Consider the following 115343-nt stretch of genomic DNA (forward strand, 5'->3'; position numbering starts at 1 on the left):
GCACCTTTCTCGGTATTCGTTTCGGAATCCAGAGTCAGGGCCGGGTTCGCCAGAGCGACCGCTTCGTTCTCTTTGTTCATATCCAGTGCTTGCTGCTCCAGTGGCTGCAGCACGCCTGGTGTCGCGTTGTCGATCAGCTTGCCTACAGCCAGCTGGGTGTAAGGGGAGAGCATTCTGTCAAAAGCTTCTTTGTCGGTATGCTGAGCTTTACCATCCGTAACGGTATAGGTTTGACCTTCCAGACCCCAGTAGAAGAGGTTGGACATTTCTTCATCCATCAGCTTGTCGAAGAATTCCAGTACTTTCTTCAGCTCTTCTTCGGTTTTCACCGCAGACTTGGAGATCAGGAAGAAGCCGTTGTTTCCTGCTTCGGAGTAGATCGCAGTGCCGCGTGGTCCTTCAAGCAAGGAAACCATGTCGACCTTCGCATTCGGATCTACCTTCTGTGCACCGCGTTCGCGGGCTACTGCTGTGCTGGTTACCTGGCGCATGGTGCCGGCTTTACCGGAATCCCACAGCTTGAACCAGTTATCACGGGATGTAATCGGGAAGTCCTGGTTAATGATCTTCTCGTCAAACAGCTTGCGGTAGAATTGCAGCGCCTCCAGATAAGCTTCGGTTTGGAAGGATGGAATCAGCTTGCCATCTTCCACGCCCCACTGGTTCGGTGCACCGAAGTAAGCAGTGATCATATCCATGTTGAACAGTGCGTTATTTTCGATCAGGCCGTAGGTATCGTCTTTCCCGTTACCGTCCGGATCCTGAGTAGTGAACGCTTTAAGCATGTTGTAGAATTCATCCACCGTTGTTGGCTCTGGCAGACCGAGCTTTTCCAGCCAGTCTTTACGGTACGTCATGGTGTTGCGCGCCAAGTCACGAACGGATGGAACGCCATAAATTTTACCTTGGACCTTCATGTTGTCATATACCTGCGGGTTGATCGCAGACAGGTTCGGGTAGTCTTTCAGGTAAGGACCGATTTCCCAGAACACGCCGGTTTTGATCGCATTGACAACCGGTACTTCGTAGAACGTTTTGATCGCAGTCGGGAAGTTGCCGGAAGCGACAGTAACGTTGAACTTCTCTGCGCTGGTTGAAGATGGAACCGATTGAACGTCGATATTAGTATTGGTGTACTCTTCGATCATCTTCATAATGTCGGAGTCATTCTTTGGCGGCTCCGTCTCATAGTGGAACAGCAGGCTCATTTCAAATGGCTTGTCAGAATCGGCATTCGTGCCGTTACCCTCGTTGGCTGTGGAGCCTCCGTTACTGCAGCCTACAACGCCAACAAGTAACGCAGTGGACAATAAGCTGAAAACTTTACCTTTCTTTTTCATGAACATAACCTCCCTTATCTATTTAGCCCTTCACAGAGCCAAGCATGACGCCTTTGGCAAAATGCTTCTGTAAAAACGGATACACGAGCATGATTGGAATCGTTGCAAACACGATTACGGCCATTTTGATGGACTGTGGTGGAAGCACCGTTTCATCCAGGGATGAGCTTGAGCCTACGGAGCTTTGGGACAGGATAACAATCTGTCTCAGGAGCACCTGAATCGGCCACTTGGTGTTATCGCTAATGTACAGGATTGCCTGGAAGTACATGTTCCAGTGACTGACCGCATAGAACAGCGCGAAGGTAGCCATAGCCGGCAAAGACAACGGCAGGACGATACGAACGAGCACGACCAGGTCGTTGGCGCCGTCAATCTTGGCGGATTCTTCAAGTCCATCCGGAATTTGCTGGAAAAAGTTCTTGAGAATGATCAGATAGAAGGCACTGATCGAGGTCGGGATGATAACCGACCATAGGCTGTCAAGCAGTCCGGTCCATTTTACCACGAGGAACGTCGGGATCAAGCCACCGCTGAACAGGATGGTGAATACTACGAACATCAGGATCAGTTTACGTCCTCTCAGATGTACCTTCGAAAGCGGGTAAGCCATCAGGCTCGTCATGACCAGGTTGACGATGGTTCCGCCGACGGTGATCAGAATCGAGTTATAGAGACCCTGCATCAAAGTGTCTGTCGAGAAGATGTATTTATAGGCGGCTAGAGAGAAGCCCTTGGGAAACAGGATCAATCCACCCTCGGCAATGCTCTTCTCATCGGAGAAGGACAGGGCCGTAATGTAAACGAACGGGAACAGCATGACTAGTGAAATGACGAGCAATAGAAACATATTGACCCAGTCAAACGCCTTTTCACCTGCAGTTTCTTTCATTGCACTGTTAGACATGATCTAAAACACCCCCTCTTCGCCTGCCTTCTTGGCTGTATAATTCGCAACAAGTACGAGGATCAGGCCGACGAGTGATTTGAATAGTCCGACCGCGGCGCTGTAACTGAAGTTACCTTGCAGCAAGCCCACCGTGTAGACATATGTGTCAAAAACTTCACCAACTTGACGGTTAAGCGCGTTGAGCAAGAGCAAGATATGCTCGGCGCCCTGCTCCAGAATATCGCCAAGTCTCAGGATAAACAGGATAATGATGGTGCTCTTCAGCGCAGGCAGTGTAATGTGCCACAGCTGTCTCCAGCGGTTTGCACCGTCCATCCGGGCTGCTTCATACAGCTGAGGATCGACACCGGCCAAGGCTGCCAGGAAGATGATTGTACCCCATCCAGCTTCTTTCCAGATGACCTGGCCGATTTGAAGCGTTCTGAACCAGTCTTCACTCATCAGGAAGTTGACCTTGTCATTCCCCGTTGCTGCGATGGCTTCATTGATGAAACCGCCTTCAGGTGTGAGGAACAAATAACTGATACCGACGATAACGACCCAGGATACAAAGTGCGGAATGTAGATGATCGTCTGTACGAACCGCTTGAACACCTGATTCTTCAGCTCATTCAGCATGAGAGCGAGAATGATCGGAATCGGGAAGAAGAAGACGATCTGGTACAGCGACAATAATAAGGTGTTGCGGAACAGCTGCCAGAAGGTAGGCTCGGAGAACAATCGATTGAAGTGCTTCAGTCCGACCCAGGCGCTGTCCAGAATGCCCAGTGCAGGGGAATAGTTTTGAAAGGCAATGATCACGCCCCACATGGGTAAGTACTTATAGACTAGAAAATAAATAATGCCGGGTAACAGCATTACATATAACCAACGGTCTCTCAGCAAATCACGCCGCCAGCTTCGTTGATTGTTTTGAATGCGCTGCATGTGGCTTCCTCCTCTTTGCTTTTGTACACCAACCTTAACCCCATCCGGATCAATAGTCTATATGCACCTTCATCACATCTCGGGGGTCGTCTGGTGCATATGAAATAGGCATAATAATCCCTGGAATGGCCAAAAAAGTGCCGAAAAGCCCGGTGTGAAGGTCATCTGCTGCACATGTCGAGATAATGATTATAGACACAAAAGCGCATCCCCTGAGTGGAAGAGGATGCGCTTTCAGATGCTATTCGTTCATTTTCCGGTAACTGGAAGGGGTCATGCCTTCCATTTTTCGGAAGTACCGGATGAAGGCAGTGGTGCTCTGATAGTGAAGCTTCTCGGCAACCTCCTGCACCTTCAGATCACTGGTCGTCAGCAAATGCTTGGCCATCTCCAGCTTGGTGATCGCCATATATTCGCTGAAGCTCATGCCTACTTCCTTCTTGAAGACGCGGCTTAGATAATTGGCATTGAAGTTCATCAGATCGGCAATGGCTTCCAGCGTTAAATTCTCTTCAAAGCGGCTTTGTACCAGCTGCTTGATCTGCTGGGCAATCTGGCCTTGATGCGATTCTTCCCGGGTGGAGAGCAGCTGGAATAGCTGCTCCATGCCGACGGAGGTAAACCACTGACCCAGCTCCTCGAACGTAGTGGTACGGAACATCGCCTGAACGTACTCCACATCCAGCAGCATTTTCTTCAGCGACTGCTCATCCCATTGCAGCAGGCTCATCATCTTAACCAGCAGCTGGTAGAACAGCACCTGGGCTTCCATCAAGGTGTACTGCCGGGTCTCGACCTCTGTCAAAATGCGGTCCACCAGCTCTTTTGCAGCCTCGCGGTCTTCACTTTGCAGCGCCTCCAGCAGCTCCTGCTCCCAGTGGGCCGGATAAGTCATTTGCGGAAGTCTGCCAGGATCCACGTCCTCAGACTTCATCACACCGCGGTAACCAGTCCGCTGACAGAAGCGCAGCGCAGCGGTGGATTCGGCGAACGCCATAGACACCTGCTCCAGCTGGGTGTGCGGCCGACTGACTCCGAGCTGGATGTCCAGTCCCAGGAAGGCTTGGATTTTGTCCTCAATCTCCTTGCAGGTCTGCATCAGAAGCTCCTCCGGTGCCGGGCCCTCTGCGCTGCGAGGACTGACGAACACTGCGGCACAGCTCTCATTCATAATGACCGGCTTAAAAGGCTGTGACGGCGTGAGAATTTCCTCCATCATGTTTAGAATGGCGTAAAGAATCAGGCTTGAATCCTCTTCGTCGAAGCGGGAGTGCTCCAAAGAATAAATCTTGAGGGTAAATACACTGAATTGCTCCCAATCCGAATCAATATTGTATCGTTCAATATGCTCCTGAATCTCCTTGTTGCTCCATTGACCGAGAAACAGCTTCATTACAAACAGCTCATGCAGATAAGGAAACTGCTTCTGCAGCTGCTTTTGCAGCTCCAGCTTGTTCCCGAGCAGCCCCTGAATCCCGGTGCGGATATATTGCAGCTCATCGGAGGCCTGCGGATGAGCATCGTCCGAATCCGCCACGAGATCCCGAAGCACGCGAATGGGAGAGTAGAACATCTTCGAGCCCTGCCAGGCAAGCCCCAGCGTAATGCTCAGAATGACCAGGCACATCAGCAGAGTGACCCAGCCAATGGCCTTCGATTCCTCGGTAATATCGGACAAGTGTACGAGGGATACATATTTCCAGCCGTTAAAGACAGAGTCCTCCACCATAGCCAGAGCAGGAGCACCGGCCAGCTCGAACCGAACGTTCTCCTGCTGCGAGGTTTCTCCGGACTCTGCGCTTAGCTTCAGCTCCAGCTGATCCTGCTGCTCCGGAGAGCTCAGCGTTTCTGAATTCCGGAATATTAGCTCCATATTCTCGTTATAAATGACGGTATCCCCGTAGCTTTCACTGCGGACGAGCGAGTTAAACAGCCGCGGGGAGAACCGCATGACAAAGGCCCCTTGGGGAGGTGACTTCGTGGTCAGAAAAGGCAGCGGCTTGATCAGGCTGATGCCGCCGCTGGCGCTGGTCACCCATTGTGTATTTCGGGGCTCTGACAGCAGCGCCGTCCATTCGGCCAGCTCTTCCTCTTCGTCCAGGCGCTCCAGTCCTTTATTGGTAATAACCCAACGCTTCTCCAGATTCACAAAATGGACACTCGCCACATAATCAAACACTTGAAATCCCTGAATCGTCTTGATCAGCTCGGAGACGGTTTCAAATTGGGACCGGTCAAGGTCCATATTCAGGGCGGAAACGGCCTGGGTAGAATTGGTGAACTGTGTTGCCATAACATATGCGGTTTCCAGTTTATGATCAATGCTATTCATGGCCGAGCTCAAAATCTGCCGGTTGGCCTCATTGACCTTTTGCTCAACCACGGTTGAGGTCCGGTCATACGAGAATACACCCATGACGATGACAGGCAGGGCACCCAAGAATAAACTGTACATAAACAATTTTTTCAAGTAGCTGTATTTCATCACATTTTGTGTCTCCCCGTGGATAAATTGTCGTGGTATACAAACGGCCGGGTTCCCCTTACCTCGTCATGGCAGGGTGCTGCAGCAAGAAGCTACTCTGCCGATGAAGAGGCGTGAAGGCCTGAGCCCATCAGATAATCCGCGATAAATTCAGCTTGGCGGCGCTGGACCTCCTCGGTGAAATGAGCATGGTCCCGATAAGCGTCAGCTCCGAATTGCAGCGTAAACGTGTACAAATCAATGATCGGCACCTCATGCTGCTCCATGACCTGCGATGCAATCTCGTTATATTCCAGCACATCCCGGTGAAAGCGGTGAAAGGAGGTGCTCTGCGAATTATGAATATCATCAATAATGTCAGTGGTGCTCACCCAGATCAGGGCCTTGGCCATGCTGCGCGCTGTTTGGATAATCCGCTCCAGGTTATCCCGGTAACGGGCAGGAGATATTTGTCTCTCGCCGGTGAGCGGATCGGTCTTGATATCATGCAGTCCACAGTTAAGCAGCAGCAGATCATAGGACACACCCTGGTGCTGCTCCTGGGTTAGATAGTCCAGCACCCGGCTGCTGTCGCCTCCGTTGGCGCCTACGGGCTGGTCGAGATCGGCCAGTGCCTGCTTCTCTCCGCGCTTGCGGTCATAATGAAAGTACGATTCCACCAGCGGCTTTAAAGAAGGACCGTACTGGATAGAGATGCTGTCTCCCACAATGAACAGATGTCTCAACCTAAGCGCCTCCCTTGGGCTCATTTACGATGGCCGGGCCATATTCGCCGGTCGTTACCGGGATATAGGAGACAAAATGATTATCTTCATACCGGTATCCGTTCTCCCACATCAGCCGGTACATCTCCTTCAGCACTCCGCTCATCTCCGGCTGCTCTGCAATGTTGACCATTTCGTGAGGGTCCTGGTTCAGATCGTACAGCTCGTCGATGTCCGTCGGGTTGTACACAAATTTATAATCTTTGGTTCGCACCATACGGTTAGTATAGTAGAGCTCAGTGCCGTAGCACTGGGTGTAGATGGATTCCCGCCACTCCGTGGGCTGCTCATTCTGCAGGAAAGGCACGAGGCTCTGTCCGCTGCACTTGGAGAGCGGCTCTGCGCCTGCCAGCTCAATCAGTGTCGGCGCAATATCCATCAGCATCACGAAATCGTCCACGCTTCTGCCCGGCTCCTGAATCAGCTTCGGATGGCTGATAATGAGCGGAACCCGGTAGCCCTCGTCAAAGGTGCTGATGCCCTTGCAGTACAAGCCGTGGGCTGCACCCAGCTCTCCATGGTCGGAGACGAATACGATGAGCGTGTTGTCCCGCTGGCCGTTTCGATCCAGCGCGTCCAGCACCTCGCCAAACAGATCGTCCATCATCGTGCAGTAGCCCCAGTAGTGGGCAAGGGATTCCTTGACCTCCTGCTCGGTCAGCTGGCTGAATACCTTCTTCATGCGTCTGTAGATGCCCGGCTTATCGGTCATGTCATCCCGGTAGTTGGGAGGAAGCTCAATGTCGTTCGGGTCGTACATCGTAGCGTATTTCTCCGGAACGATGAACGGATCATGCGGTCCCAGTACGCCAAGATACATACACCAAGGATCCTCCTGATCCTTCATCGCATTCAGCTGCTGAATGCCGGCGTCTACACAGTGGTAATCCGGGTGGTCATGATATTCCACCTTGGACGTGCCGTACAATTGAAATTTGGACCATCCCGGACGAAGGATCTCTCCCCGGGCCCGTTCGCGCGTGCCATGCTCGCTCTGAAGCTGGGCATAATGGTCCCGGCGCGAGCCGCGGTCGAAGCCCTGCTCCTTCATGTACAGCTCCGTCCAGCCGCGGTCACTCGGATTCTCCTCAGCCGATACATGCCATTTCCCGCTGTAATACATCTCATAGCCGGCATCCTTCAGCTTCTCGGAGAACATTTCCACTCCGGGGTTGACGGTGGAGTTGATGGCCTGGTCATTGCGGACGTTATTGTAAACGCCGTGCTGAGACGGGTACAGGCCGGTCATAAAAGAGGCTCGGGCCGGACAGCAGTGGGCCATCGGCGGGTACGTGTACGTAAAGCGCACGCCTTGACCGGCGATTTCATCAAGATGAGGCGTACGGCAGGGATGATCCTGCATCGTGACCTGGGCTTGCTGCTGATCGGTCATAAAGATCAGAATGTTCGGTTTGCTGGACGCTGCTGACATGGTTGACACCTTCCGTTTTCAAGTATTTCCTCGAAGTCATCGAAGATCAGGGTGATTTGCTTCTCTCAAGCTGTACATCATCATTCCTTCATTGTAAACGTTATCTCTATCTATTTTAACGTATATTACGGCAGGTTAGTAGAAAAGATTGGCCGCAAGCCTTCATTTCGTTTCTCTAAGGGCGCATTTGGGGGTATAAATGCTTAAAGGATAAGAAGAAGCGAACCCAGTGCCTTAATAGGGGGCAAGCAGAAGGAGGAAGCAGATTATGCAGTGGAAAGGGAGAAGAGCATCCTCAAATGTAGAGGATCGAAGGGGCCGCAAAGGGCCCGGCCTGATTGGCGGCGGCATTGGAGGCATTATCATCGTGCTGGTCATCACCTTGCTGGGCGGAAATCCGGGAGAGCTGCTGGGCAGCCTGGGCGGAGCTTCCGAACCGAGTGGAGCTTACACGGAAACGGCTGAGGAGCAGGAGCTGACCCAGTTCGTGTCGGTGGTGCTGGCGGATACCGAGGAGGTATGGCAGGAGGTGTTCCGCAAGGAAGGTATGGAGTATGAAGAGCCGACGCTGGTGCTGTACACCGGCAGCGTACAGTCTGCCTGCGGCACCGCCGGCGCGTCGGTGGGCCCATTCTATTGCCCGGGGGACCGCAAGCTGTACATTGACCTGAGCTTCTATGACGAGCTTCGCCGCGAGTTCAATGCGCCGGGTGACTTCGCCATGGCCTATGTGGTTGCCCACGAGGTGGGGCATCATGTGCAGACACTGCTGGGCACCTCCGCGCAGCTTAATCAATACCGGCAGCAGCTGAGTGAAGAGGAATATCGGAAGTATCAGGTACGCTTCGAGCTGCAGGCTGATTATTTAGCCGGAGTCTGGGCGCATCATGTGCAGGGTGAGAATCTGCTGGAGGAGGGCGATCTGGAGGAGGCGCTGGCTGCTGCCAGTGCGGTCGGGGACGATACAATTCAGAAGAAGGCCCGCGGCTATGCAGTACCGGAGAGCTTTACCCACGGCACCTCGGAGCAGCGGAAGAGCTGGTTCTATAAAGGCTTTGAGCGTGGAACGCTTCAGGGCGGAGATACCTTTACTTTGCCGGATCCATAAAAAAGACAAACAAAAGTCCCTTCAGAGACTGCAGCTGCAGCCTCTGAAGGGACTTTCTATTTATTATAGAAGAAACGTTAAGCGCCAACTCCGACGGCAATGCGTTCCTCAGCGATCGCTGCAGCATGCACCGGCTCTTCCTTCAGTAAATTATACGTCAGGCACATCGGCTTGCCGGTGCGGGGATCCCGTCCGATCGCCGCGTCGATGTGAAATACCTCACGCAGCACGTCGGCATGAATAACCTCTTCACAGGAGCCGGATTGAACAATCTGGCCGTCCTTCATGGCAATGATGTGATCGGCGAAGCGGGCTGCCTGGTTCAAATCGTGGAGCACCATCACAATGGTACGCTCCTGTTCACGATTCAGCTTCTGCAGCAGCTCCAGCACTTCCAGCTGATGGGCAAGATCAAGATATGTTGTTGGCTCATCCAGGAATATAATTTCGGTTTCCTGAGCGAGAGCCATAGCGATCCACACACGCTGGCGCTGTCCGCCGGACAGGGCATCCACGGAGCGCTGTTTAAATTCCAGCGTGCCGGTCACCTCCATGGCCCAGTCGATCACCTCGTGATCCCGGGCAGTCAGGCGGCCGAAGCCCTTCTGGTACGGGAACCGTCCATAGGATACCAGCTCGCCGACCGTCAACCCGCTTGCGCTCTCCGGTGACTGCGGCAAAATCGCCATCTTGCGCGCAAGAGCCTTCGTATCCTCTTTGACGATTTGCTTGCCGTCAAGCAGGATCGTGCCGTCCTGGTGGGAAATGATGCGGGTCATCGCTTTCAGCAGCGTGGACTTGCCGCAGCCGTTCGCACCAATAATGGTCGTGATCTTCTTGTCAGGGATCTCGGCACTCAACTGTTTAACAATCAGACGTTCACCGTAGCCGACGCTCAGGTTTTCCGTATATAGGCGAGACATGGGTACCCTCCAATAAATGAATTGATAATAGATTGCTTGCTTACTTAGTGATAATCATTCTCAAATATCTGCTAACCTTACTTTAAAGGCTGTTTCATCCTGTTGTCAACTATAATTTAGGTTGTAATGAGCACAAATTCATCGTATATTACAATGAGAATGATAATCAGTGAACCAATGTCCTGATCAGGGAGATGAATATTCGTGGAGCAAGCAAATGTGTTTGATGTGACGATTATTGGTGCCGGTCCGGCAGGGTTGTATTCTGCCTTTTACAGCGGTCTGCGGGAAATGAAGACGAAGATTATTGAGTTTCAGCCACAGCTGGGCGGCAAAATTCATGTATATCCGGAGAAAATGATCTGGGATGTCGGCGGGCTCGCCCCTCTTCCCGGTGCCAAGCTGATTGAGCAGCTTGTTCAGCAGGGCTTAACCTTCTCCCCGGAGGTTGTCCTGAACGAGAAGGTGACCTCCATTGTCAAAAATAGCGACGGGATTTTCGTCCTCGATACGACCTCCGGGACGAAGCATTACTCCCGAACCGTCATTGCGGCTTCCGGCCGGGGCATTCTGACGCCGCAGAAGCTGCAGATTGAAGGGGCCGAACGGTTCGAGGTGTCCAATCTCAATTACACCGTCAAATCACTGAAGCAGTTCAAGGATAAGACCGTGCTCGTCTCGGGCGGCGGCCATTCCGCAGTAGACTGGGCCAATGAGTTGTGTCCGGTCGCGAAACAGGTGTATGTCGTATGCCGGAAGGACACCATGACCGGCCATGAAGCACAGGTGAACCAGCTGATGAACTGCGATAATTCCAGCTGTATGCTGCAGCAGAGCATCAGCAAGCTGATTGCCTCGGATAACCATGAGCGGATTGAGCGGGTTCAGCTGACCTGCCTGAAGACCGGGGAGGTATCCGAGATCGCAGTTGATGAGGTAGTGATCAATCACGGCTACGACTGGGACAAGGAGCTGATCCAGAACAGCCGTCTGGACATCAGGGTGGCAGAGGACGGTTACATTGAAGGCTCCGTGCTGGGAGCCTCCTCCGTGCCGGGGCTGTTCGCTGCCGGTGACGTGCTGAAGCATGAGGGCAAGCTGAATCTGATTGCCGGTGCTTTTCAGGACGCTGCGAACGCAGTCAATCAGGCGAAGCTGTACATTCAGCCGGATGCGTCCAAGATCGCCATGGTATCCTCGCACAATGAGCAGTTTAAGGAACGGAACCGCGAGCTGGTCAAGCAGATGATGTCCACCTAGAAAGGATAAAGTTCAGACAGTGCGCCGCTAAGCGGTGCACTGTCTTTTTGTTATGGAATCTTGCGTGTTAAAAGGTATGGAAATTTCAGGACAGGTGGGGTTTAATAAAGATCTACGTAACGTGAAGCATACTGCTGACCGGCACCGGCTGCCGGCGGGAAAGAGGACCTGGGATGATACCACGTAAATGGCTGACGCTGATGATTGGCTTGACTCTTGTCGTTGTAATTCCGCTGTACTCCGGCATCCGCTTCGATCTGAAAGCCGGCATGACGCCCTCTGCGATGGAGGGAATGCTGAACTTGCAGGAATGGGATTTTGCGGAGGACGGTGCAGTGCCTCTGAAAGGGGAATGGGAGTTTTATCGCGGGCGTCTGCTGAATCCGCCGGATTTTGAGAACCCGGGATCGGGGGTGGAGCACGGCGGGCAGGGTTCCCTTGAGCCTTCCGCGATCGTGAAGCTGCCGGGAGCATGGAATTCCTATATATCTCAAGAAGGGGAGGCGGAATCCGCCTGGGGCTACGGAACCTATCGCCTGATCATTCAGGTTCCTGATGGGGAGGAGAACGCCCTCTACGGTATCAAGACCGGCAACATCCGCACCGCGAACCGGATATTTCTGAACGGGCATCAGATCGGAAGCAGCGGAGAGCCCGCGGCAAGCCGTGAGCAGGAGACGGCCTCCAACATTCCGTACCTGTCCTTCGGACCGCAGCAGGCGGGACAGATTGAGCTTGTCGTTCAGGTATCCAATTATGCCTACAGCTCCGGGGGCATCTTTACGTCGATCTGGTTCGGGGATGTTGAGTCGATTCTGCAGGCCCGGGAATTGTCTCTGTTTCTGGACATAATGACGCTCGCAGGCTTTCTGCTCCCGGGCGCTTATGCGCTGATGCTGTACCGGCTGCGGAAGGAACGTGCGCTCTTGTACCTGGGCCTGGCCTGCACCGCGATGCTGATCTACACAGCCACCCACGGGGAGAAGCTGCTGGCCGCCCTTTTTCCGGGGCTTGGCTACGAATGGTTTACCAAGATTCAGATGATGTCCTCGGCGCTGCTCTATTACTTTCTGATCTATTATGTGGCCGTCTCCCTGCCGGGCATCATTCATCGGTATGCTCTGCGGGCCATACAAATGCTGACCGCGGCCAGCCTGCTGACGGCATGGCTCACGCCAGTGCGTGTCTTCTCGCAGCTGGAGTCTATCATCTTTATGACCTCCCTGGTGAGCGTCCTGTACATGTTCTGCCGTATGATTGTCAGCATCAAGGGCCGGAGTGAGGAATTCGGGCTGCAGGTTATTGGAGTGATCAGCATTCTGATGCTAATTGTCATGAATATTGCCAGTCTGCTGGGCAGCCAGCATTTTCAAACCTTTGGCTCCCTGGAGCTGGTGCTGTTCGTGCTGACCCAGGCTATTTTGCTGGCCCGGCGCTTCTCGGAATCCTTTGAAGAGGTGCAGCATTTGTCCCGCCGGCTGCTTACACTGGATGGGCTGAAGGATGAGTTTCTGGCGAATACGTCGCATGAGCTAAGGACCCCGCTTCACGGCATGGTGAACATCAGCCAATCGCTTGTCGATGGTGCTGCAGGACCGCTGACCCCCAAGCAGACGGCGGATCTGCGCTTGATCGTATCCACGGGGAAAAGACTGTCTTCCCTCATTAATGATATCCTCGATTTTAACAAGCTGAGGAACAATCAGATCACCCTGCAGCCAAAGCGGGTGGATTTATCTGCAGTAACGACCTCGGTGCTGGAGGTCATGGCGCATGTGTCAGGGAACAAGCAGCTCGTGCTGCGGCAGGAGCTGCCAGAGCGGCTGCCTCTGCTCTATGCCGATGAGGAGCGGCTGCGGCAGGTGCTGTACAATCTGGTCGGCAATGCGGTCAAATTTAGTGATCAAGGACAGATTATCGTCACGGCGCAGCAGGACGAGGAGGACTGGATCACGGTCTCGGTCCGCGATACCGGAATCGGGATAGAGGAGCAGCGGCTGGCGTTGATTTTTCAGTCCTATGAGCAGCTGGAGCAGGAAGGACGCGGAGATCATCAGGGCACGGGGCTGGGCCTGAGCATCACGAAGAAGCTGGTGGAGCTTGGCGGGGGCAGGCTCTGGGTCCGCTCAAAGCCGGGGGAAGGCTCCACCTTCTCCTTCACGGTGCGATCGTCCCGGGAGGAGAGTCTGCCTGTGCCGGAACCGGTGCGGGAGTATCCCGGACAGGAAATGCTGGAGACCGAGCCGGACCGTGAACAGGCCGGGACAGCGGCTGCCCGGATTCTGGTCGTGGACGATGATCCCGTCAATCTGAAGGTCATTCACAATCTGCTGGGAGGAGGGGCAATCCGCATCCTTACTGCATCAAGCGGAGAGGAGGCCTGGCGTATGCTGAGCACCGGAGAAGCCGTCGATCTTGTGATTACAGACTGGATGATGCCGGGCATGTCCGGCCCTGCGCTGTGTTCCCGAATTCGGGAGCGGTTCACGCTGTTTCAACTGCCCGTGCTGATCCTGACGGCCCGCAGCCTTCCGGAGGACGTCAAGGTGGGGCTGCAGGCGGGGGCGAATGATTTTCTCAGAAAGCCGGTGGATGCCGACGAGCTGAAATCCCGCGTACGGACTCTGCTGGAGCTCAGGAAAACCGTGCGGCAGGCGATTGCGTCGGAGCTGGCTTTTTTACAGGCACAGATCAAGCCGCACTTTCTCTTTAATGCGCTGAATACGATCATGTCTCATTTGCCGGATCACCCGTCGCTGGCGAACCAGCTGCTGCTGGAGCTCGCTCGTTATCTCCGGCGCAGCTTCGATCTCGAGGGCCGGGAGCAGCTGACCACGCTGGGTCATGAGCTGGAGCTGGTCACCTCTTATCTCAATCTGGAGAAAGCCCGCTTTGAGGAACGGCTTCATGTGGAATACCGACTGGCTGCTGGCAGCCAGCTTCTGGTGCCGCCGCTGAGCATCCAGCCCATCGTCGAGAATGCGGTCCGGCACGGGCTGATGCGCAAGGAGGGCGGCGGAACGCTGGTGCTGGAGATCACAGAGAGCAAGGAAGCGGTGCAGATTACAGTGAGCGATAACGGAACCGGGATGCCGCAGAGCCGGCTTAGCTCTCTGCTTCGGGATGGAGGAAGCCAAGGAATCGGGCTGCGAAATATTCACTCCCGCCTGCTGTCCATGTTCGGGAGCGGCCTTAAGCTTGAAAGTGCGGAAGGGCAAGGCACAACGGTTTCTTTTGAAGTGCCGAAGCATAGGGGCTGAGAAGGATTGGGAAGAGCGGAGGGTTTCTGTTAAGAAAAGTGTCTCTTAGGCTTGCCTACAGGCTTCTTTCCTGTAACTCCCCTTGTGTTATAGATGGAATTTTGGGACAATGGGAGAGGAATCTGGACAACGGATGTCATAGAAAGGAAACAGAAATGAATACACCATCCATTTATGGATTAACCTTAGAGCAGCTGAAGAGCTGGCTGGAGGCTCACGGACAGAAGCCGTCGCGCGCGGCGGCCGTCTGGCATGCGCTGTACCGGGAGCGCGTGACCTCCTTTGATCACATGGCGGACGTACATCCGGAGACGGCAGCGCTGCTGCGGGAGAGCTTTTCTATTTTGACGCTGGCCGAGCATACGAAGCAGGAATCGGTTGACGGAACCGTGAAATTTCTGCTGAAGCTGACAGACGGCAATCTGATTGAAACGGTGCTCATGCGCCATAAATTCGGATTATCGGTCTGTGTGACAACCCAGGTGGGCTGCAATATCGGCTGCAGCTTTTGTGCCAGTGGACTGCTCAAGAAGAGCCGGGATTTGACAAGCGGCGAAATTGTTGAGCAGGTGATGAAGGTGCAGCTGTACCTGGATGCAGCGGGACGGGAGGAGCGGGTCAGCCATATTGTCGTGATGGGCATTGGAGAGCCGTTTGACAACTTTCAGCATATGTCGAATTTTATTAAGGTCATCAAGGATCACAAGGGGCTCGCAATCGGCCCGCGCCATATTACGGTATCGACCAGCGGACTGGCTCCTAAAATCAGGGAGTTTGCCGACAGCGACCTGCACGTGAACCTTGCGCTTTCGCTGCATGCGCCGAACAATGAGCTTCGTACCCGAATTATGAAGATTAACCGCGCCTATCCGCTGGAAGAGCTGATGCCGGCCGTGGATTACTACCTGGAGAAGAGCAACCGCCGCATTACCCTGGAGTATATTCTCCTTAAAGGTGTCAATGATCAGAAGGAGCATGCCCTGGAGCTGGCTGAGCTGGTGGGACCGCGCCGCCATACGGCGAACGTAAACCTCATTCCATACAATCCGGTGGATGAGCACAGTCAGTATCAGCGAAGCACTCCGGACGATATTACGGGATTTTATGACACGCTGAAGAAGCAGGGCATTAGTGTCAGTGTACGTCTGGAGCATGGCACCGATATTGATGCCGCCTGCGGCCAGCTGCGCAGCAAGCAGATCAAGGCACAGTAAGGCGCGGCAATATGCTGCGTATGAATTTATAGAATCAAGGGAGCTGAAGCGATATGGCCAATGAGGAAGAAGTTATTGTGACCGCCGAAGGATTTGCGAAGCTGGAAGAGGAGCTTCAATATTTGAAGGAGGTCAAGCGCAAGGAGCTGGCCGAGCGCCTGAAGGTTGCTATCAGCTATGGCGATTTGAAGGAGAACAGCGAGTATCATTCCGCGAAGGATGACCAGGCCTTTATGGAAACCCGGATTCTTGTGCTGGAGAAAATGCTCCGCAAAGCGCGTGTGGTGGATGCCGGCAAAATGGATTTGAACCGGGTCAGCGTCGGGGCGATCGCCGTCCTGAACGATCTGGAGTTCAACGAGAAGGTAGAGTACCAGATCGTTGGACCGGCGGAGGCGGACGTAGTGAACAACAAGATTTCCTATGAAAGCCCGCTCGGCAAAGAGCTGATGGGCAAGGAAGTCGGAAGCATCGTTCACGTTACGGCTCCGGTGGGCATTATTAAATACGAGCTGCTGGACATCAAGATGAACTAAAGCGGCTGTGATGAGTCAGCGATTGAACAGGCCTCCCGGGAAGCGGGGGGCCTGTTTGTGCGGTGCGTTGCTGCAGACATGGCTGGGGCAGCGCCAAAACGTGTATAATGAAGCATAACGGACGTTGACGAGAGGGAAGGATGAGAGCATGCTGGAAATTATTGAATACACAGCGGAATACATTAAAGATCCATTCGGAATTTTGAGCGGGAAGCGCTATGAATTTGTGCTGGATCTGAACGTTCCGGAGGATGACGAGCTGTACCGGGAGCAAGGGGTATACCTGCGCGCCATTTATCTGGAGGATGAGGACCGGATTGTAAAGTATGATTTTTATGAGCGGGTCAGTGATCAGTATCTCGATTTCGATATGGAGCCGGAGGAGGAAGAAGAGCTGACGCGCTTCTGCCGGGAGCATTTGCCGGCTTAAGGGTTCAAGCAGGCGCACACTACACTGAGAAGACACCGCTACGGTGTCTTTTTTGTTTTTATGGAAGTAACGTAATCCTTTAAATCCGTACGGATCTGGCCCACCCTCCATGTAAATCATTGACGCTTCCCTCTTGTTTTGGTCATGATGAAGGCTTTGTTTGTATTGTGAAAATCTGCTCACCTCGTGATCACTTATCTCCTTCCAACGCCGGTAATATTTAGCTGCGATACAGACAATAAAGAGGCTTAAGGGCAGTTAGGTCCAAAATATGATGCCACTCTGTCCACTTATCCATTCTATTGATGTATTTGAGTGGAGTATTAGTTCATATGGGGTCGAGAGGATTCCAGTCCGGCTTGGTCTGCAGTCCCAGCTCCAGCGGTGGTTGCGGCGTATATTCTGCTAGCAGATGATGCATCGACCAATGAGTGGTCGCGCGCCGTCCGATGAGCGGTCCTGCAGCTTGGTCCGCCGGATGATCAGAATGGCCTGCAGATTGACCGTGGGTTCCTGGGCTGGTTCGGTGTTTTCTGTTGCTGTCATGATTTCCGCTCCGTTTCGTGACCGTAGGCCAGCTGCATGCGTCCGGTAAGTGGATTGGTGAAGCTTTGAGCCCGGATCCCAAAGACCTTATGTAGCAAATCCGGTGTCAAGGTTTCGCTAGGCGTTCCTGAGGCGACCACCTGACCTTTGGAAAGGATGACGAGGCGGTCGCAGTATGCTGCGGCCAGATTGAGATCGTGAAGGGTCACCAGCGTCGTCACCCCCAGTGTTCGAACAAGTGTCATCAGTTCGAGCTGGTGACGAATGTCCAGGTGGTTGGTCGGCTCATCGAGCACGAGAATGCGCGGCTCTTGTGCGAGGGCACGAGCCAGCTGAACTCTCTGTCGCTCTCCACCGGACAGCGAACTCATGTCTCGACTTGCCAGATCGTTGACACCGGCCCGCCTCATCGCTCTTTCAATCGCGAGCATGTCATCCGGCTTGTTGGAAGTCCCGAAGAGGGGGCCGTGGGCAATGCGTCCTGTTGCGACACACTCCGCTACTGTGAGTTCGAGATCGCTAGGTCCGTCCTGCACGACGGCTGCTGTCACGCGGGCCGCCTCTCGCGGACGTAACTCCCAGACGTCACGATCTGCTGCCATCACCCGTCCGGAGGCAGGACGAAGCATGCGGTAAATGGCACGCAATACCGTCGATTTTCCGCTGCCATTAGGACCGATGAGTCCGACGACGTTTCTTTCGGCGGATAAAGAGATGTCTTCGACGATCGTGCGTCCCGCGATTTCGACCGTGATCTTGTCGACGTAGAGTGCAGCGGCTTTCATACCGCCTTGAGTGCTCATGCTTCTCCTCTGCTGGATCGCTTCAGCATCCAAAGAAAGAACGGTGCACCGATGGCGGCGGTGAGCAGCCCGACTGGCAGTTCAGATGGGGCAATGATCAGTCGTGCTGCGATATCGACCACGACGAGCAGCAGCCCGCCGGCTAGAGCAGATATAGGCAAGACCCACCTGTGGTCTGAGCCCACGAACATCCGGACGGCATGCGGAACCACGAGACCGACGAAACCAATTGCGCCACTTACCGCAACGACGACGCCGACGAGAAGCGAGGTGATAACAAACATCACCAGCCGGAAATGCCCGACATCGACGCCGAGACTCGCAGCGGTCTCATCGCCAATGAGGAGGGCATTGAGTATCCTGGACAGCAGCACGAGAACCAAGGTAGCGACACCGAGAACTAGAGCAGGGATACCCAGGTCGCCCCAGTCCGCGGCCGCTAGGCTTCCGGAGAGCCAGGAGAGCACCTGGCTCACGCCTTGGCCGGGTGCGCTTGCACGCAGGACGAGGTAGCTGGTGACGGAGCTGAGCAGGTATGACATTGCCACGCCTGCCAATATCAATCGTCCCGGCGTGACACGACCTCTTCTTTGCGCGAGCAAGAATACGGTCAAGGTGGCAGCAAGAGCGCCACCAAAGGCCGCGATGGGGACGGTGACAGTGGACATAACCCCGATACCTAGTGTGAGCGTCGCAACCGCTGTGACGGACGCGCCGGAGGAAATTCCGAACACAAAAGGATCGGCGAGCGGATTGCGTACCAATGACTGAAGTACCGCACCGGCAACGGCGAGAGAGGCTCCGACGATGAACCCAAGCAGAGCACGCGGTAGCCGGAACTCCCAAATGATTCGTGTCTCTACATCCGTTGCGGTAGTGGAGATGCTCCAAGGCAGGATACGCTCAGCAATCACCGACAATACCCGGTTGGGTGCGATCGGGACTGATCCCGTGGATACAGAGATAATCACAGCGATGGCGCATGCAATGATCAAGACAACGATGGAGTTCCGCCGTCGAACAGTACCGTTCGTGGGCTGGGCTAAGATTGACATGAGGGTCACGACGCAGGTACCTCGAGATTCAAGTCGGAATGGATGCCATTTGCGATCTCAGTAAGCCCTCTCATCACTGAGATGGATGCGTCAGTGTCAGCGACGTGAATCTCCACAAGTTTGCCATTCTTCACAGCAGGCAGGTCGGGAAAATGAGTTATGAGGTAATTGCTGAGGGTCGCGAAATCCTGACCCTCAAAGGTGCCGACAAGAATTACGTCAGCATTGGACGCTGCAAATTCCTCTTTACTGACATAGACGGAGTCCGCTGGGAACACGTTCTCTCCGCCAGCTGTTGCGATTGCGTCGTCGTATATCCCGCCAGCGAGCACGATCAGCGGTCCATCGCCCCCGTTATAAAACGCTACTCGCTGTGTGGGCAAGCCCTTCACAGCGCTGATGACCTTCTGCTTCTTTTCTTCCATTTGGGTGATGAAGTCTTCCGCCCGGTCCGAAACCCCGAATACGATTCCGAAATCCCGCAGGGTGCGGTACGGTGTCTCAAGCGTCATATTGAGAGCATCTGATGAGCTACATAAGTTGGACCCGTAGACCTGGGAGCCGCCCTCTTCAATCTGTTCCACCGAAGCATAGCCCTGCGAGGTATCAAAGGCGAAGCCCTCCAGAGACTGGCCGACTACGAGATCGGGGGCTTGACTGAGTAGAACCTCTTTTGAGGGCCAGCTCATGGAATTGCCGATCAAGGGGAGTGCCGCGGCGGTTTTGGCGATGCTGTCGGGGTAGGCGGCATAGTTGCCGGCTACAGCAGTGATGCGGTCTTCCAGACCAAGGGCGAGCATCATCTCGGTGGGCGCCTGCCACAGGCTTACTACCCGCTCTGGAGCCGCATCGAACGTCAGTGTACGTCCACAGTTCTCAATGGATACAGGGTACGCCGAAGAAGGTAATGCAGTACTGGAGGTTCCTGCGGGATTTGAAGTACTGCTTGCAGGAGCGCTTGTCTTTGGCACGGGGTCCCCCGTGGAGGCGCATCCGGATAAAACGACGACAGCAATGAATGCAATAATAGGCAAATTGAACTTGGATTTGATCATTAGAATAATCCTCCCAATACGCTGTTATCCTCTACACAGAAAATTTTAGACAACGGACTAAACCCTATTTTCATTAGCATCACACTCTCCTTCTGTGATTTCATAATATAGATAATATCGAATGGAAGAAATGACTAATAAGAGCTACCTTCTTTAACTTAGTGAATGATGTGTGACTAAGGCCAGCGACCACGCGGAATCAGAATGCTGCAGTGTTTCATAAATTTCTGTTTCATGTTCAACCGTCTGCACCGGTAGATCACCTTTTCTTCTGTACAAAAGCTGGTCAAGTGTCGACGGCTTCGGTAACATAGGTAGCAACAAGGAACAGTCAAGGAGGGGCCATGCTATTACAATTTGGATACTCGCAGTATGAGAGCAAGGTATATGAAACGCTGGTGACGCAAGGGGAGGCCATGGATGCCTCCGGCATTGTCAAGCTGTCGGGAGTGCCCAAGGCCAAGGTGTACGAGGTGCTGGACCGGCTGGTGGATAAAGGCGTCGTGATGGATACCATATCGGGCAAAAAAAGAACGTATGCCTCGCTTCCTCTGGAAGCGGTTATCGACAAGCTTACGCGGGAGTTTGAGGAGGATATCCGGCAGCTGCGGGAGGCCAGCGTGTCCAAGAGCGCTGCCAACGGCCAGGTATGGAGCTTGAAGTCGTACAGCTCGATCCAGGCGTTTTGCCGGCAAATGATCCAGGAAGCCCGGGAATCGGTGCTGGTGTCCATGTGGAGTGAGGAGTTCGCTGCATTCACGGAGCTGCTGAACCGCAAGGAGCAGGAGGGCGTTCGGGTGGAGGCTCTCGTCACGGGCGATGACCCGCCCGGCGCTGCGCTGTCCAAGCTGTATGTGCTGAAGCCGTCAGCCGGACATGACAAGCTGGAGCGCTTTATGCTGCTCGTCACGGATACCCGGCAGCTGCTGTTTGCCGGTGTGGAGAACGGAAGCTGGCAGGCGATTGAGACGCAGGGGCAGCCGTTCGTCAAGGTATTTGCGGAGTTCTTCTATCATGATATGGCCTTGACGGCCTTCAGCCGCAAGTACCCGGAGGAAATGCTGCAGGATGAGGAGCTTCAATCCCTGCTGCTGCGGCTGCGATATTAAGCTAAAGGGCGGCTGCAGGCACAAAGGGGCGGTTCCCAGGATCTTGAACAAGATCTTGAGGAACCGCCCCTTTGTGAGTTATTGGACAACCATCAGCAGCTGATCCTTACTTGGCAGCCGCAGCCGCCATCTCCCGCTCTGCGGCAGGCTTGGTGCGGCGGCTGAACGAGAACAGCGCCATGCCGAAGGCTAGCGACGCAATCAGGCCGCCAACCCACGGATTATCGGAGACGGAGCCGTGGTCCATGACTGCACCGCCGATGATGGAGCCGGCGGCAATGCCAAGATGAGTCATTGACGAGTTCAAGCTGAACTGGGTCTCGGCATGATCCGGAGCCAGCTGGAGCAGGTAGGTCTGCATCGCCGGGGCGATGGACCAGCTGAGCCCGCTCCACAGCATCATGAACGGCAGGAACAGCCAGAAGGCGGTCTGGGACGTTACGAGCACCAGAAACATGGAAACCGAGAAGCTGGCTGTAATGCCCAGAATGGCCCGCTTGGTGCCAAGCCGGTCGGATATCCATCCGCCCGCGCCGCCGCCGAGCACGGCGGCGATGCCGAACAGGAAGTACACGGCGCTCATCATCTGAGGGCTGATCTGAAAGGTGGCGTCGACGAACGGCTGCAAATAGCCGTATAGCGTCAGATGCCCTGTCAGCAGCAGCAGCCCGATCAGCTGCGCGCTAATGATCTTGCTGTCCTTCAGCGAGGCGAGCAGCCGCCTTAGCGGAACCACGGGACTCGGCGCGGTACGCTTAGTAAACAGCGCTACGCCCCCCATCGAGAGCAGGGTCAGCACCGCAATGACGATGAACGGCGCGCGCCAGCCGAAGGCATTGCCGATCATCATCCCTACGGGCACGCCGAGCACCAGCGAGCCGCTGATCCCCATGTAGATGATTCCGATCGCGCGCCCTTTATGCGATTCCGGCACCATGGCGGCGGCCATAGATACCGAGAGCACGACGATGACCGAGCCGCTCATGGCGGCCAGAGCCCGGGCGGCTACGATGGCGGCGTAGCTTGAGGTCAGGGCGACCATGACGTTGCTGATGAGAAAGACGGCCAGCATGTACAAATACAGCTTCTTCCGCTCCAGCTTCGCCGTCAGGTTGACGAGAATGGGACCGCTGATGGCAAAGGTGACCGAGAAGATGGTAATGAACTGGCCTGCCGAGCTGACCGAAATGTTCAGATCCTCTGCGATCAGATTCAGGATGCCGCCGACGATCAGCTCCACCATCCCTACCACAAAGGCCGCAATAGCAAGCATATATACACGAAAATTCAATGAAACACGTCCTTCTAATGTTCAAAATTTAAGTTACCACTATTATAGTAACCTGTTTGAGAGAGCGCAACCTGCATTTTTTGGTGCTCTTCATTATACACGTTATCCTCTCCATTCCAAAAAGCCCCCCTCACCACGTCTGCCAGCCCCTCCTGGAAAGAGGGTGGCAGATTCATAATGAGGGGGGCTGTGAAAGCGCCGCTATAGGCTTTAGAACGTTACGAAACCCATGGCGCGCTTCGCGGCGAGCAGGGTCTGCTCCGCTTTTTCGGCGGCGCGCTCGGCACCATTTTTCAAGATGCGGTCGAGCTCTTCGGAATGGACGATCTCATGATACGTCTTCTGGATCGGCTCCAGCTTGCTGACGACGGCCTCGGCCAGCTCCTTCTTAAAGGTACCGTAGCCCTGACCTTCATAGCGCTTCTCGATGGCGTCGATGGAGTCGCCGGAGAAGACGGAGTAGATCTCGATCAGGTTGCTGACCGCCGGCTTCGCCTCCCAGTCATAGCGCACGCTCATATCAGAATCCGTAACCGCACGGGAGAATTTCTTCCGGATGACGGACGGCTCGTCAAGCAGGGATACGTAGCTGCCCTGGTTCGGATTGCTCTTGCTCATCTTGTTGGAAGGGTCGTCGAGGCCCATAATACGCGCTCCGCTCTCCTGAATGACCGGCTCCGGCAGCGTGAACGTCGGCGCATACTTATGATTGAAGCGTGCAGCCAGATCCCGCGTCAGCTCCAGATGCTGCTTCTGATCATCCCCGACCGGCACATGTGTCGCCTGATAGAGCAAAATATCTGCTGCCATCAGCACCGGGTAGGTGAACAGGCCGGAGCTGACCGTGTCCTTGCCGCCGGATTTGTCCTTGAACTGGGTCATCCGGCTCAGCTCCCCGAAGTGGGCCTGCGTTTCCAGCAGCCAGCTCAGCTCGGCATGCTGCCGAACCTGGGATTGAAGGAAAATAACCGCTTTGTTCGGGTCTACGCCAGCCGCGACATACAGGGCTGCAACGTCCCGGGAGCGCTGATGCAGCTCTTTGGGGTCCTGGTACACCGTAATGGCATGCAGATCAGGAATGAAAAAATAACAATCATAGTCGTGCTGCAGCGCTACAAACTGGCTCAATGCCCCGCTGTAGCCGCCAATGTTCAGATCACCGCTGGGCTTGATGCCGGACAGCATAATTTTGCTCATCATAAAGACCTCCTCTAAATTAGAACAACAAAAAAGCACTCCGCCCCGAGTCTCAGGGACGAAGTGCATGACTCCGCGGTACCACCACCGTTCGGCTGCGAGCAGCCGCGCTTCACGTGGACAGCTGCCTCGCAGTCTGTAAAGGCTGCGGCTTGCTTCCACCACTCCCGGGATAACGGGGGAGAGCCGTCAAAGCCTACTGGCACGCATGAAATCATGCAGGCGTTCGGTTTGAAGCGAAGGGACCCATTCATCTGCCGCATTGTGCCGGACCTTGCACCAGCCGCCGGCTCGCTTGGACAATGACGTCTGCAGAATACTCTTTCCCTTCATCGCTGTGTGATATGGGACACTCAAGTTCTTCAAAGCTGATTCTAAGATGCCATAACCGCGGCCTTAAAGTCAAGGTGCGACATTCACCCGGTCCGTGCCTCCTCAAGGATCCGTGGATTCTGGGGGACCCGCCCTGCCTGGGGAATCGGCTAGACCCCGGAGTAGGCCATAAACCCGCCGTCTACCGGAATGACCGTGCCCGTGACGAACCCGGAGGTCTGCGCATCCAGCAGCCACAGCACCGTGCCCAGCAGATCCTGGGGTACTCCGAAGCGGCGCATCGGAGTGTGATCGAGGATCTTGCGGGAGCGATCGGTCAGCGAGCCGTCTTCATTGGTGAGCAGCCGGCGATTCTGCTCGGTCAGGAAGAAGCCGGGGGCTATCGCATTGACCCGAATGCCGGATTCCGCCAGATGCACAGCAAGCCACTGTGTAAAATTGTTGATGGCCGCCTTCGCCGCGCTGTAGGCCGGCACCTTGGTCAAGGGAGAGGGCGCACTCATGGAGGAGACGTTCAGGATGACCGCATCGGAACGTCCCAGCATGTGCCTTGCAAAGATTTGCGTCGGAATGAGCGTCCCCTGCATGTTCAGATCGAACACGTCCCGGAAGCCGGACACGGAAAGATCAAAGAAGGTCGCTACGCCCTCCTGATCCAGATCCTCCATCCGGAACCGCTCATTCGTCGTATTGGCATCCTTATGATTGCCGCCCGCGCCGTTAATCAGAATATCGCAGGCTCCAAGCCGGCTGCGGACCTCCTGCTCGGCCTGGATTACGCTGCCCGGGTCGGTGACATCGCAGGCGGCCGCGATGGCGATGCCGCCTGCGGCCACAATCTCGTCCGCGACGGCCTGGCCCTTGCTCAAGGTGCGGTTGAGCACGGCGACCTTGACGCCTTGACGGCCCAGCTCCAGCGCCATAGCGCGGCAGAGCACCCCGGAGCCGCCCGTGATTGCCGCGACCTTGCCCTTTAGAGCGTCATGCTTCGGCAGCGGTGTGTATACTTCAGGCTCCATCATGAGGAGACCTCCTTTCCGGCACGGGCCTGCTCCAGCGCATCCCAGACGCCCCATAAATACATAATGCCAAGGGCCCGGTCATACAGGCCGTAGCCTGGCCTGCACTGCTCGCCCCAGATATGCCGTCCGTGATCGGGGCGGCAGTAGCCGGTAAAGCCGTGCTCGTGGTAAGCCTTCACGACGCCGGCGATGTCTACCGTGCCGTCCTGCGTGCGGTGAGACGTCTCGATGAAATCGCCGTTGTCAAACACCTTCACATTTCGGATGTGCGCAAACGGAATCTGCTCATGAAACTCTCCGATCATGCTCACGATATCATTAGCCGGGTTCGCCCCGAAGGAGCCGCTGCACATCGTGACACTGTTGGAAGGGCTGTCCACCAGACTCAGCAGCCGGCGGACACTGTCTGCTCCTGTCATAATGCGGGGCAGGCCGAAGATGGACCAGGGCGGATCATCGGGATGTATGGCCATCCGGATGCCGTGCTCCTCAGCGACCGGAATCACCGCCTCCAGGAAGTACGCCAGGTGATCCCACAGATCCTCTGCGGTAACCTCGCGGTACGCCTGAAACAGCTGAGTCAGCTGCGAGAGCCGCTCCGGCTCCCAGCCCGGCATCGTCAGGGCACTATTGCGGGTAATGCTGCTCACAAGCTCCAGCGGATCGATGCCGTGAATCTTGTCTTTTTCGAAAAAGAGAGCGTTCGAGCCGTCCTCCGTTTCCTTATGCAGATCGGTCCGTGCCCAGTCGAATATCGGCATAAAGTTGTAGCAGATGACCTTTACGCCAACGGTCGCCAGCTTCTTGATATTGTCTATGTAGTTCTGGATGTAGAGGTCACGGGATGGAAGGCCCAGCTTAATGTCCTCATGCACGTTGACGCTCTCCACCACCTCCACATGCAGCCCATAGCGGAGCGCCTGATCCCGAACCTCGATGATCCGCTCCATCGGCCATGCTTCACCGGCCGGAATATCGTGCAGCGCCCAGACGATTCCTTCCACGCCCGGAATTTGCCGGATCTGCTCCAGCGTAACCGTGTCATTTCCTTCGCCAAACCAGCGAAATACCATACGCATCTTGCATACCGCCTTTCTAGTCAATGAATGTAGGGCCTAACGAATTGAGCTTGCAGCCGCTCTCGTTCAGATCCTGGGGGGCTTGAAATAATCCGGATGCCTCTGCTGCAGCACGGACAGGTTGGAGATGATCAGGCTCAAGTGCTGCTTCATCAGCGCATCGGCCCTCTTGCCGTCCTGCTGCCGGATGGCTTGTACCATCTCCCGGTGCTGTTCATACAAGGAAGCCCAGTCCGGATCCTCGGACAGCCACAGCATGCGGCTCCGGTTGAGATGGGCATTCATCTGCTGAATGACGTTCCACGTGCCGAGCTTCCTGCAGCCGGCAAACAGGATGCGGTGAAATTCCTCGTCGAGCTGGAACATCATTCTGCCGTCCTGCTGGAAGACACTGTGCTTCTGCTGCGCCAGATTAGACTCCAGCTCGGCCAGCAGCTCCTCCGGGAAGCTCTCGCAGGCAAGGGCGATCACAGCACGCTCCAGCTGCTCTCGCATGAAACGGGCTTCTTCCACCAGCTCCGGATCGATCAGGGAGACGCGGGTACCGCGCTGGGGCAGGACGACCAGCAGCCCTTCCTGAGCCAGACGGACAAAGCTTTCCCGCACCGGGGTGCGGCTGACCTGATATGCCGTAGACATCTCCTTCTCGGACAGCAGGGTGCCTGGCGGCAGCTCCAGGCTCAGAATCTGCCCCTTCAGCGAGGTGTAGACCACACTGCCGGCTGAGGAATTCTCGGCCGATAGCATCGTTTGAAAAGACTGTGACGGCGGTATGGATACCATAATGTACATTCACCTCCCGAGGTTCTGCCATACTACCATACAAGTATGGCAGTATCATATTATACTCTGTATCCGCTTGCAAGGGGGAAATGAAGCGGAAAACAATTTTTTTAGCATGGATAGGGTGGGGGGCTATGTGTTACAATAGCTGTATGATCAGATGGGCCTTGCCTCAGGGCAGGGACCTAGCTGGAGCTTAGAAAGCAAGCTTGCGAAGAACGGGGGACAAGAGATATGTCTGCAGAGAATCATCTTCATGAGGAGTGCGTCGTAGACGGGGAACGGAAGAGCCATCATTCCGATAAAATCAAAAGCAATCTCATCAGCCGCCTGAACCGGATTGAAGGCCAGATTCGCGGTGTGAAGGGCCTGATTGAAAGGGATACGTACTGTGATGATGTGCTGAACCAGATCGCTTCGGTCCAATCCGCGCTGAACGGTGTGGGAAAGCTGCTGCTGGAGCATCATATGAAGAGCTGTGTTATGGAGCGCATCCAGGAGGGAGACGAAGAGGTCATCCCTGAGCTGCTGGTGACGATTAACAAGCTGATGAAGTAACGCGATCGTCCTGGGCCTGCTGCGCTTTGCTCTGCAAGCTGCGCAGCTCCGCTGGCCCGCAGTCAAGCGGGATGACTCATCTTCCTTTTTATAGGGTAGGTGGGTATGCTAGATAGATGGATATTTTGTACATTGTGTTTGCTGTAACAGCATGCGCAAGAAGAACCAATACGCACGGAAGAGGTGTACATGATGGAACCAACAACAGGACAGAGTCAGGGAGACCGCCCGGGACTGAAGAAGGCAACACTCCAGCTGACCGGAATGACCTGTGCCGCCTGCGCCAGCCGAATCGAAAAAGGCCTGGGGCGGATGAAGGGCGTGCAGGAGGCCAGTGTGAACTTTGCGCTGGAGCGCGCGTCCGTACAATATGACCCCGAGGCCGTAACCCCGAAGGACATGGTTCAAAATATCGAAAAGCTGGGCTACGGCACGCTGAAGGAATCGGGAGATCTGTCGCTGACCGGAATGACCTGTGCAGCGTGCGCCGCCCGCATTGAGAAGGGGGTAGGCCGCCTGCCAGGGGTAGACCGGGCGACGGTGAATTTCGCGCTGGAGTCTCTGCATGTGGAATACAACCCGGCGGAGGTAAGCATTCCGGATATTCAGGCCCGGGTGCAGAAGCTCGGCTATGGAGCGGAGCCCAAGGCGGCCGCGGAAGAGGCCTCTCGCCACCGTCAGGATGTCATCCAGCGGCAGAAGCAGCGGCTGCTTCTCTCTGGCCTGCTGTCTTTGCCCCTGCTGTGGGCCATGGTGAGCCATTTCTCGCTGACGTCCTGGATCTGGATGCCGGATCTGTTCATGAATCCGTGGTTTCAGCTGCTGCTGGCTACGCCGGTGCAGTTTTATATCGGGGGGCCGTTTTATGTTGGGGCTTATAAGGCGCTGCGCAGCAAGAGTGCCAATATGGATGTGCTGGTGGCGCTGGGCACGTCGGCGGCCTATTTCTATAGCCTGTACTTGACGCTGCAATGGGCGTTCGCCGGTGCACCGGGCCATCACGGTCCGGACATGTACTATGAGACGAGTGCGATTCTGATTACGCTGGTGCTGCTCGGCAAGCTGTTTGAGGCACTGGCGAAGGGGCGGACGTCAAAAGCGATTCAGAGCCTGATGAGCCTGCAGGCCAAAATGGCAAGGGTCCTTCGCGGCGGAGAGGAGATCTCCATTCCGGCGGAGCAGGTGCAGGTGGGAGATCAGGTTATCGTAAAGCCGGGAGAGATTATTCCCGTAGACGGGGAAGTGCTTGAAGGGGTCTCATCGGTCGATGAATCGATGCTTACCGGAGAAAGCGTTCCCGTGGATAAGCAGCCCGGTGATCCTCTGATTGGTGCGACGGTCAATAAGAACGGGCGCCTGATCATGAAGGCGTCCCGGATTGGCCGCGATACGGCGCTGTCGCGTATTATCCGTGTGGTGGAGGAGGCACAGGGCTCCAAAGCGCCCATTCAGCGGATCGCCGATGTCATCTCGGGCGTGTTCGTCCCGATTGTGGTCGGCATTGCGGTGCTGTCCTTCCTGATCTGGCTGCTGGTCATAGCGCCGGGTGATGTGGCAGCGAGCCTGGAGATTGCCATTGCCGTACTCGTCATTGCCTGTCCATGTGCATTGGGCCTTGCCACACCGACCTCCATTATGGCCGGCTCGGGCCGGGCAGCGGAGCTCGGGATTCTGTTCAAGGGCGGAGAGCATCTGGAGTCGGCCCATAAGGTGGATACGGTCATGCTGGACAAAACAGGCACCGTGACGAACGGCACACCGGAGCTGACAGATGTGGAGGTGCAGAATTGGCTCAGCGAGGCGGAGTTCCACCGCCTGGTAGGTGCCGCAGAGCGTGGGTCGGAGCATCCGCTGGCGGAGGCCGTGTCCGCCGGGCTGGCGGCGCGCGGAGCGGTATTCAAGGCTGCCGAATCGGTAGAAGCGGTCCCGGGCTACGGCATCTCCGCGCTCGTGGAGGGCCGCCGCGTTCTGGTCGGCACCCGTAAGCTGATGAGCCGTCATGATGTAGATTTCAACGATGTGCTGGAGCGCATGGTGCAGCTGGAGAGCGAGGGCAAGACCGCGATGCTGGCAGCCGTAGACGGGCGGCTGGCCGGGCTCATTGCCGCTGCGGATACAATCAAGGATACATCGGAAGCGGCGGTCGAGCGGCTCAAGAGAATGGGCATTGAGGTTATTCTGATGACCGGGGATAATGAGCGGACGGCGAGAGCGATTGCGAAGCAAGCCGGAATTGATATCGTGCTGGCCGAGGTGCTGCCGGAGGGCAAGGCCGAGGAGGTGCAGAAGCTGCAGCGGCAGGGCCGCAGGGTAGCGATGGTCGGTGACGGCATCAACGATGCACCGGCTTTGGCCGTAGCGGATATCGGCATGGCGATGGGGACCGGGACGGATGTAGCGATGGAGGCCGCAGATATTACGCTGATGAAGGGCGATCTCAACAGCATCCCGGACGCTATGGCCATGAGCCGCCGAACGATGCGCAACATCCGGCAGAATCTGTTCTGGGCGCTGGGATACAATACGCTGGGCATCCCCATTGCCGCAGCGGGGCTGCTGGCACCCTGGGTTGCGGGTGCGGCGATGGCGCTGAGCTCGGTGTCGGTCGTGCTGAACGCGCTGCGGCTGCAGCGCATGAAGAGTAACTAAAGCGACGGCGGGAAGTGCAAGGAGCACTCCTGCCAGTCTGAGCCTGACTCAGCCCATAAACCAAGCAAGCCCCCCTTGTCCCGCAGCGCGGGCTCAAGGGGGGCTTGTCATGTTGAAGGTGTTTAGGAAGCGGTCCGGGAGCTGGCAAAGCCCATCTCGGACAGCAGCTCATAGGAGCGCAGGCGCGCCTGATGATCATAAATCGCCGAGGCGACGATGATTTCATCGGCTTGCGTCTGCTCCAGGAACTGCTCCAGCTTTTCGCGGACGGTAGCCGGGCTGCCAATTGCGGAGTAGGTCAGCGTCCGGCTCACAATCGCCCGCTCCTGCAGCGACCACTGATCCTCCATGCTGCTGACCGGAGGCTTCAGCTGACCGGTTTTGCCGCGGATAATGTTCAGGAACTGCTGCTGGCCGGAGGTGGACAAATACCGGGCCTCCTCGTCGGTATCCGCGCAGATGACATTCACGCCGATCATGGCATAAGGCTTCTCCAGCTCCTCGGAGGGCCGGAATTGACTGCGGTACAGATCCAGGGCGGGCAGCAAATAGTCCGGTGCAAAATGGCTCGCAAACGCAAACGGCAGCCCCAGCTGTGCAGACAGCTGAGCGCTGAAGCCGCTGGAGCCCAGCAGCCAGATCGGTACGTCCAGGCCTTCGCCCGGAACTGCCCGAACCCGCATGGACGACCCGGAGGTGGGCTTGAAGTACGTTCTCAGCTCTCCAAGGCGGTCCGGGAAATCCTGTCCATCACTGCCGGATCCGCGGCGCAGCGCCCGGGAGGTCAGCTGATCTGAGCCGGGCGCCCGGCCGAGGCCCAGATCAATCCGGCCCGGAAACAACGACTCCAGCGTGCCGAACTGCTCTGCAATGACGAGCGGCGAGTGGTTCGGCAGCATAATGCCGCCAGAGCCGACCCGGATCTGGCTCGTGCCTGCTGCAATATGGCCGATCACGACAGAGGTCGCCGAGCTGGCGACACCCGTCATATTATGGTGCTCCGCCAGCCAAAAGCGGTGGTAGCCCCACTGCTCGGCGTGCTGTGCCAGATCGAGCGAGTTGCGCAGCGAAACGGCGGCTGTGCTGCCCTCTGTAATCATGGACAGATCCAGAATCGAGAGCGGTATATGTTGAAGGGAATGAGATGATGGCTGAGCTTGTTTCTGCATAGAAATTCCTCCTTGTCTAACATAGGGTGTATGGGTATACCATAAACCATTATACCTCCTGTTATGCAGGAAACCCAAATCTGCGGCATGAAAGCGAGGTCTCAATTAGGTTATACTCATCTTAAAGAATGAAACATGAGGCGGCATCTGCGGCTGTTACATTCAAGAAGCCAAGGCCGCAGGGGAAGACACCCCCGGCGGCCGGGAAGAGCATCAGGAAACGGAGGACACGGGTGTGGAGGAGCTGTTAAGGCGGGAGCATGAGGTGATGAAGGTATGCCTGCTGGCCGGAAAAATCATGCTGGAAAGCGGTGCCGAAACCTACCGCGTGGAGGATACGATGGTTCGCATTGCGGCAGCCTTTGGCTTGGATAACAGCCATAGCTATATGACGCCGACAGGCATTATTTTTTCAATTGAAGAGCCAAGCCATATGACCCGGCTGATCCGGATCGCGAGCCGCACGACGAATCTTTACCGCATTGATCGTGTAAATTCCATCTCCCGGAGCATTCATCTGGGTGAGCTGACCGTGACCGAGGCGTTTCGGGCCCTTCAGGAAACGGAACGGGAGAAGCCCAATTATCCGTCCTGGCTCATGATCCTGATGGCTGCGGTGGTCAGCGGATGCTTTCTGCTCATGTTCAACGGCACCTGGGAGGATGTGCTCCCCGCAGTACTGGCTGGCGGCCTGGGCTACATCACAGCGGTATCTATGGAAAAAGTGGTGCCGGTCCGCTTCTTTGCCGAGTTCTCGGGGGCCTTGATCATTGGCATGACCTCGGTCTGGCTCGTGCGGGCCGGTCTGGGCCGGCATCTGGACCTGATTATGATCAGCTCCGTCATGCCTCTCGTACCGGGGCTAATGATTACGAACGCCATTCGGGATTTGATGGCAGGCCATCTGATCTCCGGCTTGTCCAAAGGCGCGGAGGCATTTATCACCTCCTTCGCGATCGGGGCGGGGATAGCGTTTATGCTTACTTTTTTATGAAGGAATGAGCACCATATCGATGGGAACAGTCGCGCCTGTTTCCAATTACAGGAGGGACCGCCGTGGAGATTCATCACGCACTGCAGCATGTACTGGCGAGCTTTATCGCCTCCGCCGGCTTCGGCATTTTGTTTAACGCTCCCCGCAGGGCCCTGCTGCAATGCGGGGCGGCCGGGGCGGCCGGGTGGATGCTGTACATCTGGCTGCAAGAGCTGGAGGTGCTGCCGGTCACGGCTACGGTCGTGGCAGCCTTTTGGGTGACGATCATCAGTCACTATTTCGCCAAGGTGTACCGGACGCCGATTATCGTCTTCAGTGTATCCGGGATCATTCCGCTGGTGCCTGGAGGGCTCGCGTATGATGCGCTCCGGCATGTCGCCATGAATCAATATGACCAGGCGGTGTCCCTGGGCGCTCAGGCGTTCATGATCTCCGGCGCGATCGGTCTGGGGCTGGTGCTGGCCGAGGTTACGAACCAGCTGATCCGCAAATGGCTGCCGACCCGTTACCTGGGGAGGTAAGGGAGGACAGCCATTCATTGGAGCTATTTCACGCCGATCCGCATCCGGTAGCTAAGCAGGACGCTTTCTTCCCTATCGGCAAAATGGCGCTGGATCAGCTCCTGGAACGCGGCAATATCACCGTCCAGGTCGGTTAAGCCGAGGCGCAGCACCGCCTGTACGCCGCCCTGACTCAAGGCAAGGCCGAGGTAGCGCTCTGCGGTGCAGGGCTCCTGGTGGTGAAATACGACTTCCTTTGCGAAGCGGAAGCGGCCGCTTGCCTGGATCTGCTGCAGATGCCCCTCCTTGCTCCACTTGTGGGCCTGGGCCTCTTTCTCCACATGACGGTCCAGCAGCTGATCGGCTTTCCTGATGAGCTGTACATAAGCCTGCTCCACCTCCCAATGCAGCAGTGGCGGCCAGTCACAGTCATAGGCAGCGAAGAGGCCGCCCTCTGTCAGGATGCGGGCGGCTTCCTCCAGGGTGCTGCCGGGGTCCATCCAATGAAAGGATTGGGAGCAGGTCACGATGTCTGCCGAGCTTGCCGGCAGGCCGGTCTGATTGGAATATCCCGGCCGGAACGAGAGGTGACTGGCGCCGGACTGCTCCAGCTTCTGCTCGGCAATACTGCGCATGTCTCGGCTTGGCTCAATGCCAATGACTTGCTGTGCAGCCTCCTTCCAGGCAAAGGTGGACAGTCCGGTCCCACAGCCAAGATCGACAACGAGCCGCGGGGCATGGCCCAGATCGCGGGTCAGGAGATGGATGACCAGGGGCGGGGCTTCGGGCCGGTGTCGGTCATACAGGCTCTGAAAGCCGGAGAAGCGCTCAATGTTGCTGATCACATTGCCTTCGGGAACAAGAGAAGGGGAGTCCCCTGTAGTGCCCGGTCCAGTGCAGCCTGCGCCGCTGGGGCCTTGATTAGGGTCGGTCATAATATCATCATCCCCCTTAATAAATGGTAATATCGAAAGCCCAGTATTCCCCCGTTTACTGTCCCATTTGATCAAATAGGTACATTGCGTCGAAGAAACTACGCTGAAAGTTAGTGATGGGTATAGGACCGCGTTTCTTGACGGGACCTTCAGACACCTATGCTTTGCCCGAGACTGCCCTGATGAAGTAATTAAAAAAGGTGCTCAAGCAACTTCAACCCAATAAATCCAAAAGGAGGTTTTAATTTGAAACGTAGAGTGCCATTTGGTTTATTGATTCTAGCTATGGCAATGGGTGGTTTTTTTGTGACTCAACTTGAGAATGATAGATTTAAACTCATTTATTCAGCTTTAGGAATCTTGGTTATTGTAACAAGTTACTTTCTATTTTTTAAAAAGAAAGGATAGTTTAAAATCACTGCTCTCAAGAAAACGGAAAAAGCGAGAAGAGGAACGCTCCCGTCGTATAATGCTTTAAATGCCGTTGAGCTTGAGCCAACAAAAGTTTCATATTTCTATGTACAAGTGCACATAACAATTAGGAGGAAAACATGACAGAAGCAGTCCAAGCTGTATTTTTTGACGTAGATGATACGCTCTATGACCATTTGACGCCCTTTCAGGAGGCTGTGCGGGAGGTTGTCCGGCCAGAAGCCGGATTCCCGTATGAAGAGGCATATCATTTGCTGCGCTACTATAGCGACAAGCTGTCTGTAGAGCTCGGGGGTGCTGGCTCCGCCGATTACAGCCGTGGACTGAAGCGGCTCCGAACAGAGCGCTTTCAGAAGACGCTGGAGCACTTTGGAATCCCGGTCGGAAAGCGCGATGCAGAAGAGCTGCAGGCCGCTTACCTGGCCCGGCAATATCATATTGAAATGTTTGCCGGGGCCAGGGAGCTCCTGCGGCAGCTGGTCAACGCCGGCTATACGGTCGGCGTCATCACGAACGGGCCGCTGCAGCACCAGATGAACAAGGTCGCCGCGATGCGGCTGGCCGAGGTACTGCCTCCAGAATCCATCTTCGTCTCCGGCGGCGTAGGCTGGGACAAGCCGGACCCGCGCATCTTTCAGCATGTGAATGAGGTCACCGGGACGCTGCCAGGAAGCAGCCTCTTTGTCGGCGACTCCTGGCGCAACGATGTGGTCGGTGCCCTGGAAGCCGGCTGGCAGACGATCTGGTTCAATCACCGGAACGCCAAGCCGGAATCCCAGCATCTCCCGCACTACACCGCATCCAGCTTTGAAGAGGTGGAGCGGATTCTGAGCCGGCTGCTTCCCTGAAGACCCGGCTCACTCCTGTCAGGGCCCTGGCATTCTAGAAGCTGAAGCTGGAACTAGAGCAGCTTCTCGATGTGGCTCTTGATCTTCTCCGGCGTATCCGTAGGGGCAAAGCGGCTGACGACTTTGCCATTGCGGTCCACCAGAAACTTGGTGAAGTTCCATTTGATCGCCTTGGTGCCCAAGGCGCCGGGAGCTTCTCCTGCCAGGTATTTATACAGGGGATGGGCGCTGTCCCCGTTCACATCAATCTTGGAGAAGAGCGGGAAGGTCACGCCATGATTAATCCGGCACGCCTCAGCAATGTCAGCGTCCTTCTCCAGTTCCTGGTTCATAAACTGGCTGCTTGGAAAGCCCAGCACCGCAAGCCCCTGATCCTTGTAGTTCTGATGTAACTGCTCCAGTCCGTCAAACTGTGGAGCGAAGCCGCATTTGGTCGCCGTGTTGACGATGAGCAGCACTTTTCCCTTGTAGGCCTCCAGAGCCTGGGTTTCCCCTGTAATGGATTTAACCTCATATTGATAAATGGACATGCAAATATCCTCCTTCAATGAATGTATATGAGTGCAGCGCTTGCGTTCATTTCTATCATATCACGCGGAACAGCGCCATGAGAAATCCCCGGCTTTACGCTCAAGATGGGCAGGCTCATCTATAGATAAAACACGGTGCCAAGCTTACATCAAAAAGACACCTTCAACCCTTAAGGCATGCTGCCCGCAGGAGTTGAAGGTGTCTTTGGTATGATCCGGCTGGATTCTGTTTTAAATAAAGCTTAGTGTCTGTCTTTGAACTCGCCGACCTTTTCCTGGGCTTCGCCCTTGGCTTTATCCTTCTTGCCTTCGGCCTGCAGAGAGTGGTCGTCGGTCGCATTGCCGATCTGATCCTTGATTTCGCCTTTAGCTTTATTTACACCACTCTTGACCTTATCGCTTATTCCGTTATGATCACTCATGTGTAACAGCTCCTTTACGAAGTAGGATACCAGAGTATTACCCGGGAGCGGAGGGTTCTAAACTTCACGACGGCTAGGCGAAGTCACGACCGCTCTTCCGGCGGCCGCAGGCTTGCAAGGGGGCCTATTCCGGCTTTACGTCCTGCTCCGGAAGGGCCCATACGGACACACTGCCCCCGTTCACCGGGAATTCCGCGTTGCCGTCCTCTCCAATTGTGATACGCTCCTGGCGGGTGTTCGTCAGATCGAGCCAGACCTCTCCCGCCCGATGCGCGCCGACCTGCATCACCTTGCTGCCTTCCTCGTGATTGGAAATGACGACAGCGCAGCCAGAGCGCGGAAGTTCCTCCACGCCGCGGCGCACCCAGCCGATCAGCCCGGGCTGGTCGAAATAATCATCCTGCTGGCCGTATGCCTTGTGCTGCCGTGCATACAGCAGCGGATCAATCGCTTCCTTCTTGCCCGGAATCGGCTGTTCGCCGCCAATACCGTAATAATCGCCGTAGAAGACGACCGGGTATCCATCCTGGCGCAGCAGGATGAGGGCGTAGGCGCTCTGCTTGAACCAGTCCTGGACCCAGGACTGCAGCGATTCCTGCGGCTGGGAGTCATGATTGTCTACAAAGGTTACGGCATGCAGCGGGTGGGACTGCACGAGCGTATCATCAAAAATAGTTCGCAGATCAAAATCCGCTCCTGCCTCTGATGCGGCCTGCAGCTTGTAATGAAGTGAGACGTCAAACAGGTCGATATTATAATCCACGGTGTCCAGGAAATTGCGGCATACCTCCAGCTCCGGATTCCAGAATTCGCCGACGATGTAGAAGTCCTCGCCGAACTCTTTTTTCATCACAGATGCAAATTCCTTAATGAAGTTATGGTTAATATGCTTGATCGCATCCAGGCGGAAGCCTCCGCAGCGCAGCGTTTCTGCAAGCCACTTGCCCCAGGCCAGCATCTCTTTCTGAACGTCCGGGTGATTGTAGTCAATATTGGCGAACATGAGATAGTCGTAATTGCCGAATTCATGATCTACCTGATCGCTCCACGTTTTGTGGTCGCCGACAATCCGGAAGATCCCGGTCTTCTTGCCCGCCTCGTCATAATCGGTTCCGTTAAAATGGGTATAGTCCCACTTGAAGGAGGAATACGTGTCACCGCGCCCCGGGAAGGTGAACTTTGTCCAGCCCTCGATTTCGAAAGGCTTGGAGATTTCCTTGTTGCGGTCCTGCTCGTCCACCTGGACGACCTGAAAGCGCTCCTTCTCATCAGCCCCAGCCTTATGGTTCATGACCAGATCGACATAGACGTTGATCCCCTGCTCCCGGCAAGCATCGATGGCCGAGATCAGCTCGTCCTTCGTGCCGTATTTAGTAGCGACCCCGCCCTTTTGGTCAAATTCGCCGAGGTCGTACAGATCATATACGCCGTAGCCATTGTCCTCCGGAGACTGGGCTTTCGTTACGGGTGGTACCCAGACCGTGTCGATGCCCGCCTCCTTTAGCTCGGCAGCAGCCTCCTGCAGCCGTTTCCAGTGAGATCCATCCGCGGCAACATGCCACTCAAAAAACTGCATAATCGTATGATTTCTTTGCATCATCTTCATCTCCCCTGGAATGATCCTTCATTATGTAGGCACCCCGCATGCCTGCCTGGGTCCAATTCCAATTACCCATGGACGTGAGGAGTCCAAACGGCTGTGCTGCATCATCTTCGGCTGATGGTTTTAACATGCCCTTTTTACCCGTATAAAAGCCGCTCGCAAGTCCTTTTTAACCAGAGGCGGCATCAGACAATAGACTCTTTTTTCCACTGATAGTGTATGCTATAATGGGTTCAGCTTAAGTGTGAAGGATATGGTCAACAAGGCTGATTCCATATCGCAGCGATCTTGCAGCAGGCAGCTCTCATTTCATTGTGTAAGGCTATGACTTCCAGAATGAATGAGAATGAGTGAATATATATCCAGGTAAATGGGTGAATCTATCCCTCATGGGGTAAAAGTCACTTTCATGGCCTAACTTTCGATCGGGAGAGTTAGGTCATTTTTTATTTCCAATATATTCTAATATTTTCTCTGCGCCATGCAGCCAAATAACCTGAGTCTGCCGCTTAAATTTAGCTATACGTCAGGAGGGGTCTGAGCATTCGTTCAAGAATGGTGCCTGTCTTATTGGGAGAGGGCCGGTGCTATGGAGCGAGTCGTCATTCATGAATCAGTCTATACATCAATTACAGCAGCTTATTGCTAGCTATACGGGAAAGGTCCTGAGAGAACGCTTTGGAAAAGGACCGGAATCCGTCATTGTATCCATGGGCGGGCAGTATATTACTATTTATCTTCGAAACTTTTTGACGCCATCCGAACGAGTGCTGCTGCAGCAGGACCATACACACATCGTCTATCAGACGAGAGAAAGACTGATGGAGCTGGTGCTTCCGGAGGTCAGTGCCTATATTGCGCAGGTGACCGGGAGCCAGCCTGAGGAAATGTATTACGACTGGGCTCTGCATCATCATTCCGGCATGATCACCGCCATTTGCCTGGAGACCTTCACTGAAGAGGTGGACCTCAACGAGCAGTTTGACAAAAAAGCCGAGCTGGAGCAGGAAATTATTCTGATCAGCGGTCAGGCCCGGCGGAATCCGGAGCAGCTCCAATCTTTTGAAATGAATAATCGCACGCTCTTATTTATTCGTGAGGGCATTTTGGTGCCGATTGAGAAGGAGTTCATCCGTTTGGGGCACGGGGAGCTGCTAAAGAGTGTAAAGCGGAATATGGAGAAGCAGTATTTGTATCAGCAGGGTCTGTTTGAGCCGATCCTAAATCGCCGAATTCTGGATATTTTCGTCGATTGGGATTATGATTTCAACAAGAGCATCATTGTGATGGTCACTTCTCCGCGCAGTTTATAATGTCGTTAGGTTGCATTGCCAGCCGCCAGCCTGCTCTCGGGTATACGCCCCTTGCAGGTCGGGCGGCTTTCTTACTTTTCTTTCCGGTGTGGTTCCATTATACTAGGTCACAAGAAGTATAAAAGAAGAAGGCATGTCTGAATATGTAAAGTGAATCACATGCCGATGGAGCTAAATATGATGCATGAACATTACGATGGATGGATTGTCCTCTTATCGGTTCTGATTTCAGTCGGGGCTTCTTTTCTGGGCTTGAATATTGCCAGCAGGGTATACCGGGCGAGCGGGCTTCAAAAGCTGTTATGGCTGTTCGGCGGCTCCACGATTATGGGGCTGGGCATCTGGTCGATGCATTTTATCGGAATGCTCGCTTTCCATTCCGCTCAGGCGCTGGCCTATGATCCGGCCCTGACCCTGTTGTCTGCCGTGATCAGCTGTATCGGCGCCTTCGTAGCCTTTTATTTGGCTACACATAGCCGAACAGGGATGCCGGGCATGTGGATTGGAGGCGTCAGCATGGCACTGGCTGTACTGATGATGCATTTTATCGGCATGGCTGCCATGAGAATGGATGCCCAGATGACCTTTGATCCCCTGCTTACGGGAATTTCGGTCCTGATCGCTTTCGCTGCATCCTTTACTGCGCTGATGCTGTTCCGCAAATTCCGCTACTCCATCCGCTTCAGCTACTGGAAGGTGAACAGCGCCCTGCTTATGGGGGCCGGAGTATCCGGAATGCATTATACGGGGATGGCTGCAGCGCAGTTCACGCCTCATCAGGGGCCGGCTGCCCTGACAGATTCCGGCTATATTACCTTTTTGCTTATTCTGATCTCGGCAGCAGCTACCGTTATTCTTATGGTCACGATGGGGGCGCTGTTCTATGAACGTCATCTGCTGGAGAAAATGGCGTATCACGATTCACTGACTGCCTTGCCGAACCGCAATGGCATGATGCGCTATACAGACAGCAGCCTTGACAGGCACTGGAGAGGAGCGGTGCTGTTCATCGACCTTGACCGCTTCAAGTCGGTCAATGACCTGTACGGCCATGACATCGGCGATATGCTGCTGCAGGTCATTGCAGACCGTTTCCGGGAAGCAGCGGGACAGCAGGCTCTGGTCTACCGCCTGGGCGGCGATGAATTTGTGGCACTGGTGCCACAGGCGAACCGAGAGCGGGCGGGCCAGCTGGCGGATCGTTTCATCTCTACAATACATAAACCGGTGCTGGTGGAGGGCTACAAGCTGATGGTGTCCGGCAGCATTGGCATCAGTATGGCTCCCGAGCATGGCCAGGAACGCAATGTTCTGCTGCGTGCGGCAGATACCGCCATGTATCACGTCAAGAAGACCGGCAAGGACCGGTACAGCTTCTTCGACGATCAGATGGCACAGGAGCAGGCGCGCCGGCTGAGGCTGGAACGGGATTTACAGCTGGCGCTGCACCGCTCGGAGCTGAGGATTGTATATCAGCCGAAATGGGATGCACGCTATGACCGGTTAGCCGGCATGGAAGCGCTCCTGCGCTGGGAGCACCCGGAGCTGGGTTCGATTTCACCTGGCGAATTCATCCCCATTGCAGAAGAGAACGGTGTTATCCTGACCATTACGGCCTGGATGCTGAACGAGGTATGCCTGCAGAATGCCGCCTGGCAGAAGGCCGGCCTCGCCGCAGTTCCTGTCTCCGTGAACATTTCGAGCCATGTGCTGGACAGCTTCCTGATGGTCAGCATGATTGACCGGGCGCTGCAGGACTCCGGACTGCCGGCCTCCGCCCTGGAGCTGGAGATTAAGGAGTCGGTTGCGATGAGCAATCTGGAGCAGAGCATCGAGCAGCTTGGACGGCTGCAGAGCCGCGGGGTCCGCATCTCCATGGACGATTTCGGCACGGGATATTCCTCGCTGGGCCGGATCGGGGACATTCCGTTCCACACCTTGAAGATCGACCGTTCCTTTATTCAGCAGAGCAGCCTGTTCTTTAAGCAGGCCATCATCCGCAACATGGTGGCGATCGCGGGCAACCTGAATCTGGGCATTATCGCCGAGGGCGTAGAGACGAAGGAACAGGCCGAGTTTCTTATGACCACAGGCTGTTATCAGATGCAGGGATTTTATTTTGGTGTCCCTATGGCCGCAGATTCCATGGATGAGTGGCTGCATGGAGGGGGCGCGGCAGGACGCCTCGCGGCTGCCGGAGTGGCGGCCGCAGGCCTCGAAGCGGCGGCTGCCATGCGTCAGGCTTAAGAGCAGATTATGCCCTGCCGGCGGCGTGTGCCGGCAGGGCTTTTGATGTCAAGAGCAGATGGCAGGGGCTCAGACCATCCAGAAGGTGATGATCGAGAGCAGCACAGAGGAGAGCAGCATGGCAGCCAGCGGGCGCCAGGCCCGGGTCAGACTGCGCAGATGGATCTGCAGGCCGAAGCCGGCCATGGCCATCGCGAGCAGGAAGGAGGCCGCAGCCCCCGCGAAATCCTTCACAGCCTCCGGGATGAGCGGCTGGCCTGTAGGGGCCAGGCTTCCAATCAGGCTGAAGGCGGCGAACCCCAGCAGAAACCAGGGGAAGACCGGCCGCTTCGCGGTTTCATTCCCGCCTTCTCTCCGCATCCAGGCGAGGAGTACAAAGCACAGCGGCAGCAGCAGAAACACCCGGCCCAGCTTGGCCATCAGGCCGGCCGTCAAGGCCTCCTCTCCTGCCGGTGCTGACGCCAAGGCGACCTGAGCCAGCTCATGCAGGCTGAGCCCGGCCCAGATGCCGTATTCCAGGCTATCCAGCGGCAGCAAGGGCTGTGCAAGTGTATATACGACAGCAAACAGCGTGCCAACGAATGCGATCATGCCTGCTCCCAGAGCGGTGTCCTCCTCCTTGGCATTCAGGATTGGTGCGGCTGCCGCAATGGCCGCAGCACCGCAGACACCGGTGCCGATGCCTAGCAGAAGAGATAGGGAGCTCTCTGCCTTCAGCCATTTGGCCGCATACCAGGTTAATGTAATGCCCAGGAGGACGACGGCAGCGCCCCGGAGCAGCATCCCGGGCCCCTCGCTGAACAGTGTTCCCATGTCCAGCTTCAGCCCGCAGAGCATAATGGCAAGCCGGAGAAGATTCTTGGAAGTAAACTGAATGCCGGGCCGCAGGCTTTCCGGATACCCCAGCAGCTGCCGGTACAGGGCGGCAAGCAGGATTCCCCAGGTTAGAGGTCCCAGCAGCTGGAGCGCCGGAATCCATGACAGCAGCTGACCGCATAGAGCAAGTGCGGCTGTGAACAGGACACCGGCACCGATGAATAACATCTGCCTGCGAGCAGGCAGGCGAGAGAGCTTCATTAGACGGTGGATCTTTGATTTTGGGCCAGAAGAGGAAGAGATCTCAGGAATCATAAGCAATAAGCCTCCAGTTAGTAAAAAATGATGCCGTAGCTCCATGGTAGCCCCTGACTTGAGATAAGAAAAATAAATTGTTATGATCATCACGATAAGTAAACGCTTATAGTAAGAATTGCAGAATGATGTAAAGGGGCTGGCCCGGGATGGATCAAGCGCTGGAGGTATTGGTTGCCGTCATTGAGAAGAAGAATTTTACCCGTGCCGCAGAGGAGCTCAGCATGACGCAGCCTGCGGTCAGCCAGTATATCCGCTCCCTGGAGCAGTCGCTGGGAGCCAAGCTGCTGGAGCGAAGTAATAAATATGTCCGGCCTACTCATGCAGGAGATATTGTCTACCATCACGCCAAATCCATTCTCGGCACCTATACGGCCATGCAGTCCCTGGTGGATGACGTTATGAACCGGGCCGGGGGCGAGCTGGCAATCGGTGCCAGCTATACGTTTGGCGAATATGTCCTGCCGCGCCTGCTGGCCCGGCTGAAGCAGCAATATCCGCTCGTCCGTCCCAGCATTCATATTGGCAATACCGATGTCATTGGCGAGATGGTTCTTAACTATGAGATTGATATCGGCATTGTCGAGGGCGAGTACGAGCATGCCAAGCTGCTGGTGAGTCCCTTTGCCCAGGATGAGCTGCAGCTTGTCGTTCCCAATGAACCGAGGTTTCAGGGAAGACGAGAGCTTGAGCTGCAAGAGCTGCTGCAGGAGACCTGGATTTTGCGGGAGAGCGGCTCGGGCACCCGGCGCGCGGCCGAGCGGATGTTTGAGGCGCGCGGTCAGCGACCGCCGTACACGCTGGAGTTTGGGAGCACGCAGCTAATCAAGGAGTCCGTCGAGGCGGGCCTTGGCATTTCACTGCTCTCCCGCTGGGCGGTGCAGAAGGAGCTGCAGCTGGGCTCGCTGCTGCTGGTGCCGCTGCGTGGAGAAGCGGTGGTCAGGCCTTTTTCCTGGATTCTGCACCATACACCGTACCGCACCAAAGCCGTTGATGTATTTCTCGATATGCTGAAATCCCCTCTTCAGGGATAGAAGTTCGCTGGCCGGCGGATTGACGTTTGTGAAAAGGATGGATTTGGGTAATACTTGTCACCATAACAAGTTTGGGGTGAATTCTGCCGGCCTTTTGTCCGGCTTCATGATGAATAATATCCATATGCCAGGAAACAAGCTGACACGGACGCAAAAACGAAGAGCCGCCCGCAAGCGGGCCAAAGCGCGGGCTAAAGCTGCGGAGCAGGTGCTGCTGGCCAGCGATGCCGCTGTACAGTCAGCAGCGGAATCCAGCAGCAAGGGCGGGCACAGTGGAGAATTCGGCGGCAATCAAGTGAAAAGGCGCCGCCAATCAGCCGCCCGCCGGGACACCGCCTTGAATGTGCCTGCCGCCGTAAAGACCACGGTGAAGGGGCGTCCGGCTGCACCGCCGAGGCCGCCCCGGGTGCCGGGGCAGCCGGACCCGTATGATGCTGCGCGCCTGGTGCCGACCCGGGCCGGCTTTATACGGATGCGGGGCCGCACCGACAAGAACCGCCGCTGGCAGCAGGATATTGATCCGCAGCTCGCGGAAATCCTGGTGAATGAAAGCGCAGCGGTCGTCGTCAACCGGAATACCATCCGCCGCTTATATACGAACAAGGGCTTTCGCAAATATATTTTGGAGCGCGATGCATACCAGTGTTATTTTTGCGGAAACTATGGAAACACGATTGATCACCTCCTGCCCCGGGCAAAGGGCGGGCATACGACACCGGTGAATTGTGTCTGCGCTTGTATGGATTGCAATCAATCCAAGGCAGATCAACATCTGGAGGATTTCATCAGAAGCAAGCCGCTGGAGGATGGGGAGAAGCCTTCAGGCAGTCAATTTCACGGCATGTGACTAAAAGCGAAGAGATTAGGGAAAATTGTTGTTAGCATGCTCATCGTGGTCAGCTTGCTATGAATTACGCATCCATCAAACTCCAGACGAGGAGGAAACCAACGTGAAAACCATGAACACTATTGCGCTGCTTCTGCTCATTATCGGCGGGATTAACTGGCTGCTTGTCGGCCTGTTCCAGTATGATCTGGTCGCTTCAATCTTTGGAGGCCAGGAGTCCGCCGGTGCCCGCGTCATCTATACTATTGTCGGCCTGTGTGCGCTGTACTCCATTAAATTTTTTGGAGATGTAGCTGACGACCGCCGTGCAGATGCGCGCTAGGCTGTAATATAGCTGCAGAATATGCACAGGAGCAAGCCGTAACGGTGAAAGCCGGGACGGCTTGTTTTTTGATGTTTTTATAGACGTGAATCATGCCCTTTGTTCCGAAAATACGAGGTTTTTCCAGATTGGTTATATTTGATGTCACCTTGAATGCGCACCTCAAAAACAACATATTGTCAAGTGTCATCCGGGATTGTCAAAGAGCGTAAACCCTTGCTGCTATGCGGTTTCAGGCTACATCCAAAATGACATATTTACGCTGCGTTCACAAATGCACTAGTCTGTTTGTAAGCGTTATCAGACAGCGGAGCCTGATGAATGTCAGGTTAGCTTACACACACTGGAAAGGGAGTGGTACGATGGAGGATGCAAACACCGTCATCCGCAGTACACCGGGTGCAATGCCCGAGAGCGGAAGTAAGGGCGCAGCCCGAAAACGGAAAAGTAATCTTCGCAAAAGAATATTTCAGAACTGGGAATTGTATCTCTTCATTGCACCCGCATTTTTCTACTTTCTGATTTTCTTTTACGGTCCCATGTACGGCGTGCAGATCGCATTCAAGAACTTTATTCCGACGCTGGGCATTACGGGCAGTCCGTGGGTAGGCTTTGATCATTTTACCCGATTTTTTGATTCCTATTATTTCTGGGATCTGATCTGGAATACGCTCAGCATCAGCTTGTACGAGCTTGCGGTCGGCTTCCCGGTTCCGATCATCCTGGCGCTGGCGTTTAATGAGATCCGCAACGGATTTTTCAAAAAAATGGCCCAGACCGTCACGTACGCACCGCATTTCATCTCCGTCGTGGTTATGGCGGGCATGATTATTACGTTCCTGTCGCCATCCACCGGGATCATCCCGATGATCATTCAAGCGCTGGGCTTTGATGCTCCAAGCTTCCTGACGGACCCGTCGTGGTTTAAGACGATGTACGTGCTCTCCGGCGTATGGCAGAGCGCGGGCTGGGGGACGATCATCTATCTGGCGGCCCTGTCGGGAGTGGACCCGGGGCTGCATGAAGCCGCTGTTATTGATGGAGCAACACGTTTTCAGCGGGTGCGCCACATTAACATTCCGACGCTCATTCCGACAATGACCATTCTGCTCATTCTGAACATTGGAACCTTGCTCGGAGTCGGGTTCGAGAAGATTCTCCTGCTGCAAAATCCGCTCAATATGTCATCCTCGGATGTCATCTCCACCTTCGTGTACCGGGCGGGCCTGGTGGATGCGCAGTACAGCTTCTCGACCGCAATTGGCCTGTTCAATTCAGTCATCAATGCGGTCATGCTGATCGTCGTAAACCAGATTGTCCGGAAAACGAGTGAAAACAGTCTATGGTAGAAGGGAGGCATCTATAATGCTGACAGGAATCAGAGAGTCACGGAGGGATAAGGTATTTCTGGCTTTCAACTATGTGTATGTGTTTCTGGCGTTTGCCATCGTCGCCTATCCGATCCTTTATATCCTCAGTGCATCCATCAGCGATCCGAAGCTGGTTGGCTCCGGCGAAATGTGGCTGCTTCCCAAAGGGATCACTTTTGAGGGGTATCAGAGGGTGTTTGAGAACAGCAGCATCTGGATCGGCTACGGCAACACCATTCTGTATACTGTCGTCGGGACTGCCATTAACCTGTTTGTTACACTGCCGGCGGCGTATGCGCTGAGTCGCCGGGATTTCGTAGGCCGCAACTTCTTTATGGCCATGTTTATGGTGACGATGTTCTTCAGCGGAGGACTGGTGCCCACCTACCTGCTCGTCAAGGAGCTGGGGATGATAAACACGATGTGGGCGATTGTCATTCCGTCCGCCGCCTCCATCTGGAACATTATCGTGTCCCGAACGTTCTTTCAAAGCTCGATTCCGAAGGAACTGCAGGAGGCCGCGCAAATAGACGGCTGTACCAACCTGCGCCTGTTCCTTAAAATTATACTGCCGCTCTCGATGCCGATCATCGCCGTTATGGCTTTGTTCTACGGAGTGGGCAACTGGAACAGCTATTTCTCGGCACTCATTTATTTGAATGATGCGGACAAATACCCGCTCCAGCTCGTGCTTCGCCAGATTCTGGTGCTCCAGGAGGCGGCCGCTCAGGGCGGTGGTGCCCTGGACAGCAGTACAGCGGCTGCACTGAACAACAAGGCGGAGATTGCGGCACTTGTGAAGTACGCAGTCATTATCGTAGCAACGGTTCCTATCATCGCCATTTACCCGTTTCTGCAGCGCTATTTCGTACAGGGTGTTATGATCGGTTCCGTAAAGGGCTGATCTTGCCATAGCTTCATAGCTTCATAGTTTTATCCATCATACAAAGGGGAGTTGTTACTATGAAAAAGCTTCGCAAAGCATCATCCATCCTGCTCTGCCTCATGATGTCCGCCAGCGTGCTTGCAGCCTGCGGCGGTTCATCTGGCAGTGAAGGCAGCACGGCGGCCGGAGGAGGCTCCTCCGCCGAAGGTGTCAAGAAGGAAGGATTCCCGATTGTCGAAGAGCAGATCACCTTGAAGGTAATGTCTCAGGATGCCGGTATGGCGGACTGGAGCACCATGCCGGTTCTGCAGGAAATGGAGAAGCTGTCGAACATCAAGCTGGAGTATCAGCTGTCGCCCTTTGACAGCTTTGCAACAAAGAAGAACCTGGTTTTCGCCAGCGGTGACCTGCCCGATTTCTTCTATGCGGCGGATCTGAAGCCGGCCGAGCAGGTGACTTACGGCACCCAGGGTGTACTGGTGCCGCTGGAGGGCTATATTGACGGCGGTTATGCGCCAAATATCAAGAAGGCGCTGGATGAGAATCCAGATGTCCGCAAATCGTTCACAACACCGGACGGTCATATGTATGCTCTGCCTTTCATTGACCCGACAGCCGTCTGGTACAGAGGTCCGGTCTGGTACAACGGCAAGTTCCTGGAGGCGCTGAATGCAGAAGAGCCAAAGACGACCGAAGAGCTGTACACCTATCTGAAGCGGATCAAGGAAGAAGACCCGAACGGCAACGGCAAGCAGGATGAGATCCCGCTGTCTTCCGTAAAGCTGGATGACATCCGGATGTTCTTCTTCGGCTTCTGGGGCATGTATAACGAGGACATCTACTCCGATAAGGACGGCAAGGTACACTATCCGTTCCAGGAGGAGTCCTACAAGAGCTACCTGACGTTCATGAACCGCCTGTGGGAAGAGGAGCTGCTTGACCACGAGACCTTCTCCCAGACAGATGAGCAGAAGAAAGCCAAGGGAAAGAACAACCAGATCGGCCTGTTCAGTGACTATCATCCGTACTTCACATTGGGCGGCGAGCCGAACTCCGACCATCCGTTGATGACTCCGGTAGCCAGTGAAATTGAAGGCAGCCCGGTATACGGCAAGCACCCGGGTATGGCGGCCAACGGTACCTTTGCGATAACGAGCGAGAACCAGCATCCGGAAGCTACGATGCGCTGGATCGACTACCTGTACAGCTATGAAGGCAATACCCTGTTTGAGCAAGGGCCAGAGGACTTGCTATGGAAATACACCGACAAGGAGAACAAGGTGAAGGAATGGCTGCCGGTGCCGGGCGGCGGTGACCGGGAAGAGTATCGCGGAACGATTACTCCGAACTTTGGCATGCTGACACCGGGCATCAAAATTCCGGAGCTCTACAACGGTCTGCGCGGGGAGTTTGACGAATGGATCGACCAGCAGAACGAGGAGAAGCTCGTGCCAATCGGCAAAGCCCCGTTCCCGAACGTTTACCTGACGAACGAGCAGCAAAGTGAGGCTTCAGCCCTGCGCTCGGATCTGGACTCCTATGTAAAGCAGATGGAAGCGAAATTTATTACAGGGCAAGAGCCGCTTTCCAAATGGGACAGCTATGTTGCCCAGGTGAAGAAGATGGGCGGCGACCGTCTGATCGAGCTGTACCAGGAAGCCTACGACACCTGGAATGCAAACCAGTAGTCAGTTATGCCAGGAACAAAGCCAACATATTCCGATCCCTTGTTGGGATCGGGGGTTGGCTTCTATTTTTATCAGAGGATACGGGAGGCAGGACATGAGCGACAATCCAGTACAAGCAGAGCAGGATATGATTGAAGACGGCATGCACAATTACACGAGTGAAGAGCATTGGGTGAAGCCGGAGGACCCGTTGCTGCTGGAGCGGCTGGAGTGGTTCAAGGACCAGAAGCTCGGCTTGATGATGCACTGGGGACCTTATTCCCAGCTGGGGCTGGTTGAATCCTGGGCACTGAGCGATGCGGACGGCGACTGGTCACGCGACGGCGTGGACTGGGAGGTCGACAGCACAGAGCTGAAGCGGCAGTATTTTGACCTGAACAAGACGTTTAATCCGATCCGCTTCCAGCCGGAGCTGTGGGCGGACCTTGCTCAGGCTAACGGCTTTAAATATTTGAATTTCACGACCAAGCACCATGACGGGTTCTGCATGTGGGATACACAGACGACGGATTACCGGATTACGGGCCGGGACTGTCCCTTCCACACGCACAAATACGCTGATATTACCAAAAATGTGTTCAACGCATTCCGCGCCCGGGGACTCGGCATTTCCGCCTATTTCTCCAAAGCGGACTGGCATACGCCCTATTACTGGACACCGGGCATGAAACACGGAAACGCCACGTCCCGCGGACCCAGCTATGATCCGAAGGAATATCCGTGGCTGTGGGAGCAGTTCGTTCAGTTCACGCATGAGCAGATTTTGGAGCTGATGACGAATTATGGCCGCATTGATGTGCTGTGGCTGGATGCAGGGTGGGTGAACGATTACCGCGACCAGAATATCCGTCTCGGGGAGGTCGTGGACAAGGCGCGCCAGCTCCAGCCGTGGCTGTTGTCAGCAGACCGCACGGTCGGGGGACCCTACGAGAACCTGATTACACCGGAGCAGACGCTACCGGATCATGCTATTCACGTGCCATGGGAAAGCTGCATTACGCTGGGCACCTCCTTCTCGTTCCGTTATGAGGACAAATACAAGTCGGTCCGGAAGCTGGTGCATCTGCTCGTAGAGGTGGTCGCCAAGGGCGGAAACCTCGCGCTGAATGTCGGGCCGCAGCCGGACGGGCGTCTGTCTGAAACAGCGATCGAGCGCATTCAGGGGCTGGGTGCCTGGCTGAACGTGTACGGAGAAGCCATCTATGGCACCCGACTATGTGCGCCGTATTTCGAGGATCGGACCTTTTTGGTGCAGAAATCCGGAATCATCTATGTCTTCCGCTTGTACGGCGAGGGTGAGACGGTGCCGCATGAGGTGCATTTGCCGCTCTCAAGCGGCTTTACCGCGGTGGATCTCGTGGGCGGCGCTGAGGGTCTGGCATTCCGCAGCACCGAAAGCGGCATTACGGTCACGCTTCCGGAAGAAGAAGCCCGAGGCGCAGCGCCGATTGCGCACGTATTCCGGGTGGTGTAAAGGAGATGGATATGAATAGAAGCGGAGTACCGGAGCCGAGTATCGATTTTGCACCGAAGCATTATATTTGCCGGCGGGCCGGCGGGCCCCTGGAGCTGGACGGACGGCTGGATAAGCCGTTCTGGAGCCGTGCCGCATGGACAGAGCCTTTTGTAGACATTGAAGGAGATCTGCGGCCAAGACCTGCCAAAGAGACCCGGGTCAAGATGCTGTGGGATGACCGGTATTTCTATGTCGGGGCACAGCTGGAGGAGGACGAAATCTGGGCTACGCTGACGGAGCGGGATTCGGTCATTTTTTATGACAATGACTTTGAAATCTTCATCGATCCGGACGGTGACACTCATCAGTATTACGAGTTTGAGATCAATGCGCTGAACACGGTCTGGGACCTGCTGCTGGTCAAGCCTTACCGGGATGGCGGCCCGCCGGTCAACAGCTGGGATCTGAGCGGTCTGAGGACGGCCGTACATATTGAAGGGGAGCTGAACAACCCGGCGGCGGATAACCGGATGTGGAGCGTGGAGGTCGCTATTCCGTGGACCAGTCTCCGCGAATGCGCTGCAGAGGGCCGTGTGCCGGGGCCGGGAGAGTTCTGGAGAGTGAACTTCTCGCGCGTCCAGTGGCGTGTGGACATCGTAGATGGACAATACCGGAAGACGGTGAACCCGGAGACCGGCAAGCCGTATCCTGAGGATAACTGGGTCTGGTCCCCGCAGGGCATCATTAATATGCATTATCCCGAGCTGTGGGGGTACGTCATGTTTGAAGGAGAAGGAGATTTGGCGGAATTCTCGCTGCCCGCAGATGAAAGGATTAAATGGGAGCTGCGCAAGCTGTACTATCGCCAGCGGAATTATTACGAAGCACAGGGCTGCTTCTGTGATGATGCGCTGCTGCTGATGCAGGGAGAGAAGTGGGTGATCGATCCGCTGATCGAGACGACCCGGAGCCTGTTTCAGATTACGGCAGCGGCAGCGGACGGAAGTGCAGTGCTGTGTATCCGTGAGGATGGCAGACTATGGAGAGAGGAGCGCGTCACATGAGTGAAGCTTTGACATCGGTATTTTCGTTACGTGAGGAGGATCAAGTGCGCCTGCGTACAAGGCTTGCGCAGAAGCGGCTTGCGGCAGGCCCGCGGGAGGGAGACCTGTTCGGTGTGTTTGATCAGGACCTGAGTGAGGAGGAGCTTTGGGCGCTGACCTATCTGTACGCCTATATGCCAATCAATGATATGGCTGATTATGACGGCGCTCTGTTTCTGAGCCATGTCCGCCAGACGCTGCGGATCCGCAAGAGCGTGCCTTGGGGGGAGCGTGTGCCGGATCCGCTGTTTCTGCATTTCGTGCTGCCATACCGCGTGAATACGGAACATATTGAGAACAGCCGCGGCCTACTGCACGGCGAGCTGGCGGAGCGGACGTCGCGGCTGTCGATGAAGGAGGCTATTCTGGAGACGAACTACTGGTGCCACGAAAAAGCCACCTACATCGGCTCGGACCTGCGGACAGCCTCGCCCCTGACGACGCTGCGCGCGGCGCGCGGCCGCTGCGGAGAGGAATCGACGCTGGCCGTGTCCGCGCTGCGCAGTATCGGCATTCCCGCCCGCCAGATCTATACGCCGCGCTGGGCCCACTGCGATGACAATCATGCCTGGGTAGAGGCCTGGGCGGATGGGGAGTGGTACTTCATCGGAGCCTGTGAGCCGGAGGCCAGCCTGAATGAAGGATGGTTCGGGCCGCCGGCAAGGCGGGCGATGCTGATTAACAACCGCGTGTTCTCGCATTATCCCGGTCCGGAGGACATTACGCTGACGGAGGATGCGTATACAGAGATCAATGTGCTGGAAAATTACGCGCCTGCGCGCACCATAGAGGTTCAGGTGCAGGATGAGAAGGGACGCCCGGTACAAGGAGCAGATGTCCGCTTTGAGCTTTACAATATGGCGGAGCTGTACCCCATTGCCATTCTGAAAAGTGATGAGCAGGGCCGGGCACGCTTTAAGACGGGCTATGGTGATCTCATCATCCGCGCCGTGAAGGGTGGCGTATGGCACGAGGTGAAGAATACCCCGGTAGATTTCGGGACGATGACGCTGGTACTGAATACATCCGCTCCCCCGCAGGGCAGCGTGGAGCTGGACCTGGTGCCTCCGCCGGAGCTGGAAGGGAAGCAGCCGCCGCTCCTCAGTCAGGAACAGCTGCAGCGTCATCAGGAAAGGCTTGCGGCAGGCACGGCGCTGCGGGAGGCCTATGAAGCTACTTTTCCGGGACCGCAGGAAGCGGAAGACCTGGCACGGGAGAAAGGGCTGCCGCAAGAGCGGGTATGGGAGGTGCTGAAGAAGGCGAGAGGCAACGGCTATGAGATGTCCGCGTTTCTGCGCCGCCGGCCGGCCGAAGAAGGACAGTGGCCGCTGCTGCTGCTGGAAAGCCTGAACGAGAAGGATTTGATCGACACATTCAGCCCGGTGCTTCAGGATCATCTGGAGGGAGCGCTTCCCTATGCAGAGCAGTATGCTGAAGCATGGTTTCAGGCATACGTACTATGTCCGCGAGTGCTGCACGAGATGATTGTGCCGTATCGGCGTGAAATTTCGGAAAGCTTCACGCCGGAGGAACGCGAAGAGTTCCGGGGTGCTCCGTCAGAGCTTGCAGACAGGCTGGAGAAAGGGTACACGTACCGGGAAGACCTGCCGAACCTGAAGGGCCGGGGCAATCCGCTGGGCACCTTCCGACTGCACAGCGGGGATGAGCTGTCGCTGTCCATCCTCTTTGTCGCTGCTGCTCGAAGCCTTGGCATCCCGGCGAGACTGCATCCAAGCGAGCAGAAGCCGCAGTATTATCAAGACGGGCGCTGGTGCAATGCCATCTTCTGCAGGCAGGCGACCAGGAAGGAGCCGGCCGGAGAATGGGGAAGGCTGCAGCTGCTGCGGGACCCTGATGCCGGGGCGGGGGCGCCTTCAGCCGCCTATGCGCAGAGCTTTACCCTTGCGCGGCTGGAGCATGGCGTCTATAAGACGCTAGTGTTTCCTTACGGCAAAAGTGACGTTTACGATGAACCGTTCGAGGTGGAGCCGGGCGCTTACCGCTTGACGACAGGGGTGCGCATGAAGGATGGCACCGTCCATATTCGCCTGAGCTATACCACGGTGGTAGCAGGGCAAACCACGGAGGCCGTGCTATCCTTCCGCAGCGTGCAGGAAGGAATTCCGATCCTTGGTGCGCTGGATCATGACCTTATGCTGAGCAGCCTCGCAGACCACGAAGTCACGGCGCTGGGTGACAGGCTGGGGACAGCCGGGGCGCTGGTCGCGTGGCTGGAGCCGGAGCGGGAGCCGAGCAAGCATCTGCTGCGCGAATGGGGGGAGCTGGCGGAGTCCATCGAGCAGTACGGCATTCCGGTGATTATGCTGATGAAGCCGGAATGGGCATCCGCCTTCTCGCTCGTCCCGAATCCCGAGCTGCCGGAAGGAATTGTATTTGCGGCGGCGGGAGAGGAAGGCTTGCCGGATTTCATCGGCTCCTCTTTGGCTGGTGAAGCGGGATACCCGCATCTTTTTGCAGTAGATGCCCAGTGCCGCATCCGCTATACGGCTTCCGGCTATAAGATTGGAATGGGCAAGGAAGCGCTGAAGACGCTGCTCCAGCTCGGGCTGTCATAACAATTAATAAGGAGGAAGCAGGATGTCCCACACCTATATTGCTGCAGGCTATGCGTCAGACCATGTGCTGGCAGACATCACTCCCGAGGATCTGCAGAAGCTGACCCACCTGAATGTGGCGTTCGGCCATGTCAAAAACGATGAAATTACAATCCGTCATTTGAAGAATACGTCCTGTATTCAAGATATAAAAGCAGCTCACCCGCATCTGACCTTACTGCTGTCCGTCGGCGGATGGAGCGCCGGAGGATTCTCTGAGGCCGCGTCCACGACACACGGTAGAGAGGCCATGGCGGCGTCGGCTGTACGGGCGCTGGAGGAGCTGCCGTTTGACGGCATTGACCTGGACTGGGAATATCCGTGCTATGGCGAGGCTGATATTGAGTCTAGGCCAGAGGATAAGCAGAACTTCACGCTGCTTCTGAAAAGAATGCGTGAGGCGCTGGATCAGAAGGGCGCGCAGGACGGCCGCCACTATCTGCTGACCATTGCTGCTGGAGCGGATCAGTATTATGTTGACGGGACAGAGATGGAGCAGGTTCAGCAGTACCTGGACTTCGTGCAGCTGATGACCTATGACATGCGGGGCGGATTTCAGGTGCTGACCGGCCATCACAGCAATCTGTTCACCCCGACCGGAGATTTGTTCCGCATCAGCGTGGAAGCCTCCGTCAGGCTGTTTCACCAGGCCGGAGTGCCGAAGGAGAAGATGGTGATTGGCGCAGCCTTTTACTCCCGGGTATGGAACGGGGTGCCTGACCGCAACCACGGCCTGCATCAGATCGCAGAGAGCACCGGCGGCTATGGCCCGGATTTTACAACGCTGGCCGGAGAGTATATTGATCACAACGGGTATGTCCGGTACTGGGATGAAGAGGCCTGCGCACCTTATCTGTTCAACGGCTCCCGCCTGATCTCTTATGACGACGAGGAATCCATCCGACATAAATGCCGGTTCGTGCAGGAGCAGGACCTGGCGGGAATTATGTTCTGGGAGTACAGCTGCGACCGGACCGGACGCCTGCTGCATGCGTTGCATGAAGGATTGAAGAGTTAATCGAACAGGGCCGCCTCCGAATGATCGGGGGCGGTCTTTTTAATTGAAGACGCAGCTTGTCCCAAAAATCAACGGAGCTACGTCCCGGTCTCCTCATCGTCCTCCTCATCGGGAGGTGGTGCATCGGGGCTATGGATTTTGCGGTACTGGCCCGGTGTGAGACCGGTTTCCTTCTTGAACTTGCGGATAAAGTTTGGCGTATCGAGATAGCCGACTCGCGTGATGATGTCCTTTAGCGGGTCGCTCGTATGCAGCAGCAGCCGGATGACTTCGTCCATGCGCTTTTGCCAGATATACTGCGAGAAATTGATGCCGACCTTTTCCTTGAAATACCGGCTGAAATAAGAGGTGGAGATGGAATACTTGGACGAAATGGACCCCAGGCTGAGGTCGTAATCTGTATAATTATCTTCGATATAAGCAATGATCTGCTCCATCAGGGAGCTCTCCTCGGTATCACTCTTCTCCTGCACCTGCTCGCATATTTCTGCAGCCAGACCCAGCAGCTTCTTCTCCAGCTCCTCCAGCGTGTCGAAGGAGGTGAGCTTCGGAATCTGGGAAATGACATGATGAATGCCGAGCTCGGAAGCCGTCTTCAGCATTGTATTGAGGATATCAAAGCAAATACAGCGCATGAGCGGCACGGAGGGCTTCTCCTGCTTCAGATTGCACAGCGCGGTCGTGACCATCTGGGCGGCTACATCGTAGCTCCCTTGCTTCAAGCTCTGTACCAGCTTCAGCAGCACATCCTTGGGCACCCAGAAGGAAGCATCCGGCGTTTCGGACAAGGCCTCGAAAAAGGTCGTTCCGCCTTCTCCATGCAAAATCGATGCCTCATAAGCGGTCGAAGCCTCAATATAGGACTGATTCAGCTGCTCTGAGCCTTCATACACTCTGCCTACGCCGATCGCCGGAATCAGATGCGTCTCCTCCATAATGAGGTCGCGCAGGGCAGCCACGATGGATTGGGTATGCTCTTGTACCGTTCCTCCCCGCGAAGGGACGAGATCGAAGCCGATAATCATCGCGAGCTGGTTGGGCTGCGGCAGCTCCAGGCCGTAGGCATGAGCAGAGTATGAAGGGAAATTCACCTCACTGACGACCTGCAGCACAGGCTCCCGGTCGGGGCGGTCCGGGTCTTCCGCATTGCGACGGTTCCAGCCCATACATACGACGAAATAATGGGATTGATAGAACCTTATGCCGAGCTTCTCCTTGAACTCGCGGGTCAGCTCATCCGTTTGTCCATGCTTCAGCATGACGAGCAGGGCATGGTCTCTGGCATACGGCTCCTGCAGATCGATCTGCTGGCTGAATTCACGCAGGGTATTCTTGATCCACTCCAACTCATTGCCCGGGGGCGAGCTTTCCTCAGACGCATTACTCCGCACAAATTCAAGCAGGTCGGAGATCGGATGATACTGCCGCCGGGCGAGGATGACGGCAAGCACGGTTCCGATCACCACCACCATGGAGAAGATGAGAAGAAAGAATGACTGGATATGTACAATCCGATTCGAGAACTGGCTGCTCGGCATGGCGGCAACGTAGGTCCAGCCGCTCTCCGAGCGCACGGACACGACGGAATGGGGCTCGCGGTTCACGGTTACATGATGCGTTCCCGGCTCCAGCTTCGACAGGGCGGCGGTGTCCTGCGGTGTGATTTTCTCCCCCCGGTAGCTGGCGGCAAGCACCTGCCCCTCCTCGTTGTAAATAAACGTGCTGCCCTGGTAATCACTGAGGATCGATTCAATCAGGTTAGTCAAATTGGATTCGTTCATGAGGAACATGACCGTCCCATGGGGATTCGTGCTGCTCGGGGTGATCGGCACGAGATAAGCCAGCATGGACTCATAAGAGCGCACCCCCTGATCGACCTGCTCGGCGGGGCGAATCTGCGGATACATGGCGGTGTTCAGATCCCAGATGAGGTCTTTTTTCTTCCAGGTCTGAAAGCGGTAATGCTCCGTAAAGACGTCCAGATGCTCTTTGCCCCGGGAAGAATAAATGCGGTCATCGCCCCGAAAGAACAGAAAAATCTCATCCGCGAGCGAGTTGACAGCCTTATATTGGTTCAGGGCATCAATGGCTTCACGGCTGTAATAAGGATGATGGACCAGGTAGCTGGTCAGCTGATCATCATACGATATGCGGGAGGCGACCTCCTGCAGCTCCTTAATGCCGTTATCAATAATAATCTTGGCCTGGTTCAGCTGATTGGCATTGCTTTGTTCAATTTCTGAACGGAGGGTATCGACCGCATTTTGATATATGAAAAAAGTCAGGATGACCAAGGGAATCAGAAAGATAGCGATATAAGAAAGTGTATATTTCACCAGCAGCTTGGATTTGAAATGGCTCCATTTCATGGAATTCCCCCCTGTAATCACACCGTTCATTGGATGTAGACCTTTGTAAAATTGTAAAATAATCACCCTGCTAAAGCAATGGAAATGGTGAAAACGTTTTCTTATCGTGTTGATCACATACAGGTCACAACGTCTCGGGATTGCAGCGTCTTGGAGCGGGGATTGGGGTAATGGGTAACATCAGGTTTTGGAGCACGAGGGAAGCATTGGTTCTAGGGCGGGAGCTTTATTTATAATAGGTAGCTTTGGATGCAACGGAAGGGAGAGCTCAAGCATGAATGACATTCAGGTGACAGTATGGAATGAATATCGGCATGAGAAGCAGAATCCGCAGGTACACAGCATTTATCCGAATGGGCTTCATGAAGCCATTGCCGGCTATCTTCGCAAGGACAGCAGACTTAAGGTACGGACCGCGGTGCTGGATGAGCCGCAGCATGGTCTGAGCGAGGAGGTGCTGGACAACACGGATGTACTGATCTGGTGGGGCCATAAGGCGCATGACGAGGTACAGGATGATATCGTTGAAAAAGTACAGCAGCGCGTACTGGACGGAATGGGGCTGATCGTGCTTCACTCTGGCCACGGCGCGAAGATCTTCACGGAGCTGCTGGGGACGAATACCCCGTCTCTGAAGTGGCGGGATGACGGTGAGCGGGAGAAGCTCTGGGTGGTAGAGCCGGGTCATCCCATCGCGAACGGCTTGAGTGATTTCATCGAGATTGAGAAGGAAGAGATGTACGGCGAGCGATTTGAAATTCCGGCACCGGATGAGCTGGTGTTCATCTCCTGGTTTGAGGGCGGCGAGGTGTTTCGCAGCGGCTGCTGCTACCGGAGAGGCACGGGCAAAATCTTCTATTTCCGTCCCGGACACGAAACCTTTCCGACCTATCATCAGCCGGAAGTGATGCAGGTGATCCAGAACGCCGTACATTGGGCGGCCCCGACAGAAGGCGCTGAGGTCACGTATGGCCGGGTGGAGCGTGACCGGGAGCATCAGGCCAGTCTCTAAAAACAAGCGGTTACCTCAAAAACCCTGCAGGGCGTGCCTATGCGCCTTGCAGGGTTTTTGAAGCGTGTCTTGGTTCGGTATTAAGAGGTATACCGCTGCCGCAGCGTCTGGGTCATGGCCGCGACCTCTTCCTCCCGCGGCAGGCGCAGGGCGGCTGCTGCGGCGTCCATGGCCTCGGGGCTGAAGGACTGCTGCTGCATACGCACCGTCTCCTTCAGGAGCCGGATTAGCTCAGGCACCGCCAGGGCACCAAGTGAGGTGAGCTCCTGCAGGCTGGCCGTGGATTCTCTCGTGACCTTGGGATAAAGCTCTGGCGGCGTGTCGCCGGCGGCTTCCTCATAGAAGGCGCGCACAAGGTCGGCCCGATTTCCTCCCGACCCTTCCGCAATAATGAACGCCTGCACGATCAGCGCTTTGCTCTGGCGGCGCTGGGCGATGCCGCAGAACTTCTGCCCGGAGATGCTGAGGTCAAAAGCGCCGGGGCAGAAGGCGCCGGCAATTTCGCCTGCCCTGACCTGGCGGCCGGTTCCGCGGAGTGCCTGCTCGATGAGCCCGGCCATCCGGTGGAAGGCCGGCTGGAAGTCGCCCTGCCCCGGGCCGCTGCTCAAAGGAACGATCAGTGAGACATTGACAACGCCGGGATCCAGCGGTACGGCTGCACCGCCGGAGTGCCGGACAGCAACGTCATAGCCGAGCTTCCGGATGCTTCGGGATGCAGCCGCGGCGCCGGGAAGCCGGCTGTCGCGAACGCCCATGACGAGAGCGCCGGGATGCCTCCAGATATGGCAGATAGCCGGCCCTCCGGCCCCCGTCTGTCTGCACAGCAGCTCATCCAGCGCAAAGGCGTTCAGGACATCTCTTCGCTGCAGGTCACCGCTTCGATCCAGGAGCAGAATCGGACCCGCCTCCTCCTGCAAAACATTCAAATCCGACATGGTACAGCCTCCTTCTTCTGGAATGGCACCGGATGCTGCGGCCAGGCTTGCAGCGCCGGCTATATAGGTTCAGCATAGCATAGAGCCATTGCGCGGTGATATGGTCTTTTCTACATAAATTCTTGTAACGGCGATGAAAGCGCTGCGCGGGGGGATAAAAAATATAGGATTGACAAGAAGTGATTAAAATCCTTATAATCCTAGTGTGTTTCTAGGGATTATATTAGAGGAGGAAGTTATGATGAGAACCCATGCCCGGAGATTGAAAGGGCTGACCATAGGTCTGCTGCTAGTGGCATTATTGGCAATGACTGCCTGCGGGAATGACGCCAAGAGTGGTGAAGCCAGCGGTGCAGGAGAGGGAAAGACTGATTTTGTCGTCGGATATTTAAATGTTATGGATGATGCACAGGCGATGCTCGCTTATGAAGCGAAGCTGTACGAGAAGCACGGGCTGAATGTCACCATGCAGAAGTTCAAGAGTGGAACGGATCTGATCAAGGCGATGGTAGGCAAGCAGGTGGATGCCGGCGTGCTGGGCTTTACGAACGCGGTTTCCTGGGCGTCGAAGGGAGCCGGCGTAAAGGTTGTAGGCGGAGCTCAGCTGGGCTTTCACAGCGTATTGGTGAAGGAAGACAGCAGCATTGCCAAGATTGAGGACCTGAAGGGCAAGAAGCTGGCCTCCCAGGGTCAGGGCAGCACGGCTGATATTGTACTGAACGGTGTGGTGCTGAAGGAAGCGGGCCTGACGAGCCAGGATTTGCAAATGGTTTACGTAGATCCTGCACAGGCGATCCAGTCTCTGTCCTCGGGTGCTGTGGATGCGGCGTTTGTGTTTGAGCCTTACGACAGCATCGCCTCCCATACGATGGGCGCGAAGCAAATTTATGAGATCGGCAAAGTGTGGCCGTTTCCTTGTATGGTCGTCATCACGACCGACGAGAACCTGGACAACAACCGTGACGCTGTAAACAAGCTACTGGATGCCCAGAAGGAAGCGATCGAAATGCTGCAGGAGGAGCCGGTGAAATCCGCAGGCCTTATTATGAAGCATTTTGTGGAAGGCGACACGATGGATTCCCATCACGGCGGAACAGTAGAATCCGTGGACGTGATCAAGCAGGCGATCGAGACGCAGGTGTTCAACTGGGATATTACCCCGGACCAGATTACACGTATGCAGGAAATTTCCGATATGATGAAAGAGCAAGGCGTGCTGGAAACAGATGTAAATGTGGAAGAATTGATTGATCTGAGCTGGCAGAATGAGCAGCAGAAGCAGTAAGCAGTAACAGCAGTGATATGATCATAATGAAAAAGGAGAGCTTCGGATGATACCTGCCCCGCGTAAAACAACTCGCAGCCGTACTGCATCCGGCTCCTTCTGGCGTAAAGTGCTTCCGTATCTGCTTGCAGTCGGAAGCCTTTTGGCGATTTGGCAGATTACGGCCCTATTCCTGCCGTCGTTTCTGCTGCCGGATGTGCCGGATGTCTTTGTCCGTTTATTTGACAGTATTCAAGACCCGGAATTTATGGGTCATATTGGAGACAGCCTGTTCCGCTTACTATGGGGGTATCCGCTGGCCTGTCTGTTCGGAGCGCTGCTGGGCTTGATCGGCGGGGTGTCCCGGGGCTTTGCTGTATATCTCCGCAGCCTGATTTCCATTTTACAGGCGATTCCGCCGATCACCTGGGTGCCGTTCTTCGTCATCCTGCTCGGCTTCGGCAGCAAGACGATTATTACCGTTATTATTATTGCGAGCTTCTTCCCCATGGCTTTGTCCGTACTGAACGCGACAGAGGGGGTCAACCGGACGCATCTGGAGCTGGCGCGGGTCATGGGCGCGAGCCGGGGCCAGCTGCTATCCAAGGTGTTTGCGCCGGAATCGCTTCCGGCATTCGTAACCGGCGCTCAGGTAGCCTTCGGCAACGCTTGGCGCTCGCTGATCGCGGCAGAGATGGTGGGAGGCGCCATGGCGGGCCTCGGCTTCTACTCCAAGTGGCGCGGTGAGGTGGCGGACATGGAAGGTGTACTGATGAGCATCATTATTATCGGCTCCATCGCAGCGGTGCTGGATCTCGTACTGCTGGAGGGCCTCAAGAAGCGGCTGCTTCGTTACCGTTATGTCAAACCGGGAGGAGAGGATTAAGCTGCAGAATATAGATATTAAGAATGTATCCAAATCCTTTGGCTCACTCCGTGTGCTGGAGCAGGTGGACTTTAGCATCGCAAAAGGGGAGTTCGCAGCCATTGTCGGACCCTCCGGATGCGGAAAGAGCACGGTGCTGCGGATGATTGCCGGGCTCGAGTCTCCGGGCAGCGGAGCCGTTACGGCGAACGAGGCAGACATTGAGAAGCCGGATCCCAGCCGAATGCTTATTTTTCAGGAGCATGCCTTATATCCGTGGCGGACGGTTGCGGACAACGTGGCCTTTGGCCTGGAGCTTGCAGGAATGCGGAAGAAGGAGCGCAGCCAGCGCGTGGATGAGGTGCTTGCCAAGGTCGGATTGACCGGCTTCCAGAAGTATTATCCTCATCAGCTATCCGGCGGCATGCGGCAGCGGGCGGCCATCGCCCGGGCACTGGTTACGGACCCGGAGGTGCTGCTGCTGGACGAGCCGTTCGGAGCGCTGGATGCCATTACGAAAATTTCCATGCAAAATGAACTGCTCACCCTCTGGGAAGGCACCGGCAAAACGGTGCTGCTCATCACCCACGATATCGACGAGGCGATCTACCTGGCGGACACGGTCTATGTGATGAGCCCGCGTCCCGGCCGGATTGTAGAGCAGATCAAGCTGTCGATGCCCCGCCCGCGTAACCGGAACGGTGCAGACTTTGTTGCGGTACGGGAGCGCGTCATGAAGCATCTGGATCTGGCCCATCATTAATGTGGACTGATCCGATAAGAATGATATGATAGAGAGGCGGAGCTGATGAAGCGTCCGTCCTTCTTTTTGTTCATGATCATCAATGATAAGGAGCTGAAGGCTGTGAAGGTATATAATAATGTAGCCGAAATGATCGGCGGCACGCCCATGGTACGCCTCGGACGCATGCTGCCTGAAGATAGCGCCGAGGTATATGTGAAGCTGGAGATGTTCAATCCGTCAGGAAGTGTCAAGGACAGAGCGGCGTCCAACCTCATTCGGACAGCAGAGGAGCAGGGCTGGCTCACGCCGGGCGGCACTATTATCGAGCCGACCAGCGGCAATACAGGGATCGGCCTGGCAATGATTGCTGCAGCCAAAGGCTATCGGGCGATTCTGATCATGCCGGATAATATGTCCAAAGAGCGGATTAACATTTTGAAGGCTTACGGAGCGGAGGTCGTGCTGACCCCGAGCAGCCAGCGGATGCCGGGTGCCATTGCAAAGGCCCAGGAGCTAAAGGAACAGATTCCGGGGTCCTTCATTCCCCAGCAGTTCGAGAACCGCGCCAATCCGGATGTTCACCGCGTCACGACAGCACCGGAGATCCTGCAGCAGATGGAAGGGCGGCTGGACGCCTTTGTCGCCACAGCCGGTACAGGCGGTACGGTCACGGGCACAGGAGAGGAGCTGCGCCGGCATCTGCCGGATCTGCATATTGCGGTCGTGGAGCCGCAGGGCTCGCCCGTGCTGTCGGGCGGAGAGCCAGGGCCGCACAAGCTGGTGGGAACGAGCCCGGGGTTCGTGCCGGCCATATTGAATACCCATGTATATGATGAAATTATTCAGATTGCCGACGAGGACGCGCTGCAGACGGTAAGAGATCTGGCCCGTAAAGAAGGCATCCTGGTCGGACCCTCTTCAGGTGCCTCCGTGTTTGCGGCCTTGCGTGTAGCCCGTAAGCTTGGTCCGGGGAAAAGAGTCGTCTGCATTGCGCCGGATACCGGTGAACGGTATTTGAGCATGGATATTTTTTAGGAAGAGACGCAGCGAGGCAGGCTGCAGGATTCCTTTCTTGTACAGCTATAACAAGAAGAGGCCCCAGGAAGATCGCTGGATCTTTCCGGGGCCTCTCTATGGTCATGGGAGTGCGTGCAGCACTCCGGCATGAATGAAGGATAATGTAGAGATATGGAATGGAATTATACGACGCCTTGAGCGAGCATGGCGTCTGCGACCTTCAGGAAGCCGGCAATATTTGCGCCCACGACAAGGTTGCCCGGGCAGTCGTACTCTTGAGCTGCCTTCACGCTGCTGTTATAGATGTTCTTCATGATCTCATGCAGCTTGCCGTCCACCTCTTCAAAGGTCCAGGACAGTCTCATGGAGTTCTGGGACATTTCCAGAGCAGATACAGCCACGCCGCCGGCATTGGCAGCCTTGGCAGGTCCAAACAGTACGTTATTGCTCAGGAACAAGTCGATGGCGCCAAGGGTGGAAGGCATGTTGGCACCTTCACCGATCGCGATGACGCCATTCGCAATCAGAGCTGCGGCTGCCGCTTCGTTGATCTCGTTCTGGGTTGCGCATGGCAATGCGATTTCACAAGGCAGGTTCCAGATCCCCTGCCAGCCTTCGGAATATACCGCAGACGGACGGTGCTGAACGTACTCGCTGATCCGCTTGCGCTCCACTTCCTTAATTTGGCGAAGCGTATCCAGGCAGATGCCCTCCGGATCGTAAATGTAGCCGCCGGAATCACTGCAGGCTACGACTTTAGCGCCAAGCTGCTGGGCTTTCTGGATCGCAAACGTGGATACGTTGCCGGAGCCGGACACGACAACGGTCTTGCCCTGGAAGCTGGTACCCTTGGATTTCAGCATTTCCTCCACAAAATAGACGCAGCCGTATCCGGTAGCTTCCGGACGGCCCAGACTGCCGCCATAGTTCAAGCCTTTACCTGTCAGTACGCCAGCCTCATTACCGCCGCGGATGCGCTTGTACTGCCCGAACATGAAACCGATCTCACGTGCGCCTACACCGATATCGCCAGCCGGAACGTCACTGTCCGGACCGATATATTTGTAAAGCTCAGTCATAAAGCTTTGGCAAAAACGCATAATTTCATTGTCCGATTTGCCCTTCGGATCAAAATCCGAGCCGCCTTTACCGCCGCCGATCGGCAGGCCGGTCAGGGAGTTTTTTAGAATCTGCTCGAAGCCGAGGAACTTGATAATGCTGGCGTTCACGGAAGGATGAAAACGAAGACCGCCTTTATAAGGACCGATTGCACTGTTGAATTGTACCCGGAAGCCGCGGTTCACATGCACCTTGCCCTGATCGTCAACCCATGGAACACGGAAAGAAATGACACGCTCTGGCTCTACGAGACGTTCCAGAATACCTGCCTCCTGGTATTTAGGATGTCTTGAGAAAACGGGAACGAGCGAGTCCACGATTTCTTTTACGGCTTGATGAAATTCTGGCTCATTCGGATTGCGCTGCTGTACGGTTTCAAATACGGATGTTACATAAGAGACCGCATCCTGTGTAATCTCGGATGTCAAATTCATGTACACGTCCACCTCACTCATATTTATGTATTACGTTGTATTTTACGAAAATAAGGGACTGATGCAAGCTGTAATTTATATATTTTAGATTATTATTTGCACTAAAACACATATATGCATATGGTGTAAAATACAAACTGTATGTCATATAATGCAAGCAAGACGGCTCGTTGAACGAGCCGTCTTCATGTTCGCGAAATGCTTTAAGGATTGTTGCCATGCTGCTTGGTCGGGAGCTTGGCGGAAGGAGTGCCCTTGCCATTGTTTTCCTTGTTACGACGGGCTTTCTCAGCATTTTCATTCATCTTGTTGACGAACTGACGGGTGCTTTCCATGGAAGTCTCACGCTCCTTCTGAAGGAGAATTGCCGCAAGGAGGGGCATCCTTCTGACATAGCATGTCCAGGTGAGGGATAATGTATAGGCAGATGGATACATTGTTTATACTTAACATGAAGTTTACACAGCTCATAAAAGTTTCCTATCGAATTCCCAAAAAAGTCTGATGGGGACACTCTGAAATCCGAGAAATCCTTGATCCTATGCGCTTTTTGAGCTGAAATAATGTCTGTTCGGATGAATCCCTGATGAATTGCTGCAAAATATAAAAAACCCTGTTTAATCACGCAAAAAAGCCCGCCATGGTATGAGCCAGGCAGGATTTTTATGCACAATCTCTGACATATCAGGTTCGGTAATGCCCTTCGTTATTGAACCGGAGGATGGCTGACCAGCAGCTCGTATTTATTCAAGGACGCGCCCAGCATATGCTCGCTGCCCCCGCCACGATGCGCCTGTCGGAAGGACTCGCTGGAGGTCCAGCCTTTAAAGGCGTCCTCGTTCTCCCAGACCGTGCACACCTTCAGCTCTTCATAATCCTGGCCTTCCTTCGCCTCATGCCATACCTCGAGACGGATAAATCCCGGCATATTCTGAACGCCCTTGTTCTGAGCAAACCGCTGCGACAGCTCCTTGCCGTAGCCCGGCGTAACCTTGATCGTGTTCGTAACCACTAGCATGTGCATTCCTCCTCGGTTTATGCTTATTACAGCCTATTTCGCCTAAAATCCTGGTCCACATTTATTATACTGCAAATCTTGAGCTCATTTCATCCGGGCAGGGTTAGCGGCAAGCCGCCGCCGTCCGCTCACGCGCTAAACGAACGCGAAAAACCGACCTCGATGCTGCCGCCGTCCGTCCCTGCGCCAAACGAATGCGAAAAACCGACCTCAATGCCGCCGCCGCCCGCCCCCCGCGCCAAACGAATGCGAAAAACCGACCTCGATGCTGCCGCCGTCCGCCCCCGCGCCAAACGAATGCGAAAAACCGAACTCAATGCCGCCGCCGTCCGCCCCCGCGCCAAACGAACGCGAAAAACCGACCTCGATGCGACGCTGTGGCGGTTCTGGAGCAAACGAAGGCGAAAAACCGACCTCGATGCGGCGCTGTGGCGGTTGTGGAGTAAACGAACGCGAAAAACCGAACTCAATGCGACGCTGTGGCGGTTGTGGAGCAAACGAGTGCGAAAAACCGAACTCAATGCGGCGCTGTGGCGGTTGTGAAGCAAACGAACGCGAAAAACCGAACTCAATGCGTCGCTGTGGCGGTTCTGGAGCAAACGAGTGCGAAAAACCGAACTTGATGCGGCGCTGTGGCGGTTCTGGAGCAAACGAAGGCGAAAAACCGACCTCGATGCGGCGCTGTGGCGGTTGTGAAGCAAACGAACGTGAAAAACCGAACTCAATGCGACGCTGCGGCGGTTCTGGAGCAAACGAACACGAAAAACCGAACCCGATGCGGCGCTGCGGCGGTTCTGGAGCAAACGAATGCGAAAAACCGACCTCGATGCGTCGCTGTGGCGGTTCTGGAGCAAACGAACGCGAAAAACCGACCTCGCCGCCCGCCACCCGGTCCGCGGTCTTGCGCCTAACGCAGCCTGCGCCCTTGCGGGCTCTTTTTTTATTTGAGCAGGGAAATATGCAATAATAGGGTAAATACATGGTTGAAGCGTTGTCACGGCCTTGGCCCGAGCGCACACTAAAGGAGGAATTTAGATGGACTATCGAATAGAAAAGGATACCCTGGGTGAGATGAAGGTGCCGGCTGACAAGCTGTGGGCGGCCCAGACGCAGCGCAGCCTGGAGAATTTCAAGATCGGAACGGAAATCATGCCGATGGAGATCGTCCATGCTTTTGCCGTCCTGAAGAAAAGCGCAGCGCTGGCGAACCGCCAGCTGGGTAAGCTGGATGAGGATAAGGCCCAGGCTATCGCCGACGCGGCAGATGAGGTGCTGGCTGGCAAATGGGACAGCCATTTTCCGCTGGTGGTGTGGCAGACGGGCAGCGGCACGCAATCCAACATGAATATGAACGAGGTGCTCGCGGCCCGAGGCAATCAGCTGCTGAAGGAGCGGGGCAGTGCCAGCACCATTCACCCTAATGATGATGTGAACAAGTCGCAGAGCTCGAACGATACGTTTCCGACGGCGATGCATATGGCGGCGCTTGCAGCGGTCGAGGATCATGTCCTGCCAGCGCTGCAGAAGCTCAAGCATACGTTTAAGGTCAAGAGCGACGAATATATGGATCTTATCAAAATCGGACGCACCCACCTGCAGGACGCCACGCCGCTTACGCTAGGCCAGGAGATCAGCGGCTGGCACCGCATGCTGGAGAAGTGCGAGCTCATGATCGCTTCCGCTGCAGAGCCGATGCGGGAGCTGGCCATCGGGGGCACGGCGGTCGGAACCGGCATCAATGCACACCCGGAATTCGGCGCCAAAACAGCGGCAGAAATCAGCTCGGCCATGGGTAAGAGCTTCTCCAGCGCGGAGAACAAGTTCCACGCCCTGACCAGCCACGATGAGCTGGTATTTGCGCACGGGGCGATGAAGGCGCTGGCGTCTGATCTGATGAAAATCGCGAATGATGTCCGCTGGCTTTCAAGCGGCCCGCGCTCCGGCATTGGCGAGTTAACGATCCCCGCGAACGAGCCGGGTAGCTCTATTATGCCAGGCAAGGTCAACCCGACACAGAGCGAGGCGCTGACCATGATCGTGTGTCAGGTGATGGGCAATGATGCCGCGATTGGTTTTGCCGCGAGCCAGGGGAATTTTGAGCTGAACGTGTTCAAGCCGGTCATTATTTATAACTTCCTGCAATCTGCACGGCTGCTGGCTGATGGCATGAATTCCTTCAATGAGAACTGTGCGGTCGGTATTGAAGCGAATCTGGAGGTGCTGCGCTCTAATATGGAGCGCTCGCTGATGCTGGTTACCGCGCTTAACCCGCATATCGGGTACGAGAATGCGGCAGCCATCGCGAAGCAGGCACATCAGCAAGGAACGACGCTCAAAGAAGCCGCGCTCGCCAGCGGGCTGCTGACGGAGGAGGAGTTTGATCAATATGTTCGTCCGGAGGAGATGATTCACCCGAAAGCTTAACAGGCTAAAGGGAGTGTGTCCTAATACTAGGTGCATGAAGGGCAGGGGGAGAACGGTGAAAAAGCAGGAGGATGCGGTGAACTGGAACAACTGGAATAAGCATCGCTGGACGGCTGTCGTGCTGTCACTGATCGCTACGGGAGCAGGGATGATGTACATCGGTACGGGCTGGATGATATTCTGGGCCCTTCTGTTCATCGTCTTTCAAGGTTTGGCGGTAGTGCTGTTCTTCTTCACCCTCGGTTTTATGGGCTTGCTGATTGCTCCGGCGATGCTGTTGATTCATCTGATCGGTGTGGGGGTCGCCGCGATGTATTTCAGGAGACCGAAGGATGGGCAAGAGCAGCTGAACAAAGAGCGGCGCCTGGCTGCACAAGGCCTGCTGCTGCGCGGATTGCTCGGTGTAGCTCTTTTTGCGGGCAGTCTGTATGGAGGTTATACCGTCGGAATGATGCCATTTACCAAAACAGAGCGGGAGCAGGCTGCAGCAAGCAGTGCAGCAGAGCAATATTTGCAGGATAAATACCAGGAGGCCTTTGAGGTCACCGAGGTAGAATACAACTGGTCCACCGGCTACTATACAATGAAGGCGCATCCGGCCGGGCGCCCCGAGCTTTACTTCAGTGTGAGTGCGAAGGATCGGGAACCGCTGGAGTTTCGGGATTATTATGAACTGGTAAAGCCTTGAATCGCGACAGTGCGCCATAACTCTAAAAAAGGGGCTTCCTCATCGAAAGATGAAGAAGCCCCTTTCCCATGCGCGCCAGTGACATCGGCTTGCGCCGCCTAAGGCTACATACTCACATCAGCCTTGGGACGGCGTCCCAGCGAAAGCTTGTTGAGTATCACCGTAATGAGGAACGAGCACAGCAGGCTCGCCAGCATGGAGATCGTAAAGCCAAACGCATTGTTGGACAAGGTCGGTGCGAAGAAGGACGGAACATAAGCGGTTCCGCGGACTTCGAACAGACCCACCAGCAGTCCGCCCAGGCCGGCTGACATGATAGCTCCCCCGAACACCAGCTTGTTCGAGAACATAAAGGGATACGCAGCTTCGACAAAGGTACCGAAGCCCATATTCATGGCAAAGCCGGGTGCGGCGACGGCCGCTTCCCCTTTATCTCTTGGGGCTACGATGTTGGCGAGCGTAATGCCGGCCGAGACCATCACGAGACCGACCATGTCTACAGCGCCGAGGAAGCTGTTACCGGTGCGTTCCATCTCCAGCAGCACGATCGGCAGAATGGCGGCATGGTATACTCCGCCAATAATGGCTGGCCAGATGAGCAGGCCGGCGATCAATCCAGCGATGGCCGGGTTGAAGGAAACGAGCATTTCAATCAGGCCGCGAATGCCTTCTCCGGCGACCAGCGCGATTGGAGCGATCAGGAAGTATACAGCTAAACCTGAGATCAGGCCTGCCAAGCCTCCAGCGGCAATGTTCACTGTCGTTGCGGGAAAGCGCCATTCCACACATTTACGAAAAATATAGTGCACCAGCAGTCCGGCCCCGATCCCGCCGATAATGCCGCCGATAATGCCGCCTTCTGTAGACAGCACACCTGCCACAATACCGGCTACAATCGACACTTCATCCAGCTCAGACACCTGCTTGGCCGCAATAACAGCCAAGATGACCGGCAGCGCCTTGATCATGAGCTCAAACACGGTGGACAGTGACGACAGCCCGGGAACCTTACTCGCGGCCAGGATCAGAGCCATCGCGATAAAACCGGGCAATGAGGCCATCATAATCCCGCGCAGATTGATTCGCTTCCACGGAGAAGAGAGTGCATCATTTCCTGTCCCGGCTCCAGCCGAGCTGCCAATGACAGGACGGTACGGCATCCGCCAATGCTTGCACAGTGAGGTTACGAAGGTGACGGCGCGTGTCCGGTTCGTCGTGCCGGTCGTGCCGGATGCAGCGATGACATGAACGCCTCGGGATTGAATGCCAGCCATGGAGGTGCCACCCGTCCCGGTCACCGGGATCTTATGACGGGCCGCGGCTTCAAACACCAGGCGGTTGGTTCCCTCCGGGTCGGCGCTCATGACGATGATGCCGTCAATTTCACCCAAACTAATCTGCTCTGCAATGTCCTGATCCAGCTGCCGGGCAGCCTCGTTTACTTCCTGCAGCGTTCCTTGGGCCGCGATGACCGGCTCGTCTTGCGACATCTTCCAAGAGTAAAGAGTAGCCCGGGTATCAGGCTTGGCCTGATCCATAGACGCCTCTGCGGCAATAAATTGAAGCGCAGCACAGCTTAAGTCGGCACTTTCCATTTGAATTAAAATTTCGCCCAGCAGCCTTCGGGGGTCTTTACCACCCAGATTGTAAAGATTTCCTCCGCTGCTTCCGATGATTGCAATTTGTCGACTCATTCGTCTTTGCTCCCCCTAGTCTAGTAGCCATTTGATATTAGCTATATTACATTAGAGAGCTACCACATTAAAGTGTAGACAAGAAAAAAAGCAGTATCCCTAACGGGATACCGCTCATTCTACTCCTAAACATGATACATCCGCCCTAATGCTGCTCCTCCAGCGCTGCCGCTGCTTCCGGATCGGTCTCTTCCTCTTCTGCCTTTACAATCTCCAGCTTCGTATACCGATGCGTCTTCTTCTCCAGTACGGTGAAGGTCAAGTGACTATACTGCCACTGGTCACCCTTGACCAGCTCGGAGTTGTGCCCGTACAGCCAGCCGCCGATCGTATCCAGCTCTTCGGTGCTCAAGTCGGTTAACAAAATATCGTTGATCCGGTTAATGGACACCTTGCCGTCTACAATGAGGCGGTTTGGCTCCGGCTGAACCAGCTCCAGCTCTTCATCATCATCGAATTCATCCCGAATTTCTCCGACGATCTCCTCCAGAATGTCCTCAATCGTAATCATACCGGAGGTTCCGCCGTACTCATCAATCAGGATGGCGATGTGCGTGCCTTCCTGCTGCATCTTCTTCAGCAGCTTCTTGACCGGTGTTGCTTCTGATACTGTCATCGCCGGGTGGATCAGCTTCGAGAGATCCACGCTGGCGTTATCGTCAAACTCCAGGAAGAACTGCTTCGTATTGACCATGCCGATGACCTGGTCCTTGTCGCCGCGGACAACAGGAAAGCGGGTATACTGCTCCCGTTTGATGATTTGCAGATTTGCCGCCAGCGGCTTATCTACATACAGGCAGATCATGTCGGTGCGGGGCACCATAATTTCTTTGGCCAGCAGCTCGTCAAAGGCGAAGATGCGGCTGACATAGCCGTATTCGCTCTGATTGATTTTGCCGCTCTCATAGCTGTCACTCAGAATCATGCGAAGCTCTTCCTCCGAATGTGCTTCCTCATGCTCGCTGGCCGGATGAAGACCGAACAGCCGCACCAGTCCGTTCGCGGAGCCGTTCAGGAGCCAGATAAACGGGTACATGATGCGGTAAAACCAAATGATCGGCTTGGCGGTCAGCAGTGTAATCTGCTCTGCCTTCTGGATCGCCAGTGTCTTCGGCGCCAGCTCCCCGATCACAACGTGAATGTATGTCATAAATAAAAATGCAAACAAGAAGGACATGGTGCCCGAAAGCGCCGTCGGCAGTCCTAATGCATCGAATACCGGGTGAAATATCGCTTCAAAAGTGCTCTCTCCCAAATAACCGAGACCGAGTGCTGTAATCGTGATGCCCAGCTGACAGGCCGATAGATATCCGTCGAGATTGGTGACGACCTTTTTGGCGGAGAGTGAATTCTTGCGTCCCTCCAGAACCAGGGTATCAATCCGGCTGGTGCGGATCTTAACGATCGCAAATTCGGTCATGACAAAAAAGGCTGTAAAAGCAATAAGTAATGCCACTAAAAATAAATTAAAGCCTATACTGTCGTACAAAACAAAACACATCCTTTATCTTTTTCTGGTCCGAATCTGTTGCTCTAGCTTACGGCAAAGCCAATGTGAAATATGCACTGCACTCTCACATAATTCGACCTGAATTTCAAAGGCTCCAGAAGCCGGTGCTTCCGAATCAAAAACATGCGGGAAGCCTGTTCATGATGGTCCTGTCGGTTAGAGGATAAGCTCCGCACGTATTGGCGCAGCCTGCTTATCCTTCGTATGGGGTCGTCCACGTCGTCACTCCTAATCCGCAGCGGGTTACGGTGCATGATATGTTCAAGGCTTACATTTCAATATATTTCTTTTATCATAAGAAATATATTGGCTTTATGTCAAATTACACATAACCTGCAGTCGTTAAACCGGCTGCTCCCTCCATGAAGCAGAGGCTGCTGCAAACCGCACGTAAATCAGCCCTGCAGGCTGGAATGCTTCGCCTGCAGGGCTGATTTTTTTTAACGATTTATGCTGTCTTATTTGCGTGCCTCTACCTGACCGTAGCCGTAGGTTTCAAACCAGCCTTTAATGGTGTCAAAGTTCTCGGAGAAGGACAGGCTGAGCAGCAGCATGATGCGGGCATGAGCCGGGTTCAGGTTGTCGCCGCCAATAATGCCTTCGCCGCTGGAGTAGTTGCTGCCCGATCCGGTACGGGTGGTGGATACGAAGATGACGCCCTCTTCAATCGCCTGCTTGCGCTCCTCGCTCATAGCCCGGGAGATGCCGCCTGCGCCGGTTCCTGCAGTGACAATACCGTCAGCACCCGCCTTGGCAAAGCCGCTGATTGCACCTGCTCCTGCATCCTGGTAGGAGTAGGCGATTTCGACCTTGGCCAGCTCCTCTTTGCCAATCTTGTTCAGATCAAACGGAGTAGCCCATTGGCCGCCGTATTTCATTGCGCGGAATGGAGCACGGTAGACGCGGATCATGTCGCCGTCAATATGTCCCAGGGAGCCGACGCCCGGAGAAACGAAGGTATCTGTACGGTAAGAGTTCGCTTTGGTCACTTCACGTGCTGCGTGGAACTCGTCGTTCAGCATCAGCACCGTCCCGAAATATTTCGTTTTGCCGCTCGCTGCCAGCTTGATGGCATTGTATAGGTTTGCTTGAGCATCCGATCCGATAACCGTCCAAGGTCTCATGGAGCCTGTAATGACGACCGGCTTCGGGCTTCGTACCGTCAAATCAAGGAAGTAAGCAATCTCTTCCATCGTATCGGTTCCGGTCGTTACGACAACGCCGTCCTGGGTTTTCAACGCTTCATCTACAGCTTTGGACAGATCATACAGCTGCTCGATCGTATAAGCACTGGAGCCGGAGTTACCGAATTGGTAGGAGCTGACGTCCGCGATCTGATCCTTGTTCGGCAGGGCCGCTACCATATCCTCTACGAGCAGGGTGCCCGAGCGGTATTTGGTAAAGCTCGTTTCATCAACAGACTGTCCGGCAATGGTGCCCCCGGTCGCGATGACCTGAACCATAGGCAGGCGTTTGACCACCTCCACTTTGGAAACGACAGCATCAGCAGCATAAGTTGGTGGAGCGCTGTACGTCAGAGGCAGGATGGCGGTGACAGCCATACTTGCGGCGAGGGTCCATTTTAATCCGGTAGCTTTCCAATTCTTCATGTCATCAACCTCCAGTAATTGTGTCAGTCTTATGTAAGTTAAGGTTACATATAAACGACTTCTTGGAGGAATCATAATATGATGTGAGATATTTTAACAAAACTGATTTACAGGCAAAATCGTCCAAAAAGACGTATTATCCAACCTTGAAGAAGGTGTTACCCGTGAATTTCATAAGTTTTCTTGCAAATACCCTGTTTTATTGGATTTATTTTCATGAAAAGGTCTAAAGTTTGTGTAAGAATACATAACATAAAAAAATAAATATAAAAAAATCCTCCTTCGTCTCAAAGAGACCAAAGAGGATGCAGGTTGTTTATACAATGAAGCTACTCTTGCGGAGTATGAAACGGCAGCTGCCGGATGTAGCTGTCTGACAAATGCAAGAGCTCCAAAGACCGGTTAAATTCATCTTCTGTTGCAGACATTTGAGCAGCGGTATGACTCGGCAGCGGGTATACCGTGCCATCATCATAGCTGTTGCCCGGCATAAACAGACTGGTGTTATTGATGAAAGAGCCGGATGGCAGATAATAACGCTCAGGCAAGAGATTGCTCTCCGTTGCATTCAGCAGATCCTGACCGAAGTATAGCTGCTCTTCCAGTGAAGCGCCGGTCAGATTGGCTACCGTCGGCAGGATGTCAATCTGTCCGCCGATCTGCGGCGCAACGCCTGGCTCGATGCCCTCACCGTAAATCATAAACGGAATGTTAATCATATCGGCGGTCACATATTCACGGCCCAAAATTTCACGCATCAGCTGCTTGTCATCAGGGTCCAGAGAATAAATGGGCAGTCCCAGATGGTCGCCATATACGATAATGAGGCTGTCTTCCCAAATGCCGTCCTGCTTAAGCTGCTCCATAAACTGCCCCAGCGCGTAATCGGCATAATTCTGCGAGCGAATATAGTCTCCCACGAAGGTGTCCTCATAGCGCTCCGGCAGCTCCATCTGATGCTTCTCCTCCGGAATCGTATACGGATGGTGAGCCGTCATGGAGATGACCTGGGCGTAGAAGGGCTGTTCCGCCTCATCCAGCTGCTTCATTTGTGAAGCGGTCTTGCGGTACAGGGTTTCATCAGAAGCGCCGAAGAACACCTGATCCTCTTCCCCGAAAAATGCCTTGTCATAATAATGATCAAAGCCCAGAGCCTTGTACAGCTCTCCACGATTCCAAAATTCCACAACATTCGTATGGAAGGTGGCCGACTGATAGCCATCCTCCTTCAGCAGCTTCGGAAGGCTGGGCAGCTGCCGGTCAGCATAGTGCTGGGTCGCCGCGCCCCGGGGCGGAATGTAGAAGGAGGTGTTGACCACAAATTCGGCATCCGAGGTGTTTCCCTGGCCGACATTCTGGTAGAAGTTCGGGAAATAAAGGCTCTCTGCCGCGATCTTGTTCATGTTAGGTGTAATTTCCTGACCATCAATGCTCAGATTCATCAAGAAGGTCTGGAATGACTCCATCTGGATTAGAATCACATTCTTGCCTTGGGCTATACCTTCATAAATCGGTGCGGCTGCCGGAGTGATCCCCTTGAGCTTCTGGATCCGTTCCTGTGTAATGCTCTCTGCATCTGCGAGCTCAATCTCCTCCGACTTCAGGATGGTGTACAGCTCATAGTTGAGAATGCCCATCTCTTGCGCCTGGACGATTTCGTTCATGGCTGTGCGGTTGGGGAGAATTTGAAAGATGCAGAGCAGCAGCGAGAAGACAAATACAATCGAAGCCAGTGAACGGCGGGTTCTGCGGGCGTGCTCCTGCTTCCAGGCCTTCACTTTGTCATTTCTCCACAGCAGAATAAACAATACAATAATGTCGGTAAAAATGAGCAGAAAATGAGGGTCCATCAGTGAGAATACACTGTTACTGACCGCGGTAACCTGATTCACCTGCTCCAGTGCATGATAATTGACCATGACGCCGTAATATTTGTAATACATAATGGCCGCGAAAAAAATACCGGTGAGCAGCAGATTCACTGACATATACACCGCCATTTTGCGCTTGGAGGCAAAGCCTTCAATCAGGCTGAAGATCAGCCAGATAAACGGGATTTCTGCCAGCAGCGGGCGCCAGGGCATAACGTCGTCAAAGATGACGGCCCAGGCCAGGTAGCTCTTGAGCACCATAAGGACGGAAAAAAAGATAAAGGGCTTCGTCATCGACATTGTCAGCCGAAGCCGGTTCTGTGCAAACACGGATAAACCGCCTTCCTTTCATTCATTTGAAGCAAAACAGCCCTCATCAGGCGCTGCTGTATTCAAACAATATTTGTAAGGGATTAACAAATTGTATTATGACTCGTTTTGTAAAGGAAGTCAAAAGGCTGTTAACTAAACTACCCAATGCCTACCAAATGTTACCCTTTTATTAAAGGAGCGTAAACAGGTCAAATCTATACACAAAAAGAACACCGGCATCCTGCACCGGTGTTCTTTCCCATTCAAAGCAGAGGATAAAATTACTCCTGCACGGCAGCAGGGACAGCAGGTGCTACCCCGCGGCGGGAAGCCCAGATCATACTGAGGACGACACCGCCGATCAGAATGCAGGCTCCGAACAAATACGGAATGTTAATGTGAACATCGAACAGGTTGCCTGCAATCGCCGGACCTACGATGTTACCCACGCTCATATAGGCATTGTTCATGCCGGCCACAAAGCCTTGTTCATTGCCAGCCATCTTGGACAGCAGGGTATTGATCGCAGGGCGCATGATAGCTGTGAACACAAAGAACAGGACCGATATGCCCAGCACATACCAGAAGTTGCTGGAGAGCAGCAGCAGCACCATGCAGACAGCCGCCGCCAGGAAGCTGGCAGAGATCAGCTTGACCTCCCCGAACCGGCGAAGAATTTTGTCAATCAGCATCGCCTGGATGACCGTTCCCACCAAAGCGCCTACCGTAATGACGACAGAGATCTGCTTCGTGGAGAAGTTATAGCTGGCATCAGCGTAAAGCGGGAAGATCGCTTCAAAATTCATCAGGCCCAGTGTCAGGACGAACACAAGCAGCAGTGGTACGAAATACGGCGCTTTAGCCGAGAACACGAACTGCTTGAAAATGTTCTCCTTCTTGGCCGTAACCGCCCGCGCTGCCAGCTGCCGCTCCTTGCTCAGCGTCTCCGGGAGAATGATAGAGGAGAGCACTAGGGCAACCGCAGCTACAGCGGCGGAAACGTACAGGGGTGTACGGAGGCTGACCTCCGACAGGAACCCGCCAACGCCAGGGCCTACGACGAAGCCGAGAGACATTGCTGCTCCGAGCATGCCCATGCCCTTGCCGCGGTCCTCATCGGTTGTAATATCGGCCACAAACGCCATCATTGGCGGGATCAGGGCCGCGCCGCCCATGCCACCGAGCAGGCGGGACAGGTACAGCATCCATACCTCGCCTGCGAAGGCGAACAGCAGCTGGGACAGGGTAAAGAGGGCCAGACCGGCAACGATCATCTTCTTGCGGCCATATTTGTCAGACAATTCACCGACAATCGGCGAGAAGATAAACTGGGTGAGGCCGGAGGCGGCAACGAGATAGCCGGCCGTCTTGCCGCCTGCTCCGAATTCCTTCAGAAACTCAGGCAGGATCGGGATAATCAAGCCGATGCCGAGCATTGCGATGAACATATTGACCATCAGCAGAATGAGCGGACCGGTCTTTTTTTGCTGTATAGACATGAGTAGTCTCCTTCTATATATATTCGTGCTTTACATCAAGACATCCGACTGGACTTGTAGCCCGTGAGAAAGCTACTGGCTTATCGTAGCAGGATTTAAGGAGCACAGGCAATAGATGATTTAAAAATTTACACACATTTCAGAAAATTTACATGACGCTTCGGGTTCCGAACAAATGAGCGAACAGTTCTCTAATAATTTTGGATTCATCGGGTATTCTATCCAGTGCAAGCCGTATACAAAGGAGAGATGCAGATGAATCACCATTCAGACAACCGCCGTATGGAAGGGCCAAACCGTGAGGCAGCGGGAGAGATGGAAACCGGGCAGACGCTGACAGACCGTCAGGGCCACCCGATCCACGATAACCAGAATGTGCGCACCGTTGGCGATCGCGGACCGACGACGCTTGAAAATTATCATTTTCTGGAGAAAATTACTCACTTTGACCGGGAGCGGATTCCCGAGCGTGTCGTTCATGCCCGCGGGGCCGGCGCGCATGGATATTTTGAAGCATACGGCACGGTGGGAGATGAGCCGGTGTCGACGTACACCCGGGCCAAGCTGTTTCAGGAGCAGGGCAAGCGGACGCCGGTATTTGTTCGGTTCTCCACCGTGGTGCACGGCTCCGGCTCCCCGGAAACGCTTCGCGATCCCCGCGGCTTCGCGGTAAAATTTTATACCGAGGAAGGCAACTGGGATTTGGTGGGCAACAATCTGAAAATCTTTTTTATTCGCGATCCGCTCAAGTTTCCTGATATGGTGCATGCGTTCAAGCCGGATCCGGTGTCTAATGTCCCCGGCCCTGTGGGCATGTTCGACTTTGTCTCCCGTTCCCCGGAAGCTACGCATATGATCACGTTCCTGTTCTCCCCGTGGGGCATTCCGGCGAATTACCGCCAGATGCAGGGCTCCGGCGTCAATACATACAAATGGGTGAACGCCGAAGGGAACGCCGTGCTGATCAAGTATCATTGGGAGCCGCTGAAGCAGGGCATCCGCAATCTGACACAGAAGGAAGCCAGCGAAATTCAAGGGATGAATGACAGCCATGCGACCCAGGATCTGTACGAGGCGATCGAGCGCGGAGATTACCCGGAGTGGGAGCTGTGTGTGCAGATCATGAGTGATGATGAGCACCCGGAGCTGGAGTTCGATCCGCTGGATCCTACGAAGCTGTGGCCGCCGGAGCAGTTTCCGTTTCTGAAGGTAGGCAAGATGGTGCTTGACCGTAATCCGGAAAATTATTATAACGAAGTGGAGCAGGTCGCCTTTGGCACCGGCGTGCTGGTGGATGGACTGGATTTCTCGGACGACAAGCTGCTGCAGGGGCGTACCTTCTCTTACTCAGATACCCAGCGCTACCGGGTCGGTTCGAACTATTTGCAGCTGCCGATCAATGCACCGAAGAAAAGAGTCGCAACGAACCAGCGCGGCGGACAGATGCAGTATTACGTGGACCAGGCTCCGGGGCAGAATCCGCATGTGGATTACGAGCCGTCCATGATGGATGGCTTGAAGGAAGCGGTGCAGTCCGGCAAGCCGCACGAGCCCCACTATAACGAGCGTCTGGTGCGCAAGCCGATTGAACGAAGCCTGAACTTCAAGCAGGCCGGCGACACCTACCGCGCGTTTGAGGAATGGGAGCGCGAGGAGCTGGTCAGCAATCTGGTCGGTGCCCTGTCTCTGTGCAGCTCGGAGATTCAGGAGCAAATGGTGAAGCATTTTACCGAGGCTGACCAAGACTATGGCCGGCGCGTGGCAGAAGGGCTCCAGCATCACACCGGCGGGGGCGATATGCGGGAGCAGGCTGTGGAAGAAGCGAAGCGCGAGGGTAAGGAAGCCGATCCTTATTAAGCATTCATGGAACGCCGGCAAGAGAATGGTCTTGCCGGCGTTCACTTGGACGCGCTGGAAAACGCTTACCTCTAAAGTTACGGTCAGGGACCAGGCAGCGGTATATGCAAGGATCATGCATTCATTAATTCCAGCAAAAATTTATGCAAACCCCGTCAATGAAGGGTAAACATGGTAAAATAACGAGGTTGTTAGCAATGAAGAATTCATGAAGCGGGGGTAAGCTAGTCATGAGTGAACAGAACGCAACCATCAAGGCGGGGTTAATCGGATTTGGCCTTTCGGGCGCCACGTTCCACGCTCCGATCCTGTGCAGTATACCGGACTATGAGATTGCTGCGGTGGTCTCCTCCCATCCGGAGAAGGTCTACAAAGCTTTGCCAGAGGCGGTTGTCTATAGCCAGGTGGAGCAGCTGCTGAATGATGCCTCGATCGACGTTGTCATTGTGACCAGTCCCAATGCGACGCATTATGAGTATGCGAAGAACGCAATTGAAGCCGGGAAGCATGTGGTCGTAGAGAAGCCCTTTACCGTAACCTCAGAGGAAGCCAAGGCTCTGATTGCTCTGGCCAAAAACCGCGGCGTGCTGCTGACGGTATATCAGAATCGGCGCTGGGATAATGATTTCCTGACGGCCCGCAATCTGCTGGAGACGGGCGCGCTGGGCCGGCTCTCGCTGTATTATGCCCAATTCAACCGGTACCGTCCCGATATTAAAAACAGCTGGAAAGAGCAGGACGAGCCCGGTACAGGGCTGCTCTATGATCTGGGCTCACACCTGCTGGATCAGGCGCTGGTGCTGTTCGGCAAGCCGCAATCCATCTGGGCGGATCTGCGGGAGGAGCGTCCCGGCTCGGCGGTGACGGACTATTTCCATCTTGTGCTGGCGTATGAGAATCACCGAGCCATTCTGCATGCGGGCTCGCTGGTACGTCAGGCGGGACCGAGGTTTGAGCTGCACGGAGATAAAGGCAGCTTCCTCAAATACGGGCTCGATCCGCAGGAGGGCCAGCTCAAGCAGGGACTGCGGCCCGGCGATCCCGGCTGGGGCGAGGATCAGCCTGATCAGTACGGCGAGCTTGCTACCGAGTTTAGCGGCCTTGCTGTACAGGGGCAGATTGATACGCTGCCGGGACGCTATCACGCTTTTTATCAGGGGCTTGCGGAGGCCATTACCTCGGGCTCTGTGGTGCCGGTGAATCCCGAGGATGCTCTGAGCACCATCCGGCTCATTGAGTATGCGCTGGAAAGCCACCGCAAGGGCTGCGTCATTCAGGTGGAGGAATAGCGTCTTCTTTACATAACAAGCCTTCTCCCAGGGAACAGTAGACGGGATATGTCCTATGGAGGCGGCCACCGGCTGAGCCTAGTGCCAAAGGGCAAAATTTCGTTCTAGAGGAGGTATTCACCGTGAAAACCGTGAAGCCAGGCTCCCGATGGTTGATGTTTTCAGTTTTACTGCTGTGTACGGCGCTGCTGACCTATCTGCTGCTTCCGGCTTCAGTCCATGGAGAAGGGCGGGCCTTTCATTTCGGCTTCAAAAAAAGCGAGGGCGGCAAGCTTCCTTCCATCGACCAGGAGGGCTTCAAGGAGCTCTTGAAAAAGCACGGAGCGGTATTTATGGGCGATCCGGCCCGCAAGGACCTGTACCTGACGTTTGATAACGGGTACGAGAACGGGTTTACGCCGGCAATCCTGGATACGCTGAAGGCGAAGCAGGTGCCGGCGGCTTTTTTTGTCACGGGCCATTATGTAAGAACGCAAGGTGATCTCTTGAAGCGAATGACCGCAGAGGGACACATCATCGGCAATCATTCGTGGAGCCATCCGGATGTTTCGGCGATTACGGAGGACAAGCTGCGGCAGGAGCTGGACCGGGTGAAGTCAGAGGTGAGTGCCGTAACCGGCCAGCAGGAGATGAAGTATTTGCGGACTCCTCGGGGCATTTTTAATGAGCGTTCTCTTGCGGTGAGCAAGGAAATGGGGTATACGAATGTGTTCTGGTCGATCGCCTACATGGACTGGGACGTCAATGCGCAGAAGGGACCGCAGCATGCGCTTCAGAAGGTCACGGCCCAGCTGCATCCCGGAGCTGTGCTGCTGCTGCATTCCATCTCCCGGGACAATGCCGAGGCGCTTGGCGATATCATCGACGAGGCCCGCAAGCAGGGCTACGAATTCAGGAGCCTGGATGAGATGGATGCCAAGCTGCCTTAAGCCCTGACCGGCAGGCATAAACGTACGCGCAAGCAGATCAGCAGGTGCCCTGGAGGCCGGAAACGGCTTTCGGGGCATTTTGTGATGAGATCTGCTCCGCAGCCTCCTTCACGGTTACAGGGGAACGGGAGTTTGGTATAATACGGATCAGAAACCTGTACGCCAAAAAAGGAGTCTGTACCGCCTATGTCCCATAGAATTGAAATATCGGTCCGGCCGCTGGTGGAGTACGTGTTCCGGAGCGGCAGTATTGTGTCCGGCTTCCGTACCTCCTCCTCCCTGACCGAGGGAACGAGAGCGCATCAGCTCATCCAGAGGAGCTACGGAGAGCAGGACCAGAAGGAAGTGCATCTCACGGCTGAAATTCCGTGCGGCGACCTGATCTTTGCAATTGAGGGGCGCTGTGACGGATTGATTCTGTCCGGGGACGGGCCGGTGATTGACGAAATCAAGTCCACCGCCGGCACCCTGGAGGAGATTCAGGAGGACACTTATCCTGTTCACTGGGCCCAGGCCCAGATGTATGCCTATATGTACAATCGTCTTCACCCGCAGACGCCGATTACGGTGCAGCTGACCTATATTCAGATTAGAAGTCAGGAGATCAAGACGTTCCGCCGCATCTTGACGGCTGCCGAGCTTGAAGAATTTGCTCTTGGTGTAGCGGAGAGCTACGCTCCGTATGCCCGGCTCCGGCTTCAGCATGCACAGCAGCGGGATGAGAGCATCCGGCAGCTTTCGTTCCCTTTTCCGGATTACCGGCAGGGGCAGCGAAGGCTGATGGGAGCGGTCTACCGAAGCATTGGAGAAGGGCAAAGGCTGTTTGCGAAGGCACCGACAGGGATTGGCAAGACGATCTCGACGCTGTTTCCTTCGATCAAAGCGATGGGAGAAGGGACGCTGCAGCGGATCTTCTATTTAACGGCGAAGACCATTACCCGGACCGCCGCAGAAGAAGCGCTGGAGCACCTCGCTGCCGGGGGGCTGCGGCTGCATGCGGTAACCTTGACGGCGAAGGACAAGATTTGCTTCGGGGCGGAAGAGGGCTGCACTTCAGAGGGCTGTGTGTTTTCCGAAGGATATTATGACCGGATCAATGGGGCGATTCTGGATCTGCTGGAGCATGAGACGTCAATGACCCGGCCGGTTATTGAGGCCTATGCGCGCAAGCACCGGGTATGTCCGTTCGAGTTCTCGCTGGATGCGGCTTACGCGGCCGATGTTGTCATTTGCGATTACAATTATATTTTTGATCCCAAGGTGTCGCTGAAGCGGATGCAGGAGGATGCTAAGAAATCCTCTGTGCTGCTGGTGGACGAGGGTCACAATCTGGTGGACCGTGCCCGCAGCATGTATTCGGCGGAGCTGAGGAAGTCGATGTTCCTGGACGTGCAGCGCGCTTTTAAAGAGCGGAATCCCGGAGTTTATCAGGCAGCCAAGACGGTGAACAACCGTTTTATTGTGCTGCGCAAGGTAAGCGGGGAGGAGCCGCGGGTAGTCGGCTCAAGTCAGCCGGAAATGCTGGATGAGCTGCTGGAGGCGTTTGTGCAGCAGGCAGAGCCGGAGCTGATGAGCGGGCGGGGCGGCGAGGAAAGCGAGCTGCTGCTGGAGTGTTATTTTGCGGCTCAGGGATATTTGCGCATTTCCCGGCTGTATGATGAGCGGTATGTCACTTATGCGGAGATGGACGGCAGTGAGGTCTTTCTGAAGCTGTTCTGCTTAGACCCCTCGCATCTGCTCCGGCAGGCGGGCAAGAACTTCCGGTCCACCATTATTTTCTCCGCCACGCTGACCCCGCTGATGTATTACCGGGACATGCTGGGTGCGGAGGAGGAGGATTACAGCCTGTCGATCCCGTCTCCGTTCTCTGCGGACCAGCTGGAGGTGAAGCTGCTGCCGGTCTCTACACGCTACAAGGACCGGGAGCGGAGCAAGGGAGCGATCCTTTCGCTGCTGACAGAGCTGGTGAAGGAGAAGCCGGTGAACACGCTGGTGTTTCTGCCGTCTTATCCATATATGCAGGAGATCCATGCGGCGTTTAGCGCAGCGCATCCTGAGATGCGCACGCTGCTGCAGGGTCACGGGATGAGTGAGGGAGAGCGGGAGGCTTTTCTGGGTGCGTTCCGCCAGAGCGGGGGCGGCCCCATTGTCGGGTTCGCGGTCATGGGCGGCATTTTTTCGGAAGGTATCGACTTGAAGGGAGAGCGCCTTTCTTCCGTCGTGGTGGTCGGAGTGGGGCTGCCGCAGCTGTCATTTGAGAATGACATCATTCGTACCTATTTCGACCGCCTTGGCAAAAATGGCTACGATTACGCCTACGTCTACCCCGGCATGAACAAGGTGCTACAGGCCGGCGGGCGTCTGATCCGCTCCGAGAGCGATACCGGCACGCTGGTGCTGGTGGACGACCGGTTCCAGAACCGGCAGTACCACCAGCTGCTGCCGGAGGAGTGGCGGAGCTACAAGCGGCTGTAAGCCGAGAACCGCGCAGGTCCATGTCGATGGCATGGGCCTTTAATATATCTGCGGCCTTCCCCCGCGCTCAATGAACGCGAAAAACCGAACCCGTTGCGCCCGCCTGCTGCCCCGGCGGCCAATGAACGCGAAAAACCGAACTCGTTGCGCCCGCCTGCTGCCCCCGCGCCCAATGAACGCGAAAAACCGAACTCGTTGCGCCCGCATGCCGCCCCCGCGCCCAATGAACGCGAAAAACCGAACTCGTTGCGCCCGCTGACCGCCCCGCCGCCTAACGAGCGCGAAAAACCGAACTCGTTGCGCCCGCATGCCGCCCCCGCGCCCAATGAACGCGAAAAACCGAACTCGTTGCGCCCGCCTGCCGCCCCCGCGCCCAATGAACGCGAAAAACCGAACTCGTTGCGTCCGCTGGCCGCCCCCGCGCTCAACGAACGCGAAAAACCGAACTCGATGCGTGCGCCGCCCGCCCGCGCGCCCAACGAACGCGAAAAACCGAACTCGATGCGTCCGCTGGCCGCCCCCGCGCCCAATGAACGCGAAAAACCGAACACAATGCGTCCGCTGGCCGCCCCCCGCGCCCAACGAACGTGAAAAACCGAACTCGATGCGCCCGCTGGCCGCCCCCGCGGCCAATGAACGCGAAAAACCGAACTGGATGCGTCCGCGGCCCGCCCGCGCGCCCAATGAACACGAAAAACCGAACTCGTTGGGCCCGCTGGCCTTCCCCCGCGCCCAATGAACGCGAAAAACCGAACTCGTTGCGCCCGCTGGCCGCCCCCGCGCCCAATGAACACGAAAAACCGAACTCGATGCGTCCGCCGCCCGCCCCCGCGCCCAATGAACGCGAAAAACCGAACTCGATGCGCCCGCCGCCCGCCCGCGCGTCTAACGAACGCGAAAAACCGAACTCGATGCGCCCGCCGCTCGCCCCCGCGCCCAATGAACGCGAAAAACCGAACTGGATGCGTCCGCGGCCCGCCCGCGCGCCCAATGAACACGAAAAACCGAACTCGTTGGGCCCGCTGGCCGCCCCCGCGCCCAACGAACGCGAAAAACCGAACTCGTTGCGTCCGCTGGCCGCCCCCGCGGCCAATGAACGCGAAAAACCGAACTCGATGCGCCCGCCGCTCGCCCACGCGCCCAATGAACACGAAAAACCGAACTGGATTCGTGCGCCTGCTGCCCCGGCGCCTAATGAACGCGAAAAACCGAACTCATTGCGCCCGCCGCCCGCCCCCGCGCTCAACGAACGCGAAAAACCGAACTCGTTGCGCCCGCCGCCAGCCCCCGCGCCCAATGAACGCGAAAAACCGAACTCGTTGCGTGCGTTGCCTGTTCCCGCGCCCAATGAACGCGAAAAACCGAACACAATGCGTGCGCCGCCCGCCCCGGCGCCCAATGAACGCGAAAAACCGAACTCGATGCGTCCGCCGCCCGCCCCCGCGCTCAACGAACGCGAAAAACCGAACTCGTTGCGCCCGCCGCCCGCCCCCCGCGCCCAACGAACACGAAAAACCGAACTCGATGCGTCCGCCGCCCGCCCTCGCGCCCAACGAACGCGAAAAACCGAACTCGATGCGTCCGCCGCCCGCCCCCGCGCCCAATGAACGCGAAAAACTGAACACAATGCACGCGTCGCCAGTCCCTGCGCCCAACTAACGCGAAAAAGCGAACTCGATGCGCCCGCCGCCCGCCCCCCGCGCCCAACGAACACGAAAAGCCGAACTCGATGCGTCCGCCGCCCGCCCCCGCGCTCAACGAACGCGAAAAACCGAACTCGTTGCGCCCGCCGCCAGCCCCCGCGCCCAATGAACGCGAAAAACCGAACTCGTTGCGCGCGCCCGCCGCCCGCCCCCGCGCCCAATGAACACGAAAAACCGAACTCGTTGCGCCCGCCGCCCGCCCCCGCGCCCAACGAACGCGAAAAACCGAACACATTCAGCCTCACGCTGCCCAAAACTAGGGACGAATGTGAGCAGGCGCATCCATTTGACTTCACACTTTCCTCAAGTATATATTTAGGTTACCTAATTAATTAGAAAGCTATGTAAAGAGAGCGACTGACATATTATTAGTTTTACAGCGAGCTACTGTCATCAATTACACCGTTGTCAGACAAACTATCATCACTGAGGAGCCCGTCATCTACTAAGCCATCACGCGAAGCATCATCCGGTGCACCGCCACCATGAACGAGACGTAATCAAAATGGAGTGAATAAGCATAAGAAGCGAGGTGTGGCATGGCAGATTTTCATCGACCTCCACGGACGGAGGACTATAAGAGCAGCAATGGAAAAGGGGGTCGCCCGTTGAACGAAAGGGAAAACGAAGGCGACAGCACTCCCGATGAGCCTATCACGGACACCCCTTCCTCGAGCATAGAGGAGCCTCCGCAATCGCAGGAGCCCTCGCTCCCGCAGGAGCCTCCGCAATCGCAGGAGTCCTCGCTCCCGCAGGAGCCTAAGCAATCGCAGGAGCCCCCGCTCACGCAGGAGCCTCCGCAATCGCAGGAGCCCCCGCTCACGCAGGAGCCCTCGCTCTCACAGGAGCCTCCGCAATCGCAGGAGCTCCCGCAATCGCAGGAGCCCTCGCCCACGCAGGCGCCTCCCTGCAGTGAGGCGCCTGACCTCCAGGCTCCTTGCGGCGAGGAGCCGGAGGATGGCTGGGGTGAGGCAGCGCGGCAGCTGATGAAGTCATTTGGGCTGTTTCGCAAGCGGCCGTGGGAGCAGATGTCCCTTGGCGGCTATACAGCCGGTGAAATCAAGGTGCTGATGACCTTGAAATTTCATGCAGCCATGCAGGAAACAGACAGCCTGAAGGTGTCCGAGATCAGCAGCCGGATGGGCGTGACGTCCCCGACGATTACCCAGTTCATCAATGGCCTGGAGGTAAAAGGCCTCGTAACCCGCATTATGGATCCACAGGACCGCCGCGCGGTGCGCGTGGAGCTTACGGAGGAGGGGCAGCAGATTGCGGATCAGGCGCATGAGGCGTTCCGGGCGCATTTTAAAGGGCTCGTGCAGTACCTGGGCCGCGAAGAGAGCGCGGAGCTCGCCCGCCTGCTCACGAAAGTATACATCTATTGGACCGAGCACGAGGCAGCGCCTCCACCGCCGGGATCTGAAGCGAAGGGAGAAGAATAGAGAATGCTGAGCTTATTACGATACATGAAGCCGTTTCGGGGAGCTGTGCTGCTGGTGCTGTTATTTACGTTCCTGCAGACGCTATCGGAGTTGTTTCTGCCAACCTTGATGGCAGATATTGTGGACAAGGGCGTGGTGACCGGCGATATCGCCTTGATCTGGCGCGTTGGCGGGATCATGCTCGCGATTGCGGCAGGAGGCGTGCTCTGCTCCATCGCAGCCAGCTATCTGGCGGCGAGGTCGGCTGCAGGTCTCGGCAAAATTTTACGTCAGAACGTGTTCAGCCACGTCGAGAATTTCTCGCTGCAGGAATTTGACCGCATCGGCACGGCCTCGCTCATTACGCGCACCACGAACGACATCAATCAGGTGCAGCAGGTGACGATCATGATTCTGCGAATGCTGGTGCTGGCGCCGCTCATGTGTATCGGAGGCATCCTGATGGCCGTTTCGCGCGATCCGGGACTGACTACGGTGCTGCTGATTGTGCTGCCGGTGCTGGGTCTGGCGATTTTTCTGATTGCTTCCAAAGGCATTCCGCTCTTCAAAAAAATCCAGGTTAAAATCGACGCCCTCGGGCGGGTCACCCGCGAGGGATTGACCGGCATGCGCGTCATTCGCTCCTTCAACCGCGTCCAGTATGAGGAGAACCGGTTCCAGGAGGCCAACGAGGATCTGACCCAGGTGTCGATCCGGGTGAACAAAATCATGGGCGCCATGATGCCGGTCATGATGCTGGTCATGAATATGGCGACCATCGCCATTGTCTGGTTTGGCGGGGCACGCATTCAGGACGGGTACCTGCAGGTCGGCGATCTCATGGCTTTCCTGCAGTATGCGATGATGATCATGTTCTCGCTGATCATGCTGTCTGTGATGTTCGTCATGATCCCGCGCGCACAGGCATCCGCAGTCCGGATCAACGAGGTGCTGCAAATGCAGCCTGACATTGAGGATCCGAAGACTGCGGCCCCGGCACAGAAGGGGAAGGGCCGGATTACGTTTCAGGACGTCACCTTTTATTATCCCGGTGCTGAAGCGCCGGCATTATCCAATATTACGTTTGAGGCCAATCCCGGCGAGGTAACGGCGATTATCGGGGGCACAGGCTCCGGCAAATCGACGCTCATTCACCTGATTCCGCGCTTTTACGATGTGACCTCAGGCACAGTCAGCCTGGACGGGGTGGATGTCAGGCAGCTCACCCAGGAGCAGCTTCGGGAAGCCATCGGGTATGTACCGCAGAAGGCTCTGCTATTCACAGGCACGATTGCCGAGAATATTCGCTACGGAAAAGAAGACGCCACCGATGAAGAGGTGGCCCGTGCCGCCGAGATTGCACAGGCCGATGAATTCATATCCGCCATGGAAGGCGGCTACGAGGGATTGATCACCCAAGGCGGGGGCAACGTCTCCGGCGGGCAGAAGCAGCGTCTGTCTATTGCGCGGGCACTGGTACGGCGGCCGGAGGTCTATGTGTTTGATGACAGCTTCTCCGCGCTTGACTTCAAGACCGATGCCCGGCTGCGCGCAGCGCTGAAGCAGGAGACCACACAGTCTACCGTCCTGATTGTAGCTCAGCGGGTGAGCACGGTCATGGAAGCGGACCGCATCATCGTGCTGGAGGAAGGCCAAATCGCCGGCATCGGCAAGCATCAGGAGCTTATGGAGACCAGCAGTGTGTACCGTGAGATTGTAGCATCCCAGCTGTCAGAGGAGGAGATCGCATGAGTGGAGAACAACAGATCCGCAGCCAGAATGCCGGCGGACCTCCTCATGGAGGCGCCTCGTCTCATGGCGGAGGGCATCCCCGGGGCGGTGGACATCCCCGCGGGGGCGGTCCCTTCGGAGGCGGACCGCACGGACCGGGTATGCCTGTCGAGAAGCCCAAGGATTTCAAAGGCACCTTCCGGCGGCTGGCCGGCTATCTGAAGCCGCATCGGGGCAAGCTGCTGCTCGTGCTGGCGGCGGCGCTGCTCAGCACCTTATTCGGCATCCTCAGTCCGAAAATTCTGGGCGAAGCGACCGATGTCCTGTTTGATGGCTGGAAGGCGATTCAGGGAGATCCGGCAGCCAGCATTGACTTTGCCGCACTCCAGCAGATTCTGCTCTGGCTGGGAGGCTTGTACCTGTTGAGCTCCGTATTCGCCTATATCCAGCAATACGTGATGGCAGGGGTTGCCCAGCGCACAGTGTATGATCTTCGGGAAGAAGTGGACCATAAGCTGAGCCGCCTGCCGCTGAAATATTTTGACGCCCGCTCGCACGGGGAGACGCTCAGCCGGGTGACGAACGATATGGACAATATCGCCAGCACCCTGCAGCAGAGCCTGACACAGCTCATTACATCTCTCGTGACCCTGGTCGGGGTCATCGTCATGATGCTCTGGATCAGCCCGCTGATGACGCTGGTCGTGATTCTGACGCTGCCGCTCAGCGTGATCGTCACGATCTCCGTCGCCAAGCGTTCCCAGAAGCAGTTCGCAGACCAGCAGAAGCATCTGGGCCAACTGAACGGCCATGTGGAGGAGATGTACACGGGGCATCGTGTGGTGAAGGCGTTCGGCCGTGAGAAGCAGAGCATTCAGGAATTTGACAAGGTCAATGACAAGCTGTATGAGGCCGGCTGGAGAGCCCAGTTTATCTCCGGGGTCATTATGCCGCTGATGATGTTTATCGGCAACATCGGCTACGTCATTGTCAGCATTCTGGGCGGCATTCTGGTGACGCGCGGCTCCATCACGGTCGGCGATATTCTCGCCTTTATTCAATATTCCCGTCAGTTTACCCAGCCGATTACCCAGCTGGCGAACATTGCGAATGTGATTCAGTCCACGATTGCTTCCGCAGAACGCGTATTCGAAGTGCTGGATGAAGAGGAAGAGATTCCGGAGGCGGCAGGCTTGCAGCAGACGGCTGCACCGGTCCGGGGCGAGGTACAATTCCGGCAGGTGGCCTTTGGCTATAAGCCGGACCAGCTGCTGGTCGAGGATATGAATGTGTCTGTAGCCCCAGGCCAGATGGTCGCGATCGTAGGGCCAACCGGAGCCGGAAAAACAACCCTCATCAACCTGCTCATGCGCTTCTACGAGCTGAACGGCGGGGCGATTACGATTGACGGCACCGACATTACCGACATGAAGCGCAGTGAGCTGCGCGGCTTGTTCGGCATGGTGCTTCAGGACACCTGGCTCTTCAATGGAAGCATCCGGGACAACATCGCTTATGGGCGGGAAGGCGCCAGTGAGGACGATATTGTGACGGCGGCAGAGGCTGCGCATGCGGATCATTTTATAAGGACGCTTCCGGACGGCTATGATACCGTGCTGAACGAGGAGGCCTCCAACATCTCGCAGGGACAGAAGCAGCTTCTGACTATCGCGAGAGCGATCCTGTCCAATCCGTCCATTCTCATTCTGGATGAGGCGACCAGCAGTGTGGATACCCGAACCGAGCTGTATATCCAAAAAGCGATGAAGCAGCTCATGCAGGGCCGAACGAGCTTTGTCATCGCCCACCGCCTGTCCACAATCAAGAATGCCGACCTGATTCTCGTCATGAACAAGGGACGCATTGTGGAGCAGGGCAGCCATGAGGAGCTGCTGGCCCAGGAAGGCTTCTATGCCGATCTTTACAACAGCCAATTCAGCGAGAAGCAGCAGGCAGGCTGACGAACACGCAAGTCAAAAAGGGTCCCGGCAAAGGAGAGAAGCTTCTCATCCTGCCCGGGACCCTTTGATGTTATGGTGCTGCAGCTGGCCGGGAGCTCCCGGCCTTGCTCATGACCAGGTCCGCGAACGCTCCGTACAATCCGCCTTGTTGTGCATACTGCTCCTTCAGCGGTGCAGCCGCGCCCTGGTACCGGACATGACCGGCATCCAGAAAAATAACCTCGTCCGCCGACTGCTCCGCCACATTGAGCTGATGCGTCGAGAAGATCACGCTCTGTCCTTCAGAGGCACATTGCGAGACCAGCTCGGCAAAGGCGTTCATCCAGTAGGGATCGAGTCCGTTCGTCGGCTCATCCAGGATCAGCAAGGGCGGTGCCGCGAGCAGGGCCTGAGCGAAGAGCAGCCGCTGGCGCATGCCCTTGGAAAAGGCCGCGACCTTCCGGTCCTTCACCTCGCGGAGCCCGGTCCGCTCCAGCAGCTCGTGGACTCTGGCCGGCGCTGCGCCCCGGAGAGAGGCGTAGAAGGACAGCGTCTCGTAAGCCGTGAGCGCCTCGCCGAACTGAAAATCATCCGGCATGTACCCGATACTGGCGGCGCATCTCTTGAACTGCCGCTTCCAATTCATGCCCAGCACAGATACCGTGCCGCTGCTGGGGGAGGACAATCCGGCGGCCAGACGGAGCAGCGTGCTTTTGCCCGCGCCGTTGCCGCCGCACAGTGCGAGGATTCGGCCGGCTTCAAGCTTTAGATGGAGCGGCTGGAGCAGGGTTTGCCCTTTGATGACCTTGGAGACCTGCTTTAGCTGCAATACGGCTGTTTCAGACATGGGTTCGCCTCCTTTGCATGATCCAGGCAGACAGGCCCAGCAGCAGCACCATCCATACTGTGCTGACACTCAAGAAGATCAGGGTGCCCTCCGGCTGAGCCATCAAGCCGACCCATTTGTAATATTCAGGACCGAGCACCGCTCCGCCGCCCAGCTTGATGACGAGAAACAGCCGGGACAGCTCGGCAGGATTCAGAAAGACCAGTGTCATCAGAACCGGCTTGATCCAGAGGTAGGGCAGCATCCCCAGCACCGCAATGATCAAGGTGGGCCAGCCCAGCACGAGCAGGAACCAGACGGCGACCGAGAGGGTCAAGGCCTGCCAGCGATTGCTGGAAAGGGCGCCGATCAGCAGAGACAGGCTCAAAAAAGAAACAATCAGACAAGCTGAGAACGTGAGAAACAGGATGTAGGTGCTAAAGGTGTATGTCTGTGTCACCAGAAAACTGACCAGTCCGGAAAGGCCGAAGCCGGCCGCAACAATGATTAGCAGGACAGCCAGTGTGCCTGCAAATTTCCCCGTGACATATCCGCAGGTGCTGATGGGATATGTCGAGAGAAGCTGCCAGCCCCCCTCTTCTCGTTCTGCTGCAATAGAGAAGGAGCCGAGCAGCAACGCCATGAGCGGAAGCAGATACAGGATCAGATTCATCACAGCCCCGGTCGTCCCGGTGTACCCTCCGGAGCTTTGCTGCTGGATCAGCAGCAAAGCCAGGCTGAGGAGGACGAACAGAGCCATGAAGGAGTAAGCCCATGCGCTGCGAAAGCCCAGCTTGATTTCCCGGGAAGCCATCGCGGACGCCGCTCTCAGGCTTAGAAAATCCTCCGGCTGATGCTTATTCATGACCCCCGCCTTGCTCAGCCTGGCCATCTCCGTGCTTCTCCTCCCCCTGATGCTGCTGACTGCCGTGCATGTCCTCCATCATATCCATGTTGGACTTCCATTCATGCTCCTCCAGCTGCACCGCCGTTAACAGCGTTCCGCCGCCGTATTCCTGCATAAACCGCTCGGCACTCGGCTCGTCTTTGAACGATACCATGCCGAACGCCATTGGGGTACGGATGCCATCATCATAAACATAAAAAGCATCCTTCAAATGCAGCCACTCCAGTGTGAAATAATCGCGAACAAACTGGGCTCCGATGTCCTCGGTGCCATGCTCCTGCTTCCACACGTACAGATCGCCGAGATCATCAAACTTTATCGTCCTGTAATCCTTTAGCTGGAGCTGAACCGCGTAGGCATTATCCTTGACCTGCATATTGCAGACCGGGCACTTATCGACCTGCTCATCAATCGGGACAGCGGCATATTCCTCTCTGCCGCAGCCCGCGGCAAGCAGTAGCAGCAGGCTTGCAAATACGATCCATGTTATTTTTCTCATGACGAGAACCTCCTGAATTTAAGTATAGTGGCAGATCCGACTCCCAAGAGCAGCAGCGACAACAGCAGCACGCCGGTTTCTGCTTCTCCTTCAGCATTCCTGCTCGCAGGCGGCTCCAGCAATGGGGCAGCATCCCTCAGCCACGTCTCTGCGCCACTCTGGAACAGCTGCTCCAGCACGGGCATTCCCGGTGACTGGAACAGCAGCTGGAAGGGCGGCACCGGACCGGAAATCTGCAGAAAGAAGGGATTTACCGAGTACGGCAGGCCGCTGAAGCCTGAACCGTCCACATCCAGCGTCGGTGCACTGTCCCAGTAGTTACCGTCTGACGTATTACCGCTGCTATCCACGGCTTGAGCGGCCACGACATTGGCGGTCAAGGTGTTGTTGTGGAGCACATTGTCTGCCGAGCTCAGCATTTGGATGCCGATAAAATTGCTCCGCAGCTCATTGGATAGAAGCCGGTTATTCTCCGAGCCCTGAATATAGAACCCGACCCGATTCCCCTCGGCGATATTGCCGGCAATGGTGGAGTCATACACCTCAAAGAGCAGCAGCCCTTGAGCATTCACGTTCTGACTTTGCTTCTCGAAGCGATTGTTCTGAATACTCGCCTGACGGACACTCATGACCATGGCGCCTGTGATGTTCCCGAAGCCCCGGTTATTCAGCAGCTCCAAATCCTTCGTAAACATGAGGTGAAAGCCGTACCTGGAGCCGGATACCTCATTGTCCACCAGGGAAAGAGAGCTTCCGCCTTCCACATAAATGCCATCCTGCATTCGCTGAATGTCGCTGCCGGTAATAGTAATGCCGCTGGAGTCCAGCAAATCCATGGCATTGCCCCGGGAAGACCCCGGCTGCTGGCTGCCCAGAATGGTCATGTCCCGGAGTGTAATGTCCTTCGCCTGCCTCAGATTTACACCAGCCCCCAGTGTCTTGATGGTGAGGCCAGACAGCCTGCTCTCTGAAATTTGCTGCAGCAGCACCGCCGGAATAGCGGGGTCCCGGTGTAAATGGACTAGGTTCATCCCCTCCAGGTTAATTCCGCTGGAGAGAAGCGTCAGGACGGGCTCCGAGGTCTCGTTCACGATCTTGACATCTTTGCCCTGCAGCGTAAGCGGCTTGTCAATCACAGCAGGACCGCTGTACGTGATTGGCTCCAGGGTAAGGATCTGCCCGGGCTGAGCTTGATCCAGGAGCGGCTGAAGCGGAACGGGGCTCTCCTCCGCGTCAGCGGACATTCCCAGCGGCAGCAGGACTGCAGCCATAACCGTAAACAGCAAAAAGGCACGGAGCACCGTGCCTGGGCGGAGAAACTGCATGATGAGAAAGCCTCCTTTCCTCCGGCCGGTTTTTCTATCCATCCTAGAGGAAAGGGGGGCTGGTGGGTATAGCTCGAAAGAGTCATTTCACCCAGCCCTGATCGTACGCATAGCGGGTCAGCTGAACCCGATTGTCGAGATGGAGCTTCTGCATAATGTTCTTGAGATGGTTCTTGACGGTGTGCTCGGAGATCACCAGCTCCGTAGAGATGTCCCGATTGCTTTTTCCTTTGGCAACCTGCTCCAGAATTTCCTGCTCCCTTGGGGTCAGCGGAGAACGCTCACTGGCCGGCGGCCGGGTGGAGAATTCTTTCAGCAGCTGTACGGCCAGCTCACGGGTCAACGGCGCCTCATCAAGCGCAACGGCTCTGACGTATTCCAGCCAGGCTCCTGGCGTAATGTTCTTCAGCAGATAGCCCTGGGCGCCCTGCTTGATGGCCTGAAACAGATCGGTAATATCATCAGAAACGGTGACCATGATGATCTTGACGTAGGGGTAATTGTTCTTGATCTGACGGGTGGCTTCCAGGCCCGACATGCCTGGCATATTGATGTCCATCAGAATGACGTCGGGCATGTAGACAGCGGTATGCTCCAGGGCCTCCTGCCCGGTTTGTGCCTCGGCAACGACCTCGAATGACGGCTCCGGCTCCAGCAGCTCGCGCATGCCCTCCCGCGCGTGGCGGTGATCGTCTGCGATAAGAATTCGTATCGGCTGCATCAGAGGTCCTCCCTGCTGCTCGTGATGGACAGCACCGTCCGGCCTTCCCGCCGAGCGAGGTTCATGCCCCAGCCCAGCTGTCTGGCGCGCTCGCGGACAATTCGCAGGCCGAAGCGACGCGGGTCCTCCAGCTGCTGTGCATCCATGCCGTGTCCGTTATCCTGGATCGCTACGCGCCAGCCTCCGTCCGGTGTGGACAAGCCCTGCACATAGACCTCGCTCGCCTCGGCATGCTTCCGAATGTTCTGCAGGCCTTCCCGCACCGAGGAGTAGAGCTCCACCTTCTCCTTGACGCTCAAGGAAGCCTCTGGAATGCTCCATTCCATGATGACCGGAATGCCATGCTCCTCCTCAAATTGGACAATAAGCCGCTGAAGGGAGTCCTGCCAGCTTGACATTTCATGCTCCGGCTCCTTACGTAGGCTGCTGATGGCCTGCCTGACATAATCGTTCAGCTCCTGAGTGACCTGGTGGAGACCGGGGTAGCTTGCAGCGGCGGCCTCCGTTTCGGCGGCTTTCAGCTTGTCGACCTTGACGCCAAGCAGAAAGAGCGACTGGGCCATGCCGTCATGAAGCTCCCGCGCTACGGCCTCGCGCTCCTGCAGCGCGGCTTTGGCCGACTGCTCCTCACGAAGCTGTGCCTGCAGCTGCTCCATGCGCTGAAACAGCTTCAGGAGCAGGGTTACACTGACGAGAAAGACGAGCAGCGGTGCCAGCCAGTTCCCGAGCTCCATGGAAATATAGGGAAGCAGATATTCGTGGCGCACAAACTCCCAGATCGCAATGGTCAGCGTGGGAATGACCAGAATCAAAACTTTAATATGCTTATAGTTCATGGCAAAGCCACCTTTTAGGATAGAATCTGGTCTCATCATACCATAGGACAAGAGAGATTTTGGCCAAAACAAAATGAAACCCCTATGCCGCAATAAGTTACTGTATAGGTCAGCCCCCTAATGCTTGACATGCTTGATTAATAGAAGGCTCTTCAAGGGTAAAGAATAGCAATATGTCTTGCATGTGACAATGTACATATCGGTAAAGGAGTGTTTCACATGTACAATCGGGCGATGCTGATTTATAACGGGAAGGCGGGACAGCAGGATTGGGCCGGGCTGCTAGGCAGTGTGAGTGCGATTCTTGCTCCGGCCGTCCGGGAGCTTCTCCTCTATCAGACCTTGAAGCCCGGTGACGGGGAGCAGGTATGCAAGGAGCGGGGAGAGGAGTTTGATCTGGTGTTCATTATGGGCGGTGACGGCACCGTACATGAGTGTATTAATGGCCTTGCGCGTCTGCAGGCGCCGCCGCTGATCGGCATCCTACCGGCAGGCACCTGCAACGACTTCGCCAGGTCGCTCAATCTGCCGCCGGACCCGCTGCTGGCGGCTCAGCAGCTGCTTCAAGGCCGCCGCCGTTATGTGGATCTGGGCGTAGCAGGGGATCGGGTCTTCACTAATTTTTACGGTATTGGCCTTATTACGGAAGCGTCCGATAACATCTCCTCCGGCCTGAAAGGAGCGCTGGGCAAAATCAGCTATTTCATCAGTACCCTGCAGACCGTGCGCTCTGCCGAGCCGTTCCGCTACAGGCTGGAATGGGAGGGCGGTACCCTGGAGGATGAGGCGGTTATGATTTATGTGTCCAATGGACGTTTTCTGGGCACGCAGCCTTTACCGTTCCCGAACAACGCATTGGAAGACGGAAAGCTCGATGTGATGGTCATTCGCGAGGCCGGGCTGCCCCTGCTTAAAGAGCTGCTCAGCCGCAAGAATCAGGAGGAGTGGCGTCCGGGAGATGAGAGCATTTCTTATTTCCAGGCCACCCGTGTTGCTCTTTCGACCGCAAAGCCCATGAAGGCGGATATGGACGGGGAGAAGTATCTGGATACGCCTGCGAAGCTTCAGGTTTCTTCACAGGCGCTGCAGTTTCTGACCGGGTAAGCCTGCTGAACGCTTCTTAGCGCTGCAGTCCCAGCCAGAACATATCAATAATGTCCCGTGCCAGCTGGGGAGCGGGCGTGCCCTTGGCAATTTCACGGTTGCCGACCATCAGCACGGACGAGATCGCATGAGCCGCGAGCAGGGGGTCCATGTCGCGGATCTCCTTGGACTCCATACCCCGGCGCAGATGCTCGGCCAGAATATCGTGAATGCCGTCTTCGGCACGGTGGATTTCGTTCAGCTGCTCTGGGGACAGCGAGGAGCGGGCTTCTCTCATAATGGTTTCGAAATCGGCATGATGCCGGCTCAGCTTGGTTTCGGCCAGCAGGATCAGCCGCTCCCGCAAAGACATTTCTTGATCTAGAAGAGCCGCGGTGCGCTGGCTGACCCGGTGCATGACGGCTGTCAGTGCCGCAGTAAACAGCTCGGGCTTTCCCTTGTAATAGTAATATATCGAGGCCTTCGTAATCCCGCAGGCCTTGGCAATCTGCTGCAAGGACACGGCTTCATAACCAAGCTCCATAAATAGCATAGAGGCTTTGATCAATACGGTTTCCTGCACCGACGGCTCCTGATTCTTCCGCTTGGGCCTGCCGGGAGATCGGAGATTGGATGACATAGCTGGATCCTTCTTTCTGCACAATCTTATATTGGATTTGATAATTAACCTTCCGGTATATATAATTAATTTCAGCTTAGAGAGCTGCCTTGTTAGCGAGATAATAAACTCGTTATTCCCGGGTGAAACCCGAAAAAGCGGCTATAAACAAGATTTTGACAAAACCGCGTGCCTTTTTCAAGTGCACGAAGCTGAAATGCGCGTAAAAGCGCCAGAAAGAAGGGAGAATAAGGAAATGAAAGAGCATGGCTTCGGCCGATGGGTGGCTGGTCCCAAGACCAAATGGATTACACTCTTAGTATGGATTGCCCTGGTTGCTATTTTGAGCATGGCCTGGCCGATGGTCAACGAAAAGGAAACCAACAATGCACCGAATCTGCCGGAGGACAGCCTGTCCGTGCAGGCAGATCAGGTTGCCGCGCGCGAGTTCCCCAGCGGAGAAGGGGTTCCGGCGCTGCTCGTATGGCAGCGGACCGGCGGCTTGACGGATGAGGATCTCGGCGTCATTCAGCAGCTGTATGGGAAGCTGTCGGCAAGTCCGGTGCCTTATCAGCTGCCGGAGGTCATCCCCTTTGACAAGCTGCCGCTGCCGGCACTGAAGCAGCAGCTGTCGGAGAACGGCAGCAGCCTTGTGACCCCTGTATTCTTTGAAGAATCGGCAGGGGCGAAGGAGACGGAAGAAGGCCTGGAGCAGATCCAGGAGCTGACGAAGGACATCGCCGGAGCCAATCCGTTCGAGGAGAGCCTTGGAGGAGAGGAGCTCTCCGCCCGGGTAACTGGTCCTGCCGGAATTTCGGTGGATGCCACCGGCTTGTTTGAGGATGCGGATGTCTCGCTGCTGATTGCGACCGTGCTCATCGTGCTCGTCATCCTGCTGCTGATTTACCGCTCACCGATTCTGGCCCTTATTCCTCTCGTGGCTGTAGGCTTCGCTTATGGCGTCATCAGTCCCGTGCTGGGCTTTCTGGCCGGCGAGGGCTGGATTACGGTTGACAGCCAGGCCATTGCGATTATGACGGTCCTGCTGTTCGGCGCAGGCACAGACTACTGCCTGTTCCTCATCTCCCGTTTCCGTCAGGATCTGCGGGAAGAGGAGAGCAAGAGCGGCGCCTTGTTCCGGGCGATGACTCAGTCCTCCGGCGCCATTGCCATGAGCGGCATCACCGTCGTCATTGCCATGCTGGCGCTGCTGTTTGCCCAATACGGCGCCTATTACCGGTTCGCCATTCCATTCAGCTTGGCGATTCTGATTATGTTCATTGCCAGTCTGACGCTCGTGCCGGCGCTGCTGGCCATTCTGGGCCGCGCCTCATTCTTCCCGTTCGTCCCGCGGACGCCGGCGATGGAAGAAGAGCGCGCCAAGCGCAGAAACAAGCCGGTCAAGCACCGCAAGGTCCAGTCGGACAACTGGATCGGACGCCTGGTGACCACCCGTCCCTGGACGGTTGTCCTGACCGGGGTCGTCCTGCTCGGCGGTCTTGCCGCTTTTACACCGCAGTTGAAATTTACGTATGACATTCTGTCCTCATTTCCGGAGGATATGCCTTCCCGGGAAGGCTTCAGCATTATTGCCGAGGAATTTACACCTGGTGAACTCGCTCCCGTCAAAGTGATGCTGGATACAGAAGGCCAGGAAATCAATATTCAGGGCATCCTGGAATCCCAGTCCTTCGTCAGCCAGGCAGGAGAGCCGGCAGAAGGAGCGGAGAATCCGAATATTAAGGCAGTCGATGTGGAATTGGCCATGAATCCGTATGATCTGGAGGCCATGCATCTGATTCCCGACATTCGCAGTCTCGCCGAGAGTGCACTGACCGAGGCTGGCATCCAGGACGCGGCCTCCAAGGTATGGGTGTCCGGGCAAACGGCGGTGCAATACGATACCGAGCTGATCGGTGACCGCGACACCCGGATTATTATTCCGGTCGTCATCGGCATGATTACACTGCTGCTGCTCCTCTATTTACGCTCTGTCGTAGCTACCGTGTATCTGGTGCTGACCGTCATCCTGTCCTACTTCTCGGCGCTTGGACTGGGCTGGCTCGTGCTTCATTACGGCTGGGGAGCCGAAGCCATTCAAGGCTCCATTCCGCTGTATTCCTTCGTATTCCTGGTTGCGCTGGGCGAAGACTACAATATCTTTATGATCTCTAGCATCTGGAAAAAAAGCCGGCACATGCCGCTGAAGCAGGCCATCCGCGAGGGTGTGCATGAAACCGGCTCGGTCATCACCTCGGCCGGCCTGATCCTTGCGGCAACCTTTGCCGTGCTGGCTACGCTGCCGATTCAGGTGCTCGTGCAGTTCGGTGTTATTACTGCGATCGGCGTCCTGCTGGACACCTTTATCGTTCGTCCGTTCCTCGTACCGGCCATTACGACCCTGCTGGGCCGCCGCGCCTTCTGGCCTGGCAAGGCTCCTTATGAGGAAGGGGCCGCTGTCAAGGAGCAGGCCTGATTAGATCCCGGCCTTGCCGGAAAAGATAAGCTGGAGCGTCCCGATGGGAGCTCCGGCTTTTTTTATACGCCAGCGTTGTAACTTTCCTGTGTATTGCTCTACAATGAGGAAATCACAGGCGGAAGGAATGCATCTATGTTAAACAACAGGTTCAGACTGAAGGAACGAAATACAACGCTCAAGACCGAGATGGTCGCGGGCCTGACGGTGTTTCTCACCGTAGCTTATATTATCATTGTCAACCCGATGATTCTGAAGGACGCGGGTGTGCCGTTTGATCAGAGCTTTACGGCCACCATTGCTGCCGCAGTAATCGGAACGATGTTTATGGCCTGGTTCGCCAATTATCCAGTCGTCATCGCCCCGGCGATGGGACTGAATGCTTATTTTACGTACTCTGTCGTAGGCGGTCATGATATCCCGTACACGGTCGGCTTCTCGGCCGTTTTTGTGTCGGGTATTATATTTCTGCTGATCTCCATGACTTCACTGCGGACGCGGCTGATCCATGCGATCCCCGACAATCTGAAGCATGCGATCGCTGCAGGCATCGGGCTGTTCATTGCCTTTATCGGCATGAGGCTCTCCGGCATCATTGCGGATCATGAGAGTAATCTCGTTACGCTAGGAGACTTCACCGAGCCAGGGGTAGCGCTGACGCTGACCGGGATTGCGATCACGATTGCGCTGTTCGCTTTGAATGTGCAGGGGGCGCTGTTTGTCGGGATGATCCTGACCGGTATCATTGCGTGGTTCACAGGTCAGCTTCACTTTGATCAGGGGCTGGTCTCACTGCCGAGGCTGCCAGAGGGAATTCTAGTCTTCAATCCTGTGACGTCGGTACAGCAGGTTATTGAATACGGCTTATACAGTGTCGTATTCTCGTTTCTGCTGGTGATGCTGTTTGATACCACAGGGGCGATGCTGGCCATTCTGAAGCAGGCAGGACTGCTGCGTGAAGGCAGGCTGGAGAAAGCGGGAAGTGCGTTTGCTGCCGATTCCGTCGGCACCATGGTCGGCTCCATGCTGGGCACAAGCCCGACAGCGGCGACGGTAGAATCGGCGGCCGGCGTTGGAGCCGGAGGCAAGACCGGCATTACGGGACTGACGGTGGCGGCCTTATTCGGGGTCGCTGCCTTTTTCAGCCCGCTGATCGGGTCTCTGTCAGGGGTAGCGGCTATTACGGCACCGAGCCTGATTATTGTCGGCTGCATGATGATTCGCAGTGTGTCTGACATCGAGTGGAATGATTTTGAGGAAGCCTTTCCGGCGTTTCTGGTCATCATCAGCATGCCGCTGACGTCAAGCATCGCGAACGGGATTGCGCTCGGCTTCATTTCTTATCCGGTCATGAAGATCGCAAAGCGCAAGTTCAGGGATGTGCACCCCTTCGTCTATGTATTTGCCGTACTCTTTCTGGTGCAGCTGATTTTCTTTGCCCATAACTAAATCTCTTTAAGGGTGATAGGACCGGGGATTGCAGCAGGCAAGCGGGATGCAGGGGGCCGGATTGAGGTCAGGGAATATGTCTCAGAGCATTGCATATCCTGTATCATGTCTCTTATAATGATGTGAGTATTGGGTAAGGGAGCCATGAATGAATTTGAAGAAATCCGTATTGAACCGATTGGTTTCGGACATGCTGCTCCGGTCGGGAAGCGGAGTTGCGGTGAAGCTGGAGTCCCGTTTTCCGGGGGGCCGATTAATCGGCGGGAAATACGGAATGGACGCTCACGCGGTAACGATGTATACCGAGGTTATTCAGCAGCAGTGCCTGCAGTTGTTTGGATCGCTGGAGTCTGTCTACGATTACTTTACAGTAGTGTTTGCCCACGAGCTGGGACACGCGATGGATGACGAGCTGTCCGTCATGATTGAACGCCTGGATGCCGCCGAGGATGAGCGCGCCCGGACCGAGATTGCGCTGCAGATCGAAGAGAAGGCCTGGAGCTACGCCAGAGGATGGCTGACCGAGGTCGATCCCTCCTTCATCAGCGTTATCATTGAACAGTCACTTGCAGCCTATCACGAAGAACTGGCACCGGTGACCGCTTAAAGCGGACATTGTGCTGACATGTTAAACAGGCAGGAGACACCCTGGCCGGATGCTATAGGAATGAACCTATAGCAGTATCGGCGAAAGGGAGCTCCTGCCTTTTTTGTGTATGCTTAGTCTTCTTCGTGGTCCAGCTTGCGCAGCGGCTCGATCGCCGGCCCTTCCAGCACTTTACCGTCAAATCCGAACCGCGAGCCGTGGCACGGACAGTCCCATGACCGTTCGCCGTCGTTCCACTCCGTCTCGCAGCCCATATGAGTACAGGTCGTATCCACCAGAAACAGCTGCCCCTGCTCGTCACGGTAAGCCCCCGCACGCTGCCCGTGATGGCGGACGACTGCGGCCTCACCCGGCTTCACCTCACTGATCTTGGCATGGCTCAGATCCAGCTTGCCGGAGATGAGCTCCTTCGCCACACCTGCCCCCTGAGTCACGAGGTTCTTGATCGATGGATCAGCCTTGAACCGGGACGGTGAGAACAAGCTGCTGAAGCGGTTGTCTCTCCCCAGAATCTGATCTCTCAGGAGAAGCGCTGCCGCTGTTCCGTTACTCATGCCCCACTTGCGGTAGCCGGTCGCGACGAAGATGCGGTCCTCCTTCGAGGTGAGCGGTCCAATGTAAGGAAGGTTGTCGATGGTAATCAGATCCTGGGTGGACCAGCGGTACGGAATAGCCGAGGCGCCCAGCAGGTTGCCGCCGAACACCTCCAGCTTCTCGTAGTGTCCGTGCGTGCATTGACTGCGTCCGGTGACATGGTCTTCCCCGCCGACCAGAACCAGCTCCTCTCCGGCATAGCTGACCGATCGAAGAGATCGGGAAGGCTGATCCACACTCAAATACATGCCGCCCGGATAAGCGGTTTCCGGCTTGATAGCCACGACGTAGGACCTTTCCACATGCAGCCGGGCAAAATACATGCCCTTCCCGTCATAGAACGGAAAATGGGAGGCCGAAATGGCATGCTGACACGTAACCTGATGATGTCCGCGCTCCGTGTACAGCTTAACAGGGCCCTCTGTGTCGGCCTGCTCATCCATGGTCGTATTCTCATAAATTTTTCCGCCCAGCTTCAGGAACTCCTCCACCAAGCGCTTTAAATATGCCAGCGGATGAAAGCGGTACTGCCCAGGCATTTTGATCGCGCCGGTAATTTGCATCGGCAGCGGCAGCCGGTCCAGCCACTCCCCCGGAATGCCCAGCTTCTGATACGCCTGGTATTCCTCCTCCAGCTGGGATTTTTTCTTATCCTCTTCCGTTGTGTAAATGTAAGCATCCTCTTCCACCCAGTCGCATTCCGCATTGAGCTCACGCGCCATCGCCTTCATCCAATCCATCGCTTCCGTCTGGGCTTCATAATACAGCCGGGCCTGCTCCTCGCCAAAATGCTGCATCAGCTCATTGTAAATCAGTCCATGCTGCGCCGTCACCTTGGCGGTCGTGAAGCCGGTAGCCCCGTCCAGAATGGACCCTGCATCCAGCAGAACGACGTTCTTTCCTTCCTTGGCCAGGAGATAAGCCGCTGTAATGCCCGTAATCCCGGCACCGACAATAGCAACCTCGGTCTCGATATCCTCCGCCAGCCTTGGAAAAGCCGGCAGCTCTGTCGTCGCCCTCCATAGAGATTCCGGCAGCTGCGGCAGTTCACTGTGTCCCTTCATTGGACCGTCCATCGTATCGCCTCCATTGATCGGTATCATCGTCATCCATTATTACCACCGACAGGGTAAAAGAAACGATTGCCTGGATCAGCATTTTTGAAAAAAAGGAAGGACTTCTCGCCAAGCTTCATACATAATTTAGCCGCTCAATGAAAAAAATACCTGTCATCAGCAAAGGAAGATGGAATCCGGAAGGAGACAGGACGGATGAAATCCGGAACAACGACAGAAAGCGAAGACACCCTGCAGTGGCTGCAGCAGCAGCTGGAGGAGATGGGGGATAAAGAGGTGTGCACCTTATCCAGCGGGGAAGAGCAGCTGAGCATGGTGTATTTGAAATCAATGACCGATCCCTCGCTCATTCAAGAGCAGCTGGTAAACCGGTTCTACGAGATGAACAGCCTGGAGCAATATCAGCAGTATATGGACTCCTTCCCCTCCATTCAGCAGCCTCAGTCGAAAGAGGAAGCCATAGAGGCGCTGCTGAAGGGCTCGGTGGTGCTGTTTATCAGGGAGCACATCTATTTGTTTAATGCACTCAAGGTGCAGGGCTCCAGTGTGTCCGAGGCTAGCACGGAGAATGTGATTCAGGGCCCGACCGACTCTTTTACAGAGGATATAGACATCAATATGAACCTGATCCGGCGCCGCTATCAAAGTGTGGATCTCAAATCAGAGTATATGAGCATTGGCAAGGTGTCACAGACGCGGATTGCCATTGTCTATGATACAACCCGGGTAGATCATGCCGTACTAAAGGAACTGAGAGAGAGGCTGGGCAATATTGACGCTGACGTGATTCAAGCGGCATCGGAAATTGAGCGTTTTTCGATGAAGCCGAGATGGCGTCTGTTCCCGACGATGATGGTCAGTGAGCGTCCCGACCGGACGGTCCTGAATTTGTCTCAGGGTAAAATCGTGGTGCTGATGGACACGACCGGCTACGCCGTGCTGCTGCCAGCCATCTTCAATGATTTCTTCACGGCCATGGATGACCAGATCCAGCTGCCGCCGGTAGGGTGGTTCCTGAAGACAATCCGCTACATTGGCTTGCTGGCGACATTGCTGCTGCCTGCGCTCTATGTGGCTTTTACCTCCTACAATCCTGAAATTCTCAAGATGCAGATTGCGCTTCTTATCGCGGGCAGCCGGGCGACGGTGCCCTATCCCTCGTTCATGGAGGTGATGTTCATGCTGCTCGCCATGGAATTTCTGATTGAGGCCAGTGTGCGGCTTCCCAAGGCGATCGGACCCACGGCTACGACCGTAGGCGGCTTGATTCTGGGAACCGCTGCAACGGAGGCCGGGCTTGTAAGCAATATCATGATCATCATCGTGGCGGCCGTCGCGATTTCCAACTTCGTAATCCCGGTTTCGATGATGAGCTTTGGCATCCGTGTGACGAAATATATATTTATCGGACTGGCCACCTTCTTCGGCCTTGTAGGCATCGTGCTGGGAATTATCGGCCTGATTGTCTACCTTACGAGTCTGCGCAGCTTCGGTCAGCCATATCTGAAAATGTTCGCCATCCGCAAGCTGACAGGGGAGGGCAAATAATGGTCAAGAATGTCTATTTCTACTACCTGTTTCTGCTCAACGCGCTGATGAATCTGGTTAATTTCGTGCCGCGGATCTTAATTCATGACCGGTTCAGGGGCTCGGTGCTGGGAGTCATGGTTGCGATCCCGATTGGGCTGGTCACAATCGCGCTGTTTGTCCGTATGATTCAGAAATTTCCGGGCATGGGCGTCCCGGAAATCTTCGCGAAATATATGTCGCGCTGGATCTACAAGCCGCTGCTATTCATGCTGGCGTTTGTCTGGTTCTATGCCAGTGCGGTGACGCTGGTCGGCTTCGTGGATGTGACCGGGCGATATATCAGCCCGGATGTATCTCCGTACGCGATTCTGATCGGATTTCTGATCCTCGTAAGCCTGAGTGCGCGCAGAGGCAGTGAGTCACTTCTGTACGCGCTGGAGATTGTACTTTTCATTATGGTGCCCTTAATCATTTATATGACCTACCGCGGACTGAGCAGCCCGTACTTTCAATGGGATGCGGTTCGGCAGGCCATGACCTTTATGGGTCATGCACCGACGCTCACCTCGATTGCGGGGGCAACGTATATCTTTAGCGGATATGCGAATCTGGTCATCTTCAACCGCGTGTTTGAAAAGGTACAGGTCCGTAGATTTTGGGTCATTGCTGCAATCGGTGCCTTGATCGTCGTCATGGCTATGTTTGCGCCCATCGGATTACTGGGCGTGGAGGGGGCTGGTTACCACGTATATCCTTCCTTTTCCACGGTCGATTCTCTGCGGATCCGGTATTTCATTATTGAGCGCATGACCTATGTGTTCTATGTCGTTTACCTCTCACTCTCCCTCGTAAACTCCATTATTCATTGGCATGTTGCCAAGGAGCTGGTGCTCGGGGTGTTCCGGCAGCACAAATCGTCCGAAGGCGGGTGTCCGAAGGAGGAGAAGTCACAGAGCCGACTGGCCTGGTGGGTGCTGGGTATCTTCTCCGCGCTCGTGCTGGGAGCGGCTTATCTGGTTGATCAATTCTCCAACAATACAATGGCGGTCTGGTTTCTGAATACCCGGTTCTTTGCCGAAATGCTGCTCCTCCTCCTGCTCGGCTATTGTGTGCTGAAAAGGAGGTCGGCGGCGTGAGCTTGAGAACATTACGGAAGAGGGTCCTGATCCTGCTCTGCTTGTGCTCGATTCTGATCGGGGGCTGTGAGTTCCGGGACATTGACCTGCGGCTGTTCATTGTGGCTATGGGTGTGGATGTGGTAGAGGACCGTCCCGAGATGCTGCGGTATACGTTCAAGATTGCCGTGCCGACAGGAGACCCTAAGTCCGGAGAGCTGAAATCTATTATTATTCAGCAGGATTCATCCTCTGTAGCGAGAGCCGTAAGAGAAATCAAATCCAAGGTGGACAAGGAGCTGGATTTCGCGCACTGCCGCGTCCTGCTGCTGGGTGAAGCCTACGCCCGGAAAGGAATTCGGGACGTGGAGGAATGGATTATCCGCCGCCGGGATACGCAGCTCATTATGTATCCGGCGGTAGCGGTGCCGGATGCCAGGACCATTCTGAACGTCAGCCCCGCCACCGAGCGGATTGCCGGCAATGCGAAGGCGCTGGCACTCAGTGAGGAAGGGACCGAGTCGCCATACATTGCCAAGACGTATTTATTTGATGTGGACCGCCGCGTAAGGGAAAGCGGAATAGATCCCTATATGCCGGTCATTACAGTGGATAACAAGGAAGAAGGCGTGCTGAACATTAACAAGACGGCTCTCATGGATAAGGAGCGGGTGAAGCTGATGCTGGAGCCGGAGGAGAGCAAGCTGTTGAACGTGCTGATGATCCGGGACCTGCTGACAGACCTCGGAACGACGATGAACGGCAGCAGCTATGAAATGAACGTGGACCGCAGCCGGGCCAGGTTCAAGATTGTAGTTCCGGAGCCGGGCAAGGAAGAAATTCAATATAAGCTGAAGATTAGCGGCAACCTGGAGGAGAAGGAAGACTACGATCAGCTGACCCACAGCGAGTTGAAGGAGCTGGAGCAGGCATTTAATGAGAGTCTGTCGCAAGAGGTCACGAAGCTGCTGGAGAAGATTCGGGAAACCGGCACCGATCCGTTAGGCTTCGGGCTGAGATACTTTGCCACGCACTGGAATAACAATACCGAGAAGCAGCAGTGGGAAGCCATGTATCCGCACATTACGTTTAAGGTAGAGGTGGATACGCAGATTAAGGGAACAGGCTATAGCCGATAAAGGTTGTTACCTCTTCCCCGTAAGCCAGGAATTGCCCATGGTATAGAGGGCATCCAGAACGTGCTTTTAGAGGTCCGTGAATGGTAGAATAAAGAGGTACCTATCATCACAGCGGGAGGTTATATGAATGGAATTTAGAAGACTTGGCGCAAGCGGTCTCAAGGTAAGTGACATCAGTCTCGGAAGCTGGCTGACCTACGGAGGTTATGTGGAGCGGGAGAATGCCGTGAAATCCATTCAGACCGCCTATGGGCTGGGCGTGAATTTTTTTGATACGGCGAATGTGTACGAACGGGGCGCAGCGGAGGTGGTCGTGGGAGAAACGCTGCGGGCATTTCCAAGGGAATCCTACGTGCTGGCGACCAAGGTGTTCGGCAGAATGGGTGACGGCGTAAACGACCAGGGCTTGTCACGCAAGCACATTATGGAGCAGTGTGACGCCAGCTTGAAGCGCCTGGGTATGGATTACATTGATATATATTACTGCCACCGGTTTCATCAGGACACACCGGTCCAGGAAACGCTTCGTGCTTTGGATGACCTGGTGCGCAGCGGCAAGGTGCTGTATGTCGGCGTGAGCATGTGGACTGCGGCACAGATGGAGGAGGCTCTGGCGGTGGCGGACCGGCTGCTGCTGGACCGGATCGTGGTGAACCAGCCGCTGTACAATATGTTTGATCGGGAGATCGAGAAGGAAATTATTCCGCTGGGCGAGCAAAAAGGAATTGGACAAGTGGTGTATTCTCCACTGGCCCAGGGCCTGCTGACCGGCAAGTACACTTCTGCCTCCAAGGAAGAAATGCCTCAGGACAGCCGCGCCGCCAAGCTGGGCGCCGACCGGATGAAGCTGAATGGGGATAGAGTTGAGAAGGTTCATCAGCTGACGGCGATTGCCAATGAGCTGGATATTACCATGAGCCAGCTGGCGCTGGCCTGGGTGCTCCGTCAGCAGAACGTCAGCAGTGCCCTTGTAGGAGCAAGCCGTCCGGAGCAGGTGGAGGAGAATGTGAGTGCCTCTGGCATCAAGCTCAGTGAGGATATCGTTCAGGCGATCGAGAGCATTCTGACCGCCTGAACCCGGCAGCGGGACTGCACCGGCTCAGGCTTGAGCTGAGCCGGTACAGACCCGGTTCCGTCCCTCCTGCTTGGCCCGGTACAGCTCCTCGTCGGCCTGATGAAGCAGCTCCTGCACATCATCACATTTCAGCGTGTCCGGGTAAACGGCAACGCCGGCAGACACGGTCACTTTCAGGGCGGTGCCATCGCCCAGCATGAACACATGCTGCTCGACCGCCCTGCGGATTTTATCCGCCAGCAGCGTCACCTCGTGAGAGGCCAGGCGGGGAACGAGAACAGTAAATTCCTCGCCCCCGTTCCGGGATACCTCATCCGTAGGGCGAGCATGCAGCTTCAAGAGCGAGCTCAGCTGCTTTAGAACGACATCTCCGGCCGCGTGGCCGTAGGTGTCGTTTATTTTTTTGAAATGATCTATATCCAGGGCAATAACGCCCAGCGGCTCCTGGCTTCGCCGGGCTTGCCGGAAATGCTGGTTCAGCAGCAGCTCGAATTGGCGGAGATTATGCAGGCTGGTCAGGTGATCGGTTTGAGCCTGCAGCGTCATCCGGGCGAACAGCCGGTTCGAGGCGAGAGAATATTCCAGCAAGGCATAGATGACGAGTGTAGCTGCTGTAGAAATGCTTAAATAGATGGCGACGACTTCCAGCAGCAGCTCGTGGACGTTGATCGTCAGCACGATCGAGATCACGATAATCGAGATCAGATTCATGATCAGCAGCTTCTGAAGGCGCTTCCCGGTATGTAAGGCGATAAGGGCACAGAGCACAGCGATCACAAGCATGCCCGCACCGGCGATTATGGATACCTGGCTCAGACCGAACAGCACAATCCGGCCAGCCGTGATAAGCACCCCGGAGATGAGCGAGGGAAGCCAGCCCACATAGCCGGCAACGATCACAATCGCCAGATGCCGCAGGTCGGATATGACTTCATTGTTAATGGGAAAAGAATAATGCATGAGGATAATGCCATACATCCCGAACATGATGCCGGAAACGAGCTGTACCCGCAGGCTCGGCGCCTCCAGGTTGTAGGCATATCTGGTAGATAGCAGGCCGGTCAGATAAAGAAAGGTTACCAGCACACAGGCATTGATAAACAATATATTGACCAAGAATTCGACATTCCCTTCCGAAGCAAGCCCTCCATGAAGAGAGCTGCCAACAGCACATTTTTCTTTATATTACGAAAAGAAACGAATGGTGTCGATATGTCGTTTCATATTTTACCAGTTAACAGGGCTTTAGTCCCGGTTTAGGATGAGAAAGGGTTGACTGAAGCTGCATCAAGATTTATACTTGATCTAAAAATAAATTAAATAAAGGGTGAGACCTTTGAGAGCATTAAATTTAACAACACAGCGCCAGGCGGTGTTTGATGTCGTGCGGGATTCGGAAGACCATCCTACCGCTTCGGATATTATGAACCGCTTGGTGGAGAAGGGATATAATCTGGCGTACGGCACGGTTTATAACTCGCTGCGCTATTTGACCGATAAGCAAATGATCCGGGAGCTGAAGCTGGGGGAGAGCGCAAGCCGCTATGATGCCCGCACGGACGAGCATCAGCATATTATGTGTGAGGTATGCGGCAAGGTTGATGAGGTCATGACCGAGGTTCCGCCGGAATGGAACCGCGTGGTCGCGGAAGAGACAGGCTATACCATTAATCATGCCCATGTGGTATTCGGAGGAGTGTGTCCCGAATGTCAAACCAAGCGAAGCAAGTAGCACAGACAAGAGGCGGAATCGTCTCTTTTGCAGGAACATCCTGGCCAGAAGAGCCATACAGCAAGCCGCTGGAGGAATTATCCTGCCCGGTGTCGTTATACCGCGCGGCAATGCTGAGCCGCCAGCCGGGACGCGTACATGAGCTGGGGCTTATTTTGTCGGAGCATTGCTTTGATGTCATGATGATGCGCAGATGGGAGCCCCGCCTGACCTCGGCCCTTACCGCCGGCCTTGTGATCGCCGATCTGACGCATTGCGATACGCCGGGACAATTTGACGAGGAGTGCGTGATGCTCATGCCGGAGGGAGTCCAGCTTCCTGTCATGTACCTTGTTAACGAGACGCTGATGAACAGCGCCAGCACGTCCATGCTGGACAAGGAGCTTCTGGTTTGGCCGGCCCGTTCTGCGCAGACCCTGATGTATCAGATTCAGCGCAGCATTCGTGTTCATGCCGCGTCTCAGCCGGAGGTCATGCCAGAATCGCCGAGCCGGGAGGTCTATAAGGACCTGTGGATTGACCGCGACAAGATGACCGTGCAGCGCCGGGCTCTCCCCGTGCATCTGACGAAGACGGAGTACAGCCTGCTTATCCTGCTGCTTGACAGCAAAGGCGCAGTGCGCACGCGTGAGGAGCTGATGAGTGAAATCTGGGACACCGATTTTCTCGGAGGCAGCAATGTAGTGGACGTCCATATCAAAAGCCTGCGCAAAAAGCTCGGTGACCATGCCGGCGCGCCGCAATATATAGCAACCGTAAGAGGAGTCGGATACCGCCTGGCGGACTGACTCCTTTTTTTCTTGCACAGAAACAGGCCGTCAGGCTGCTCCATGCTTATGCTCATTGCTGCTCCATGCTTATACTCATTCATGAAATCTTCATGCTTGAATCATAAAAGCATCATAAACCAATCAGCTAACCCTCATGAAAGGCTCATGGATTGCTCATGCATGAACCCGCCTCCCAATGCTACAATCAGTTTATAAATTTAGATCCAGTCTAAAATCAAATTTACAATAACGGAGGCATACATCTATGAATACGAGATTAACGACCAATCAGGGCGCTCCTGTAGGTGACAATCAGCATTCCAAAACCGCAGGGCAGCGCGGCCCGACACTCTTGGAGGATTACCATCTGCTGGAGAAGCTCGCTCACTTTGACCGTGAGCGGATTCCGGAGCGTGTTGTGCACGCCCGCGGCGCCGGAGCGCATGGTGTATTTGTGACCGAGAACAGCATGAAATCCCACACCCGGGCTGCTTTTCTGCAGGAGGCGGGACAGGAGACGCCGGTATTCGTCCGCTTCTCTACCGTGATCCACGGTGTCGGCTCGCCGGAAACTGCCCGTGATCCGAGAGGCTTCGCGGTGAAGTTCTATACCGAAGAAGGCAACTATGATATTGTCGGCAACCACCTTCCGGTCTTCTTCATTCGCGATGCTATGAAATTCCCGGATATGGTTCATTCCCTGAAGCCGGCACCGGATACTAACATTCAGGACCCTGGCCGCTACTGGGACTTCATGACGCTTACACCGGAATCGACGCATATGATGACCTGGCTGTTCTCCGACCACGGGACGCCGGCTAATTACCGGCAGATGGACGGATTTGGCGTCCATTCCTTCAAGTGGGTGAACGCAGAGGGCAAGGTTACGTACGTGAAATACAAGTGGGAATCGCTGCAGGGTGTAGAAACCTTCACGGCGGATGAGGCGGGAGCCATGCAGGGACGCGACTTCAACCATGCAACCCGCGATTTGAGGGAGCATATTGATCAGGGACAGTTCCCGCAGTGGCGCCTGCAGGTGCAGATGATGCTGCCGGAAGAAATGGATGCCCTGGCCTTTGATCCGCTGGACCCGACCAAAACCTGGCCGGAGGACCGCTTCCCGATGCATACGGTCGGCACGATGACGCTGAACCGCAATCCGGATAATTTCTTTGCTGAAGTGGAGCAGTCCGCCTTCTCCCCAAGCGTGCTCGTGCCGGGCATTGAGCCGTCAGAGGATAAGCTGCTGCAGGGACGCCTGTTCTCCTACCCGGACACCCAGCGCCATCGTCTGGGCGCGAACTACCTGCAGATTCCGATCAACTGCCCGTATGCTCCGGTTCGCAATCATCAGCGCGATGGATTGATGAACGTGAAGCAGGACCCGTCACCGGTAAACTATGAGCCGAACAGCTACACCTCAGGACCGTCGGAGGATCACGCATACCGGGAGAGCGAAAGTCCGCTCCATGGAAGCACGGTGCGCCAGCGGATTCAGAAGACCGATGACTACACACAAGCAGGAGAGCTGTACCGCTCCTTCACCGAGCAGGGCAAAGCCAGCCTTCTGCACAACCTGATTCAGGATCTGAGCCAGGTGAAGCACGATATTCAAATGCGGGCGCTGTGCCACTTCTTCCAGGCAGACCGGGAGCTGGGCATGAAGCTGTCGCAAGGGCTGGGAATTGATATTAGCGCCCATATGTCCGGACCGCAAGCTTAATCAGAATCCAATCAGGCCGCCTCTGTGCTTCGCTGCACAGGGGCGGCTATTTTTCATGGAATTGAGGTCTATCCCTTTCTATTCCAGAGAAGGACAAGTATACTGAAGGAATCATTGGATGGTGAAGGTCTGCTTCGCGAAAGCAGGTCATCAGGGAGGGATCATATGGCACAGCCTATGAAAGGGAAAGTCATCGCTTTGACAGGACCGCGCAAGGCCACGGATATGGCCAAGCTGGTAGAGAATATGGGGGGCACACCGCTGATCCGGCCGGCTCAGGGCACGGTGTTTCTGGATGATGAGGCGCTTCGGGCCTCCATCACGGACTGGGTAGAGCATCCGCCGGACTGGAGCCTGTTTACAACGGGAATCGGCTTTGAGGCGATCATGGATATGGCGGAGCAGATGGGCGTACAGGAGAAGCTGCTGCAGATCCTTCAGACCACCCGTATTGCCGCCCGCGGCTACAAAACGGTCAATGCACTCAAGAAGCGGGGCCTGAAGCCGCTTGTGCGCGATGATGACGGAAGCACCGCAGGATTGATTCGGGCGTTTGAAGGCTATGATATACAAGGAAAGCGGGTTACTCTGCAGCTCCACGGAGAGTCTGCACCGCAGCTTGTGGCATGGCTTCAGGAGAAAGAGACCCAGACCGTGCAAATCCTGCCCTACAAGCATATTCCGCCTGAAGAGGAGGAGCTGGGACTGCTCCTCAGTGAGATCATCCGTCACCAGGTGGATGCGGTTGCGTTCACGAGTGCGCCGCAGTTCCGTTTTCTTGCGGAATATGCGCGCCGGAAGGAATCCTGGGAGCCGCTTGCTGCAGCTTTATGTGGTCCGGTTATCGTCTGTGCGGTGGGCAAAGTGACCGCGCAGGGCTTGATCGAGGAAGGCATCGAGCCGCAGGTCGTGCCGGAGGAAGAGCGGATGGGCAGCATGCTGGTGGCGCTGGGGCGCTATTTTGCAGAACGGGGGTAAGCCCTTAGGATCACAGTGCTTGAGATCAAGCCTGAATTCGCAAGGAGGAATATCATGGACAAGAGAAAGGCACTTTTACTGGGAAGCTACACGCATCCCAAGTTTCATCCGCTGCAAGGCATTGACACGCAGGTATCGCATCTGCTGAATGATATGTTTACCGTGCAGTGCACGGAGAATCACAAAATGCTTCGCGAGAGCAATTTGTATCCCTACGACCTTTGTATCGCCTACAGCGATCTGTGGGATGAGAAGGTATCGCCCCAGCAGACCGCGGGCCTGCTGTCCTATGTGAGCGGCGGCGGCGGGCTGCTCGTGCTGCATAACGGCGTTTCGCTGGCGAACCGCTATGAGCTGGCACAGCTGCTGGGAGCCCGCTTCGACGGACATCCGCCGATGCAGCCACTGAAGTTTATGCCGGCGGCAGAGGGTCATGACATTATCGAGGGCGTAGAAGCCTTTGAGATGGAAGAAGAGCCGTATCGCTTCAAGCTGGATCCGTTTACGGAGAGACAGGTACTGCTGGAATATGAGCACGAGGGTGAGCGCTGGCCGGCGGCATGGTGCCATACCTACGGAATCGGCCGGGTCGTCGTGCTGATGCCGGGACATCATGAGCCTTCTTTCATGCATGAGCCATTCCGCAAAATGATCGTACAGGGAGCGAAATGGGCTTCGCGTTATCCTGGTAAAATAATACAATGAGGTGGATGTTTTGCCGAACTTTCAACAATTAGGCATCGATGAGAAAATGGTACGCAGGCTGAAGGAGCAGGGAATTTCTGTGCCGACCCCGGTGCAGCAAGAGAGTATACCGATGCTCCTTGCGGGAAAGGATATCATTGCCCGCGCGCGTACCGGGACCGGCAAAACGCTGGCGTTTATGCTGCCGATCTTAAAGCAGATTGACGCCGCCAAGCCGTATCCGCAGGCACTGATCGTAGCGCCGACGCGGGAGCTGGCGCTGCAGATTACCGAAGAGGCGCGGAAGCTGTCCTCCGGCACCCCGGAAGGCGTCAAGCTTCTGGCCGTCTATGGCGGTCAGGATGTGGAGAAGCAGCTGCGCAAGCTGGAGGGCGGCCGTCATCTGATCATCGGTACTCCAGGGAGACTGCTGGATCATTTGCGGCGCGGCACGCTGGAGCTGGGCGGCGTGAAGCAGCTCGTGCTGGATGAAGCGGATCAGATGCTGCATATGGGCTTTCTGGATGAGGTGGAGGCGATTATCGCGGCGCTGCCGTACAAGCGTCAGAGTATGCTGTTCTCGGCTACGATGCCGGATCGCGTCAAGCAGCTTGCTGCAAATTATATGAACAAGCCCGTGGATATTGTCATCAAGGAGGGCGGCAGCTCGCTCATTCCGCTGCAGAATATCAAGCAGGTGCTGGTAGAGTGCACGGACCGGACGAAGCAGGATGCACTGAAGGGCATGCTGGAGCTGCACCAGCCGTATCTGGCGATGATCTTCTGCCGCACGAAGCGGCGCGCTCAGACCTTGAACGAAGCGCTCCTGTCGCACGGCTATGCCAGCGACGAGCTGCACGGCGACTTGTCCCAGGCGAAACGCGAAGCGGTCATGAAGCGGTTCCGGGAAGCCAAGCTTCAGCTGCTGGTGGCGACCGATGTCGCGGCGCGGGGACTGGACGTGGAAGGCGTGACCCACGTGTATAATTACGACATGCCGCATGATGTCGAGAGCTATGTCCACCGGATCGGCCGGACGGGACGTGCCGGCGGCACGGGTCTTGCGGTAACATTCGCGGCACCGAAGGACGGATTTGATCTGGAGAAGCTGGAGCGCAGCCTCTCCATCAAGCTGAAGCGGATCACCTGGGACGGCCGCAGCGGTGAAGTCCGCGAAGGATCGTCCGGTCAGCGCAGCAGCCGAAGCAACGGCTCCTCCGAGGGCCGGGAAGGCAGCGGCGAGAGACGCGAGCGCCGGGACGGCACCTCGGGTGGACGCGGACGCAGCGAAGGTTCGCGCCGGAGCGAGGCAT

97 protein-coding genes and 1 other annotated feature (1 of these 98 running past the window's edge) are annotated in these 115343 nt (G+C 55.6%); of the genes, 55 read left to right on the forward strand and 42 right to left on the reverse strand.

Annotation, left to right across the window (positions count from 1 at the left end):
• From JJQ72_RS11615 to JJQ72_RS11640, 6 genes are all read right to left on the reverse strand, one after another.
• A partial coding sequence (locus JJQ72_RS11615) for an extracellular solute-binding protein (protein WP_208203780.1) occupies nt 1-1340 on the reverse strand: 1340 nt, incomplete at its 3' end.
• Nucleotides 1341-1362: 22 nt separating this feature from the next.
• A complete protein-coding gene (locus JJQ72_RS11620) occupies nt 1363-2247 on the reverse strand; it encodes a carbohydrate ABC transporter permease (protein WP_233281079.1) in 885 nt (294 codons plus the stop codon).
• A 3-nt stretch (nt 2248-2250) separates the two neighbouring features.
• Nucleotides 2251-3177 carry an ABC transporter permease gene (locus JJQ72_RS11625; RefSeq protein WP_138227403.1) on the reverse strand — a complete coding sequence of 309 codons (927 nt, stop codon included), beginning with the start codon at nt 3175-3177 and terminating at the stop codon, nt 2251-2253.
• Nucleotides 3178-3418: 241 nt separating this feature from the next.
• Nucleotides 3419-5662, reverse strand: a complete 2244-nt coding sequence (locus JJQ72_RS11630) for a helix-turn-helix domain-containing protein (RefSeq protein WP_243896051.1) — start codon at nt 5660-5662, stop codon at nt 3419-3421.
• A gap of 92 nt (nt 5663-5754) precedes the next feature.
• Entirely contained in the window at nt 5755-6387 is a 633-nt protein-coding gene (locus JJQ72_RS11635; protein ID WP_208203781.1) for an SGNH/GDSL hydrolase family protein, read from the reverse strand.
• 1 nt (nt 6388) lies between these two features.
• Complete coding sequence (locus JJQ72_RS11640; protein ID WP_208203782.1) at nt 6389-7858, reverse strand: sulfatase family protein; 1470 nt, start codon at nt 7856-7858, stop codon at nt 6389-6391.
• Nucleotides 7859-8126: 268 nt separating this feature from the next.
• Between JJQ72_RS11640 and ypfJ the strand changes: the two genes are divergently transcribed.
• Entirely contained in the window at nt 8127-8966 is an 840-nt protein-coding gene (gene ypfJ / locus JJQ72_RS11645; protein ID WP_208203783.1) for a KPN_02809 family neutral zinc metallopeptidase, read from the forward strand.
• Nucleotides 8967-9043: 77 nt separating this feature from the next.
• Here ypfJ and JJQ72_RS11650 read toward each other — a convergent pair whose 3' ends face one another.
• Complete coding sequence (locus JJQ72_RS11650; protein WP_138227398.1) at nt 9044-9889, reverse strand: ABC transporter ATP-binding protein; 846 nt, start codon at nt 9887-9889, stop codon at nt 9044-9046.
• A gap of 204 nt (nt 9890-10093) precedes the next feature.
• On the opposite strand from JJQ72_RS11650, the gene JJQ72_RS11655 reads away from it, so the two are divergent.
• The 5 genes from JJQ72_RS11655 to JJQ72_RS11675 all read left to right on the forward strand — a co-directional run bounded on the left by JJQ72_RS11655 (nt 10094) and on the right by JJQ72_RS11675 (nt 16589).
• A complete protein-coding gene (locus JJQ72_RS11655) occupies nt 10094-11149 on the forward strand; it encodes an NAD(P)/FAD-dependent oxidoreductase (RefSeq protein ID WP_138227397.1) in 1056 nt (351 codons plus the stop codon).
• Nucleotides 11150-11322: 173 nt separating this feature from the next.
• Complete coding sequence (locus JJQ72_RS11660; RefSeq protein ID WP_243896040.1) at nt 11323-14409, forward strand: ATP-binding protein; 3087 nt, start codon at nt 11323-11325, stop codon at nt 14407-14409.
• Nucleotides 14410-14564: 155 nt separating this feature from the next.
• Nucleotides 14565-15623: a dual-specificity RNA methyltransferase RlmN gene (rlmN, locus tag JJQ72_RS11665; RefSeq protein ID WP_208203784.1), complete on the forward strand. Its 1059-nt coding sequence runs from the start codon at nt 14565-14567 to the stop codon at nt 15621-15623.
• A 53-nt stretch (nt 15624-15676) separates the two neighbouring features.
• Nucleotides 15677-16159, forward strand: coding sequence for a transcription elongation factor GreA (greA, locus tag JJQ72_RS11670; protein WP_138227395.1), 483 nt, complete (start codon nt 15677-15679; stop codon nt 16157-16159).
• Nucleotides 16160-16307: 148 nt separating this feature from the next.
• Nucleotides 16308-16589 (forward strand): DUF6509 family protein, encoded by a 282-nt coding sequence (locus JJQ72_RS11675; RefSeq protein ID WP_208203785.1) that lies wholly within the window; start codon nt 16308-16310, stop codon nt 16587-16589.
• A 405-nt stretch (nt 16590-16994) separates the two neighbouring features.
• Here the strand turns inward: JJQ72_RS11675 and JJQ72_RS11680 are convergent, their stop codons facing one another.
• From JJQ72_RS11680 to JJQ72_RS11695, 4 genes are all read right to left on the reverse strand, one after another.
• A complete protein-coding gene (locus tag JJQ72_RS11680; RefSeq protein WP_175415371.1) occupies nt 16995-17135 on the reverse strand; it encodes a hypothetical protein in 141 nt (46 codons plus the stop codon).
• A complete protein-coding gene (locus JJQ72_RS11685) occupies nt 17132-17938 on the reverse strand; it encodes an ABC transporter ATP-binding protein (protein ID WP_208203786.1) in 807 nt (268 codons plus the stop codon). Before JJQ72_RS11685 ends, JJQ72_RS11680 begins: the two co-directional genes overlap by 4 nt.
• Complete coding sequence (locus JJQ72_RS11690) at nt 17935-18933, reverse strand: FecCD family ABC transporter permease (protein ID WP_233281077.1); 999 nt, start codon at nt 18931-18933, stop codon at nt 17935-17937. The genes JJQ72_RS11685 and JJQ72_RS11690 overlap by 4 nt, the downstream gene beginning before the upstream one ends.
• 65 nt (nt 18934-18998) lie before the next feature.
• A complete protein-coding gene (locus tag JJQ72_RS11695; RefSeq protein ID WP_138227391.1) occupies nt 18999-20048 on the reverse strand; it encodes an ABC transporter substrate-binding protein in 1050 nt (349 codons plus the stop codon).
• A gap of 344 nt (nt 20049-20392) precedes the next feature.
• Here JJQ72_RS11695 and JJQ72_RS11700 point away from each other — a divergent pair, with 344 nt between their 5' ends.
• Nucleotides 20393-21157, forward strand: a complete 765-nt coding sequence (locus JJQ72_RS11700) for a TrmB family transcriptional regulator (RefSeq protein WP_138227390.1) — start codon at nt 20393-20395, stop codon at nt 21155-21157.
• Between the two features lie 106 nt (nt 21158-21263).
• On the opposite strand, the gene JJQ72_RS11705 is transcribed toward JJQ72_RS11700, so the two are convergent.
• From JJQ72_RS11705 to JJQ72_RS11730, 5 genes are all read right to left on the reverse strand, one after another.
• A complete protein-coding gene (locus JJQ72_RS11705) occupies nt 21264-22448 on the reverse strand; it encodes an MFS transporter (protein ID WP_208203787.1) in 1185 nt (394 codons plus the stop codon).
• A 210-nt stretch (nt 22449-22658) separates the two neighbouring features.
• Nucleotides 22659-23648: a tryptophan--tRNA ligase gene (gene trpS / locus JJQ72_RS11710; RefSeq protein WP_233281076.1), complete on the reverse strand. Its 990-nt coding sequence runs from the start codon at nt 23646-23648 to the stop codon at nt 22659-22661.
• Nucleotides 23649-23696: 48 nt separating this feature from the next.
• Nucleotides 23697-23987 (reverse strand) — a binding site (T-box leader).
• Between the two features lie 140 nt (nt 23988-24127).
• Nucleotides 24128-25000 carry an SDR family oxidoreductase gene (locus JJQ72_RS11720; RefSeq protein WP_138227387.1) on the reverse strand — a complete coding sequence of 291 codons (873 nt, stop codon included), beginning with the start codon at nt 24998-25000 and terminating at the stop codon, nt 24128-24130.
• Nucleotides 24997-26079, reverse strand: a complete 1083-nt coding sequence (gene uxuA / locus JJQ72_RS11725) for a mannonate dehydratase (RefSeq protein ID WP_138227386.1) — start codon at nt 26077-26079, stop codon at nt 24997-24999. Before uxuA ends, JJQ72_RS11720 begins: the two co-directional genes overlap by 4 nt.
• Before the next feature lie 66 nt (nt 26080-26145).
• A complete protein-coding gene (locus tag JJQ72_RS11730) occupies nt 26146-26862 on the reverse strand; it encodes a GntR family transcriptional regulator (protein ID WP_243896041.1) in 717 nt (238 codons plus the stop codon).
• A gap of 234 nt (nt 26863-27096) precedes the next feature.
• Here JJQ72_RS11730 and JJQ72_RS11735 point away from each other — a divergent pair, with 234 nt between their 5' ends.
• Together JJQ72_RS11735 and JJQ72_RS11740 are read left to right on the forward strand one after the other, a co-directional pair.
• Entirely contained in the window at nt 27097-27420 is a 324-nt protein-coding gene (locus JJQ72_RS11735) for a metal-sensitive transcriptional regulator (protein WP_138227385.1), read from the forward strand.
• Nucleotides 27421-27609: 189 nt separating this feature from the next.
• Entirely contained in the window at nt 27610-30069 is a 2460-nt protein-coding gene (locus JJQ72_RS11740; protein ID WP_279591719.1) for a heavy metal translocating P-type ATPase, read from the forward strand.
• A 122-nt stretch (nt 30070-30191) separates the two neighbouring features.
• Here JJQ72_RS11740 and JJQ72_RS11745 read toward each other — a convergent pair whose 3' ends face one another.
• Entirely contained in the window at nt 30192-31238 is a 1047-nt protein-coding gene (locus JJQ72_RS11745) for an LLM class flavin-dependent oxidoreductase (RefSeq protein ID WP_208203788.1), read from the reverse strand.
• 235 nt (nt 31239-31473) lie between these two features.
• On the opposite strand from JJQ72_RS11745, the gene JJQ72_RS11750 reads away from it, so the two are divergent.
• Complete coding sequence (locus tag JJQ72_RS11750; protein WP_397332035.1) at nt 31474-32232, forward strand: threonine/serine exporter family protein; 759 nt, start codon at nt 31474-31476, stop codon at nt 32230-32232.
• Nucleotides 32233-32294: 62 nt separating this feature from the next.
• Entirely contained in the window at nt 32295-32753 is a 459-nt protein-coding gene (locus JJQ72_RS11755) for a threonine/serine exporter family protein (protein ID WP_138227383.1), read from the forward strand.
• Nucleotides 32754-32776: 23 nt separating this feature from the next.
• Here JJQ72_RS11755 and JJQ72_RS11760 read toward each other — a convergent pair whose 3' ends face one another.
• Nucleotides 32777-33667 carry a class I SAM-dependent methyltransferase gene (locus tag JJQ72_RS11760; protein ID WP_138227382.1) on the reverse strand — a complete coding sequence of 297 codons (891 nt, stop codon included), beginning with the start codon at nt 33665-33667 and terminating at the stop codon, nt 32777-32779.
• 246 nt (nt 33668-33913) lie between these two features.
• Here JJQ72_RS11760 and JJQ72_RS11765 point away from each other — a divergent pair, with 246 nt between their 5' ends.
• Together JJQ72_RS11765 and JJQ72_RS11770 are read left to right on the forward strand one after the other, a co-directional pair.
• Nucleotides 33914-34075: a hypothetical protein gene (locus tag JJQ72_RS11765; protein ID WP_175415370.1), complete on the forward strand. Its 162-nt coding sequence runs from the start codon at nt 33914-33916 to the stop codon at nt 34073-34075.
• A 143-nt stretch (nt 34076-34218) separates the two neighbouring features.
• Nucleotides 34219-34947, forward strand: coding sequence for an HAD family hydrolase (locus tag JJQ72_RS11770; RefSeq protein ID WP_208203789.1), 729 nt, complete (start codon nt 34219-34221; stop codon nt 34945-34947).
• A gap of 53 nt (nt 34948-35000) precedes the next feature.
• On the opposite strand, the gene JJQ72_RS11775 is transcribed toward JJQ72_RS11770, so the two are convergent.
• The 3 genes from JJQ72_RS11775 to JJQ72_RS11785 form a co-directional block, all read right to left on the reverse strand.
• Nucleotides 35001-35477, reverse strand: a complete 477-nt coding sequence (locus tag JJQ72_RS11775; RefSeq protein ID WP_138227380.1) for a glutathione peroxidase — start codon at nt 35475-35477, stop codon at nt 35001-35003.
• A 242-nt stretch (nt 35478-35719) separates the two neighbouring features.
• On the reverse strand, nt 35720-35899 hold the full coding sequence (locus JJQ72_RS11780) for a CsbD family protein (protein WP_208203790.1): 180 nt from the start codon (nt 35897-35899) through the stop codon (nt 35720-35722).
• A gap of 124 nt (nt 35900-36023) precedes the next feature.
• On the reverse strand, nt 36024-37496 hold the full coding sequence (locus tag JJQ72_RS11785; RefSeq protein WP_208203852.1) for an alpha-amylase: 1473 nt from the start codon (nt 37494-37496) through the stop codon (nt 36024-36026).
• Nucleotides 37497-38110: 614 nt separating this feature from the next.
• On the opposite strand from JJQ72_RS11785, the gene JJQ72_RS11790 reads away from it, so the two are divergent.
• Together JJQ72_RS11790 and JJQ72_RS11795 are read left to right on the forward strand one after the other, a co-directional pair.
• Nucleotides 38111-38815, forward strand: coding sequence for a Na-translocating system protein MpsC family protein (locus JJQ72_RS11790; RefSeq protein ID WP_208203791.1), 705 nt, complete (start codon nt 38111-38113; stop codon nt 38813-38815).
• A gap of 177 nt (nt 38816-38992) precedes the next feature.
• Nucleotides 38993-41062, forward strand: coding sequence for a putative bifunctional diguanylate cyclase/phosphodiesterase (locus JJQ72_RS11795; protein WP_208203792.1), 2070 nt, complete (start codon nt 38993-38995; stop codon nt 41060-41062).
• Between the two features lie 69 nt (nt 41063-41131).
• On the opposite strand, the gene JJQ72_RS11800 is transcribed toward JJQ72_RS11795, so the two are convergent.
• Nucleotides 41132-42139: a YeiH family protein gene (locus JJQ72_RS11800; protein ID WP_243896042.1), complete on the reverse strand. Its 1008-nt coding sequence runs from the start codon at nt 42137-42139 to the stop codon at nt 41132-41134.
• A 203-nt stretch (nt 42140-42342) separates the two neighbouring features.
• Here JJQ72_RS11800 and JJQ72_RS11805 point away from each other — a divergent pair, with 203 nt between their 5' ends.
• The 10 genes from JJQ72_RS11805 to JJQ72_RS11850 all read left to right on the forward strand — a co-directional run bounded on the left by JJQ72_RS11805 (nt 42343) and on the right by JJQ72_RS11850 (nt 54532).
• Nucleotides 42343-43227: a LysR family transcriptional regulator gene (locus JJQ72_RS11805; protein ID WP_138227375.1), complete on the forward strand. Its 885-nt coding sequence runs from the start codon at nt 42343-42345 to the stop codon at nt 43225-43227.
• A 124-nt stretch (nt 43228-43351) separates the two neighbouring features.
• Nucleotides 43352-44074 (forward strand): HNH endonuclease, encoded by a 723-nt coding sequence (locus tag JJQ72_RS11810; RefSeq protein WP_243896043.1) that lies wholly within the window; start codon nt 43352-43354, stop codon nt 44072-44074.
• A 103-nt stretch (nt 44075-44177) separates the two neighbouring features.
• Complete coding sequence (locus tag JJQ72_RS11815) at nt 44178-44396, forward strand: DUF378 domain-containing protein (RefSeq protein WP_138227373.1); 219 nt, start codon at nt 44178-44180, stop codon at nt 44394-44396.
• A 404-nt stretch (nt 44397-44800) separates the two neighbouring features.
• Nucleotides 44801-45745, forward strand: a complete 945-nt coding sequence (locus JJQ72_RS11820) for an ABC transporter permease (protein ID WP_208203854.1) — start codon at nt 44801-44803, stop codon at nt 45743-45745.
• A 16-nt stretch (nt 45746-45761) separates the two neighbouring features.
• The gene (locus tag JJQ72_RS11825; RefSeq protein ID WP_208203794.1) at nt 45762-46670 is read left to right on the forward strand and encodes a carbohydrate ABC transporter permease; all 909 of its coding nucleotides are present in this window, start codon (nt 45762-45764) and stop codon (nt 46668-46670) included.
• 59 nt (nt 46671-46729) lie between these two features.
• Complete coding sequence (locus JJQ72_RS11830; RefSeq protein WP_208203795.1) at nt 46730-48340, forward strand: extracellular solute-binding protein; 1611 nt, start codon at nt 46730-46732, stop codon at nt 48338-48340.
• Between the two features lie 94 nt (nt 48341-48434).
• Nucleotides 48435-49814: an alpha-L-fucosidase gene (locus JJQ72_RS11835; protein ID WP_208203796.1), complete on the forward strand. Its 1380-nt coding sequence runs from the start codon at nt 48435-48437 to the stop codon at nt 49812-49814.
• 11 nt (nt 49815-49825) lie between these two features.
• A complete protein-coding gene (locus tag JJQ72_RS11840; RefSeq protein ID WP_208203797.1) occupies nt 49826-50860 on the forward strand; it encodes a carbohydrate-binding family 9-like protein in 1035 nt (344 codons plus the stop codon).
• A complete protein-coding gene (locus tag JJQ72_RS11845) occupies nt 50857-53475 on the forward strand; it encodes a transglutaminase domain-containing protein (protein ID WP_208203798.1) in 2619 nt (872 codons plus the stop codon). The genes JJQ72_RS11840 and JJQ72_RS11845 overlap by 4 nt, the downstream gene beginning before the upstream one ends.
• Before the next feature lie 22 nt (nt 53476-53497).
• Nucleotides 53498-54532, forward strand: coding sequence for a glycoside hydrolase family 18 protein (locus JJQ72_RS11850; RefSeq protein ID WP_208203799.1), 1035 nt, complete (start codon nt 53498-53500; stop codon nt 54530-54532).
• A gap of 77 nt (nt 54533-54609) precedes the next feature.
• On the opposite strand, the gene JJQ72_RS11855 is transcribed toward JJQ72_RS11850, so the two are convergent.
• Nucleotides 54610-56901: a helix-turn-helix domain-containing protein gene (locus JJQ72_RS11855; protein WP_208203800.1), complete on the reverse strand. Its 2292-nt coding sequence runs from the start codon at nt 56899-56901 to the stop codon at nt 54610-54612.
• Between the two features lie 274 nt (nt 56902-57175).
• On the opposite strand from JJQ72_RS11855, the gene JJQ72_RS11860 reads away from it, so the two are divergent.
• Entirely contained in the window at nt 57176-57913 is a 738-nt protein-coding gene (locus tag JJQ72_RS11860; RefSeq protein WP_208203801.1) for a ThuA domain-containing protein, read from the forward strand.
• Nucleotides 57914-57993: 80 nt separating this feature from the next.
• Here the strand turns inward: JJQ72_RS11860 and JJQ72_RS11865 are convergent, their stop codons facing one another.
• Nucleotides 57994-58848 (reverse strand): lipoate--protein ligase family protein, encoded by an 855-nt coding sequence (locus JJQ72_RS11865; protein WP_138227371.1) that lies wholly within the window; start codon nt 58846-58848, stop codon nt 57994-57996.
• A 238-nt stretch (nt 58849-59086) separates the two neighbouring features.
• On the opposite strand from JJQ72_RS11865, the gene JJQ72_RS11870 reads away from it, so the two are divergent.
• The 4 genes from JJQ72_RS11870 to cysK all read left to right on the forward strand — a co-directional run bounded on the left by JJQ72_RS11870 (nt 59087) and on the right by cysK (nt 62757).
• Nucleotides 59087-60133, forward strand: a complete 1047-nt coding sequence (locus JJQ72_RS11870) for an ABC transporter substrate-binding protein (RefSeq protein WP_208203802.1) — start codon at nt 59087-59089, stop codon at nt 60131-60133.
• Nucleotides 60134-60179: 46 nt separating this feature from the next.
• Nucleotides 60180-60998, forward strand: a complete 819-nt coding sequence (locus JJQ72_RS11875; RefSeq protein ID WP_138227369.1) for an ABC transporter permease — start codon at nt 60180-60182, stop codon at nt 60996-60998.
• Complete coding sequence (locus JJQ72_RS11880) at nt 60973-61740, forward strand: ABC transporter ATP-binding protein (protein ID WP_243896044.1); 768 nt, start codon at nt 60973-60975, stop codon at nt 61738-61740. Before JJQ72_RS11875 ends, JJQ72_RS11880 begins: the two co-directional genes overlap by 26 nt.
• 102 nt (nt 61741-61842) lie before the next feature.
• Nucleotides 61843-62757: a cysteine synthase A gene (gene cysK, locus JJQ72_RS11885; RefSeq protein ID WP_138227918.1), complete on the forward strand. Its 915-nt coding sequence runs from the start codon at nt 61843-61845 to the stop codon at nt 62755-62757.
• A 164-nt stretch (nt 62758-62921) separates the two neighbouring features.
• Here cysK and gdhA read toward each other — a convergent pair whose 3' ends face one another.
• From gdhA to JJQ72_RS11905, 4 genes are all read right to left on the reverse strand, one after another.
• Nucleotides 62922-64292: an NADP-specific glutamate dehydrogenase gene (gene gdhA, locus JJQ72_RS11890; protein ID WP_138227368.1), complete on the reverse strand. Its 1371-nt coding sequence runs from the start codon at nt 64290-64292 to the stop codon at nt 62922-62924.
• A 203-nt stretch (nt 64293-64495) separates the two neighbouring features.
• A complete protein-coding gene (locus JJQ72_RS11895; protein ID WP_208203803.1) occupies nt 64496-64627 on the reverse strand; it encodes a DUF4023 family protein in 132 nt (43 codons plus the stop codon).
• 371 nt (nt 64628-64998) lie between these two features.
• Entirely contained in the window at nt 64999-65310 is a 312-nt protein-coding gene (locus JJQ72_RS11900; RefSeq protein WP_208203804.1) for an antibiotic biosynthesis monooxygenase, read from the reverse strand.
• A gap of 210 nt (nt 65311-65520) precedes the next feature.
• Nucleotides 65521-66291, reverse strand: a complete 771-nt coding sequence (locus JJQ72_RS11905; RefSeq protein WP_208203805.1) for a hypothetical protein — start codon at nt 66289-66291, stop codon at nt 65521-65523.
• A gap of 54 nt (nt 66292-66345) precedes the next feature.
• Here JJQ72_RS11905 and fumC point away from each other — a divergent pair, with 54 nt between their 5' ends.
• Nucleotides 66346-67734, forward strand: a complete 1389-nt coding sequence (fumC, locus tag JJQ72_RS11910) for a class II fumarate hydratase (protein ID WP_138227364.1) — start codon at nt 66346-66348, stop codon at nt 67732-67734.
• 55 nt (nt 67735-67789) lie between these two features.
• Nucleotides 67790-68422 carry a hypothetical protein gene (locus JJQ72_RS11915; protein ID WP_208203806.1) on the forward strand — a complete coding sequence of 211 codons (633 nt, stop codon included), beginning with the start codon at nt 67790-67792 and terminating at the stop codon, nt 68420-68422.
• 104 nt (nt 68423-68526) lie between these two features.
• Here the strand turns inward: JJQ72_RS11915 and JJQ72_RS11920 are convergent, their stop codons facing one another.
• From JJQ72_RS11920 to JJQ72_RS11940, 5 genes are all read right to left on the reverse strand, one after another.
• Entirely contained in the window at nt 68527-70116 is a 1590-nt protein-coding gene (locus JJQ72_RS11920; RefSeq protein ID WP_208203807.1) for a PTS sugar transporter, read from the reverse strand.
• Between the two features lie 145 nt (nt 70117-70261).
• The gene (locus JJQ72_RS11925; protein WP_138227361.1) at nt 70262-71605 is read right to left on the reverse strand and encodes a hemolysin family protein; all 1344 of its coding nucleotides are present in this window, start codon (nt 71603-71605) and stop codon (nt 70262-70264) included.
• A gap of 479 nt (nt 71606-72084) precedes the next feature.
• Nucleotides 72085-73236, reverse strand: a complete 1152-nt coding sequence (locus JJQ72_RS11930) for an asparaginase (protein ID WP_208203808.1) — start codon at nt 73234-73236, stop codon at nt 72085-72087.
• 329 nt (nt 73237-73565) lie between these two features.
• The gene (locus tag JJQ72_RS11935) at nt 73566-75407 is read right to left on the reverse strand and encodes an LTA synthase family protein (protein WP_243896056.1); all 1842 of its coding nucleotides are present in this window, start codon (nt 75405-75407) and stop codon (nt 73566-73568) included.
• Between the two features lie 293 nt (nt 75408-75700).
• Complete coding sequence (locus JJQ72_RS11940) at nt 75701-76918, reverse strand: MFS transporter (protein ID WP_208203810.1); 1218 nt, start codon at nt 76916-76918, stop codon at nt 75701-75703.
• Between the two features lie 282 nt (nt 76919-77200).
• On the opposite strand from JJQ72_RS11940, the gene JJQ72_RS11945 reads away from it, so the two are divergent.
• The 9 genes from JJQ72_RS11945 to JJQ72_RS11985 all read left to right on the forward strand — a co-directional run bounded on the left by JJQ72_RS11945 (nt 77201) and on the right by JJQ72_RS11985 (nt 90284).
• Entirely contained in the window at nt 77201-78775 is a 1575-nt protein-coding gene (locus tag JJQ72_RS11945; RefSeq protein ID WP_243896057.1) for a catalase, read from the forward strand.
• 230 nt (nt 78776-79005) lie between these two features.
• Nucleotides 79006-80064: an oxidoreductase gene (locus JJQ72_RS11950; protein ID WP_208203812.1), complete on the forward strand. Its 1059-nt coding sequence runs from the start codon at nt 79006-79008 to the stop codon at nt 80062-80064.
• Between the two features lie 131 nt (nt 80065-80195).
• Entirely contained in the window at nt 80196-80993 is a 798-nt protein-coding gene (pdaA, locus tag JJQ72_RS11955) for a delta-lactam-biosynthetic de-N-acetylase (protein WP_481856840.1), read from the forward strand.
• Between the two features lie 186 nt (nt 80994-81179).
• Nucleotides 81180-83468, forward strand: coding sequence for an ATP-dependent DNA helicase (locus JJQ72_RS11960; protein ID WP_208203813.1), 2289 nt, complete (start codon nt 81180-81182; stop codon nt 83466-83468).
• 93 nt (nt 83469-83561) lie between these two features.
• Nucleotides 83562-84059, forward strand: a complete 498-nt coding sequence (locus JJQ72_RS11965) for a hypothetical protein (RefSeq protein WP_208203814.1) — start codon at nt 83562-83564, stop codon at nt 84057-84059.
• A 92-nt stretch (nt 84060-84151) separates the two neighbouring features.
• Nucleotides 84152-85075: a hypothetical protein gene (locus JJQ72_RS11970; RefSeq protein ID WP_208203815.1), complete on the forward strand. Its 924-nt coding sequence runs from the start codon at nt 84152-84154 to the stop codon at nt 85073-85075.
• A gap of 704 nt (nt 85076-85779) precedes the next feature.
• Nucleotides 85780-86613 carry a MarR family winged helix-turn-helix transcriptional regulator gene (locus JJQ72_RS20540; RefSeq protein ID WP_243896045.1) on the forward strand — a complete coding sequence of 278 codons (834 nt, stop codon included), beginning with the start codon at nt 85780-85782 and terminating at the stop codon, nt 86611-86613.
• A gap of 3 nt (nt 86614-86616) precedes the next feature.
• Nucleotides 86617-88344, forward strand: a complete 1728-nt coding sequence (locus JJQ72_RS11980) for an ABC transporter ATP-binding protein (protein ID WP_138227352.1) — start codon at nt 86617-86619, stop codon at nt 88342-88344.
• A complete protein-coding gene (locus JJQ72_RS11985) occupies nt 88341-90284 on the forward strand; it encodes an ABC transporter ATP-binding protein (protein ID WP_208203816.1) in 1944 nt (647 codons plus the stop codon). Before JJQ72_RS11980 ends, JJQ72_RS11985 begins: the two co-directional genes overlap by 4 nt.
• 70 nt (nt 90285-90354) lie before the next feature.
• Here the strand turns inward: JJQ72_RS11985 and JJQ72_RS11990 are convergent, their stop codons facing one another.
• The 6 genes from JJQ72_RS11990 to JJQ72_RS12015 form a co-directional block, all read right to left on the reverse strand.
• Entirely contained in the window at nt 90355-91110 is a 756-nt protein-coding gene (locus JJQ72_RS11990) for an ABC transporter ATP-binding protein (RefSeq protein WP_208203817.1), read from the reverse strand.
• Nucleotides 91103-91981: an ABC transporter permease gene (locus JJQ72_RS11995; RefSeq protein WP_347880746.1), complete on the reverse strand. Its 879-nt coding sequence runs from the start codon at nt 91979-91981 to the stop codon at nt 91103-91105. The genes JJQ72_RS11990 and JJQ72_RS11995 overlap by 8 nt, the downstream gene beginning before the upstream one ends.
• A complete protein-coding gene (locus tag JJQ72_RS12000; RefSeq protein ID WP_208203818.1) occupies nt 91947-92495 on the reverse strand; it encodes a nitrous oxide reductase accessory protein NosL in 549 nt (182 codons plus the stop codon). The genes JJQ72_RS11995 and JJQ72_RS12000 overlap by 35 nt, the downstream gene beginning before the upstream one ends.
• Nucleotides 92492-93820: a right-handed parallel beta-helix repeat-containing protein gene (locus JJQ72_RS12005; protein WP_208203819.1), complete on the reverse strand. Its 1329-nt coding sequence runs from the start codon at nt 93818-93820 to the stop codon at nt 92492-92494. The genes JJQ72_RS12000 and JJQ72_RS12005 overlap by 4 nt, the downstream gene beginning before the upstream one ends.
• Before the next feature lie 82 nt (nt 93821-93902).
• A complete protein-coding gene (locus JJQ72_RS12010) occupies nt 93903-94541 on the reverse strand; it encodes a response regulator (protein WP_208203820.1) in 639 nt (212 codons plus the stop codon).
• Nucleotides 94541-95377 carry a sensor histidine kinase gene (locus tag JJQ72_RS12015; protein ID WP_208203821.1) on the reverse strand — a complete coding sequence of 279 codons (837 nt, stop codon included), beginning with the start codon at nt 95375-95377 and terminating at the stop codon, nt 94541-94543. Before JJQ72_RS12015 ends, JJQ72_RS12010 begins: the two co-directional genes overlap by 1 nt.
• Before the next feature lie 219 nt (nt 95378-95596).
• On the opposite strand from JJQ72_RS12015, the gene JJQ72_RS12020 reads away from it, so the two are divergent.
• Entirely contained in the window at nt 95597-96481 is an 885-nt protein-coding gene (locus JJQ72_RS12020; RefSeq protein WP_138227345.1) for a diacylglycerol/lipid kinase family protein, read from the forward strand.
• A gap of 16 nt (nt 96482-96497) precedes the next feature.
• Here JJQ72_RS12020 and JJQ72_RS12025 read toward each other — a convergent pair whose 3' ends face one another.
• On the reverse strand, nt 96498-97100 hold the full coding sequence (locus JJQ72_RS12025) for a TetR/AcrR family transcriptional regulator (RefSeq protein ID WP_138227344.1): 603 nt from the start codon (nt 97098-97100) through the stop codon (nt 96498-96500).
• A 235-nt stretch (nt 97101-97335) separates the two neighbouring features.
• On the opposite strand from JJQ72_RS12025, the gene JJQ72_RS12030 reads away from it, so the two are divergent.
• From JJQ72_RS12030 to JJQ72_RS12040, 3 genes are all read left to right on the forward strand, one after another.
• On the forward strand, nt 97336-99555 hold the full coding sequence (locus JJQ72_RS12030) for an MMPL family transporter (RefSeq protein WP_208203822.1): 2220 nt from the start codon (nt 97336-97338) through the stop codon (nt 99553-99555).
• Nucleotides 99556-99690: 135 nt separating this feature from the next.
• Entirely contained in the window at nt 99691-101004 is a 1314-nt protein-coding gene (locus tag JJQ72_RS12035; protein ID WP_138227342.1) for an NCS2 family permease, read from the forward strand.
• Between the two features lie 148 nt (nt 101005-101152).
• Nucleotides 101153-101611 carry a hypothetical protein gene (locus tag JJQ72_RS12040; protein WP_233281070.1) on the forward strand — a complete coding sequence of 153 codons (459 nt, stop codon included), beginning with the start codon at nt 101153-101155 and terminating at the stop codon, nt 101609-101611.
• Between the two features lie 113 nt (nt 101612-101724).
• On the opposite strand, the gene JJQ72_RS12045 is transcribed toward JJQ72_RS12040, so the two are convergent.
• Nucleotides 101725-103308 (reverse strand): FAD-dependent oxidoreductase, encoded by a 1584-nt coding sequence (locus JJQ72_RS12045; protein ID WP_233281267.1) that lies wholly within the window; start codon nt 103306-103308, stop codon nt 101725-101727.
• A 168-nt stretch (nt 103309-103476) separates the two neighbouring features.
• Here JJQ72_RS12045 and JJQ72_RS12050 point away from each other — a divergent pair, with 168 nt between their 5' ends.
• The 4 genes from JJQ72_RS12050 to JJQ72_RS12065 all read left to right on the forward strand — a co-directional run bounded on the left by JJQ72_RS12050 (nt 103477) and on the right by JJQ72_RS12065 (nt 108140).
• Nucleotides 103477-104829: a spore germination protein gene (locus JJQ72_RS12050; RefSeq protein WP_208203823.1), complete on the forward strand. Its 1353-nt coding sequence runs from the start codon at nt 103477-103479 to the stop codon at nt 104827-104829.
• Nucleotides 104829-105947, forward strand: coding sequence for a GerAB/ArcD/ProY family transporter (locus JJQ72_RS12055; RefSeq protein ID WP_138227340.1), 1119 nt, complete (start codon nt 104829-104831; stop codon nt 105945-105947). Before JJQ72_RS12050 ends, JJQ72_RS12055 begins: the two co-directional genes overlap by 1 nt.
• Nucleotides 105944-107065, forward strand: a complete 1122-nt coding sequence (locus JJQ72_RS12060) for a Ger(x)C family spore germination protein (RefSeq protein WP_347880747.1) — start codon at nt 105944-105946, stop codon at nt 107063-107065. Before JJQ72_RS12055 ends, JJQ72_RS12060 begins: the two co-directional genes overlap by 4 nt.
• Nucleotides 107066-107192: 127 nt before the next feature.
• Nucleotides 107193-108140 carry an aldo/keto reductase family protein gene (locus tag JJQ72_RS12065; RefSeq protein ID WP_138227339.1) on the forward strand — a complete coding sequence of 316 codons (948 nt, stop codon included), beginning with the start codon at nt 107193-107195 and terminating at the stop codon, nt 108138-108140.
• Nucleotides 108141-108164: 24 nt separating this feature from the next.
• Here JJQ72_RS12065 and JJQ72_RS12070 read toward each other — a convergent pair whose 3' ends face one another.
• Entirely contained in the window at nt 108165-109256 is a 1092-nt protein-coding gene (locus tag JJQ72_RS12070) for a diguanylate cyclase (RefSeq protein WP_138227338.1), read from the reverse strand.
• Between the two features lie 220 nt (nt 109257-109476).
• Between JJQ72_RS12070 and JJQ72_RS12075 the strand changes: the two genes are divergently transcribed.
• The 6 genes from JJQ72_RS12075 to JJQ72_RS12100 form a co-directional block, all read left to right on the forward strand.
• On the forward strand, nt 109477-109872 hold the full coding sequence (locus JJQ72_RS12075) for a Fur family transcriptional regulator (RefSeq protein ID WP_138227337.1): 396 nt from the start codon (nt 109477-109479) through the stop codon (nt 109870-109872).
• Nucleotides 109848-110660 carry a winged helix-turn-helix domain-containing protein gene (locus tag JJQ72_RS12080; RefSeq protein WP_208203824.1) on the forward strand — a complete coding sequence of 271 codons (813 nt, stop codon included), beginning with the start codon at nt 109848-109850 and terminating at the stop codon, nt 110658-110660. The genes JJQ72_RS12075 and JJQ72_RS12080 overlap by 25 nt, the downstream gene beginning before the upstream one ends.
• A 247-nt stretch (nt 110661-110907) precedes the next feature.
• On the forward strand, nt 110908-112368 hold the full coding sequence (locus JJQ72_RS12085; RefSeq protein WP_208203825.1) for a catalase: 1461 nt from the start codon (nt 110908-110910) through the stop codon (nt 112366-112368).
• Between the two features lie 165 nt (nt 112369-112533).
• Nucleotides 112534-113346 carry a uroporphyrinogen-III synthase gene (locus tag JJQ72_RS12090; protein WP_208203826.1) on the forward strand — a complete coding sequence of 271 codons (813 nt, stop codon included), beginning with the start codon at nt 112534-112536 and terminating at the stop codon, nt 113344-113346.
• Nucleotides 113347-113400: 54 nt separating this feature from the next.
• Nucleotides 113401-114051, forward strand: coding sequence for a ThuA domain-containing protein (locus JJQ72_RS12095; RefSeq protein WP_138227333.1), 651 nt, complete (start codon nt 113401-113403; stop codon nt 114049-114051).
• Between the two features lie 10 nt (nt 114052-114061).
• On the forward strand, nt 114062-115343 hold the 5' portion of the coding sequence (locus JJQ72_RS12100) for a DEAD/DEAH box helicase (RefSeq protein ID WP_243896046.1). It continues 194 nt past the right edge of the window; 1282 of the gene's 1476 nt are visible here — the first part of the coding sequence; it begins with the start codon at nt 114062-114064; its stop codon lies beyond the right edge, outside the window.

It is taken from the genome of Paenibacillus sp. F411, assembly GCF_017582705.1.
Taxonomy (GTDB): Bacteria; Bacillota; Bacilli; order Paenibacillales; family Paenibacillaceae; genus Paenibacillus_AQ; species Paenibacillus_AQ algicola.

Bases quoted from the DNA above. Each gene is read 5' to 3' on its own strand.
- JJQ72_RS11620 (WP_233281079.1), bottom strand. From the start codon at position 2,247: ATGTCTAACAGTGCAATGAAAGAAACTGCAGGTGAAAAGGCGTTTGAC.
- JJQ72_RS11625 (WP_138227403.1), bottom strand. From the start codon at position 3,177: ATGCAGCGCATTCAAAACAATCAACGAAGCTGGCGGCGTGATTTGCTG.
- JJQ72_RS11630 (WP_243896051.1), bottom strand. From the start codon at position 5,662: ATGAAATACAGCTACTTGAAAAAATTGTTTATGTACAGTTTATTCTTG.
- JJQ72_RS11640 (WP_208203782.1), bottom strand. From the start codon at position 7,858: ATGTCAGCAGCGTCCAGCAAACCGAACATTCTGATCTTTATGACCGAT.
- ypfJ (WP_208203783.1), top strand. From the start codon at position 8,127: ATGCAGTGGAAAGGGAGAAGAGCATCCTCAAATGTAGAGGATCGAAGG.
- JJQ72_RS11650 (WP_138227398.1), bottom strand. From the start codon at position 9,889: ATGTCTCGCCTATATACGGAAAACCTGAGCGTCGGCTACGGTGAACGT.
- JJQ72_RS11660 (WP_243896040.1), top strand. From the start codon at position 11,323: ATGATACCACGTAAATGGCTGACGCTGATGATTGGCTTGACTCTTGTC.
- rlmN (WP_208203784.1), top strand. From the start codon at position 14,565: ATGAATACACCATCCATTTATGGATTAACCTTAGAGCAGCTGAAGAGC.
- greA (WP_138227395.1), top strand. From the start codon at position 15,677: ATGGCCAATGAGGAAGAAGTTATTGTGACCGCCGAAGGATTTGCGAAG.
- JJQ72_RS11675 (WP_208203785.1), top strand. From the start codon at position 16,308: ATGCTGGAAATTATTGAATACACAGCGGAATACATTAAAGATCCATTC.
- JJQ72_RS11680 (WP_175415371.1), bottom strand. From the start codon at position 17,135: ATGACAGCAACAGAAAACACCGAACCAGCCCAGGAACCCACGGTCAAT.
- JJQ72_RS11685 (WP_208203786.1), bottom strand. From the start codon at position 17,938: ATGAGCACTCAAGGCGGTATGAAAGCCGCTGCACTCTACGTCGACAAG.
- JJQ72_RS11695 (WP_138227391.1), bottom strand. From the start codon at position 20,048: ATGATCAAATCCAAGTTCAATTTGCCTATTATTGCATTCATTGCTGTC.
- JJQ72_RS11700 (WP_138227390.1), top strand. From the start codon at position 20,393: ATGCTATTACAATTTGGATACTCGCAGTATGAGAGCAAGGTATATGAA.
- trpS (WP_233281076.1), bottom strand. From the start codon at position 23,648: ATGATGAGCAAAATTATGCTGTCCGGCATCAAGCCCAGCGGTGATCTG.
- JJQ72_RS11720 (WP_138227387.1), bottom strand. From the start codon at position 25,000: ATGATGGAGCCTGAAGTATACACACCGCTGCCGAAGCATGACGCTCTA.
- uxuA (WP_138227386.1), bottom strand. From the start codon at position 26,079: ATGCGTATGGTATTTCGCTGGTTTGGCGAAGGAAATGACACGGTTACG.
- JJQ72_RS11730 (WP_243896041.1), bottom strand. From the start codon at position 26,862: ATGGTATCCATACCGCCGTCACAGTCTTTTCAAACGATGCTATCGGCC.
- JJQ72_RS11735 (WP_138227385.1), top strand. From the start codon at position 27,097: ATGTCTGCAGAGAATCATCTTCATGAGGAGTGCGTCGTAGACGGGGAA.
- JJQ72_RS11740 (WP_279591719.1), top strand. From the start codon at position 27,610: ATGATGGAACCAACAACAGGACAGAGTCAGGGAGACCGCCCGGGACTG.
- JJQ72_RS11745 (WP_208203788.1), bottom strand. From the start codon at position 31,238: ATGCAGAAACAAGCTCAGCCATCATCTCATTCCCTTCAACATATACCG.
- JJQ72_RS11760 (WP_138227382.1), bottom strand. From the start codon at position 33,667: ATGACCGACCCTAATCAAGGCCCCAGCGGCGCAGGCTGCACTGGACCG.
- JJQ72_RS11770 (WP_208203789.1), top strand. From the start codon at position 34,219: ATGACAGAAGCAGTCCAAGCTGTATTTTTTGACGTAGATGATACGCTC.
- JJQ72_RS11775 (WP_138227380.1), bottom strand. From the start codon at position 35,477: ATGTCCATTTATCAATATGAGGTTAAATCCATTACAGGGGAAACCCAG.
- JJQ72_RS11780 (WP_208203790.1), bottom strand. From the start codon at position 35,899: ATGAGTGATCATAACGGAATAAGCGATAAGGTCAAGAGTGGTGTAAAT.
- JJQ72_RS11785 (WP_208203852.1), bottom strand. From the start codon at position 37,496: ATGCAAAGAAATCATACGATTATGCAGTTTTTTGAGTGGCATGTTGCC.
- JJQ72_RS11790 (WP_208203791.1), top strand. From the start codon at position 38,111: ATGAATCAGTCTATACATCAATTACAGCAGCTTATTGCTAGCTATACG.
- JJQ72_RS11795 (WP_208203792.1), top strand. From the start codon at position 38,993: ATGATGCATGAACATTACGATGGATGGATTGTCCTCTTATCGGTTCTG.
- JJQ72_RS11800 (WP_243896042.1), bottom strand. From the start codon at position 42,139: ATGAAGCTCTCTCGCCTGCCTGCTCGCAGGCAGATGTTATTCATCGGT.
- JJQ72_RS11805 (WP_138227375.1), top strand. From the start codon at position 42,343: ATGGATCAAGCGCTGGAGGTATTGGTTGCCGTCATTGAGAAGAAGAAT.
- JJQ72_RS11810 (WP_243896043.1), top strand. From the start codon at position 43,352: ATGCCAGGAAACAAGCTGACACGGACGCAAAAACGAAGAGCCGCCCGC.
- JJQ72_RS11820 (WP_208203854.1), top strand. From the start codon at position 44,801: ATGCCCGAGAGCGGAAGTAAGGGCGCAGCCCGAAAACGGAAAAGTAAT.
- JJQ72_RS11825 (WP_208203794.1), top strand. From the start codon at position 45,762: ATGCTGACAGGAATCAGAGAGTCACGGAGGGATAAGGTATTTCTGGCT.
- JJQ72_RS11830 (WP_208203795.1), top strand. From the start codon at position 46,730: ATGAAAAAGCTTCGCAAAGCATCATCCATCCTGCTCTGCCTCATGATG.
- JJQ72_RS11835 (WP_208203796.1), top strand. From the start codon at position 48,435: ATGAGCGACAATCCAGTACAAGCAGAGCAGGATATGATTGAAGACGGC.
- JJQ72_RS11840 (WP_208203797.1), top strand. From the start codon at position 49,826: ATGAATAGAAGCGGAGTACCGGAGCCGAGTATCGATTTTGCACCGAAG.
- JJQ72_RS11845 (WP_208203798.1), top strand. From the start codon at position 50,857: ATGAGTGAAGCTTTGACATCGGTATTTTCGTTACGTGAGGAGGATCAA.
- JJQ72_RS11850 (WP_208203799.1), top strand. From the start codon at position 53,498: ATGTCCCACACCTATATTGCTGCAGGCTATGCGTCAGACCATGTGCTG.
- JJQ72_RS11855 (WP_208203800.1), bottom strand. From the start codon at position 56,901: ATGAAATGGAGCCATTTCAAATCCAAGCTGCTGGTGAAATATACACTT.
- JJQ72_RS11860 (WP_208203801.1), top strand. From the start codon at position 57,176: ATGAATGACATTCAGGTGACAGTATGGAATGAATATCGGCATGAGAAG.
- JJQ72_RS11865 (WP_138227371.1), bottom strand. From the start codon at position 58,848: ATGTCGGATTTGAATGTTTTGCAGGAGGAGGCGGGTCCGATTCTGCTC.
- JJQ72_RS11870 (WP_208203802.1), top strand. From the start codon at position 59,087: ATGATGAGAACCCATGCCCGGAGATTGAAAGGGCTGACCATAGGTCTG.
- JJQ72_RS11875 (WP_138227369.1), top strand. From the start codon at position 60,180: ATGATACCTGCCCCGCGTAAAACAACTCGCAGCCGTACTGCATCCGGC.
- JJQ72_RS11880 (WP_243896044.1), top strand. From the start codon at position 60,973: ATGTCAAACCGGGAGGAGAGGATTAAGCTGCAGAATATAGATATTAAG.
- gdhA (WP_138227368.1), bottom strand. From the start codon at position 64,292: ATGAATTTGACATCCGAGATTACACAGGATGCGGTCTCTTATGTAACA.
- JJQ72_RS11895 (WP_208203803.1), bottom strand. From the start codon at position 64,627: ATGGAAAGCACCCGTCAGTTCGTCAACAAGATGAATGAAAATGCTGAG.
- JJQ72_RS11900 (WP_208203804.1), bottom strand. From the start codon at position 65,310: ATGCTAGTGGTTACGAACACGATCAAGGTTACGCCGGGCTACGGCAAG.
- JJQ72_RS11905 (WP_208203805.1), bottom strand. From the start codon at position 66,291: ATGTATTTACCCTATTATTGCATATTTCCCTGCTCAAATAAAAAAAGA.
- fumC (WP_138227364.1), top strand. From the start codon at position 66,346: ATGGACTATCGAATAGAAAAGGATACCCTGGGTGAGATGAAGGTGCCG.
- JJQ72_RS11920 (WP_208203807.1), bottom strand. From the start codon at position 70,116: ATGAGTCGACAAATTGCAATCATCGGAAGCAGCGGAGGAAATCTTTAC.
- JJQ72_RS11930 (WP_208203808.1), bottom strand. From the start codon at position 73,236: ATGAAGAATTGGAAAGCTACCGGATTAAAATGGACCCTCGCCGCAAGT.
- JJQ72_RS11935 (WP_243896056.1), bottom strand. From the start codon at position 75,407: ATGTCGATGACGAAGCCCTTTATCTTTTTTTCCGTCCTTATGGTGCTC.
- JJQ72_RS11940 (WP_208203810.1), bottom strand. From the start codon at position 76,918: ATGTCTATACAGCAAAAAAAGACCGGTCCGCTCATTCTGCTGATGGTC.
- JJQ72_RS11945 (WP_243896057.1), top strand. From the start codon at position 77,201: ATGGAAGGGCCAAACCGTGAGGCAGCGGGAGAGATGGAAACCGGGCAG.
- JJQ72_RS11950 (WP_208203812.1), top strand. From the start codon at position 79,006: ATGAGTGAACAGAACGCAACCATCAAGGCGGGGTTAATCGGATTTGGC.
- JJQ72_RS11960 (WP_208203813.1), top strand. From the start codon at position 81,180: ATGTCCCATAGAATTGAAATATCGGTCCGGCCGCTGGTGGAGTACGTG.
- JJQ72_RS11970 (WP_208203815.1), top strand. From the start codon at position 84,152: ATGAACACGAAAAACCGAACTCGTTGGGCCCGCTGGCCTTCCCCCGCG.
- JJQ72_RS11980 (WP_138227352.1), top strand. From the start codon at position 86,617: ATGCTGAGCTTATTACGATACATGAAGCCGTTTCGGGGAGCTGTGCTG.
- JJQ72_RS11985 (WP_208203816.1), top strand. From the start codon at position 88,341: ATGAGTGGAGAACAACAGATCCGCAGCCAGAATGCCGGCGGACCTCCT.
- JJQ72_RS11990 (WP_208203817.1), bottom strand. From the start codon at position 91,110: ATGTCTGAAACAGCCGTATTGCAGCTAAAGCAGGTCTCCAAGGTCATC.
- JJQ72_RS11995 (WP_347880746.1), bottom strand. From the start codon at position 91,981: ATGGCCAGGCTGAGCAAGGCGGGGGTCATGAATAAGCATCAGCCGGAG.
- JJQ72_RS12000 (WP_208203818.1), bottom strand. From the start codon at position 92,495: ATGAGAAAAATAACATGGATCGTATTTGCAAGCCTGCTGCTACTGCTT.
- JJQ72_RS12005 (WP_208203819.1), bottom strand. From the start codon at position 93,820: ATGCAGTTTCTCCGCCCAGGCACGGTGCTCCGTGCCTTTTTGCTGTTT.
- JJQ72_RS12010 (WP_208203820.1), bottom strand. From the start codon at position 94,541: ATGCAGCCGATACGAATTCTTATCGCAGACGATCACCGCCACGCGCGG.
- JJQ72_RS12015 (WP_208203821.1), bottom strand. From the start codon at position 95,377: ATGAACTATAAGCATATTAAAGTTTTGATTCTGGTCATTCCCACGCTG.
- JJQ72_RS12020 (WP_138227345.1), top strand. From the start codon at position 95,597: ATGTACAATCGGGCGATGCTGATTTATAACGGGAAGGCGGGACAGCAG.
- JJQ72_RS12025 (WP_138227344.1), bottom strand. From the start codon at position 97,100: ATGTCATCCAATCTCCGATCTCCCGGCAGGCCCAAGCGGAAGAATCAG.
- JJQ72_RS12030 (WP_208203822.1), top strand. From the start codon at position 97,336: ATGAAAGAGCATGGCTTCGGCCGATGGGTGGCTGGTCCCAAGACCAAA.
- JJQ72_RS12035 (WP_138227342.1), top strand. From the start codon at position 99,691: ATGTTAAACAACAGGTTCAGACTGAAGGAACGAAATACAACGCTCAAG.
- JJQ72_RS12040 (WP_233281070.1), top strand. From the start codon at position 101,153: ATGAATTTGAAGAAATCCGTATTGAACCGATTGGTTTCGGACATGCTG.
- JJQ72_RS12045 (WP_233281267.1), bottom strand. From the start codon at position 103,308: ATGATACCGATCAATGGAGGCGATACGATGGACGGTCCAATGAAGGGA.
- JJQ72_RS12050 (WP_208203823.1), top strand. From the start codon at position 103,477: ATGAAATCCGGAACAACGACAGAAAGCGAAGACACCCTGCAGTGGCTG.
- JJQ72_RS12055 (WP_138227340.1), top strand. From the start codon at position 104,829: ATGGTCAAGAATGTCTATTTCTACTACCTGTTTCTGCTCAACGCGCTG.
- JJQ72_RS12065 (WP_138227339.1), top strand. From the start codon at position 107,193: ATGGAATTTAGAAGACTTGGCGCAAGCGGTCTCAAGGTAAGTGACATC.
- JJQ72_RS12080 (WP_208203824.1), top strand. From the start codon at position 109,848: ATGTCAAACCAAGCGAAGCAAGTAGCACAGACAAGAGGCGGAATCGTC.
- JJQ72_RS12085 (WP_208203825.1), top strand. From the start codon at position 110,908: ATGAATACGAGATTAACGACCAATCAGGGCGCTCCTGTAGGTGACAAT.
- JJQ72_RS12090 (WP_208203826.1), top strand. From the start codon at position 112,534: ATGGCACAGCCTATGAAAGGGAAAGTCATCGCTTTGACAGGACCGCGC.
- JJQ72_RS12095 (WP_138227333.1), top strand. From the start codon at position 113,401: ATGGACAAGAGAAAGGCACTTTTACTGGGAAGCTACACGCATCCCAAG.